This is a genomic window from Xanthomonas translucens pv. cerealis, from assembly GCF_006838285.1.
In the GTDB taxonomy this organism is placed as follows: Bacteria; Pseudomonadota; Gammaproteobacteria; order Xanthomonadales; family Xanthomonadaceae; genus Xanthomonas_A; species Xanthomonas_A cerealis.
This window is the reverse complement of sequence record NZ_CP038228.1, coordinates 569,868-685,210: the sequence shown is the minus strand read 5'-3', so window position 1 is coordinate 685,210 and position 115,343 is coordinate 569,868. Positions and strand designations below refer to the sequence as shown.

Genomic DNA, 115,343 nt, shown 5'->3' with positions numbered 1-115,343 from the left:
AGATGCGCGGCAGGGTCAGCATGCACTGCCCGGTGGTGCCACACAGATGCTGGTCGACCAAGACGCGCATCTCAGGCCTCCTCCGCGTGCAGCCGCACCGGCAGCACGCGGAACGTGCGCAGGAAAGCGGACGGCTCCCGGGTCGGCTCTTCGGCCAACGCCAGCGTGGGAAAGCGCGCATGGACCCGCGGCAGGCCCTCCGCCAACTGCACCCTGGCCAGTTGCGCGCCGAGGCAAAAATGGATGCCGTGGCCGAAGCTCAACATGATGTTTCCCTCCGTCGACATGCCCGGACTGGTGTGGTGAAAGCGTGCGGGATCGAAGCGGTCGGGATCGGCGAACGCATTCGGATCGCGGTTGCCGGCCGCGATCAGCACGCGCACGTCCGCGTTCTTCGGGATCACGCCGCCTTCCAGTGCGATCTCGCGCTGGGCGATGCGCGGAATGGAGCTGAACATCGCCGGCGCCTCGCAGCGAAGCACCTCCTCGACGAACGCCTTCACCGCGGCAGCGTTGCCGCGCAGCCAGTGCCGCTGCTCGGGATAGGCCAGCATGGCCAGCACCGCGTGGTCGATGGTCGCGGCAGTCGTCGCGAAACCGCCCAACAGCATGCCCCAGAGCATGCTGATCAATTCGGCGTCCGACAGCGCGTCGGCATCGCCGTCGTGCGCGCCGACCAGCAGCGACACGATGTCCTGGCGGGACTCGGTCCGCTTGCGCTCTATCAAGGCACCGAAGTAGGCCTGGACTTCGGCGCTGGTGGCATCCGCCGCGGCCAGCTGCGCGTCGCTGGCATGCGGGCTCAGACCTTCCAGAATGGTGCCGATGCCGGCGGCCAGGCCGGACATGTCCTGCTGCGGCATGCCGAACAATTCGGCGAAGACCAGCATCGGCAAGGCGAGCGCGAACTCCCGATGCAGGTCCACCGTCTCCCCGCGCGCCAGCGCGGGCGCCATGCCGTCCAGGCGCGCTTCAACGATCCGCACGATGCTGGGCCGCAGACCGTCGATCTGGCGCATGGTGAAGTCGCGGGAAACGAGCCGACGCAGGCGCGTGTGCGTCGGCGGTTCTTTCATTGCCAGCGTGGATGCCAGCAAGTTGAGCGAAAGGCTGGTCGCCGCACGCGGAAAGTAGTGCGCCAGCTCGCCCGGCGCCGGTCCCCGGAATGCGTCGCCGGTGGCCTTGAGCGCCCAGTAGATGTCGGCATGACGGCTCAAGAGGAAGATGCCCGAGGCCGCGCGATGCACCGGATCGTGCTCGCGCAGCCAGTGCATGAATGGATACGGGTCGCGGATGCACGCTGGCGATGCCAGTTCGGCGAATGCGTCCCGGCAGGCTGCCGTGGTCTCTTGCACGTCCATCGTGGTTCCCTGCTTGGCTGAGTGATCTGCCCGGCGCGCGGCAAGCGCGCCGGCAACTGGCGAAAGATCGCCGTGTCCGCTGGTATTCGTCCTCACCAGCGCACCGGGAACTCCTCGAATCCACCGGTGATGATCTCTTTGCGCAGTCTGAGTTCGTCGGGCGCCACCGCCAGGCGCAATCCGGGAAAGCGCTGGAAGATCGAGCCGAACACGACCTTGAGCTCCAGCCTGGCCAGCGCGACGCCGATGCAATAGTGCGGACCGTAGGAGAACGCCAGATGCGGCTTTTCGTCGCGTCCGATATCGAAGACTTCCGGGTCGTTGAAATGGCGCGGATCGAACGCGGTCGCCGGCAGGCCGACCAGCACCTTGCTCTCCGCGGGAATGTGCACCCCTGCGATGGTCACGTCGGTCCTCGGGTAGCGCATGATGCCGTCCCAGCCGGCGCCCGGCGGGTACATGCGCAGGATTTCCTCCACCGCCTTCTCGACCAGGGACGGATCGCCGACCAAGCGCTCGCGCTGTTGCGGATGGCGGAACAACGCCAGCAGCCCGAATTCGATCTGCGCGACCGTGCTCTCATGCCCTGCAACCAGCATGCCCGCTGCCAAGCCGATCGCTTCCTCCTCGGTCGCTTCGCCGCGATCGACCGCCTGCATCAGATCCGTCAACAGGTTATCGCCCGGATCCTGGCACTTGTCCCGCATCTTGCCGCGGATGTAGGCGCGCAGTTGTTCCCATGCCAGGCGCGACGCATTGCGCGGACCGCTTTCGTGCTGGTGCGTCATCACTTCGTCGGACAATCCGGCAAAGAAGGCATGATCCTCATAAGGCACGCCCATCAGCGCGCTGATGACCATGGCCGGAAGCGGGAAGGAGAGCGCGCGCCGCAGATCGGCGGGCTGCGGCTGGGCCTCCAGCGCATCGAACAACTGCGTGGCGATCGCCTCGACCTGTTGCGCGAGCAGCTTCACCCGCCGGTTGCTGAAGGCCGGCGCGACGATCGTGCGCAGTCTGGCGTGTTCAATGCCCTCATGCGAGACCAGCCACCCCGGCGAACCCAAGATCACCGAATCCGGCGTGAATTCGGCTGGCGGCATTCCCGCCGGGCGGAACCTTGCATCGGACAGGACCGCTTTGGCCTCGTCGTAGCCCGTCACCCACCAGCCTTCGTGTCCGGAGGGAAAGCGTACGCGGTGGATCGGCCCGTCCGCGCGCAACATCAGCATTGCAGGCGAAGGCTCGATATGCTCCACGCGCCACATGGGTAGCGCTACCAATTCGCTTTGCGACATGACAGGACTCACTCTCTGGCGATGGAAGGGCGGAAGGTGACCGGTAGCCGTTGTGGGCAACGGATGACGTAAGAAGGCTGATAGGCGATGTCTTCCAGGGCGACGGCCAACGCCAGCTCGTGCAGCCGCGCGAACAGCGCCGGGAACGCGTATAGCAATTCCAGGCGTGCCAGCGCGGCGCCCAGGCAGAAATGCGGCCCCTGCCCGAACGACAGGTGGGGGTTGGGCTGCCGGGTGACATCGAAGGCCTCGGCGCCCGGCCCGAACGCGCGCTCGTCCCGGTTGGCCGCGTGGAACGCCATCACGATGGCCTCGCCACGCCGGATCGTGCAGCCGTCGATTTCCACATCCTGTGTGGCATAGCGGAACGGCAGGTTGGTCACACTGCTGCCCCAACGCAGAATCTCCTCGATCGCCTGCGCCCACGGAACCTGGCCGCTCAGCACCAGGCGCAGCTGCTGCGGATGCGTCAGCAATGCCAGCACGCCATTGCCGATGACGCCGGTGGTGGTCACAAAACCCGCCGAAAGCACAATGAACAGCATGTCGATAAGTTCGGTGTCGGAAACGAGTTCGCCGCTATCGCGCGCGGCGATCAGCGCCGACGCCAGGTCGTCGCCGGGCCGGCGCCGCTTGAGCGCGATCAGCCAGCGAAAGAAATCCGGAATGCGTTGCCGCGTCTGCTGCACCTCGGCGGCCGACGCGGAGGTGCTGGCCAGGCTGTTGGTGAGCAGGATGATCTCGGCACGGTTTTCCTCCGGCAAGCCAAACAGTTCGGCAATCACGCTGGCGGGCAGCGGGACGGCGAACTCCTGCATCAGATCGGCGCTGCCGCGCGCGGCGATCCCGGCGAGGAGCTGGTCGACGCGGCGTTCGATATCGGGAGCCAGCAAGGCGATGCGGCTGGGCGCGAAGCTTCTGGCCAACAGTCCGCGCAGGCGCTGGTGATCGGCACCGTGCGCAGTGACCATGTTATCCAGCCTGCACATTCCGATCAGCGGGTGATCCTCGGGGATTTCGCCATCCTGCAGCGCTCGCCAATGCCGCCAGTCTCTGCTGAAGCGCTGGTCGGCAAGGATGCATTTGAGCGTCTGGTGGCGGCCTGCAACCCAGGTCACAACATTGCCGGGCAGCACCACCTCGATCATTCCATCTCTTTGCAGAATCGAGGACGATGCATTATTCAATTGCGACTGAGCGATCGACATATCGACCACATCACAATGATCGCTTTCCAAGCGCATACCAATAGATCCTTACAAAATAATTATATTTATTGCAAATCTCTCGAAATATCGCAACGCAACAGGATTACATGCGCGAAATTCAATTCCGTCAGCCACGCCAGTACACGCTTTCTTTTGCGAAAGCGCACAAAAAAATAAGCAAAAAATTCTCTGCAACTGCATAGCTTGCGCAGCAGTAAAGAGCTTAGCCAAGTAGCTTCAATTCAATGAAACGTTCGTTGACGGACCCATCATATCCAGCTGCTTCTTAGAAAAATTATCATTCGTTCAAAAAAACCAAGATACACAGTCGATACAAATTGGACAAAATATTGCGATCCATCACACTTCAGCGACGCATGGCCATCGTTTAGCCAATAAAGGTTCGCCAGAATCTCGTAAAAATGCGATCTGGACTTAATCCGATCTAGTCCTTCGCCATCTCACGATGCAGCTAATGCCCAGTCACACTTGCACAGGAACGGATCGGCTGGGCAGGCGCGTCTGTGCTCAAAACGCCTCGCTGCCCCGCGCGTTTCCGATCGGCGCGCGCACGCCCGTGGCGCGGCGGCGATGGCGCGCGCCATGTTCCGTAGCAGATGGTCTTTGCCTGGGTGCTCTGATGCTGTTGCTCGCAGGCGCGCGCAGTTGCCGCCTCCTGCCTTCGCCAGGCGCCTCAGATCCCCGATCGACGCCGGCCCCACCGCGATGCGGGCGCATCAGCGGCGATACTTACCTGGGTTTTACCCGCCGTACCAGACCAGCAGCAATGCCAGCAACGCCGGCATCCCCTGCACGAACAAGATGCGCCGGCTGACGCTCATCGCGCCGTAGATGCCGGCCACTACCACGCAGACCAGGAAGAAGGTCGCCACGTCGCGACGCTGTGCCAGCAATGCCCAGAACAGTCCCGCCGCCAGGAAACCGTTGTACAGGCCCTGGTTGGCCGCCAGCACCTTGGTCAGCTGCGCCTTGTCCGGCGTGTTGCGGAACACCTTCATGCCCAGCGGGCGGGTCCACAGGAACATCTCCAGCACCAGGATGTAGAGGTGCAGCAACGCCACCAGGCATACCAGGATCGAGGCCAGCAGGGTCATGCGCGCGTCCGTTGGCAAAACAGGATGCACAGCATAGCCGTTGCCGCAGCGGCCGGCACCGCGGCCGCGCGGCCTGCGCGCAGGCTCAACGCGTCGGCGCCGCCTCCGCCGCTGCAGGCGCGGTGCTTTCAACCGCCCGCGCCAGGCGCCAGCCGATGACGCCGGAGAGCGTCGCCGCCAGCGCGGCCAGCGCCACAAATCCAGGCACGCCCATGCCCAGCGCGCGCAGGCCGTTCATCGTCGACGCCACAGCCACGTCGCCGGCACGCCATACCGTCGTATCCACCGCATTCTTGCCCTGATAGCGCAGTTGCCGCGGCACCCGCGTGTACAGCGATTCACGCGCCGGGCCGACCATGCCGTAGGTCAGCGAACGGGTGATCACCAGCGGCAGCACCACCCAGGGCACGATCCACACCGCCAGCGCGTACGGATCGGGCGACAACGCAGTCGCCACCAGCGTGCCCACACTGATCAGCGCCCACAGCGCGATCACCGCGCCGGCGCCCTTCTTCATCAGCAGCCAACGGGTCACACTGATCTGCACGACGACCTGCAGCACGTTGGTTGCCATGTCGATATTGGCGGCGAACTGGGTGCGCTCGACCGCGTTGTGGAAAGTGGCGCCGGAGTAATCGGTCATCAGCGCATAGCCGACCGTACCGATGCAATCGCCGAGCAGCATCAGCAACGCCATGCCGCGCATGAACGGATTGGCCAGAATCTGCTTGAGTCCGTCGAACATGCCGCCGCCGACCGCCGCCTCGTGGCCGACGTCGTGGCGGTGCGCGCCATGCACCCGCGCCCAGCGCCCGAGCAGAATCACGCAGGCCAGCGCCACGCCCAGCAGCGCCGCCGACACCACCAGCAGCGGTGCCACGCCAATCACCCCGACCAGCCCGCGGGTCAGCAGCGGCCCGGCCACCGCGCCGGCGGTGCCGCCCAGGCCGATCAACGGGAACAGCCGCCGCGCCTGTTGGTTGCTCCAGATATCGGCCATGAAGCTCCAGAACACCGACACCACGAACAGGTTGAACACGCTGACCCAGACGAAGAACACGATGCCCAACACACGCGGACTGAGCCCGCCGTAGCCACTGAACAGCGGAACGAAGCCGAGCAGGCACAGCGCGAAGAACGCGTACACCGCCGGCACCACGATCCGCCGCGGCCAGCGCGCCGCCATCCACGCGAACAGCGGGGTCAGCAACAAGGTGGCGACGAAGGTGGCCATGAAGAACCAGGGCAGCTGGGTCGAGCCGACCGCCGCCGACAACTGCTCGCGTACCGGCCGGATCACGTAGTACGCCGCCAGCACGCAGAAGAAATAGACGAAGGACAGCAGCACCGCGCGCAGCTCGCCGGTCTGGACGCGCTTGTTTTCCGCTTGCATCGGCCTGCCATTCGCCGGGTGGTTGCGCGCACGGTAGCCGATGCACTGCAACATCGCCAGCGCCGCCGCCGCGCCCAGACCCACGCGCATCGCGGCGTCTGCATCCCGCGGCGCGGCCGAGCATATGCTCTATCCCCGGCGGCTAGCGTCGGCGCCACGAAACGGGGGAACCGCGGGTGTACGACTACATCATCATCGGCGCAGGCTCGGCAGGCTGCGTGTTGGCCAACCGGCTCAGCGAGGATCGCGATTGCAAGGTGCTGCTGATCGAGGCAGGGCCGCGCGACCGCAATCCCTTCATCCACATGCCCGCAGGCCTGGCGCGGCTGACCAGCAACCGCCGCATCAACTGGAACTACCTCACCGCGCCGGAGCCGGCCTTGAACGAGCGGCGCCTGTGGTGGCCGCGCGGCAAGGTACTGGGCGGCTCCAGTTCGATCAACGCGATGTGCTACGTGCGCGGCGTGGCCGCCGACTACGACGACTGGGCCGCCCAAGGCGCAGAGGGCTGGGACTGGCAGGGCGTGCTGCCGTATTTCCGGCGCAGCGAACGCAATAGCCGCGGCGGCGATGCGCTGCACGGCGGCGACGGGCCGCTGCACGTGTCCGATCTGCGCCACCACAACCCGCTGTCGGACCTGTTCATCGCTGCCGGCGAGCAGGCCGGTTTCGCCCACAACCGCGATTTCAACGGCCCGCAACAACAGGGCGTGGGCCTGTACCAGGTCACCCAGAAGGACGGCGCGCGCTGCTCGGCGGCGGTCGCCTATCTGGCGCCAGCGCAGGCACGCCCCAACCTGCAGGTGATCACCGGTGCGCTGGTGCTGCGCCTGCTGCTCGAGGGCGAACGCGTGGTCGGCGTGGCCTATGCGCAGCGCGGCGCCGAAGTGCAGGCGCGGGCCGCGCGCGAGGTGCTGCTCAGCGCCGGCGCGGTGAACTCGCCGCAACTGCTGATGCTCTCGGGCATCGGCCCAGCCGACGAACTGCAGCGCCATGGCATCGACGTGCGCCTGGACCAGCCGCAGATCGGCGCCAACCTGCAAGACCATCTGGACGTGTGCACGCTGTACCGCACCCGCCCGGGCATCAGCTACGACCGCCGCAACCAGCTGAAGATCGCCTTCGACTATTTCCTGCGCGGCCACCGCGGCGCCGGCAGCAGCAACATCGCCGAGGCCGGCGGCTTCATCCGCTCGCCGCTGGCGCCGGACGCACGCGCCGACATCCAGCTGCATTTCGTGCCGGCGATGCTCGACGACCACGGCCGCAACCGGTTGCCCGGCGACGGCTTCACCCTGCACGCGTGCCACCTGCAGCCGCGCAGCCGCGGTCGTCTGTCGCTCAACGACGCCGACCCGCGCACGCCGGCGCGGATCCAGGCGAACTACCTCAGCGATCCGGACGGCTTCGACCTGCGCATGCTGGTGGAATGCGCGCGCCTGGCGCGGCGCATCCTGCGGCAGCCGGCGTTCGATGCCTGGCGCGGCGCGCCGTTGCTGCCGGCACGCGAGGACCTGGACGAAGCCGGCCTGATCGCCTACATCCGCGCCAAGGCCGAGACCATCTACCACCCGATCGGCACCTGCCGCATGGGCAACGACGCGCAGGCCGTGGTCGATCCGCAGCTGCGCTTGCGCGGGCTGCAGCGACTGCGCGTGGTCGATGCCTCGGTGATGCCGCGCCTGGTCAGCGGCAACACAAACGGCCCGACGATGATGATCGCCGAGCGCGCCGCCGACCTGATCCGCGGCCACAGCGTGCTGCGCGACGGCTGAGGCGCGGCCGGCGCAGCGGGCGGGACATTTCCCCGCGCCTCACCGCGCGCGCCCTGCCAGCCACACGCCCAGCGCCGCCAGCGCGAAGCCGCACAGCTTCGGCGCGGTCAGGTGCGCGCCGCGCAGGACGTGTCCGAACACCGCGGTCACCTGCGGCATCAGGAAGGACAGGCTCGCCACCTGGGTCGCGGCGCCGTGCCGCGACAGCAGGAACAGCAACGCAACGCCGCCGATCGAATTGACCAGCACCAGCCACGCCATCGCCGCGACGAAACCGCCGCTGACGCGGCGGCGTCACGGCAGCAGCCGAGGCGACGCCGCGCGCAGCGGCTTCGGCACACCGGTTGCATGGGGGTTGCTCAACCGCCGCGCCCTTGCGGCACCGCCATGAGGACAGCGCGTTGCCGGCCTTGTCGGCCCGGCAAAATCACCAGCAGGATCAAGACGATGCCCATTCATCTTCTAACGGTTTGTGCAATGGCGAACAGCGGCGCTAGAATCAGTTTCGGCAGCACCTCACAGGCCACACGCGCAATGAAACAGAACAGCAGGCACCGGCTCCTTCGACCGGTGGCAACCGGGTTGCTCGGGGCATTGCTGCCCTTTGCGATGTCCTCCACCGCGCAGACGCCGGCGCCCTCGCAACCGCTGCCGCCGCCGATCTACACCGAGGCCACGCGCTATACCTCGCCGACCCAGCCGCTGCCGTACCGCGCCTCGTTGCCGGACAGCAAGGTGCTGCCGCTGGCCAAGGGCTTCGATGTCGCCAGCCTGGAAGCGATGGCAGAGCAGCTCACCTACGGCGAGCGCGTGCCCGGCCTGGCGGTGGCGATCGTGCACAACGGCCAGGTGATCAGCGCGCGCGGCTATGGCGTCACCGACGTCAACCACCCCCAGCCAGTCAATGCACACACCGTGTTCCGCCTTGCCTCGCTGTCCAAGGCCTTCGCCGGTACCATGGCCGGCCTGCTGGTCAACGACGGCACCCTGCGCTGGGACAGCAAGGTCACCGACTACGTGCCCGGTTTCCAGCTCAGCGACCCGGTCGCCTCGCGCCAATTGAAGGTGGCCGACCTGCTCAGCCATCGCGTCGGCCTGACCTACAATGCCTACGACCGCGATGTCGAGTCCAACACCGACTACTACACGCTCAGTCACAAGCTCGCCTACGCCCCGCTCAAGTGCGCGCCCGGCGAGTGCTACGCCTACCAGAACGTGGCCTTCAGCCTGATTGGCGACGTGGTGTTCGCTGCCTCCGGCAGCTTCTACGAGCAGTCGGTGGAGCGCCGCATCTTCAAGCCGCTGGGCATGAACGACGCCAGCATGGGCCTGGCCGGGATCCAGGCCAGCCCGAGCTGGGCGCGCCCGCACGTGCGCAGCCGCAACGGCTGGGTGTCGCTGATGCCCAAGCCCACTTACTACCGGCTGGCCCCGGCGGCCGGCGTCAACGCCAGCATCAGCGACATGGCGCAGTGGCTGATCGCGCATACCGGGCACCGTCCGGACGTGCTGCCGGCGCCGCTGCTGGCGACCCTGCATGCGCCGCTGATCCTCACCCCCGGCGAGATGCGCTCGGGCTGGCGCCGCGAGCGGGTCAATTCGGCCAGCTACGCGCTTGGCTGGCGCATCTTCGATTACTCGGGCCACCAGGTGGTGTTCCATGCCGGTGCGGTGCAGGGCTATCGCGGCCTGGTCGCGCTGGTGCCGGAACGCGACCTGGGCGTGGCGATCCTGTGGAACGGCGAGAGCGGCCTGCCCTCCGGCCTGCTGCCGACCATCCTGGACCGCGCGATCGGCCTGCCCGCACAGCGCTGGCTGGACGTGGACACCGACTTCGGCAGCGACAACATGATGGCCGAGCGTCCGGATCCGAAGGACAAGAAGGGCGCCTCCGCGTCCAAGTCGACGGCATCGCCGCGCTGACGCGGGCGGTCTCCCGATGGATGCAGCGGAGGGCGGCGCAAGCCGCCTTTTTGCTGTCTGCGTGCTGGCTTCGCGAGACCTGTGTTTCAGCGCGACAGGATCTGGTGGGCTACGCAAGCCAGCAACTGCGCCTGATCCAACGTTGATGGAATCCAGGCGATATGGTCGCGGCTGAAGCCGCTCTTACAGGGGTGCGGCGTGCGGCTCGGCCTATGCCGAAACGCTGCTTGAAGCCCGTGACCGAAGCATTGGCCGTCGTCGTCACCACAAACCGGCTGCCGGATCAGCGGCGAATAATCGCGCAGACCTCCATCAAGCGAATAAAGCCCCTCTCCCATCGGGAGAGGGGTTGGGGTGAGGGTACGGGCGAAGCCTAGTGACAATGAGAGGATCCGGGCAAAGTCTCGCGGCAATGAGGACGCATGGCGACGCACGTCATCTCGGCGCATAACGCGTCGCTACGCACCCACCCTCAACCAACGCTGCGCGCCACCTCCCCACGAAAAGGCTGCCATGGTCGCGGCGGGAGAAGGAGGATCAGGAGCGCAGCCGAAGCCGGGCGGCGTCGGCGAACGCGTCGTCTGCGACAGCGAGGCAGCCGCTTGGCGAACTCGCGCGCCATCGTCGCCTGCAGCGCAGTCGCAATTTCTTACAGATCGGGCACGCGCCAGGCTGCGACAGAGCGCAATGGCGGCAACATCGCTGGCTCGGGGACTAGCCGCCGTGCAGGCGTGGCAGATGGGCGCCAAGTCAGCGACAGGTCGACGCTGGCACGCAGCTCGCCGCGGCGACGGCAAGCGCGCGACCATAAAAAAGCTCCCTCCCCGCTGGGCACCGGGGAGAGAGCTTAGGTACGGCTATCGGGATGGATCAGATCAGCGGCGCGGGCGTTGCCGGCAGCGCGACCGGAGCGGTCTTCTTCTTGCGGGCAACCGGCTTCTTCTTGGCGACGGCCTTCTTGGCGACAGCCTTCTTCGCGGCCGGCTTCTTGGCAGCCGACTTCTTCACCGCCTTCTTGGCGACGGCCTTCTTCGCGGTCTTCTTTACGGCCTTCTTGGCGACAGCCTTCTTCGCGGTCTTCTTCACCGCCTTCTTGGCGACAGCCTTCTTCGCGGTCTTCTTTACCGCCTTCTTCGCGGTGGTCTTCTTGACGGCCTTCTTGACCGCCTTCTTCACCTTGGCGACCTTCTTGGCAACTTTCTTGGCGACCTTCTTGACCGCCTTCTTGACCGAGATCTTCTTCGCTGCCGGCTTCTTGGCGGCAGTCTTCTTGACCGCTTTCTTAGCGGCCGGCTTCTTTTTCGCAGCTTTTTTCGTGGCCATGGGATGGCTCCTCGTCAGTGAACTATGGATTGAAAACGCCCAGTTAAAGCAAACCCGCGGCGATGGCCCGCCTGCAGGATCCGCCGGCGCGTAGTGCGGGCCGGGTCGGATACAGAAACACCCGTAGCGAAGTTCGATACGGGTGCCGTGCCAGGGGAGACGTTGCGTTTCTCGGAGGGAAGCGACACCTGCTCCACCATCATCAGGTTCCTGGCGGATGTCCAAGTTGTGCTTCGCGTTTCGATGTCGATCCGATTCACTCGCTTGCGCAGCAACGTCTGCTGGGCGAAACCTAATCACGCTTTTTTTTACTGTCAACAGTTCTACGCAATTTTTTTTCAGGCATCGCGTGCCGCGACCGCAGCGATGGCCGCGATCGGCGGCCCCTGGAGCTCGACGACAGCCGTTGCGAAATCCGCGGCGAAACTTCGACGCAGACAAAAACAGCGGTAATTCCCGCGCTTTTTTGCAACACACCGACGCGAGCGGCAGTTTCGCGCGCTGCCGCGCGCGGCGCTGACGGCTTGCAGACGCGCGCGCGCGAGCCTGTCCGCTAGCTGAAAAAAAACTTTTCGCGGCATGCGCCGTTCCGGCATCGCGCAAGAGCAAATGCGCAAAACTGCGCAAACTTTTTCGCGCTGTTCGGCGCTTGCGAGCGTGCGCGTGCGCCGCCGCGCACTGCATCGCGACGGCGGCGACGATGCAGCTGTAGCGTGCGCATGGCTGCGCGCGCTCCTCACCGGCACATCACGCACATGCGAGCGGACGCGTTGCGTTTGCTCTCGCCGCCGCGTCCGCTACCGAGTGCATGTTCGCCTCGAGCGACCCCGCAGCACTGCGCATGCGCGCCACGGCGAACACCCCGACCGAACCCGCGCGATGCCGCTGGCCGACGCTGGCCGCAGCGCAGCGAACGCTGCTGCGATCGGCAGACGCTTCGCCCGCGGCGCCCACTGCGATGCACATCACCGTCACTGCCAGAAAACCGGCGCGACCTTCGCCGCGTCCCAGCGCCGCTGCAGCGGCGCCGCCTTCCAGCACATGGCGACCACGTCGTGCGCATCGATGCGTCGGGCACGGCCGGCATCCGCCGCCTGTCGTGTCGCATCCATGCCTGCGTCGTGCCGGCTCGCCGCTACGCCGGCCACTCAGCCGCGCCGAGCGACCGATCGCCTCATTGGCAACCCAGCGGACTATCGAACGCGCGCCGCTGCCTGTTGCCGCGTTCGTTCGTGCCGCGCAAACGCAAACCGGCCACACAAGGCGGCCGGTTCGACTGTCGCGATGAAGCGGTTCGGCTCAGTGGCCGTCTTCCTCGAGCAGCTCGGCGTAGTCGTCCGGGGTCAGCAGTTCGTTCAACTGCTCCGGGTCGGCGATCTCCAGCACGAAGATCCAGCCTTCGCCGTACGCGTCCTCGTTGATCGTCTCCGGCTTGTCGCTGAGCGCGGCATTGACCTCGACCACCTTGCCGGTGAGCGGGCTGTACACGTCCGAGGCGGCCTTCACCGACTCGACCACAGCCACGCCGTTGCCGGCCACGACCTCGTCGCCGACGCTGGGCAGCTCGACGTAGACCAGATCGCCGAGCAGGCCCTGGGCGTGCTCGGAGATGCCGACAGTGACGCGCCCGTTGCCTTCGACGCGCGCCCATTCATGGGACTTGAGAAATTTGAGGTCGCCAGGGATCTCGCTCATGGGGCTGCTCCGGAAAAAGACGGTGTCGGGGATGGAGGGCTAGTGTAGCGAACCGGATGCTCTGCAACGACGTCGCGGGTGCATTGCGGCGGCGGCCGTTTCACTCGAGGACGCCGGGCTGGACCTGGCCTTCGCGCACGAACGGGAACTTGACCACGCGCACCGGCGCTTCCTTACCGCGGATGTCCACCCGCACCTGCCCCGGTTCGCCGGCCGGCACGCGCGCGAACGCGATCGCCTTGCCCAGCGTCGGCGAGAACGTGCCGGACAGGATCTCGCCTTCGCCCTGCGCAGTGAGCACCTTCTGCCCGTGGCGCAGCACGCCCTTGTCGTCCATCACCAGGCCGATCATCTGCCGCGGCGGGCCCTTGGCCTTCTGCGCCTCGAGCACGTCGCGGCCGATGAACACGCGGCCTTCGTCCAGCGCCACGGTCCAGGCCAACGCGGCTTCGTACGGCGACACGCTGTCGTCCATGTCCTGCCCGTACAGGTTCATGCCGGCCTCCAGGCGCAGCGTGTCGCGCGCGCCCAGCCCGGCCGGCTTGACCCCCGCTTCCAGCAGCGCGTTCCAGAACGCCACCGCCTGCGCCTGCGGCAGCACGATCTCGAAGCCGTCCTCGCCGGTGTAGCCGGTGCGCGCGACGAACAGCGCCACGCCGTCGGTCGAGGTGGCTTCGAACGCGGCGAAGCGGCCCAGCTTCTGCACTGCGGCGCGATCGTCCGCGCGCAGCAGGCCGATCGCCTTGGCGCGCGCATTCGGCCCCTGCACCGCGATCATCGCGAAGTCCTCGCGCTCGCGCACGTCCACGCCGAACGCCTGCGCCTGCGCGCCGATCCAGGCCAGGTCCTTGCTGCGCGTCGCGGCGTTGACCACCAGGCGGAAGAAGGTATCGGACATGTAATAGACGATCAGGTCGTCGATCACCCCGCCCTGCGGGTTGAGCATGCAGGTGTACAGCGCCTTGCCCGGCAGCTTCAGCTTGTCCACCGAGTTGGCCAGCAGATGGCGCAGGAACGCGCGCACCTGCGCGCCGTGCAGATCGACCACGGTCATGTGGCTGACATCGAACATGCCGGCGTCGCGGCGCACCTGGTGGTGCTCGTCGATCTGCGAACCGTAGTGGATCGGCATGTCCCAGCCGCCGAAGTCGACCATCTTGGCACCGAGGGCGCGATGGCTGTCGTTGAGGATGGTCTTCTGGGTCATGGCGCGGGTCCGTGGCGAAAGTCGCCCATTATCGCCGGCTGCGCTGTGGAGAAGGAATGGGACTCGGGCCTCACTCCGCCTGCACCAACAACGTCATCCCATCCACCCCGACGATGCGCACCGTGCTACCGGCAGGCAGATCGGGGCCGCCGACCACCCAGAACGCGTCGTCGACCTTGGCGCGGCCGCGGCCGGCCTGGATCGGCTGGTCCAGCATCACCACCCGGCCGATCAACTGCTCGGCGCGGCGGTTGAGCAGCGGCCGGTCGCTGACCCGGTCGCGGCCGCGGAACCAGGTGCGGTACACCTGGATCGAGACGAAGCTGAGCACCACGAACGCGCCGATCTGCAGCAGCAGCGCGATGTCCGGCAGCACCAGTACGGCCACGAACACCGCCGCGGCGGCGAAGCCCATCCACAGCATGAACGCGCCCGGCGCCAGCGCTTCGGCCGCGAACAGCAGCAAGGTCAGCGCGCCCCATGCCACCACCTCGGGGCGCATGCGTCAGACTCCGCTGCGCGGCGGCATGCCGCGCGGCACCGCCGGCGGCGCGGACTGCTGCTTGCTCAGCGCCTCGCGCGCCAGTTCGCCGATGCCGGCGATCGAGCCGATGATGCCGCTGGACTCCATCGGCATCAGCACGAACTTCTGGTTCGGCGCGGTGGCCAGTTCCTTGAACGCCTCCACATACTTCTGCGCGATGAAGTAGTTGATCGCCTGCACGTCGCCCTCGGCGATCGCCTTGGACACCATGGTGGTGGCGCGCGCTTCGGCCTCGGCCAGGCGCTCGCGCGCTTCGGCGTCGCGGAACGCGGCTTCCTTGCGGCCTTCGGCCTCCAGCACCGCGGCCTGCTTCTCGCCCTCGGCGCGCAGGATCTCCGACTGCCGCGAGCCCTCTGCCTCGAGGATCTGCGCGCGCTTCTCGCGCTCGGCCTTCATCTGCCGCGCCATCGAATCGATCAGGTCGCGCGGCGGCTGGATGTCGCGGATCTCGATGCGGGTGACCTTGATGCCCCACGGATTGGTCGCATGGTCGACCACGTTGAGCAGCTGTGCGTTGATCGTCTCGCGCTGGCTCAGCGATTCGTCCAGGTCCATCGAGCCGATCACGGTACGGATGTTGGTCTGCACCAACGCGATGGTGGCGATCTCCAGGTTCGACACTTCATAGGCGGCCTTGGCCGCATCCAGTACCTGGAAGAACACCACACCGTCCACCCGCACCACCGCGTTGTCCTTGGTGATCACGTCCTGGCTGGGCACGTCCAGCACCTGCTCCATCATGTTGACCTTGCGGCCAAGGCCGTAGACCACCGGAATCAGGAAGTGCAGGCCGGGCGACAGGGTATGGGTGTAGCGGCCGAAGCGCTCCACCGTCCACTGGAACCCCTGCGGCACCACGCGCACGGTCTTGAACAGCACGATCACGCCCGCGACCAGGATCACCAGGGCGAGGAAATAAGTGGATGGCATCAGGTTGCTCCATTAACCAGGGGATGAATACGCCGCGAGTATAGCGAGCGCCGGCAGGGCGCCCGCGCTACCAGCGGATGCACCCGAACAGCATTTCCTTGAACATGAACCAGTCACCGGCGAACGAAGACAGCGAATGGCGGTGCTCGCTCAGGTAGCACGGATAGAACGCACGGAAACTGACGAAGCGACGCATGCGATGGCCCTCCCAGGCAGCGCAGGCGTACAGCATACGCCGCTGCGCGGACGCCTACATCAAAGGGGACGCATGCGGCAACGCGGAGCCGGCGCGTGGGACATACCTGCAAGCAACGAGCGCCTCCGCGCAGCGCCAGATCGCGCCGCTCAGGCCTGCCGTGGCGCAAACATGATCACCGCCATCCCGAGCAGGCACAGGCCGGCGCCGAGCAGGTCCCAGCGCGTGGGCCGGATCGACTGCAGCGCCCACAGCCACAGCAGCGCCACCGCGATGTACACACCGCCGTACGCGGCGTAGACACGGCCGCTGGCCTCCGGGTGCAGGCTCAACAGCCACACGAACGCGGCCAGGCTGGCCGCCGCCGGCAGCAACAGCCACGCGCTGCCGTGCTCGCGCAGCCACAGGTACGGCAGGTAGCAGCCGACGATCTCGGCCAGCGCGGTCAGCACGAACAGCAGCAGCGTCTTCACTCCTGCGCCGCGTCGCGTTCCTGGCGCTTGGCGCGCTGCCAGTACGCTTCCTGCTGCTGCAGCGACAAGCCGTCCAGCGCGCCGCCATCGTGCTGCGCCAGCTGCTCCATCGCGCGGAAACGGCGTTCGAATTTCTGGTTGGCATGGCGCAGCGCAGCGCCGACATCGACCTGGGCGTGGCGCGCGAGATTGGCGCAGACGAACAGCAGGTCGCCGATCTCGTCCTGCAGCCGCGCCTGGTTGTCCTGCACTGCGCCGCGCGCGAATTCCGCACGCACTTCCTCCAGCTCTTCCTGCAACTTTTCCAGCACCGGCTGCGGCCCCGGCCAGTCGAAACCGACCCGCGCCGCGCGCGCCTGCAGCTTCACCGCGCGCTGCCATTCCGGCAGGCCGCGCGCGATCCCGGCCAGCGCCGAACGGTCGGTCTTGCCGGCCGCGGCGCGCTCGTTGCGCTTGATCCGTTCCCAGTTCAGCGTCTGCTGCTCGGCGTCGGCGACCTGGCTGTCGCCGAACACGTGCGGGTGCCGGCGCACCATCTTGTCGCAGATCGCGGTCACCACGTCGTCGAAGCCGAAGGCGCCCTGCTCGCGTGCCATCTGCGCATGGAACACCACTTGCAGCAGCAGGTCGCCGAGTTCGTCCTTCAGCTCGCCCAGGTCGTTGCGGTCGATCGCGTCGGCCACCTCGTACGCCTCTTCGATCGTGTACGCGGCGATGCTGGCGAAATCCTGTTCCAGGTCCCAGGGACAGCCGTGCTCGCGATCGCGCAGGCGCGCCATGATCTCGAGCAGGGCGGGAAGGTCGTAGCGGGCTGCGGTCACGTGCGGGTTCCGATGCGACGGCAACGGTGCCGCCTGTCGATGAGTTTGGCAGAGCGGCGCACGAGATGAGCGCTCGGCGGTGTGGCGAGCGGCGATGCGGCGCATGCAAACCGCCTGCGGCGCATGGCCGCAATGCCGTCATCGCGCGTGTCAACCGAGGGCGCGCATTGCGCTCAGCCCAGCCAGGTCCGCCAAGGCAGCGCCGGATCGCCCAGCGCAATGAAATCGCCGTTGAGCAGCGATGCGCGACGGTTGTAGCGGAACGGCTTGCCGGTCGCGGCGGCAAGCAGCGTGCCGCCGGCGGCCTGCAGCACGCATTGGCCGGCGGCGGTGTCCCATTCGGAGGTCGGGCCGAAGCGCGGGTACACGTCCAGCTCGCCATCGGCGATGCGGCAGAACTTCAGCGACGAGCCCTGCGCGACCACCTCGGTCTCGCCCATGCGCAGCAGCAGCGCGTCGGTGCGCGGATCGCGGTGCGAGCGGCTGGCCGCCACCCGCAGCGGCGCACTGGCCGGGCGCCGCGTGTTCAGCGCGGTGTCGCGGAAACCGTCGCGGCGGTACCCCTGCTCGCCGCGCACCGCGTGCCAGAGGCGGCCATCGACCGGCGCCTGGACCACGCCGAACACCGGCGCGCCCAGGTGGATCAGCGCGATGTTGACGCTGAACTCGCCATTACGCTTGACGAACTCGCGGGTGCCGTCGAGCGGGTCCACCAGCCAGTAGCTGGTCCAGTGCTCGCGTACGTCCCAGGGGATCTGCGCCGACTCCTCGGACAGCACCGGCAGGTCGGGGGTCAGCCGTTCCAGACCTTCGACGATGATCCGGTGCGCGGCCAGGTCGGCCTGCGTCAACGGACTGGCGTCGGCCTTGTGCTCGACGTCGAAGCTGGTGGCGTAGACCGCCATGATCGCCGCGGCGGCGTCGATGGCGATGGCGATGACGGTTTCACGCAGGTCGGCGGTGATGCGGATCATCCGGCACGACCCAGCCACTCGCGGGCGATGAACAGCGCCGCCAGCGAACGCCCTTCGGAAAAATCCTCACGCAACATCAGTTGATCCAGTTCAGCCAGTTTCCAGGGCACCACTTCAAGTTCCTCCGGCTCGTCGCCGGCCAGTTTTTCGGGATAGAGGTCTTGCGCCAGCACCAGCCAGGACTGATGGCTCATATACGTGGGCGCCAAGGTCATCGCGCGCAGCACCTGCAGCTGCCGCGCGCCGTAGCCGGCCTCTTCCTTGAGCTCGCGGTCGGCCGCCTGCAGCGGCGTCTCGCCCGCGTCGATGCGGCCCTTGACCAGGCCCAGCTCGTAGCGGTGCACGCCGGCGGCGTACTCGCGCACCAGCAGCACGGTCTGCGCGTCCAGCATCGGCACCACCACCACCGCGCCGTGGCCGGGGGATGTCAGCCGGTGGAACACGCGCCGTTCACCGTTGCTGAACTCCAGGTCCAGCTCCTCGACCTTGCGCTCCATCGCGGACTCGCCGCGCTCGCGCAAGGCATGGATGATCGGCAACGGACGGCTCACGCCGGCAGCCCGCGGCGCGTTGCAGCGTCGGCCGATAGAATGCACGGAGCGAAGAACCTGTTCATGAGCGCGAAATGCTAACAGACCTGACTGCATCACAGACTGCCGCTGCATGGCGGCAACGCGACCTGGCCGTGTTGTGGCACCCCTGCACGCAGATGCGCGAGCATCCGCACACCCTGCCGCTACTGCCGATCGCCCGCGGCGAAGGCGCCTGGCTGATCGATCACGAAGGCAACCGCTACCTGGATGCGGTGAGCAGTTGGTGGACCAATCTGTTCGGCCACAGCGAGCCGCGCATCGCCGCGGCCATCGCTGCGCAGGCCACCCAGCTGGAACAGGTGATGCTGGCCGGCTTCAGCCACGCCCCGGCGGTGGAACTGGCCGAGCAATTGCTGGCGCTGGCGCCGCGCCAGGACGGGCGTGCGCCGCTGGCCAAGGTGTTCTACGCCGACAACGGTTCGGCCGGGGTCGAAGTGGCGCTGAAGATGGCGTTCCACTATTTCCACAACCGCGGCGAGACCCGCCGCACCCGCTTCGTCGCGCTGGAGAACGGCTATCACGGCGAGACCATCGGCGCGCTGGCGGTCGGCGACATCCCGCTGTACCGGCGGGTGTACGCGCCGCTGCTGTGCGAAGCGCTATTCGCGCCCTCGCCCGACGCCTACCTGGCCGCGCCGGGACAGAGCGCACGGCAGCGCGCCGATGCCGCCGCCGATGCGCTGGCCGACCTGTTCGACCGCCATCCGGGCGAGATCTGCGCGGTGATCCTGGAGCCGCGCCTGCAGTGCGCCGGCGGCATGCGCATGCACGACCCGGCCTACCTGCGCCGCGCGCGCGAACTGTGCGACGCCAACGGCGCATTCCTGATCGCCGACGAAATCGCCACAGGCTTCGGCCGCACCGGCACCCTGTTCGCCTGCGAGCAGGCCGGAGTGATGCCGGACCTGCTGTGCCTGTCCAAGGGCCTGACGGGCGGCTTCCTGCCGCTGTCGGCGGTGCTGGCCACGCAACACCTGTACGACGCCTTCCTCGACGATAGCCGCGAGCGCGCCTTCCTGCACTCGCACAGCTACACCGGCAATCCGCTGGCCTGCGCCGCCGCGCTGGCCTGCCTGCGCATCTTCCAGCAGGACGACGTGATCGCGCGCAACCGCAGCACCGCCGAAACCCTGCGCGCGCTGTCGGCGCCGTTCAACGACCACCCGCACGTGGCCGACGTGCGCCAGGCCGGGATGGTGGTGGCGTTCGAACTGACCCGCAATGGCGACAAGCGCACCCCATTCGCGGCCGGCGCACGGGTCGGCCTGTGCGCGTACCGCGCCGCGCTGCAGCGCGGCGTGGTGCTGCGCCCGCTGGGCGACGTGCTGTACTGGATGCCGCCGTACTGCGTGGACGATGCGCAACTGGCACTGCTCGCCGAGACCACCCTGGCCGCGATCGACGAGGCCGTGGCATGCGCCTGACCCGCTGCCATGTCGCGCTGCCGCTGCGCGAAGGCGAGGACATGGTGTTGCCCGAGGACGTGGCCGGACACCTGCTGCGCGTACTGCGGCTGCACGCAGGCGACCGCTGCGTGCTGTTCAACGGCGACGGCTGCGACTACGACGCCGAACTGCTGCAGGTCGGCAAGCGCGGCGCCAGCGCGCGGATCGGCGCGGCGCAGCCCGTACACAACGAATCGCCACTGGCGATCACCCTGCTGCAGGGCGTGGCGCGCGGCGAGAAGATGGACCTGATCCTGCAGAAGGCGACCGAACTGGGCGTGGCCGCGATCGTACCGGTCTGGGCCGAGCGCACCGAGGTGAAGCTGGATGCGGCACGCACGGACAAGCGCGTGGCGCACTGGCGCAGCGTCGTGATCTCGGCCTGCGAACAGTCCGGCCGCGCGCGCGTGCCCAGCCTGGCCGCGCCGCTGGCGCTGGCCGACGCCGCCGCTGGCGTGGCCGGCACGCAGCCGAAGCTCACTCTCGATCCGCAAGGCGAACACCGGCTGCGCACGCTGGACATCGCCGGCAACGCGGCGACGATCGCGATCGGCCCGGAGGGCGGCTGGTCGCCGCGCGACCGCGCCGCGCTGCACGCCGCCGGCTTCGCCGGCCTGCGCCTGGGACCGCGCATCCTGCGCACCGAGACCGCCGGTCTGACCGCGATCGCCGCATTGCAGGCGCGCTGCGGCGACCTGTGAGCCGGCGCACGCAATCGCGTAGACATCGTTGACCGCAGGCACGCCAAAGCCGCCCCACGGCCAAGCCGCCGACGCCGCGCGAATCGCGGATTTCCCCTGCAAAACAGCGCTTTTTTAGCGATTCTTTAACTGTGATGCGCGTTGACAACGAAGGACAAGCGCGACACAGTCGGCGCTCCTGAGCCATCGCGCGGGGTGCTTCCGGTTTGAACCGGCGCAACGAACGACACGGCCCGCCACCGCATGGCCGCCCGTCCGCACAACCCACGCACGCGCAGCCGCGTGCGCCATCCGCCGCTGCCGCGCCCATGTGCGGCGCGGGCACACCGGCACGCCATGGCCGCGATGCCGACACGCCGCATGCGCCGTTCGCGGGCATGCACGCCCCGCTCCTGTGTTCGATTCGTCCATCGCGCCGCATCCGGGCCGATGGCGTCACTTGCCCGCCGCCACGCCGGTGGGCCTTGCGCGTCCTGCGCCCCTTTCGGAGACCGCCCGCTTGAACCGCATCCGCCTCGCTCCCCTGGCCTTCGCCGTCGCCGCCGCGCTGGCCGCACCGGCCAGCGCCTTCGCCCAGCAAGTTCCCACGCCGCAGCGCAACGACGCGGCCGACGCCAGCGCATCCGCCAGCGGCCAGGCAACGCCCGCGGCGGTGCAGGAACTGGATGCGGTCAAGGTCACCGGCTACCGCGCCAGCCTGCAGAAATCGCTCAACATCAAGCGCAATGCCGATGCCATCGTCGATGCGATCTCGGCCGAGGACGTCGGCAAGTTTCCCGCGGCCAACGTCGCCGAATCGCTGTCGCACCTGCCCGGGGTCAGCGTCGATCGCCAGTTCGGCGAAGGCGAGAAGGTCTCGATCCTGGGCACCGATCCGGCGCTGAACCGGGTCCTGCTCAACGGCCAGAGCATCGCCTCCACCAGTTGGGGCGGCGATCCGAACAATCCGGACAGCCGCTCGTTCAACTATTCGCTGCTGGCGCCGGAGGTGATCGGCAGCGCCGAGGTCTACAAGAGCCCGCAGGCCAGCATCGACGAAGGCAGCCTGGGCGGCACCGTGATCCTGCACACGCGCAAGCCGCTGGAACTGGACAAGAACCTGCTGACCGGCAGCATCAGCTACGGTGACAACGACCGTTCCGAAGACGGCAAGCCCAATGCCGCACTGCTGTACAACTGGAAGAACGACGCAGGCACGCTCGGCGTGCTCGGCTCGGTGATGCACTCGGAGCGCGCGCTGCGCCGCGACGGCGTGGAGATCTTCGGCTACAGCGACATCCAGGGCGCCGGCTTCCCCGACGCGGTCGCCGCCGGCAAGCAAGGGGTCTATCCCACCGCGATCAACAGCGCGCTGTTCACCCAGACCCGCAAGCGCGACGGCGTCACCGGCGCGCTGCAGTGGAAACCGAACGACGCCTTCGAGCTGACCTACACCGGCCTGTACGTCGAGGAGACGTTCGACAACGTCAACCAGAGCCGCTACGCCAACTTCATCCCGGCCAACGCCACCGCGCTGGAGGTGAGCGACGGCGTCGCCACCTCAGGCGCCTATGGCGACAACGCCGAAACCATCCTCGATTCGTACGTGCGCAAGACCAAGGTCAAGACCAGCAGCAACACCTTGCGCGGCGACTGGCACGGCGACGGCTGGAACGCCGCCGGCCAGGTCGGCGCGACCCGTTCGGCCGGCGGCGCCGATCGCATCTACGGCCTCACCTTCCGCGGCAACGGCGGCTACGACTACGCCATCGACCACCGCAACGTCGGCGTGGACTACGCGGTGCCGCCATCGACGCTGGATACGATGTCGGTGCTCGGCGCCACCGTGAATCGCTATCCGAACCTGGACAAGGAGCGCTACGCGCAACTGGACTTCGACCACGACGTGGACTGGGGGCCGATCACCAAGCTGCGCGCCGGGGTCAAGGCCACGCGCCACAGCACCGCGCAGGACATGTACTACGACAGCTTCCCCGCCGATCCGAACACCACGCTGGGCGCGGTCTATGGCGGCAACACGCCCGGCGGCTACCTGGACGGCCTGTCGGTCAGCGACGACATGCGCCACTGGCCGCGGCAAAGCCCCGGCGCGCTGGTCGACTACGTCGGCGGCCTGCCCGGCAGCGACACGCTCGCGCCCAGCTACGGCAGCAGTTTCGACGTGGTCGAGCGTAACCGCGCCGCCTACCTGCAGGCGGATTTCTCCGGCGACACTTACCGCGGCAACATCGGCGTGCGCTACGTCAACACCCGCGATGCGATCGGCGGCTACCAGTACGACGGCAGCGCCTATGCGCCGGTGCGCTACAACACGTCCTACGGCGAATGGCTGCCGTCGCTGAACTTCGCCTACGACCTGTCCGACGCACTGATCCTGCGCGTGGCCGCGGCCAAGGTGATCGCGCGGCCGCGCTATGCCGACCTCACGCCCTACGTCAACGCCGACGACAACAAGCTCACCGCCAGCAGCGGCAATCCGGCGCTGGACCCGTACCGCTCCACCAACTACGGCGCCTCGCTGGAATGGTATTTCGCGCCCAACAGCGTGCTCTCCGGCGAGCTGTTCTACCGCGACATCTCCAACTACATCCTGCAGACCCTGGTGCAGCAACCGCTGCACAACAACACGTATAACCGCGAGGACATCTACGAGGTGACGCTGCCGCAGAATTCCGGCGCGGCCAAGGTCAAGGGCGTGTCGCTGAGCTACCAGCAGCAACTGGGCGGCGGCTTCGGCGTGGCGGCGAACTACACCTACTCCAAGGCCGATACCCAGGGCGATTACAACCTGCCCTACAACTCCAAGAACAGCTACAACCTCAGCCCCTACTTCGAGAAAGGACCGTGGGAGGCGCGGCTGACCCTGGGCTGGCGCTCGGCCTACTTCACCCAGATCGGGCGCCTGGGTGCGAACCAGATGACCGATGCCTTCACCCAGCTCGATGCGTCGGTGTCCTATGCCATCACCGACAAGGTCAAGCTGCAGCTGGAAGGCAGCAACCTGCTCGACCAGACCTACTACAGCTACGTCGGCCAGGAGAGCCAGCCCTACTATCTGTACAAGAACGGGCGCGGCTACATGCTCAGCGTGCACTTCACGCTATAGCCGCGGCGGCGCGGCGGCCGCGCAGGCGGTCGCCGCACTGCGGCGATCGTCCGCCAGGCGGCAACCTGCGCAGCGGCGGCCGCAAGCGACGGCTGCATAAAAACGCCGCGGGAGCGACGCTGAGTGGCGTCAAGCCACCCAACACCGCTCCCGCAGTCGCTCGACGGCCGCAAGAAAACCGCGCTAGCGCTGCTGCAGGAACCAGTTGGCCGCGCCGATCACCCCGAGCTGGCCGTGCTCGACCAGCTTCACCGGGATCTGCTCCAATGCCGGCCGCATCGCGCCCTTGTTCAAGTAGCGCTCGACGAAGCTGCTGGCGGCCAGGAACGCGCCGATCTGCGGCAGGAAGCCGCCGGCCAAGTAGATGCCGCTCTGGATGCCATACAGCAGCGCCATGTCGCCGACCACGCTGCCGAGCAGGCCGCAGAACGCCGACAGCGCGTCATGCGCCAGCGGATCGTTGCCGCCCAACGCCGCCGCGGTGACCTCGCTGGGCGCGGCATGCGCCGGCGCGGCATCGTGCAGCTCGCACAACACCTTATAGAGGTTGAGCAGGCCAGGACCGGACAGCAGGTGTTCCACCGGCACGTAGCTGCGCGTGCGCAACAGCCGCTGCGCGATCGCCATCTCCAACTCGCTGCCGACCGGCAGGGCCGCATGGCCGGCCTCGGTGGCCAGCACCACCGCGCCGCCGTTGGTGGGGATCCACACAGCCGCGCCGAGTCCGGTGCCAGGGCCGATCACCAGCGCCGGTCCGCGCTGCGCCTTGCGCGGGCCGGTCAGGTGCAGCACTTCGCTGGCGTCCATCGACGAGGCCGCATAGGCCACCGCCTCGAAATCGTTGACCAAGTGCAAGGCCTGCATGCCCAGGCGCTCGCGGATCTCCGGCGGCGACAGGCTCCACGGCAGATTGGTGGTGATCACCGTGCCGTCTTCCAGGGCATAGCCGGCGCTGGCGATCACCCCGCGGGTCGGCGCCGGGCCGGGCACGCCGGACAGGAACTCGCCGATGATCTCGGTCAGGCCCGGATAGTCGGCGCAGCGGTACTTGCGGTAGTCCAGCAACTTGACCGCCTGCACGTCGCTACCGGCATCGCCGCGCGCGACCAGGCCGATACGGACATGGGTGCCGCCGACATCGGCGGCGATGAAAGACTCGGCGCGCGGCCCAGCCGCTACAACCGGTGTAATGCTTGCAGACACGTACTTCTCCCGTTGCGCCCCAAAGGGCGCACGCCGATTGGCCTGTTGATCGATCGAGTTTCAGACCACTATGACAACGTTGTCAAGGTGAATTTCACCGGGATGTCGCGCTACCGCCACCGCTTGCACCCATACGCCATGATGGAGCAATAGGTGGCGCCGTCACATGAAGACACCGACGCCGCCGACAGACCGCAAGAAAAGCGGGGCGGAACGCCCGCAAAAATTCGCCGCAATGCACAAAATATCGACACAGATTGCGCCCAGCAGCATGCGATGGCCCGCCGCCCGCGTCGCCGCAAAGGTGCAGACCAGGCTCAGCTTCAGCTGAAATTTTCTTATATAACAACGATATAGACATCCGACTCAGGACCTTTGCAATAGATCTTCACAACGCCTAGCGATCTCCTTGCCCAGAATTGTCAAGATATCGTAAATCAAGTATTGACAACGCTGTCAACGCTATTCCAGACTCAAACCATCGCCAGTTTTACAACTTAAAGACACTCACAATTCAGTTTAACGCCATGCACGGAAAACGGAGTCCCGCCCGCGCACCGGCATGAAACATGCCTCTCTTTGTTGGACGTTGGTTGCCCCATCAGGAAAAAAGGAAAGACCGGCGTCCTCGGTGCCGCCGGCGGCCACTTCCGCGTCAACGACCGGACGAGGCGCACCGAAACGCGATACGCGCAGCCACCGCAAGGTACCGCGCAGTCAACAGGCCGGGCAGCGGCCAGCACGCCGGAACATCGGTTGGCACCTCATGCCCATGTACTAACCCAGAGGTTTAGCCAATGAATAGCCGCACCACCACGTTAGCCATCAGCATCATGGCCGCGCTGTACCTGTCCGGTAATGCAATGGCGCAGGAAGCACCCGCTTCCAGCGCGCAATCGAAGAACGTCCAGCAACTGGACACGATCACCGTCAGCGGCTACCGCGCCTCGCTGGAGAAGAGCCAGTCGGTCAAGCGCTCGGCCAACTCCATCGTCGATGCGATCAGCGCCGAGGACATCGGCAAGTTCCCGGACACCAATGCCGCCGAGTCGCTGGCGCACCTGCCGGGCATCAGCGTGGACCGCCAGTTCGGCGAAGGCGAGAAGGTCAGCATCAACGGCACCGACCCGGCGCTGAACCGCGTGCTGCTCAACGGCCAGACCATCGCCTCCGGCGACTGGGGCGGCAACCCGTCCGACACCAGCGGCCGCACCTTCAACTACACCCTGCTGTCGCCGGAAATCATCGGCCTGATGGAGGTCTACAAGACCCCGGAAGCGCGCATCGACGAAGGCTCGATCGGCGGCACCGTGATCGTGAACACCCGCAAGCCGCTGGACCTGCCGAAGAACACCATCCGCGGCTCGGTCGGCTACAACTACAACGACCGTTCCAAGGACGGCAACCCGCGCGGCTCGGCGCTGTGGAGCTGGAAGAACGACGACGAGACCTTCGGCGCGTTGATCTCCGCCACCCACGACAAGCAGGACATCGCGCGCGCCGGCATCGAATACTTCGGCTACACCACCGGCGCCGGTAACACCCCCGGCGGCGGCATTCCGCCCACCGCCACCATCACCGGCGACGGCAGCAATGTCGCAACCGCCCGCGTGCCGGCCGGCATCAGCAGCGCGTTCTTCCAGCAGACCCGCGAGCGCAACGGCCTGCAGGCTGCGTTGCAGTGGAAGCCGGACGCGCAGAACGAAGTCAACCTGACCGGCATCTACATCAAGGGCAAGTACAACAACTACAGCCAGGCGCGCTACGTCTGCCCGACCTGCAATAACGACCTGCAGAAGGTCACCAGCGCCAACGTGGAAAACGGCGTGGTCACCTCGGCCACGGTATCGGACAACACCCGCGGCGGTGTCAACGACCAGCCGTATGCACAGCTGGACACCAACTACCGCGAAAGCACGGTCACCACCAAGAGCCTGAACCTGCGCCACGACTGGTCGGGCGAAAAGTGGGTGTTCACCACCCAGATCGGCGATACCCAGGCCACCGGCGGCAAGAGCCCCGAGTACCTGATGAAGTACCTGATGCAGGACGGCGGCTACAACTACGCCTTCGACGGCTCGCACACCGCGGTGAACTATGACAACGGCGGTGCCGCCAACTGGGGGCTGCCGGGCAATGCCGCCGGGCTGCCGGCAGGCTCGACGGCGGACGGCGTGATGCAGGCAGGCGGCATCTATTACCAGAAGAGCAAGGACGAAGAAAAATACTTCCAGTGGGATGCCGCGCGCGACCTGCAATGGGGCCCGTTCACCAAACTGCAGTTCGGCTACAAGTACATCAACCACAACAACGGCGTGGATGCACGCGGCAACCGCATCAACACCACCGACCCGATCTCGCTGACCCAGTTCAATCCCGGCACCACGCAGAGCGGCCTTTACGACGGCCTGGGCGCCAGCGGCGATCTGACCACCTGGCCGACCGCCGACCTGAGTGCCGTCCGCCGCTATCTGCTGGCGCAGCCGCAGGGCCCCTACAGCACCGATTTCGGCGCCTCGTTCGACGTGAAAGAAATCACCCAGAACGCCTACACCCAGCTGAACTTCGAGTCGGGCAAATGGCGCGGCAATGTCGGCGTGCGCCTGCTCGACACCACCGACAAGTCGGAATATTGGCAGAGCGCGGACAATGGCGTGAACTACTCGCGTGTTGCCGAAACCCACGAGTACCGCAAGGCGCTGCCGAGCTTCAACGTGGCCTACGACCTGGCCGATGACGCCGTGCTGCGCTTCTCGGCCGCCAAGGTCATGGCACGCCCGCGCTACGCCGACCTGGCCGGTTCGTTCACGGTCAGCAGCGGCAACGGCAACCTGACCGGCAGCGGCGGCAACCCGGACCTCAAGCCGTACGAGTCCACCAACTACGACCTGGCGGCCGAGTGGTATTTCGCCCCGTCCAGCATGCTGTCGGGCGAGGTGTTCTACCGCGACATCAGCTCCTACATCGTGAGCACCACGGTGGCCGAGCAGCGGCCGGCGACCCCGTTGAACCCGCCGGGCATTTATCAGGTCACCACACCGACCAACGCCTCCAACGCCAAGGTCAAGGGCGCATCGATCAACTACCAGCAGACCTTGGGCCTGGGCTTCGGATTGCAGGCGAACTACACGTTCGCCAAATCCGATGCGAGCTCCGGCCTGAACCTGCCCTACCTGTCGCGCGACACCTACAACGTGATTCCCTATTGGGAACACGACGACTGGACGGTGCGCTTGAACTACAGCTACCGCTCCAAGTACTTCACCCAGATCGGCCGCCTGGGATCGGAAGACTTCGCAGACAGCTACAAGCAGCTGGACTTGACCGCCTCGTATCAGATCACCGACTACATGGGCATCACCTTCGGCGCGACCAACCTGCTGGATTCCACCTATCGCTTGTACAGCGGCAGCAAGGACACCCCGACCGCGTTCTACAAGAACGGGCGTGGTTACACCGCGCAGCTCAACTTCAAGTTCTGATGTAGCACTGGCGGCGCGCCACCGACTCTCCACGGTGGCGCGCCCTTTTTTTGCCCGGCGGTTGCTTTGCGCCGGCATCGCGTTTTCTGCAGAGGAGTGCAGTTCCATGACGTCCGAGACCCGCCTGCGCGCGGACCGATCCGGCCACGCCGGCGCTGTACGCAAGACTCTGGCCAGCAGCTTCTCCCTCATTTTCGCGTTGGCGGCCGTGCCCGCCTGCGCCGCGGATGCGCCGTCGCCGACCGCGCCCACCGCCACCACCCTCAGCCCCGAACAGATCGACCAGCAGTGGCTGCAGGCCACCGCCAAGTACGCGCCCGAACGCGCGCGGCTGGTGCGCCAAGCCGATGCCGGGGCACGCAAGGGACCGTTCCGTCCGGACTGGAGCTCGCTGAAGCACTACCGTTCGCCCGGCTGGTACGACAACGCCAAGTTCGGCATCTTCATCCACTGGGGCGTGTTCTCGGTGCCGGCCTTCGGCAACGAGTGGTACTCGCGCAACATGTACCAACCCGACGCCAAGGACAGCCAGGACTACGCGCACCACCGCGAAAAGTACGGCCCGCAGTCCACCTTCGGCTACAAGGACCTGATCCCGCTGTTCACCGCGCCCAAGTTCGACCCGCAAGGCTGGGCCACGCTGTTCCGCGAAGCCGGCGCGCGCTATGTGGTGCCGGTGGCCGAACACCACGACGGCTTTGCGATGTACGACTCGCAGCTGTCGGACTGGACCGCGACCAAGATGGGTCCCAAGCGCGATGTGATCGGCGAGCTGTCCAAGGCGATCCGCGCGCAGGGCATGCACTTCGGCCTGTCCTCGCACCGCGCCGAGCACAACTGGTTCTTCGACGGCGGCCGCACGTTCGACTCGGACGTCAACGATCCACGCTACGCCGGCCTGTACGGGCCGGCGCAGATCCGCTTGCCGGGCAAGGACGATGCCGACGTGGTCAACGACTGGACGCCGGTGTCGCAGGCGTGGCTGGACGACTGGCTGGCGCGCACCACCGAGCTGATCGACCGCTACGACCCGGAGCTGATCTACTTCGACTGGTGGATCGCGCACCCGACCTTCCGCAGCACCCTGCCGACCATGCTGGCGTACTACTACAACCATGGCGCTGCGCAAGGCGACGGCGTGGTGGTGAACTACAAGCTCGGCGCGTTCGCCGAAGGCGCCGGCACGCTGGACATCGAGCGCGGCCAGCTCACCGGCATCCACCCGACCCACTGGCAGACCGACACTTCGGTCAGCAACGCGTCGTGGGGCTACGTGGAGAACGACACCTACAAGACCCCGACCTTCATCGTGCACATGCTGGTGGATGTGGTCAGCAAGAACGGCAACCTGATGCTCAACATCGGCCCGCGCGCCGACGGCTCGATCCCCGACACCGAGCGCGACATCCTGCTGTCGATCGGCAAGTGGCTGAAGACCAACGGCGAGGCGATCTACGACAGCCAGCCGTGGCGCAGCTATGGCGAAGGCCCGACCGAAGTGGTCGGCGGCACCTTCCAGGACACCAAGACCAAGCCGTACACCGCCGAGGATTTCCGCTTCACCACCGGCCACGGCGCGCTGTACGCGATCGAGCTTGGCTGGCCGGCCGGCGGCAAGGCGCTGATCCGCTCGCTCACGCCCGCCGACGGCGTGCACGGCGTGACCCTGCTCGCCACCGGCAAGCAGGTGCCGTTCGAACAGCGCGCCGACGGCCTGCACCTGACCCTGCCGGCCAAACCTGCCGGCGAACACGCCTACGTGTTCCGCATCGACCTGCCCTCCCCCACCTCCACCCGCTGACGGATACCCCCCGATGATGAAGCGATTCGCAGGGCTGCTGCTTGCCCTGTCCATGGTCTGTACCCCGGCCATGGCCAAGAACCCGACCGCGCTGTTCTATCTGATGAGCACGCAGAAATCGACCAACGCGTTCCTGGCCAACGTCGACAAGATCGACGTGGTGGTGCCGACCTGGTACGGCGTGGACCAGAACGGCCTGGTCAGCGGCACCCCCAACGCGTACATCTACGACATCGCCAAGCGCAAGCAGCTGCGGGTGATGCCGATCCTGTCGATGACCACCGGCCGCGACGGCTTCCACAAGCTGATGCACGACGAAGATGCGAAGAAGCGCATGATCGCCTCGCTGCTGATCCACGGCAAAAAGAACGGCTACTACGGCTTCCAGTTCGATTTCGAGAACATCGCCTGGACCGACCGCGACGCCTACACGCTGATGGTCAAGCAGACCGCCGAGGCGCTGCACAAGGCCGGCCTGAAGATGTCGGTGGCGGTGGTGCCGAACGCGCCGGGCTACGCCGAAGGCGGGCAGTTCTCCAAGTGGATGTGGGAATACTGGCGCGGCGCCTACGACCTGAAGGCGCTGGGCCAGGCGGTGGACCTGGTCAGCCTGATGACCTACGACCAGCACACCCGCTGGACCACGCCCGGCCCGGTCGACGGCATGGTGTGGATGAAGAAGCACCTGGACTACGCGCTGACCCAGGTGCCGAAGGACAAGCTGTCGCTGGGCATCGCCACCTACGGCTACCGCTGGTACACCGGCAACCCGGTGAAGGAAGACGGCACCGAAGCGTCGAACATCGCCGCGACTTACATCGACGCCGACGAATCCTTCCCGCTGGCGATCGAGCAGAACGCCACCGTGCAATGGGATGCGCAGGAGCAGGAGTCGTGGTTCTACTTCTACCGCGACGACTTGCGCGAGTGGGTGTTCCGCCCGGACGCGCGCAGCTTCCGCGCACGCTACGACCTGGTCAAGCAATACGGCCTGGAAGGCTTCAGCTGCTGGGTGCTGGGCGCCGAAGATCCGAAGGTGTGGGACGAGCTGCCGACCGCATCGCGCTGATCCGTTACGCGCCGATCCACTACGATAGGCGTCCGCACAGCACGAGGTAGACCGAATGATTGCAGCAGGTGCACGCCAGCGCACGCCACACCGCCCGACGACCGCCCCGCCGGGCGTCGCGGCGGCGTCCCGCAGCACGCGGCTGGGGCTTGCCCTGTTCGCCCTCGTTGCCGTACTGAGCGGCTGCAACCGCGACGCACCCGCCGCCGCGGACACCGCCAAGCCCGCTCCCGCCGCCGCGCCGGCCCCGGCTGCAACGAAGCCGGAGAACACCGCGCCGTTGCCGCTGATCCCGGCGCCGGCGCAGGTCAAGCGCGGCAGCGCCACGCTGACCATCGGCACCGGCGGCACGCTGTCGGTGCCGACCGACGACGAGGCGGCCATGCGCGTGGCGCGGCAACTGGCCACGCTGCTGGAAAAAACCCGCGGCCTGGCGCTGGAGGTGCGCGCCGAGACCATTCCGGCCAATGGCGCCATCCGCCTGCAGATGAACCCCAACGCCCCGGTGGAAGCGCCGGAAGGCTACGGGCTGGACGTGGACGGCAGCACCATGCTGATCCAGGCGCGCGACGAGCGCGGCCTGTTCTACGGCGCGATGAGCGCCTGGCAGCTGCTCACCCCCGACGCCGGCAAGGGCGAAGTGGACGTGCCCGAGGTCAAGATCCGCGACTGGCCGCGCTTCGGCTGGCGCGGCCTGCTGCTCGACGTGGCCCGCCACTTCCACGGCCCGGACACGGTCAAGCACGTCATCGACGCGATGGCCGAGCACAAGCTCAACGTGCTGCACCTGCACCTGACCGACGACCAGGGCTGGCGCATCGAGATCAAGCGCTATCCCAAGCTCACCGAGATCGGCGCCTGGCGCACCCCGCCCGGTGCCGGCACGCAGGGCGTGCCCGACCGCTACGGCGGTTTCTACACACAGGACCAGATCCGCGACCTGGTCGCCTACGCCGCCGCGCGGCACATCACCATCGTGCCGGAGCTGGACATGCCCGGGCACTCGCAGGCAGCGGTGGCGGCCTATCCGGAACTGGTCGGCGTGACCCGACAGCGGCCGAAGGTGTCGGTGGACTGGGGCGTCAATCCCTACCTGTTCAATACCGACGCAAAGAGCATGACCTTCATCCAGGGCGTGCTCGACGAAGTGCTGCAGCTGTTCCCCTCGCAGTACATCCACATCGGCGGCGACGAAGCGGTCAAGGACCAGTGGGAGCGTTCGCCGGCGGTACGCGTGCAGATGCGCAAGCTCGGGGTCAAGGACGCGCATGCGATGCAGGGCTGGTTCAACCAGCAACTGTCCGACTACCTGAGCAAGCACCAGCGGCGCCTGATCGGCTGGGACGAGATCCTGGAAGGCGGCCTGCCGGCCAGCGCGTCGGTGATGTCCTGGCGCGGCATCGATGGCGCAGTGACCGCGGCCAAGCAGGGCCACGACGTGGTGCTGGCGCCAGCAGGCTGGCTGTACCTGGACAACCTGCAGAGCGCGCGCAGCGACGAGCCCAACGGGCGCCTGTCGGTGCTGCCGCTGCAGAAGGTCTACGAGTTCGACCCGGTCCCCGCCGCGCTCAGCGCCGAGGAAGCCAAGCACGTGCTCGGCACCCAGGCCGCGCTGTGGGCCGAATACATCCCCTCGGCCTGGCATATCGACCATGCGCTGTTCCCGCGCCTGAGCGCGCTGGCCGAGGCGGCGTGGTCGCCGATGGCGGCGCGCGGCTGGGACGGCTTCCTGCAGCGCCTGCCGGCGCAACTCAACCGCTACCGCGCGCTCGGCATCGACTACGGCGACGGCGCGTTCGCGCCGGACATCGCCATCCAGGGCGGCGACAACGCCGCGCTGGACAGCGGCAAGGCCAGCATCGCACTCGGCAACCAGGCCAGGTTCGGCAGCTTCCGCTACACCACCGACGGCAGCGAACCCAAGGCCGACTCGCCGCACTATGCCAAGCCGTTCGACGTGACCCTGCCGGTCACCGTGCGCGCGGCCACCTTCGCCGACGACGGCAGCGTGCTGGCTGCGCCGCGCACCCGCATCCTCGACCGCCCCGGTCTGCTCAGCCGCGACACCCAGGGCCTGGGGTCCTGCGCCGACGGCAGCCTGGGCCTGCGCGTGCCGCTGCTGCCGGACCTGCCCGGCAAGGACACCCCGGTGTTCAACATCGACCTGTTCAGCGGCTGCTGGCGCTACGCCGACGCGCGCCTGGACGGCATCGCCCGCATCCGCATCGATGCGGCACGGCTGGCGCGCAACTACGGGCTGGCGCACGAGCAGTCCAAGGTCAAGCAATACCCGGCCAGGACCGCACGCGGCGAACTGGAAGTGCGCCTGGGCGACTGCAAGGGCAAGCTGCTGGCGCGGCTGCCGCTGCCGGGCGGCAAGGCGCTGGGCGAGCAATTCTCGCTGGAAGCGCCGCTGCCCAAGCAGACCGGCACGCACGACCTGTGCCTGCGCTCCACCGCCCGCAGCAACGGCCCGTACTACGCCATCGGCGCCGTCCACCTGATCGAAACCACCGCGCAGGCGCCCCCCGCCGCCGCGCGTTGACCCCTGGAGACCCACGCATGACCCAGCCGCACCGCCGTCCCCGTTCCGCGCCGCGCGCGCGCCTCCCCGCCCGGCTCGGGCTGCTCATGGCATTGGGCGTGCCGCTGCTGGGCCAGGCGGCGGTGCCGGCGACGCTGTCGCTGCAGCAGGGCTGGCAGGTGCGGCTGGCGCCGGGCGAGGCGCATGCCAAGGAATTCCCCAAGGCGGCGCAGTGGTTGCCGGCGCAGGTACCGGGCATGGTGCAGACCGATCTGATCGCGGCCGGGGTGGTGCCCGATCCGTTCTATCGCGACAACGAGGCCAAGATCCAATGGGCCGGGTTGAGCGACTGGCAGTACCAGACGCACTTCAAGGCCGACCCCGCGCTGCTCGCGCGCGAGCACGTGGAACTGGTGTTCGACGGCCTGGACACCTTTGCCGAGGTCTACCTCAACGGCAAAAAACTGCTTGCCGCCGACAACATGTTCCGGCAGTGGCGGGTGGACGCCAAGCCGCTGCTCAAGCGTGGCGACAACGTGCTGGAAGTGCGGCTGTACTCGCCGATCAAGAAGATCCAGCCGTGGCTGGCCAAGCAGCCATACGCGCTGCCCGGCGCCTACGACTCCGCATTCGGCGACGAGCCGGTGGCGCGGCACAGCTCCACCTACGTGCGCAAGGCGCCGTACACCTTCGGCTGGGACTGGGGTCCGCGCATCGTCACCGCCGGCATCTGGCAGGACGTGCGCGTGGAAGCCTGGGACGCGTTGCGCGTGCAAAGCCTGCACATCGCCCAGCAACGCGTCGATGCGGACGCGGCGCAACTGCTCGCGCAACTGGAGGTGCAGGCCGGCCGCAGCGGCGAAGTGCAGCTGGAACTGGACGTGCTCGGCCCCGACGGCCAGCGCGTGGCGCAGCTGAGCCAGAAAGCGGTGCTCGATTCCGGCAGCAACACGCTGACCGTGCCGGTGCGCATCGCCAAGCCGCAGCGCTGGTTCCCGGTCGGCTACGGCAAGCAGGATCTGTACACGTTCAAGGCGCGCCTGCGCGACGCCGCCGGCGACAGCGACGCCACCCAGCGCGTCACCGGCCTGCGCAGCGTCGAATTGCATCGCGACAAGGACCAGTGGGGCAAGGGCTTCGCGATCGTGGTCAACGGCATCCCGGTCTTCGCCAAGGGCGCCAACCTGATCCCGTTCGACAGCTTCCCCAGCCGGGTCGATGCCGCGCGCATGCACGGCATCCTGCAATCGGCGCGCGACGCCAACATGAACATGCTGCGCATGTGGGGCGGCGGCCACTACCAGCCGGACAGCTTCTACGAGGACGCCGACCGCCTGGGCATCATGATCTGGCAGGACTTCATGTTCGGCGGTGCGATTCCGCCCTACGACGTGGCATTCCGCGAGAACACCCGCGCCGAGGCCGAGGCGCAGGTCAAGCGCCTGGGCGATCACCCCAGCATCGTCATCTGGTGCGGCAACAACGAAGTGCAGACCGGCTGGGAAAACTGGGGCGACCGGGTCAAGTTCAAGCAGTCGATCGACCCGGAAGAACGCAGCCGCATCGAACGCGGCATGACCACGCTGTTCGGCACCGTGCTGCGCGAAGCGGTCAGCAAGTACGACAGCGACACCCCGTACTGGGCCACTTCGCCCGGCACCGATTTCGACGGCGCCGCGGACCAGCCCGACGACGGCGACATGCACTACTGGAAGGTCTGGGGCGGCCCGGCGCTGCCGGTCACCGACTACCTCAACGTCACCCCACGCTTCATGTCCGAATACGGCCTGCAGTCGTTCCCGGAGATGCGCACCATCCGCGCCTTCGCCGAACCCGGTGACCTGCAGCCGGAATCGCCGGTGATGCGCGCGCACCAGAAGTTCGACAAGGGCAACGGCAACCAGCGCCTGCTGCTGTACATCCGCCGCGCATTCGGCAAGCCCAAGGACTTCGAAAGCTTCGTCTACCTGAGCCAGCTGATGCAGGCCGAAGGCATCGCCCTGGCCGCCGAGCACCTGCGCGCGGCGCGGCCGCAGTCGATGGGTTCGCTGTACTGGCAGCTCAACGACGTGTGGCCCGGCGCGTCCTGGTCGAGCCTGGACTACTTCGGCCGCTGGAAGGCGCTGCATTACCACGCCAGGCGCTTCTACGCGCCGGAACTGATCGCCGCGCTGCGCAACGACCAGGGCCAGACCGAGGTGACGCTGGTGTCCGACCGCACCGTGCCGCTGGCCGCGCGCTGGCGCATGCGGGTGATGGACGTGTCCGGCAAGGTGCTGAGCAAGAGCGAGAAGCCGGTGACCCTGGCGCCGCTGTCCAGCGTGCGCGTGGGCAGTTTCAGCGATGCGCAGCTGCTGCGCCGCGCCGACCCCAAGCGCAGCGTCGCGGTGTTCGAACTGCTCGACGGCGCGCGCGTGCTGTCGCGCAACCTGGTGTTCTTCGATGCGGCCAAGCACCTGCACCTGCCCAGCCCCGACATCCGCAGCGAACTGCGTGCCGATGGCGACGGCTACACGCTGACCCTGACCAGCACCACCCTGGCGCGCGAAGTGTGGCTGGCGTTCGGCGATCTGGACGCCACGCTCTCGGACAACGCCTTCGACCTGCTGCCAGGCGAGCCGCTGACCGTGCACGTGCGCACCGCCGCCACGCTGGAGCAGCTGCGCGGTGCCTTGCAGGTGCGCGACCTGGCCGCCACCCTGGCCGGTGCGCCGTCCGAGCCGGCGGAGGCGAAGTGATGCGGAACGGAAAGACCAGCCAGCCTGCGCCACTGTGGGAGGGACTCCGCGCGGCCTCGGGCCATCAGTCCCGACAGGGCGGTACCGTCAAAGCGTCGGGACTGAAGTCCCTCCCACAGGCGCTATGCCTATTGGGACTGCTCTCCTCCCCGCTCGCCCATGCCGACGACGCCGACGACCGCGCCGCCGCACTGGTGGCGAAGATGACCCGCGAGGAAAAAGTGGCGCAGGCGATGAACGCTGCGCCAGCGATCCCGCGCCTGGGCGTGCCGGCCTACGAATGGTGGAACGAGGGCCTGCACGGCATCGCCCGCAACGGCTACGCCACCGTGTTCCCGCAGGCCATCGGCCTGGCTGCGACCTGGAACACCGCCCTGCTCGAGCAGGTCGGCACGGTGACCTCGACCGAAGCGCGCGCCAAGTTCAATCTCGCCGGCGGCCCCGGCAAGGACCACCCGCGCTACGCCGGACTGACCATCTGGTCGCCGAACATCAACATCTTCCGCGACCCGCGCTGGGGCCGCGGCATGGAGACCTACGGCGAAGACCCGTATCTCACCGGACAACTGGCGGTGGGCTTCATCCACGGCCTGCAGGGCAACGACCTCACCCACCCGCGCACCATCGCCACTCCCAAGCACCTGGCCGTGCACAGCGGCCCGGAACCCGGCCGCCACGGCTTCGACGTGGACGTGTCGCCGCATGACCTGGAAGCGACCTATACCCCCGCGTTCCGCGCCGCCATCGTCGACGGCCGCGCCGGTTCGGTGATGTGCGCCTACAACGCCCTGCACGGCACCCCGGCCTGCGCCGCCGACTGGCTGCTCAATGGCCGCCTGCGCGGCGACTGGGGCTTCACCGGCTTCGTCGTCTCCGACTGCGATGCCGTGGACGACATGACCCAGTTCCATTATTTCCGCGCCGACAATGCCGGCTCCTCCGCCGCCGCGCTCAAGGCCGGCCACGACCTCAACTGCGGCTACGCCTACCGCGAACTTGGCAAGGCGATCGAACGCGGCGACGCCGACGAAGCCCTGCTCGACCAGTCGCTGGTGCGGCTGTTCGCCGCGCGCTACCGGCTCGGCGAACTGCAACCGCAAGGCAAAGACCCGTACGCGCGGCTGGGCGCCAAGGACGTGGACAGCGCCGCACACCGCGCACTGGCGCTGCGGGCCGCGCAGCAATCGCTGGTGCTGCTGCAGAACCGCAACGCCACCCTGCCGCTGAAGCCAGGCGTGCGGCTGGCGGTGATCGGCCCCAATGCTGACGCGCTGGCCGCGCTGGAAGCCAACTACCAGGGCACCTCGGCCGCGCCGGTGACGCCGCTGCTGGGCCTGCGCGAGCGCTTCGGCGCCGCGAACGTGCGCTACGCGCAAGGCGCGCCGCTGGCCGCCGGCGTGTCCGGCATGATCCCCGAGACCGCCCTGCGCAGCGACGGCACGCCCGGCCTGCGTGGCGAGTATTTCGACAACGTCGATCTGGCCGGCCGCCCGCGCACGCAGCGCCAGGACCGCGTGGTCAGCTTCAACTGGGATCACGTGGCGCCGGCCAAGGGCCTGGACAAGGACCGCTACGCGGTGCGCTGGAGCGGCGAACTGCTGCCGCCGGGACCGGGCGACTACACCCTGGCGGTGCGCGTGGCGCGCTGCTTCGATTGCGCCGGCCACGATCCGGTGCGGCTGTACATCGACGACCAGCTGGTCGTCGCCGGCAACGCCGAGGACAAGCACGTGCCGGCCGGCATGCACAACGCCGACGGCCGCAACGTCCAGACCGTGCTGCACTTCGACGACACGCGCCCGCGCCGCATCCGCCTGGAACTGGAGCACCGCGGCCAGGACCAGGGCCTGCGCCTGGAATGGCTGGCGCCGGCCGCGCCGCAACTGGCCGAAGCCGAACGCGCGGTCGCGCAGGCCGATGCGGTGGTCGCCTTCGTCGGCCTGTCGCCGGACGTGGAAGGCGAGGAACTGCGCATCGACGTGCCCGGCTTCGACGGCGGCGACCGCAACGACCTGGCCCTGCCCGCGGCGCAGCAGGCGCTGCTGGAACGCGCCAAGGCCAGCGGCAAGCCGCTCGTGGTGGTGCTGATGAGCGGCAGCGCGGTGGCGCTGAACTGGGCCAAGCAGCATGCCGACGCGATCGTCGCGGCATGGTATCCGGGGCAGTCCGGCGGCACCGCGATCGCGCAGGCGCTGGCCGGCGACGTCAATCCGGGCGGCCGCCTGCCGGTGACCTTCTACCGCTCCACCAAGGATCTGCCGGCCTATGTCAGCTACGACATGAAGGGCCGCACCTACCGCTACTTCAAGGGCGAGCCGCTGTTCGCGTTCGGCAGCGGGCTGAGCTACACCCGCTTTACCTACGCCGCGCCGCAACTGTCGGCGACCACGCTGCAGGCGGGTGCGCACCTGCGGGTGCGCACGCAGGTACGCAACAGCGGCACGCGCGCGGGCGACGAAGTGGTGCAGGTGTACCTGCAATTCCCGCAAGGCGCGCAATCGCCGCTGCGCACCCTGGTCGGCTTCCAGCGGGTGACGCTGCAGCCGGGCGAAGCGCGCGACGTGAGTTTCGAACTGGCGCCGCGGCAGCTCAGCGACGTCGATCGCGCCGGCCAGCGCGCGGTGCAGCCCGGCGACTACCGTGTGTTCGTCGGCGGCGGCCAGCCCGGCACCGACGCCTCCGGCGAAGAGGCCGCGTTTTCGATCCAGGGCAGCGCGCCCATCCCGCGGTAATCGGCACATGCACCCTGCGTAGAAGCGGCCTCAGCCGCGACCGCGTCTTACCGGTAACGCCCGGTCGCGGCTAGCGAACCCAAGGCCGTCTCGCCGCGCTACAGCAAACCGTTCGACGTGACCCTGCCGGTCACCGTGCGCGCGGCCACCTCCGCTGCCGGGCGGCAAGGCGCTTGGCGAGCAATTCTCGCTGGAAGCGCCGCTGCCCAAGAGACCGGCACGCACGACCTGTGCCTGCGCTCGACAGCGCGCAGCAACGGCCCGTACTATGCTCATCGGCGCGGTTCACCTGATCGAAACCACCACGCAAGCGCCCCCGCCGCCGTGCGTTGACCCTGGAGAAACGCATGACTCCGCCACACCGCAACCGCCGTTGCCCCCCAAGCGCGCGTGTCCCTGCCCGACTCGGACTGGCATTGGTCCTGGGGCTGCCGGCACTGGGCCAGGCAGCGGCGCCGAGCGCGCTGCCGCTGCAGCAGGGCTGGCAGGTGCGGCTGGCGCCAGGCGAGGCGCATGCCAAGGACGTCCCCAAGGCGGCGCAGTGGTTGCCGGCGCAGGTACCGGGCACGGTGCAGACCGACCTGATCGCGGCCGGGGTGGTACCCGATCCGTTCTATCGCGACAACGAGGCCAAGATCCAATGGGCCGGGTTGAGCGACTGGCAGTACCAGACGCACTTCAAGGCCGACCCCGCGCTGCTCGCGCGCGAGCACGTGGAACTGGTGTTCGACGGCCTGGACACCTTTGCCGAGGTCTACCTCAACGGCAAAAAACTGCTTGCCGCCGACAACATGTTCCGGCAGTGGCGGGTGGACGCCAAACCGCTGCTCAAGCGCGGCGACAACGTATTGGAAGTCAAGTTCTTCTCGCCGATCAAGAAGATCCAGCCGTGGCTGGACAAGCAGCCCTATGCCCTGCCCGGCGGCCACAAATCGGCGTTTGGCGACGAGCCGCATTGGCGCCACAGCTCCACCTACGTGCGCAAGGCGCCCTACAGCTTCGGCTGGGACTGGGGTCCGCGCATCGTCAATGCCGGCATCTGGCTGCAGGCGCGGCTGGAGACCTGGGACGCGTTGCGCGTGGAGGGACTGCACATCGCCCAGCGACGGGTGGACGCCGACGCCGCGCAGCTGCAAGCGCAACTCGAGCTGCAGTCCAGCCGCAGCGGCCCGGTGCAAGTGACACTGGATGTGCTCGACCCGAATGGACAGAAAGTCGGCCAGTTCACCCAGGACGCGGTGGTTGATCGCGGCCAACACCGCATCGATCTGGCCGTGCGTATCGCCAAGCCAAAGCGCTGGTTCCCGGCCGGTTACGGGGCGCAGGACCGCTACACCTTCGTGGCCACCGTGCGCGATGCCGACGGCGACAGCCAGCAGGTCGAGCGCGTCACCGGCCTACGCTCGGTGACGCTGCGCCGCGAAAAGGACCGGTGGGGCAAGAGCATGGAATTCGTAGTCAACGGCATTCCGATCTTCGCCAAGGGCGCCAACCTGATCCCACTGGATTCCTTCCCGACCCGCGTGGACAGGGCACGTATGCGCAGCACCCTGCAGGCCGCGCGCGACGCCAATATGAACATGCTGCGCATGTGGGGCGGCGGTCATTACCAGGACGATGACTTCTACGAGATGGCCGACGCGTTGGGCATCATGATCTGGCAGGATTTCATGTTCGCCGGATCAGTGCCGCCCAACGAAGTGGCATTCCGCGACAACACCCGCCAGGAGGCGATCGATCAGGTCAAGCGGCTGCGGGACCACCCCAGCATCGTCCTGTGGTGCGGCAACAACGAGGTGCAGACCGGTTGGGAGAACTGGTGGGGCGATTTCCAGAAGTCGGTCGGTCCGCAAGAACGCAGCCGCATCGAACGTGGCATGACCACGCTGTTCGGTAGCGTATTGCGCGAAGTCGTCAGTACCTATGACGGCGACGTGCCGTACTGGGCCACCTCGCCAGGCACCGATTTCGATACCGACGCCAACCAGAAAGACAACGGCGACATGCATTACTGGAAGGTCTGGGGCGACCCGGCGCTGCCGGTCACCGAGTACCTCAACGTCACCCCACGCTTCATGTCCGAATACGGCCTGCAGTCGTTCCCGGAGATGCGCACCATCCGCGCCTTCGCCGAACCCGGTGACCTGCAGCCGGAATCGCCAGTGATGCGCGCGCACCAGAAGTACGACAACGGCAACCAGCGCCTGCTGCTATACATCCGCCGTGCGTTTGGCGAGCCCAAGGACTTCGAGAGCTTCGTCTACCTGAGCCAGCTGATGCAGGCCGAAAGCATCGCCCTGGCCGCCGAGCACCTGCGCGCGTCGCGGCCGCAGTCGATGGGTTCGCTGTACTGGCAGCTCAACGACGTGTGGCCGGGCACGTCGTGGTCGAGCCTGGACTACTTCGGCCGTTGGAAGGCATTGCACTACCATGCCAAGCGTTTCTATGCGCCGGAACTGATCGCCGCGCTGCGCAACGACCAGGGCCAGACCGAGGTGACGCTGGTGTCCGACCGCACCGTGCCGCTGGCCGCGCGCTGGCGCATGCGGGTGATGGACGTGTCCGGCAAGGTGCTGAGCAAGAGCGAGAAGCCGGTGACCCTGGCGCCGCTGTCCAGCGTGCGCGTGGGCAGTTTCAGCGATGCGCAGCTGCTGCGCCGCGCCGACCCCAAGCGCAGCGTCGCGGTGTTCGAACTGCTCGACGGCGCGCGCGTGCTGTCGCGCAACCTGGTGTTCTTCGATGCGGCCAAGCACCTGCACCTGCCCAGCCCCGACATCCGCAGCGAACTGCGTGCCGACGGCGACGGCTATACGCTGACCCTGACCAGCACCACCCTGGCGCGCGAAGTGTGGCTGGCGTTCGGCGATCTGGACGCCACGCTCTCGGACAACGCCTTCGACCTGCTGCCAGGCGAGCCGCTGACCGTGCACGTGCGCACCGCCGCCACGCTGGAGCAGCTGCGCGGTGCCTTGCAGGTGCGCGACCTGGCCGCCACCCTGGCCGGTGCGCCGTCCGAGCCGGCGGAGGCGAAGTGATGCGGACCAGAAAGATCAGCCAGGCTGCGCCACTGTGGGGGCCGCGGCAGCTGAGCGATGTCGATCGCGCCGGCCAGCGCGCGGTGCAGCCCGGCGACTACCGTGTGTTCGTCGGCGGCGGCCAGCCCGGAACCGATGCGCCCGGCGGCGAGGCGGCGTTTTCGATCCAGGGCAGCGCGCCCATCCCGCGGTGATCGGCACATGCGCCCTGTGTAGGAGCGGCTTCAGCCGCAACCGGGTCTTACCGCTAACGCCCGGTCGCGGCTGAAGCCGCTCCTACAAAAAAGCAATGCGCTCGCACGTATCAACCAGACCAGGAGTCACCCATGCCTTCCCGCCGCGCTATTCTCCAGTTGCTCGGCAGCGCCGCCGGTGCCGGCCTGCTCGCCAGCGCCGCGCCCGGCTTCGCCGCGTCCGGCGCAGCGGCGGCGGACCTGCCCAGCAAGCGCCCGCCGCCGGCGCAACGGCGATTCGTCAGCGCCGCGGTGGAAAAACACCTGCGCACGGTCAAGGCCGGCATCGGCGATCCGCGCCTGGCCTGGCTGTTCGAGAACTGCTATCCGAACACGCTCGACACCACTGTGGAAATCGGCACCCGCAACGGCAAGCCGGACACCTTCGTCATCACCGGCGACATCGAGGCGATGTGGCTACGCGACTCCTCTGCACAGGTGCATCCGTACATCCCGCTGGCCAAACGCGATCCGGCGTTGCGGCGCATGTTCCATGGCCTGATCCAGCGCCAGGCCGCCTGCATCCAGCTCGACCCCTACGCCAACGCGTTCCTGCCCGACGGCAAACGCCAGCGCCTGAAATGGTCGGTGGCCGACATCACCGAGATGAAGCCCGGCGTCGGCGAGCGCAAATGGGAAGTGGATTCGCTGTGCTACCCGATCCGGCTGGCGCACGCCTACTGGCGCGCCAGCGGCGACACCGCGCCGTTCGACGACGACTGGCGCGCGGCGATGCATGTGGTGGTCAAGACCTTCCGCGAACAACAGCGCCTGCATGACCGCGGCCCCTACACTTTTCAGCGCCCCTCGCCGCTGGCCACCGAGACCCTGATGCTGGACGGCTACGGCCAGCCGACCCGGCCCAACGGCATGATCCACTCGATGTTCCGCCCGTCCGACGATGCCTGCGTGTATCCGCTGTTCGTGCCGGCCAACCTGTTCGCGGTGACGGCGCTGCGCCAGCTGGCGACGATGAGCGAAGCGCTGCACCGCGACGCCGCCTTCGCCGGCGACTGCCGCGCGCTGGCCGACGACGTCGAAACCGCCACACACAAGTTCGGGCAGATGCGCGACGCCGACGGCCAGCCGTTCTGGGCCTACGAAGTGGACGGCTACGGCAACCAGCTGTTCATCGACGACGCCAACGCGCCGGGCCTGCTGAGCCTGGCCTACCTGGGCTGCTGCGATCGCCGCGACCCGCTGTTCCTGCGCACCCGTCAGCTGGCGTGGAGCGAGCGCAACCCCTACTTCTTCAAGGGACGCGCCGCCGAAGGCGTCGGCGGCCCGCATGCCGGGCTGCGCATGATCTGGCCGATGTCGATCATGCAATACGCACTGGCCAGCGACGACGACGCGCAGATCCGCCAATGCCTGGCCTGGCTGAAAAACACCGACGCCGGCAGCGGCTTCATGCACGAAGCCTTCGACCAGGACGACCCAAGCAAATTCACCCGCGACTGGTTCGCCTGGGCCAACACCTTGTTCGGCGAACTGATCATCGACCTGCACCAGCGCAAACCGCACCTGCTGCAAGCCTGACCACCCCACTCCCCCCTGTAAGAGCGGCTTCAGCCGCGACCGGGTCTTACCGGTAAACCCCAAGGTCGCGGCTGAAGCCGCTCCTACACAAACACCATCCCCTCTGCGCTGCACACCCAAGGACAGCACCATGGCCACACGACGCGGTTTCCTGCAGGGCGCCATCGCCCTGGCCCTGTTCGGCAGCAGCGGCATCGCCCGCCTGGCGCAAGCGCGCGCCGGCAGCGACGCGCTGCCCGCCGACGCGCGCGCCAAGGCCGAATTCACCCGCCACGTCGACGTGTTCATCGGCACCGGCGGCCATGGCCACACCTTCCCCGGCGCCACCCTGCCGTTCGGCATGGTGCAGCTGAGCCCGGACACCTACAACGCCGTGTGGGATGCGTGCTCCGGCTACCACGAATCCGACGGCTCGATCATGGGCTTCTCGCACACCCACCTGTCCGGCACCGGCATCGGCGACATGCTGGATTTCCTGGTCGTCCCCGCCACTGGCGAGGTGAAGCTGGCGCCCGGCACGCTGGAAAATCCGGACGCCGGCTACCGCTCGCGCTACGACCACGCCGACGAAGCCGCCTCGCCCGGCTACTACCGCGTGCGCCTGAAGGACAGCGGTGTGCACGCCGAACTGACCGCCACCGCGCGCGCCGGCCTGCACCGCTATCACTTCCCCAAGGGCAAGCCGGCGCATCTGCTGCTGGACCTGTGCCACGGCATACAGGACAAACCGGGAGTCGCAACCCGGGTCAGCGACGCGCAACTACGCATCGTCGATGCGCGCACCCTCACCGGCGGGCGCCGCGTGTATCAGTGGGCGAAGGGCCGCTACCTCTACTTCGCCATGCGTCTGTCGCGGCCGTTCGCCACGGCCCAGCTGTATTCCGAAGACCAGCCGCTGGCGGCCGGCGCGCGCCAGGCCGACGGCACCCACCTGAAGGTGGCGCTGCACTATCCCGATGCGGCCGACGCGCCACTGCTGGTCAAGGTCGGCATCTCCGCGGTCAGCGCCGAAAACGCCCTGGCCAACCTCGACGCCGAACTGCCCGACTTCGATTTCGCGCGCGTGCACGCCGCCGCGGTGGCCGCGTGGGAGAAAGAACTGGCGCGCGTGCGCATCGACAGCGACGACGACGCGCAACGCCGCATCTTCTACACCGGCCTGTACCACAGCCTGCTCGCGCCCACCCTGTTCAGCGACACCGACGGCCGCTACCGCGGCATGGACCTGCAGGTGCACCAGGCGCCCGCCGGCTACCACAACTACAGCACCTACTCGCTGTGGGACACCTACCGCGCGCTGCATCCCTTGCTGACCCTGGTACAGCCCGAGCGCGTGCCCGACCTGGCGCAATGCCTGGTGCGCGGCGCCAACGAATGCCCGGACGGCGTCGGCATCTGGCCGCTGCAAGGCGTGGAAACCGGCTGCATGATCGGCTACCACTCCGCCGTGGTACTGGCCGAAGCGCACGCCAAGGGCTTCACCGGCATCGACTACGCCGCCGCTTGGCCGGCCTACCGCAAGCGCGCCATGGACGACACCACCCACGGCCTGGACGAGTACCGCAAGCGCGGCTACATCCCCAGCGACACGGTAGACGAAGCAGTCAGCCGCACCCTCGAATACGCCTACGACGACTGGGCCGTGGCGCACCTGGCGCAAGCCGCCGGCGCCACCCAAGAGGCGCGCGCCTTGCGCGAACGCTCGCGCAACTACCGCAACGTGTTCAACCGCGCCAGCGGCTTCATGCAACCGCGGCTGAGCAACGGCGACTGGGTCGCCCCGTTCAACCCACGCGCGATGGGCCATATGGCGAAATGGCACGACTTCACCGAATCCAACGCCTGGCAGGCCACCTTCCTCAACCAGCACGACCTGTACGGCTACATGGACCTGTTCGGCGGCCGCGACGGCTTCCTCGCCAAACTCGACGAACTGTTCGCCACCAGCTCCGACCTGCCGGCCGGCACCCCGCCGGACATCGACGGCATGGTCGGCCAGTATGCGCACGGCAACGAACCCAGCCACCACGTCGCCTACCTGTTCGCCTACGCCGGCCAGCCCTACAAGACCCAGGCCATGGTGCGGCGGCTGCTGCGCGAGCAATACCACGACGCGCGCAACGGCCTGTCCGGCAACGAGGACTGCGGGCAGATGAGCGCCTGGTTCGTGCTCAGCGCCCTGGGCTTCTACGCCGTGGACCCGGTCAGCGCCACCTACGTGCTCGGCAGCCCGCTGTTCAAGCGCGCCGACGTCGATGTCGGCCACGGCCGCACTCTGAGCATCGTCGCCCACGGCAACAGCGCCGCCAACGTCTACATCCAGCGCGCCCGCTGGAACGGCAAGCCCTACACCCGCAGCTGGCTGCGCCACGCCGACCTCGCCGCCGGCGGCACCCTGGAACTGGAGATGGGCCCGAAGCCGAATCCCGCCTTCGGCGCAGCCAAGGAAGACCTGCCGCCCTCGTTCGTTTGATCCGCCCCACGCCCTGCAAAAAATCCGACCTCACACCCGCCAGAGACCACCACATGCTGCGTAGCTCCCTGTCCGCCCTTGCCCTCTCGCTCCTGCTCTCCCTCCCGGCATCCGCACAGCCGACGCACGCAGCCACCTCCTGGCCCGCCGTCGCCATCCAGGGCGACCACTTCACCCGCGACGGCAAGCCCTACCAGATCATCTCCGGCGCCATCCACTTCCAGCGCATCCCGCGCGCCTACTGGAAAGACCGCCTGCAGAAAGCGCGCGCCATGGGCCTGAACACCGTGGAGACCTACGTGTTCTGGAACCTGGTCGAACCGCGCCAGGGCCAGTTCGACTTCAGCGGCAACAACGACCTGGCCGCCTTCATCGACGCCGCCGCCGCCCAGGGCCTCAACGTCATCCTGCGCCCCGGCCCCTACGTCTGCGCCGAATGGGAAGCCGGCGGCTACCCCGCCTGGCTGTTCGCCGAACCGGGCCTGCGCGTGCGCAGCCAGGACCCGCGCTTCCTCGCCGCCAGCCAGGCCTACCTCGACGCCGTCGCCGCGCAGGTGAAGCCCAAGCTCAACCGCAACGGCGGCCCCGTCATCGCCGTGCAGGTCGAGAACGAATACGGCTCCTACGACAACGACCACGTCTACATGCAGGCCAACCGCGCCATGTTCGTCAAGGCCGGCTTCGACAAGGCCCTGCTGTTCACCGCCGACGGCGCCGACGTGCTGGCCAACGGCACCCTGCCCGACACCCTGGCCGTGGTGAACTTCGGCCCCGGCGACGCCGAAAAAGCATTCCAGAGCCTGGCCAAGTTCCGCCCCGGCCAACCGCAGATGGTGGGCGAATACTGGGCCGGCTGGTTCGACCAGTGGGGCGACAAACACGCCAACACCGACGCCAAAAAACAAGCCAGCGAATTCGAATGGATCCTGCGCCAGGGCCATTCGGCGAACATCTACATGTTCGTCGGCGGCACCAGCTTCGGCTTCATGAACGGCGCCAACTTCCAGAAGAACGCCAGCGACCACTACGCCCCGCAGACCACCAGCTACGACTACGACGCCGTGCTCGACGAAGCCGGCCGCCCCACCCCCAAATTCGCCCTGTTCCGCGACGCCATCACCCGCGTCACCGGCGTACAACCGCCCGCCCTGCCCAAGCCCATCCGCTTCGCCGAACTACCGGCCACCCCGCTGCGCGAATCGGCCTCGCTCTGGGACAACCTGCCCGCGCCGTCCGCCACCACCGACACCCCGCAACCGATGGAGCGCTACGGCCAGGCCTACGGCTACATCCTCTACCGCACCACCGTCACCGGCCCGCGCAAGGGCAGCCTGTACCTGGGCGACGTGCGCGACTACGCCCGCGTCTACGTCGATCGCAGCCTGGCCGGCAGCGCCGAGCGCCGCCTGCAGCAAGTGGCCGTGGACGTGGACATCCCCGCCGGCCCCCACACCGTGGACGTGCTGGTGGAAAACGGCGGCCGCATCAACTACGGCACCCACCTGCCCGACGGCCGCGCCGGCCTGGTCGATCCCGTGCTGCTCGACGGCAAGCCGCTGACCGGCTGGCAGACCTTCTCCCTGCCGATGGACGACCCGAGCAAGCTCACCGGCTGGACCACCGCCAAGATCGACGGCCCCGCCTTCCACCGCGGCACCATCAAGATCGGCACGCCCACCGACACCTTCCTGGACATGCAGGCCTTCGGCAAAGGCGTCGCCTGGGCCAACGGCCACAACCTGGGGCGGCATTGGAACATCGGGCCGCAGCGGGCGCTGTATTTCCCGGCGCCGATGCAGCGCAAAGGCGAGAACAGCGTGATCGTGTTCGATCTGGATAGCGCGGCGGAGGCGAGTGTGCGTGGGGTGAAGGGGCAGGTTTGGAGTGCGCCGGGCGGCTGAGCCACCGAGCGTGCCGCACTATCCGCTGCATTCGGATGGCACAGCAGTACGTCAACGCCCCGGGCCGCCGATGATCGTCGAGCGGCTTTGACTTGTGGCAGTTTCCACCGACGCTAGCGTCTAGCCTATCCGGGCGCAGCTGCGGAACGGCAGCTTCAAGAACAATACGTGATTTGAAGGCAAGAATTTTCATTTTTCAGTACAGCCACTGGCGCGCCCTATTCACTCCGACATCAATCCTGGTCACCATGGATAATTGGCACAGCTATATTTCCTACTCATTTCGCATAAGCGACGAAAATTTCGCCATTTATTGTTGGCGCCATCCACGCAAAAGGTAGGTTGTTGACAATAGAAAATCAGATGAGGTGGTGTCATTAAGACTGAAATACATGGAAATTATTCTCAAAAAAATAGTGGGGTTGCCAGCGACACTACGCAAGTAGAGCGCAGCAAAGAAATGGCAGGCGAGCATGCACCGCAGCCGCAGATTCAATCATCCTCACTACTCGACTGCTTGAAGCCTTTATCGCGCAAGAAGGCAAATGCAGGCGCGAAGACGAGCAGTGATCCTCTTCACACAACCACAGCGAATTTCGGAAAAACCGATATTCGACTGCCTGCCATTTCTAGTTCGCAGCGAATCGAGACGGCCGTACTTAAAGCTTCGCTCGCTCATGCATCTTGTGGCACTGTGAGGCCAGAACTAATGGTTTCCGAAGGAAATATTCTAGAAAGTGTCGACATCTGTGGAGATGCAATCTTCGCCAAACAGGCAGAGATGGTAAGGGCGGCCAAGAAGGAGGTAGTCATTCGGACGTTTGCTTGGGATCCAAGCTCTCCCGGCGCCAAGATGATCCTGGATGCGCTACTAGATGCAGCGCACTCTGCTAAAGAGCGAGAAAGTTCTTCTACCGGACCACATGAACCAATACGCGTTCGGCTGCTGATCAATGAAGGAACAGGTTTAGCGCAGAAGTTCATGCGTTTGACATCGGCAAATAAGAACAGAAGCGCACCTAAGCGCTGGCCATCTCACGCAGAAGCTTTGGTAGGAAATTACAAGAAAAGCCAAGATCATAAATACGCCCCCTTGACCAAGGATGTCGATTTTCAGGTCAGGGTGCATCAACACTACTCCTCCAATTCAATTCATGCCAAAAGTGTTATTGTCGATGGCTGCAAGGCAGCAATGACTGGTGCAAATGTTCAGTCGCGCAATCATGGCGAGACTCCCGCCTATGACTTTGGCATTAGTATGTCGGGAAGGGTTGCGCTGGGATTGCGTGACGACTTCGTTTCAGCTTGGAATAACGCAGAAAATCCGGATCAAGAAACAACGCCATTGTCGAAAGAACTTGGCTTCTCAGCTGAATCCACCACTGGCGCAGCTGGCAAAGGGCTAAAAATAGCCTTACTCACACGGCGCCCAGACTGGAATATTCTCAATCAAAATAATAGAAATCCGCAAGACAAGGCGTTTCTCGCCGCTATCGGGACTGCGCAAGAGTCGATTCAAGTAATGACACCGAATTTTAACGCACCTTCGGCAATTGAAGCATTGGCACAAGCAGCTAACCGGGGTGTCAAGGTACAGATCCTCGTATCGAAAGGCTTCAATGATGAACGCGTAGACAACGTGATAGCGGGAGGAACTAACGATAAAGCCATCTCAAAGCTAGCAGCTCTCGTGAAAAATAAAGAATTCCTAGATGTCCGCTACTTCAAGAATCCAATGAACCCAGAAAAACCAGTACCACATGGAAATACGAATGGGAATGGAGCCAGTCACGCGAAATTCATGTCAATTGATAACGCACTAGTTATCTTAGGCTCTGCCAATATGGATAAAACCAGCTGGCATTTTTCTGGCGAAATGAATGCCGCCTTATTCGATGCAGGCGCAACACGCCGCATTAAGAGCTCTGTATTTGATCCGGCATGGGAGGTTTCGCAAGCGTTCTCGTAGCGTGGCCAATTTAAAAAAAGGGGTACACAACGGGGCCAGAGGAAATATCTACACAAAGGGGCCAGAGGAAATATCTAATTTAAACGCATATTTCCTCCGGCCCCGTTTTCGGGCCCCGTTTTCGAGACCGCCCCCTATAGAAGCAGGGCCGCGAGACGACATCGCCGCTGAGCTGATTGCCCTTTACTACGCAGAGATTCGGCCATCAGGCAAATAGCTGCCGTCCTGCAATTTTGGCTCTTGCAGTAGCTTTTTCTTGTAGTACAACAACTCGTCTTCCGGCACATCAAAGCGCTGCATCCAGGCTGCGGTGGACGCTAAGCCAAGATAAGGTTCGCCCGTCCTCGGTTCCCCATGAAAATCCCGCACTTTCTTGGATCGGAACTGCTTTAGAAGCATGTTCACGAGGACGTACCGCGCTGGGCGCGGATCATCACTAACAGAACACGCCTCGGGTTGTGGCCCTGCCTGTATCACTACACCGTTTCCGTAATCGTAGTAGGCGTACCAAGGGGAAGGCAGTTCGCCCTGCAAGGCATATAGGCCGTCTTTCCCGTCAAGCTGCGCTAGCATCGACTTGTTGACGGCAGTGAGCCAGGAGACGGTCTTTAGCCCGCCGGCAGCGTACCGAGAAGAAACGCGGACGCTGCCGACATCCATTCCTAGCAGTTGCTCCGCAACAACTGCCTCGGTCGGCTGATTTTCAAATTCTTCCTCCTTCGAGAGGACCAGTCCATACCCGCCATGCCCGCTTTCGGCTTGAAGCAGCTTCGCGAAGCTGACGAAAAGGCTGATGAATGCGGTCGGGTTGGTCTCAACAAGCAGAAGCGGCAGAGCGAAACGGAGGCCGTTCAATCCACGCCCCATGTCCACATGCCATCCCTGACGACTAAAAAGATGAAACTCGTAAGGTCCAGCGTCCCTATGGTCTTTACCAGACGTATACGAAAAAATCGGCGCTTCTTCTTTCGCAGACTTGAGTATCTCGGCTAGATTCTTCGCTGCCGCATACTCAACGGGAGGAGCGCCGTCGTAGATAAACCACTGCAAGTGAGCATCTGCGATCTTCTTATAAGCAGCAAAGCATTCAAGAACTGCAGCCCGGCCGGCAGGCGTATGCGCCCCTTTAAAGTAGAGCGTCCCGCTGACTGCCAAAGCTGCCCCGATGTAATCCTTTGGCCCGTAACTCTTGTAAATAGCTCCTGGAATTAAAAGAAGACCTTCGTTATCTGAAAGAAACTTTTCCCATTCAATATCTTTCATAATCTCTACCAGGCAGGAGCTGTTGTTGGGGGGCGCCCGCGCCCTCTGGACGCAAGCCAAGCGATCCATGCTATGAGTGTTGCAGCGGGGCCAAGATCGTTTACTAAATCCTCGACGGTTTTCCCTTCCGGGCTTGGTCGGTCACACGCACAATCATCTGGCGTAAGGAAGCACGGCTCCTTACCAGCAATCAATGCGTAGTCCTCCATTTGCCCCTCTCGAACCCTATCGCCAGGAAACTTTATTTCAATGACATCCTGGATGTTTGACTGGACAGGCGGACCAAACATATCTTTAGTCACCACAATATCAGGCCGGCGAATGTAGCCCTTTTTCGGCTCGAATGGCTGGGGACGATTCCTTTCCGGATCACCCCAATGTTTTGCGATCCAACCGCTCAGCCAATCATGGGCTTTCGTAGCAACATTCTTGTCCATGATTGGCTCAGGAGGCTCTTGCGTCATGTCGTAGTTCACCTCGGGATGATACTCCAACATCAAATCGGCGTTCCTTGCCGCCCTAATTTTTAGGGTGACACACTGCTGTTTGAGCGATCGACCGTCTGTTCCGATTCCGGGTGTCCTGTTGCAGGAGCAAACTATCGGACAAAGGAAGGCCATATCTTTTGGCGAGGGCCGCCGCAAGTATGCGCTTACCGTGTTTCCGCTTCCGCTGGTCGCCCCGGACGCTGTAGGCGGAGTAATGCGGTCGCTCACGCAGTATCTTCCTTGTTAAGCCGCATCGACATGCCTTCCTCTTCTTCACTTTCAATCCATGGGGTATAGCCATCATCATCAGTTACGCACTCGATACGCCTGCCGCTGGCTGTCTCCAAAACGATGCTGCGCTCCACAACTGGCTGCCCCGTGGATTCGTCCAATAAGCGAAAGCGGCCACTGAACGGGCCGCTATCTTTTACACACTCGGCAGCCAGGTCCGCGCCGATAGAACCCGCGTTCTTAAGCTTCTCTTTCGCCCTGGAGCTGCTGCCCAGGCTTTGCAGGGAAGTAGGGGTTACGTCAAAAGCGAGCGAAACAGTAGAGATAGCTGAGCAGCCACAAGCTAACTTGTGTCCCTCCAACACGACGCCAAACCCTTCAAAGGTAGTGCTGTCGTCTGCCTCAACAAATGGGAACACGCCGTTATGCAGCGGGCACGCCGCCATGTCGCCGCGAACAATGATCGGCTTGCCATCGATCGTCGCGAAGGCTCCCAACTTGCTTGAGACAACTGAACCACAACTCGTGGTTGGGTCGTTTAGCCGAATTGGTCCTGGCATGGAAGCATGCTCCTAGTGAGATGCACCAAGTATATGAGTTCAGGCACCACGGCTGTTCGGAATATCCCCATGTGACGGGTATGGAAAGTCTGATACGCGGTGCATCTTGTAGACAACACCAAGAAATCGACGAAATCCACATCTGGACTAAAGACCCAACACTCGCAGGAAGATGATTGGCGCGCCATGCGCCACGTCGATGGCGCCTCAATTTGCTCCGGCAATAATGGGGTCAGCTTCGCTTAAAGCTCACCTTCGCTTTACCGCCAAAACCAGTTGACATCCCCAAAAACCAGTAGCAACATCCCTTCCAAGGAGCCTAGAAACTCCTCAGAGAGCGGTACCCACCTCCGTCAAACCGGTGGGTTTTTTGTGCCTGCATTTCGCAGGGACAAGCCGATGCGATGCCTGCGTCGGGAGGGCGGCTAATACAACACCCGCAAGGGGAATACGCCCGCCGGCTCTCTGCGGTTTCTAGCCTCCCGACATCCCGTCGCCGTTCGGCGCGGGTTCCTGTCTCACAAGGAGGCTGTGCCATGCGTCAACCGTCATCCCGTCCCGCCCCTGCCCGCCCCACGGCTGCCCGCAAACGTGCAACGCGCCAGCCGCAACCCAGTCCCCCGCCCGAGCCCACGCGGGCCTGGTCCCTGCGGTACATCGAGCCACCGCTCACGCCGATGATGCCGGTGGAAGCGGCGGCCGCCGCCATCGCCGCCGAGCTGGCCCGCCCGCCACGCGCGCCGCGCCGCCCGCGCGTGCCCACGCAGTGCACGGTGGGCTATGGCTACTACCCCGCCAGCCACCAGCATGTGCCGATGCTGCGTTTCCGCGGCCGTTGGCTGGAACAGCTGGGCTTCGCCATCGGCCAGACGCTGCGCGTGCAGGTGCGCGACGGCGAACTGGTGGTGAGCGTGGCCCGCGACGACTGACGCGGCCATCGCCCACCCCATCCCGGAGGATCGCTGAGATGGCGTGCAACCGCTGTGTCTTCGGCATCACGCTCGACCAAGCCGATGCGCTCGACGGCCTGATCCGTACCATCGCCGCGCATGGCGACATCCTCGCCGCCGGCACGGCGCCCTATCTGGATCCCCGCACGCTCCCCGCGCTGGGAGAGGCCATCTACACCGCCGCCCGCGCGGCGCGCGGCATCCTGGACCAGGTGGGCGCGCAAACGCTCAAGGACATGACCGCCCGGTAGGCGGGGAAACCTCATGGCCGGAAACCTTCAAACAGCGGGGCCAGAGGAAAACTCGGGTGCAAGCGCATATTTCCTCCAACCTCGTTGTCGCTGCGCTACCCTTTTTCAATTTACAAGCATCTGCCTGGCACCGCTTTTTCTCGAGCCTGCTGCTGACGCACGTGGCCCACCATATTTTGCTCGGTCTGCACCAGATTCTGCTCCGCAGGCTACTGAGCCGCATTCAACCCCATGTCAGTAACGTTGATTTGAATCCATACGTGACATAGCGCAACTTTCGCACATACGCCCGAGTATCCACAGGCATGAAAGCACGTGTGACATACGACTCAAAGGCATGCATGACGCGTCACAATACACACCACGCTCTCCAGAGACGCCTCGAACTTGCACGACCGTCTCTTGCGCAGCATCACACCATTAGCGCACTGTGGCCCTGCCGCGCCGTTGCGCTACGAACATGCTGGCGACGTGGCGCGTTTTCGTTTCACCTCATCGTGTTGGTTTACCCCCATAAGAGAAAATTTGATGAACAGACGTTTTCTAGCAGTGACGATGTTTCTGGGCATGAGCTGCACCACCACATCCATGGCATTGGCCGCTGAGCAATGGATATCGTTTTCGAACCAGCAGAAAACCAGGATCACGTCAACGCAACGGCTTACGCCAATCACGATCGACGAGTCGCAAGCCTACGCGGATGCAGCGGCAGGTGGGCTTTGGTTGCCGCTGCCTGACGGACGACGCGTCTACGCTAAAACGGTCTCGCAAAGCACCCAGGACAACCAAAATTGGACCTTTGTCGGCACAATCGCCACCGATAAGCAACGCGTCGTGATCACCTTCGGCCGCAACGCAGTCTTCGGGTCCATTCCGGTCGGCAATAACACGTCGGTTCGTATCGTCACCCAGGCCGGCAAGCTGTATGTCGCCGAGCGCTTGCCAAGCAACATCGTCCGTGACCGCCTGAACAGCAACGGCAGGACCATCGAATCTGATTACCTGATTCCCCCCAAGCAACCGGTCAGCGAGCACGATGTACAACATAGTCTGGCGCTAGCAAAGCAGGCTGCCCGCGCGACGACTCCCCCGGTAGTCGATTTGCTCGTCGGTTATACCCCTGGCCTGGTCAGCCAACTAGGATCGGTGGATGCCGTAAACACCCGCATCAATTATTTGGTCGCCTTCACCAACCAGGCGTATTCGGATAGCCAAGTGTATGGAAGACTGCGCCTTGTAGGTACGCAGCAGGTCAATTACACGGATTTCAACACCGATGACGCTGCGCTTAAGGAGATCACCGACGCTTCCGGTGCGTCCCCTTTGGCAGCACTGCACAGCACGCGTGAAACCCTGGGTGCCGATCTTGTCGCCTTGCTACGCCCGTACCGGAAAGAGCAAGCCGGTTGCGGCATGGCATGGCTGAACGGCTACGGCCTTCAATCGTATAGCGTCAACATGTCCGGCTTGGGCTACGCGACAAGCGGCGACGGTTCCGACGAAGAAGACACCGGTCACTGCGAGGACAATACTCTCGCCCATGAGATTGGCCACAACCTGGGACTGGCCCACGACAAAGCCGACACCCCCGGCCCTGGTGCGTTTACGTATGCTTACGGGTGGCGGCAGACGTTGGACGAGGGCAGTTTCAATACGATCATGGCGTATACCGCCGACGATCAAGTGAGTGTCCCCTACTTTGCCAATCCGCGCATCACGCTGTGCAATGACAACCCGTGTGGCGATGTAAACGAAGCCGACCAGACCAGGGCATTAAATATCACCATGCCCATCGCCGCCGGCTTCAGGCAGACCACGCAATGAGCCAGTCGGGGATAACAGCGGACAAGAGGATCAGGTTCTGAGGTTTCCCCACATTTCCGCAAGCCAGATCAATAGTTTGCATCGATCTGGGTGAAAACAAGTGCGCGCATGGCGTATGCCTTCGAGGCGACGAAGCCAAAGAAGGACTGACGACCATGCGCGCCAGCCAAGTATGACAGAAGTGCCTGCGGCACTCACTTTCTCGGATGCACGCGCTGCGCGAGCGCGCCTTTACGGTCAGTCAAAGCACTGCTGGAGGGGCGGAGACTGACGCTGATGGATATTGAAACAACCGGGCCAGAGCAAGTATCCCCTTGAATTAACTATCTCCGCTACCCACTTTATTGGCCACGAACATGCTGCGCACCGTCCGCTCCATGGCCGCTGGAGGGTAGCGTCGGCCACTTCCTCAGATGGCGCCATCGCCTCGAACACGGGCGCCTCGTCGGCACTCGGGGCGGTTCAACTGTTTCGCCAAAGGAACGGAATTTTCGTGCAACGGCGAACGAGCGTGAGGTTCGGCCGAAATACTGGCATACCGACCACTGTTTACGAGGTGTTCCATGCATCCTGCCGCATTGTCACCCGTATCGCCCAGAGCGAGAACGGGAGAGATGGATTTGGAAATGGGTCCAGCGCAAACCGCGCGCAATGACGTCCCTTCGCCGCAACACGCCGCCGCCCAAGTCGATGCGCGGTTGCAAGGCCTGCCACAGCGGCCGGTACAACCCGCGCCTCTCAGGGAGCCGACCATGTCAACCGGCCAGCGGATAGCATGCGTCGCTGGCGCCACCGCGGCTGTCGTTGGAGTTTCTTCGGTGCCCCCCCTCGTCATGGGGGCCTTCGGCTTTATGAATGAGTACGACCACCTGGCTAAATACAGCGGAATCGCAACATTGGCCGGGATCGCCACGACCGGGGCAATGAAGGCAATCGAACGCACGGCGTCCTATTATGGGCGTGGCCCTACGACGGTAGAAGGTAGGGCGGAAGCGTTGGGAACAAGCGAAGAGTGCGTGCATAGAGCTACGCAACTGGTCACGGTGCCTGATGAAGAAAACAATCCCCATCCGATGAGCGACGCAGAGAGACTTGCGATTGCTATGGATCTGAGGAATATGGCAATGCTAGACAAGTCCACATTGGATCCGAATCTTTTGAGTTGCGTACGCAATGCTGGCACCGATGCAGACAAGCTGGTTGAAGCATTGCTTCAACTTAAAAGGAACCCGCCGCCTGACTCCCATGCCGCTGCATCGTCCTCTGCGTAACGGGCACCTGCAGGGCGGGCACGCGCGGCCCGATGGCCGCATGCGTGGAGCCCCTGCGACAAGCGCCGCCGTGCACACGCCATGAAGAAGCTCACCCGCCTGGCCGCCGCTGCGACGGTGCCAGGCGTATGCCCGTGTACACCCGCGCGGCGAAGCAGCGGGCAGGCGCGGCATAGGCGTGCGAAAGGATCAGGCCGCAGGCGGCGTTGACGGCGCACGTTCAGCCGCACCCGCCGCATCCACGATGGCCTGACTCTGCTGCCAGCCTACCGAATGCGTGATCGAGACATGCCGGCCCGTCCTGCCGCACCGGGTTGCCCAGGCGATCGGCGCGCCCAGCAGCTGATTGCCACTTTGGATGCGCAGACTGAATGCGTGTAGAGCGCCGAATCAATCTCCAGCTGAATCGAGCATTTTTCGTCTAGTTTCTCATCAGAATGCGCGATGCCGGAACTGCATCCAACTTGGCGACAGCATTGGATTGCCAGGTAGACAAATGCCTTTCCGAGCATTGACATGCAACCGACGACGCACGACTATTTATTCGAAAGATAAGGTAGACCAATAAAATTGTCTGCCAAAAATATGGCGCCTTTTGAACCAAAATGCCGCCGCAGCCATGCGTATTCACTCGTTACGATTCATTCGTTGATTCGGCCCTGTAACAGAGTCTTTCTTTGAATTCATCACAAGGGGAAATGATAATGCGCATACACATGCGTCGATATATTGCCTGCGCTGCGCTGCTTGGTGGGTGCGTCTCGCTGGCCCAGGCTGCGCCGACCTGCACCAACCCGGTGGGCGCGTGGGAGAACCAACTGGGTTCGACACTCACGATCACGGCGGTGCAGCCCTCCGGTCAGCTCTCGGGCACTTACGTCTCGCCGTCCGGCACCACCGGCTCGGTCTATCCGCTGATCGGCTGGTTTGCCAGCCCGGTCGCCGGCTCCACGGCGCCAAGCAAACTGCCGGCAATCACCTTTTCGGTGCAGTGGGGCAGCTACGGCAGCTTGACTGCCTGGACCGGCACCTGCGATGCGTCCGGCGGCGTGCCGACCATCACCACGGTCTGGCACCTGGCGCGCACCGCTTCCCAGTATTCATGGGACCACATGTTGACCAACAGCGATGTGTTCGTTCCCAAGTAACAGGCTAACGGTGCTGGCCTGGCGGGGATAGGGCGTTCAAGCAGCATGCGTTCGGCCCCGGAAAGAATGTCGCAACCTCAAGGCGAGCGGCACTGTCTGCTTGCAGCGGATATCTGCCGTGATCGCCTCTATTGGCGCTACCCGGCACGGCCTTGCCGAGCGCATGCTGAAGTGCGGCGCATCGTACCGTAGCGTCCGCCGCACACAGGGCCGCGCCTGCGCACTACCGCGGGCGCAGGCGGCCATGCCACTTGGCCGCCGCAACCGATGCTGTCTCCCATATCTGCACCAGCTCATCGACGCTCTTCAAGGCCAGGTCGCTGGTCGGGCGCCAGAATCGCTGCAGATTGTGCAGGGTCGTGTCCACTTCCACCGGGCGCCAGCACAGGTGGGCATGGCGATCGATGACGTTCCCGTTTTCGCCCTCGGTTGCTCCGGCTTCATTGGCGACCCAGCGCACGTCGCCGTGTTCGAACAGCGCGGTATCGGCAAACACCATTGCGTTGGCCTGATAGATCCGCAACTCTTCCATGTACCTGTCGAAGTTGTAGAGGTGGTCGTCGCCGCCGCGCCGTCAAGCCAGCACTCGGTCAGCGGGCCATCATGCGATGGCCAGTTCCACCAACTGCGCGGCGTAATACGTGTCGTAAGCCTTGGCATCGGCATACCTGGGTTCGTGGCGATCCCACGGCGACAGCGAGAAGCCCAGCCCATAGCCTTTCTTGCGCACCGCTTCGCTGGTCATCTTCACCAGGTCGCCCTTGCCGCCCAGCCATGGGCTGGTGTTCACCGAATGCGCGCGCTCGGCGCTCGGGTACAGCGCGAAAGCGCCATAGCACTTGGCGAACAGGATCAGAGACTTGGCGCAGGCGGCCCTGGAGGCCAGCGCCCACCGCGCGGGGTCCACCCGGTCGGAATCGAACAGCTTCGGGCTGGCGGTGCCCTCGCCCCACCCGCGGTCCAGCTAGGTATGGGTGCCGAAGTGCACGATCACGCCGAATTCCACTTCCTGCCAGGCGGTCTGCTGCGGTGACGGTTGCATGCTGTAGAGGCTTTCCGCCAGCGCGTGCGGTGCGGCCAGCGCAGTCGGGCCGAGAGCGGCCAGCCAGCGGATCGGAGCGCGCGGGCGTTTCGGCATCGCCGGGCCTTGCAGTCGTCGAGGACAGCCGTTTGCTCTGGCACAGCCGGCATGTGGTATTTAATTGATGATAGATAGGTATCTTCCGAACCGGCACAGGACCGGACCACCATGATGCGCCCCTCACTGCTCCCCCTGCTGTCGCTGTTCGCCGTGCGCGCGATCGCCGCCCCTGCATCTGCGCCAGCCATGCCGGCAGCAGGCTTGCCGTCGCCGATCGTCTACAGCGAATTCGTCAACGCCGACGCGCCGACCGCGCAATGCCACGCCTCGACCCTGCTGGAAACCCGTGGCGGCCTGCTGGCCGCCTGGTTCGGCGGGCGCCACGAGGGTGCCGACGATGTCGGCATCTGGGTTGCGCGGCGCAGCGCGCAGGGCTGGCAACCGGCGCAACGTGTCGCCGACGGCAAGCAGCCGCAGGGCGCGCGGTTGCCGGCCTGGAATCCGGTGCTGTTCCAGCCAGCAAAGGGGCCACTGCGGCTGTTCTACAAGGTCGGCCCGGACCCAAAGCGCTGGTGGGGCATGCAAACCACCTCCCGCGATGGCGGCGTGCACTGGTCCGCGCCCGAGCGCTTGCCCCACGGCATCCTCGGCCCGATCAAGAACAAGCCGGTACAACTGGCCGACGGCCGCATCCTCAGCCCCGGCAGCAGCGAGGACGCCGGTTGGGTCGCACATATGGAACAGTCCGACGACAACGGCGCGCACTGGACCCGTGGCCCGGCACTGAACGACCCGGCGCGGATCGGCGCGATCCAGCCCAGCGTGCTGGTGCACACAGACGGCAGCGTGCAGGCGATCGGCCGCAGCCAGCAGAACCACGTGTTCAGCACCTGGTCGCACGACCACGGCCGCAGCTGGGGGCCGATGACCCTGCTCGACCTGGCCAACCCCAATTCCGGCACCGACGCGGTAGTGCTGGCCGACGGCCGCTCGCTGCTGGTCTACAACCCCACCGAAGCCGGCAAGGACTGGTGGGATGGCCGCGGCACCCTGGCGGTGGCGCTGTCCGCCGACGGCAACCACTGGGTCCGCGTGCTGACCCTGGAAGACAGCGCCAAGGACGAATTCTCCTATCCGGCGGTGATCCAGACCGGCGATGGCCTGGTACACATCAGCTACACCTGGAAGCGCATCCGCATCAAGCACGTGGTGCTGAACCCGGCGCGGCTTGGCCGCGGCGCGACCACGCCCTCGGCGCACTGAATGCCACGACCGGCTGGCGCTGCAGGCCACGCGCGACGAGCAAACGGTTCGCCTCGACCATGAAGGCCCCGCAGCAGCATCGCCCGCAGCCACTTCTCCGGTGCAACGCTGCGGCGGCCGCCCTTGGCGCTGGAGGCGCAAATGCCGGCGAACAGTCCGTCCAACAGGAACAACGCTTCATTGACCATCAGCCGAATCATCGGACGCAGTGGATGATCGGCCTGCACGACATCCTCGAGCCGCTTCACCGTGAACAACTGCTGCATGAACACATCGCGTCCGCGCGGCGAATGGACGCATCCTCGCCTCCAAAGTCTAGCGAGGATGCGGTTCTTCAGCAGCCTGCCAGGCGCCAATTGAAGGAATGTATTTACTGTGCCGAATAGTGCGCGAATGTCGCTTGGCATTGCTTGATTTCCGCGATCAGTTCATCTATCGAGAAGCCATCGAAACGGTTCGGGTCTTCCATCAACGCAGGGCGTAGATCGTTCTCGAGCAATAGCTTGTTCACGACAAGCATACCTCTCGTGCGCGCATTTCCGTCGTCGAAAAGATGCGCCCCCTTCAAGCCCTGGCAGCAGCGCGCAATGGCGCTCAATTTGGCATCTTCCGATGGGGCAGTACGAATCAGCCGCGCATTGCGATCGATGATTTTCTGCGCACGTGCCATGAGTTGGCGAGGGGTGTCAGCAGGTGCGAAAACCGCGGGTCCTGGACTGAACTGGCTGGCGCCTGATCCGCGTTCTGGCGTGGATACGCCTGCTACAGGTTGAGTCGTGCGCCGCGGCCGCGCTGGTGCTGGAGGCAAACCCTCCTGAAACCGCGCGTCGCTATGAGGCGCTGAAAGGCCGGCAGGCGAATGCTCTTGAGCAATCTCTTGAGCATGTTGAATGGGGCCGGTTTGAGAGCGCCCAAGGGAGGTCTTCATCTTCGTCACATTCGCAATCATGTTGGAACCGGGGACCGGTTCTAGCTGGGTCTCGGTCACGCAGGCCGGCAAGTCGGTTGAGACCACATCATTACGCGATCGTGCAATTGGCGGATCAAATGCGTAACCGGCGAACTGCGCCTACCAGGCCGCACATGGCTGAAGCATCCACAGTGTTGGCACGGCTATGCATGTAGCTTGATCGGGTGTCGCGCTTGGGATCAGGCTCTTTGGGCTGGATACGGCATGGCGCAAGCACGCACGCCCTGCGCTGCATATCGCCACAGCATGACGCTGCCCGCACTGTCGGCGAACAGACATTTCGCCCACAGCACGAACAATTCGCCCTGAGGCGTGAACACGCCGCGCCGATGCCGGATGATGTTCGATCATCACGCAATGCCGCACGGTGAGAACCGCCCATGCAGCGCATCAATCGCAACAGCGCGCACACGGACAGAGAAGGCAGCAGTGCCGATACCCGCGGATCGTCTACGCCGACCCGCACGCCGGCACCTCCTGCCGAAGCGACGTCCGATCCTGGGGCAGCGGCAGCGATGCAACACGCGGGCCTATCCCCGCATGCGCCGAACCGTCAGCAGAGCCAGCCGCACTCCGGCGCTTCGTCCTCGGCCGCGTCGGGCACCGGTAGAGCGCTGACCAGGATGACGGCCCACATCGACAGGAACCTAACGGTGCGCCTCCCACCCGCGATGGCAGACTCTCAGTCCGCTGCCGCCCCCTCCCAGCCGAGCCTGAGAGACATCGAACGCGGGCGATTCCATGTCAACGCTGGCGATTCTTCGCATCCGGTGGCAAACCGCTTACTCAATGTACAGCTGGAGCAATGGGTACATACGTGCCTGGAAAGTTCCACCTCATGGAGGCAAGATTGGGAAGATGCCACCAGGAATATCAATGGTGTTCCAAAGGATCCACCCGAGTCTCTGCAGGCTACGGCAACCGCACTCAAAACAGCGGCCAGGCCACGCAGTAATTCATTGAAAATCCACTTTAGTGCGCTTCCGCATTTTCCGAGCGATATATCTCATTTCACCCACCTGAAGAAGATCGACATTAGATCCGCTGGACTCCAATCGCTGCCGGAATCCATTGGAGCAATGCGCAACCTTCGAGAACTGAAACTCATCAATAGCCCAGTGACGAAGCTGCCTGAGTCGCTTCGCGATCTTAGCCGACTGCAATCGCTGGAAATCGTCGGATGCAAGCGGCTCGAACGGCTCCCCACCTCACTGATAAGCATCGATTCCAGTGGATTGCACGGATTGACCAGACTCAGAAATCTGAGCTTGCACGGGAGCGGCTTGAGGCACGTTCCCGACTGTGTGACGCAGATGTACAAACTTGAGCGATTGGATCTCGGAGGATCGCCTTTGATGGCGCTTCCTCGTGACATAAACAACCTGAAAAAATTGCAGGAACTGAATCTGGAAAGGGCCAATATCCGGGAGCTGCAACCGACAGTTTGCGAGTTGCGGCGCCTCAAAAAGCTTGCGTTGGCGAACTGCACGCAATTGCGTGCGCTTCCGCAAAACCTGGGACAGCTTCAGGAACTTGAGGAACTCAACCTGCGCGGCTGCGACAATCTGACCGCGCTTCCTGAATCAATAAGACAACTGCCTGGCAATTGTAACATCAGAGTCCCACGGCATCTTGAGGATCAGCTCAACAGGCTGCGACCGGGAGCGGGAAGTCGAGCCAGGGAGATAGCGCAATATGCCGCGTCTTCTTCGAATAGCGCCGCTGGTCCAAGCCGCACACAGTCCCCACAGGAGATGGAAAAGGCCATCGCAAGAAAAAAAATCAACGAGCGTGCATACGCTGCACTTGATCTGATCGACGATGGCAAGAACCCGTTCATGAAGGGAAACCCACCCTTCGATCGGGAATTGGAAAACACCGGCCGCCGAATGACATTAGGTGAAATCCCGGGAATGCAGACGTTGGTTGAGGAAAGCAACAATCCCGAAACAAGATCCATACTATTAGGGAGACGCGGATTGGTCATGACAACAGACAAGGGAGCATATGACCAAAAAGCTGATGCCGTAAATTTTGACAATCTCAATAGAGCGTTGAACATGTGGCGAGAACGAGAGCACATCATCATCGCCGAACCATCTTTTCGCACACATTTCCCGGAGTTGGAACTTCATATCACCGAGCAAACACAAACGGGCGAGCACACCGATCCATAGCAGCAGGTACTGTAGTTAAATGTCCCCCGGCAAAGCCTGGGGCTTTAGATGTGCGGGCCGCTCAAAGCGGCTGGCGGGGGCGCTGCGCGCCCCCCTTGATTGGGCCGCCTGAAGGCGGCCCCGGTCACCTAAACAAACGCCGCCACGATGCGGCACACGTGCGCAACGTCGGTCCGCTGATAATCGCCGCCCATATCGCGAATGTACGCATGCGGGGCATGCACCTGCGCAACCACCGGACTGCGCGCCGAGACATGGAACTTACGCGCCCCGGTACCAACCCGCAAGGCACGCACATTCTGCTCGGACACATCGGCCCCCGGCATCACGCCAATGCTCCCGTCGGCCTGGCGCAGCAGCGCGGCGATGGTGCCGATGCCGTCCAGCGCCGTCGCCGGGGCGCCCGCGATCAGCACCCGCATCGTGTCCATATCGACCTCGCCGGCAGGATTCAGCACGCCCAGCACTGCCCCGTCGCAACCCAGCCGCACGCACTGCTCCAAGTCGCGGCGCATCGCCGCCACTTCCGCTGCGTCGAACACGAAATGGCCGCTGGCTGCTGGTCTACAACCCCACCGAAGCCGGCAAGGACTGGTGCGGCGGCCGCGGACCCTGGCGGTGGCGCTGTCCGCCGACGGCAACCACTGGGCCGCGTGCTGACCCTGGAAGACAGCGCCAAGGACGAATTCTCCTATCCGGTGGTGATCCAGACCGGCGATGGCCTGGTACACATCAGCTACACCTGAAAGCGCATCCGCATCAAGCACGTGGTGCTGAACCCGGCGCGGCTTGGCCGCGGCGCGACCACGCCCTCGGCGCACTGAATGCCACGACCGGCTGGCGCTGCACGCCACGCGCGACGAGCGGAAATTTCGTTTCAGGCATGGACGCTTCGTCCCTCGGCTTTGGCAAGGACCCGCAGAAGCCGGATGATCTTCGCTGATCTCGCAATCCACCAGCACAGGGATTCCAGCCGATATGTTTCGCCGTATGCTTCGCAGCAGAGCCGCCTCCGACGAGCAACGTAACAACGCCGACCCTCGCAGCCAAGGAACGCCGGCGCGGGTACCTGCGACTCCTGCGCCGGATGCGTCCACTCCGGCCAGCGCGGCAATGGAACTCGCCGGCCTTTCCCTGCATGCGCCGAGCCGGCAGCAGTCCCCGTCGCACTCCGGCGCTTCGTCCTCGAGCGGGCCGCGCCCCGCTAGAACACTGCGCAGGACAACGCAAATCGACAGAGACACAGTGCCGCGCTTTGCATCCGCGACAGAGACCTCCGAGCCTGCTGCCAACCTCTCGCCACCGCGCCTGAACACCGTCGAACGCGAGCGGCTCCAACTCCACGCTAGCGATTCTCCGCAACTGATGCGGGGACGAAACCGGCAACTCGAGCGACATCTGGATGAATGGGAAAACAAGTGCCTACAAAATACGAACTCATGGGCGCAAGAATGGCAAGAATCAATCCGGCGTATAGGAGAAGTTGAGACAAATCCAGCCGCCGCTGTGCAGTCTACGAAACATATACTCAAAGCGGCCGCAAGACCAGGCAGCAATTCATTGCGGGTCGAATATAGTGCGCTCCCGCATTTACCCAGCGATTTATCCCATTTCACCCACCTGAACAAGATCGACATTCGGTGCACCGGACTACAATCACTACCGGACTCCATTGGACAAATACACAACCTTCGTGAACTGACCCTCATCAACAACCCAGTGAAGGATCTGCCTCATTCGCTTCGCAATCTTAGCCAACTGCAGTCGCTGGAAATCATAGACTGCAAGCAGTTCGAAACGCTTCCATCCTTACTGGTGAACGTCGGCCGCGGTGGAGCGCAAGGATTGACCGGACTCAAAAACCTGAGCGTGCGCGGGAGCCGCTTGACGCGCGTTCCCGACTGCGTAACGTATATGCCCCATCTTGAGCAACTGGACCTCAAAGGCACCCGCTTGCGGATGCTGCCTCCCGGCATAAAGCACCTGGGAAAATTGCAGGAACTGAATCTGGAAAGGACTCGGATCCAAGTCCTGCAGCCGGAAGTGTGCGAGCTGCCGAGCCTGAAGAAGTTGCATTTGAAGAATTGCGCGGAATTGCGTGCGCTTCCGTCAAACTTGGGACAGCTTCGGCATTTGGAGGAACTCGACCTGCGCGGCTGCAACAATCTGGACACGCTTCCTCAATCGATCAGGGAACTGCCTGGCAATTGCACCATCAGGGTTCCGCAACATCTCCAGAATCAGCTCGACCCGTTGCGACCGCAGGCGGGACGTGCAGCAAGGGCGACGACACGGTATGCCGCATCCTCCTCGACGGGCGCCGCTGGTCCAAGCCGGCCACAAGCGCTGGCTCCACAAGCCGCGAGCAACGAAGCTTCAAGGAAAAAAATTACAAATCTTGCATACGCCGCATTGTACCTGATCGACAATAACAAAAACCCATTCATGGCTGATAACCCACCCATCGATCCGCCATCAGAATCCAATGACGACCGAATGCAGCTGGGCGAGATCCCCGCAGTCGCCACGATGATCCAGGAAAGCAACAATCGCGAGCTGAGAAATATAATCAAAGGAAAAAATGGAAAGGTCATGGAAAAAGGCAAAGACTCGTACTACCGAGAAAATGAAAAGGTAACCAATATCAACCTCAGCAGCGCCGTGAACATGTGGCGATCACGCGAGATGATCGCCATCTCCGAATCGTCTTTTCGCAACCGCTTCCCAGAATTGGAACTTCATATCTCCGAGCAAACGCAAACGGATGCCAATGCCGATCCGCAGCCTGCACGGGACTAAACGCGCACCCGCAGACCGTATGAAACCCTTGAATCCCATCGCCACCTCATCAGGTCGGCAAACCAACAGCACCGATCCTCGCAGACACGCTACGCCGACGCGAACGCTGGCAGCTCCTGCCGCAGAGGCGTCCGATCCGACCGGTGCGGCAATGGAACGCGCGGGCCTTCCCCTGCACGCACCGAGCAGGCAACACAACCTGCCGCAGGCAGGCGCTTCCTCCTCCAGCGCGCCTATGCTGCACAGGTCGATGCAAATGGACAGGAGCCAACCCTCGCTCGCCATATCCGCGATGGCGGCCTTGGAGCGTGCTGCCAGCTTGACGCCACCATGCCTGAACGACACCGAACGTGGGCGATTCCACTTCGACGCTGACGATTCTCCGCAGCTGGCGCAGAGACAAAAACCTGCACTGCAGGCACTGCTGAATCAATGGCTAGATGAGTGCAAGCAAACCTGCCCCTCGTGGCAGAAAGATTGGGATATCGAGATCGCGCGCATCAAAGGTGCCGATGAACATAGTTCCATGCCCACGCTTCTGCAGGAAACGGCAAACGCGCTTAGAACGGCGGCCGAGCCGGGCAAAGACGCATTGAAAGTTCATTACACTCCGCTCCCGCACCTTCCCAGCGATGTATCGCAATTCACTCACCTAAGCAAGATCGAGATCAACGCCGCGGCACTACAATCGCTGCCGGACTCCATCGGAAAACTACACAACCTTCGCGAACTGACGCTATCGAACAACCCGCTCAAGGCGCTGCCTGAGTCGCTTGGCGAACTTGCCCAGCTGCAGACACTCGCCGTTACAGACAGCAAGAATCTCAGGGAGCTTCCCCATAACTTGGTTGGCCGTCGCGCTTCCGGTGGAACGTGCGGCCTGACCAGACTCAAAATCCTGAACCTGCACGGTAGCAATGTCAGGTCTCTTCCGTCCTCTGTGACGCTCATGCGCGAACTCCGGCAATTGAATCTCAGCAAATCGCCCGTGCTGTCTCTCCCTGACGGAATAGAGAAAATGCAGAATTTGCGGGAACTCAATCTGGAAAACACCCCGATCGAAGGGTTGCCGCGGACACTTTGCCACTTGCCGGCGCTGAAGAATCTCAATTTGGAGAATTGCGTGGAATTGCGTGCGCTTCCGAAAGAACTGGGGCAGCTGCGGAAACTTGAGAGTCTCAATCTGCGCGGCTGCACCAACCTGAACGCCCTCCCTGTATCGATTAAACAGTTGCCTGACAACTGCGACATCAAGGTGCCGCAACGTCTTGAGGCCCAGCTCGCCAATTTGCGACAGCCTAACGCCGACCGCGCCGCGGCAGCGAGGCGTAGAAATAACACAGCATATTCTGTTGGATTCGGCGCTCCAGCCCGGCCAGCGCTGGCAACCGGCGCAACGGCAACTCTGGCGATGCGGCATCAAGCACGCCCAGCAGCGCCAGGCGCCTCCGCGTCGACTAACGCCGCAGGCCCAAGCAAGCTACCTGACAACGGGCCCCTGGCACAACGCACGAAAAGCATCCAAACCCGCGCGCGCGCTGCACTGGCCCTGATCGATGAAGGCAAGAATCCATTCGTACCTGGCAACCCCTCCTTCGGGCCGACATCAGAAAAAAGGAATCGCCCAATGACGCTGGGTGAGATCGGAACACTCAGGCAGATGCTCCAGGAAAGCAAGGACTATGCGAACGCAGATTTTCTTCACGTGGAAACACCCATACAAACACCTTCCGGAAAAATTTGCGAAAACACCGATGAAATAGACAGGGACAACCTCGTTGCATGCATGAGAATGTGGCAAGCACGCGAATACGCCGTGCTCGCCAAGGCAAATTACCGCGACTGCTTCCCGGAAGTGGAGCTATATGTCCCCAAGCAAGCCGATGCGCATGCCCACCCACAGCCGGCACAGAACTAGGTTCGCGCCCGCAGCTCGGGCGCGCTTCTGCGGACCGGCCATAGCGATCCTGCGCAGCGCGTGATGCCAGTCATGGCGTCCGTGACGTTGGCCGGCGCCTCCGCGCGGCGTGCACCAGTGCCGCTACGGTTCCTGCAACGCCGCCACGATGCGGCGCACGCGCGCAACGTCGGTGCGCTGATAATCGCCGCCCAGATCGCGAATGTACGCATGCCGGGCATGCACCTGCGCGACGACCGGACTGCGCGCCGAGGCATGGAACTCACGCGCCCCGGTACCCACCCGCAAGGCACGCACATTCTGCTCGGACACACCGGCTCCCGGCATCACGCCGATGCGCCCGTCGGCCTGGCGCAGCAGCGCGGCGATGGTGCCCATGCCGTCCAGTGCGGTCGCCCGCGCGCCCGAGGTCAGCACCCGCTCGCACCCAAGCGCGATCGCATCCTCCAGCGCCCGCGATGGATCGGCGCTGACATCGATCGCCCGGTGGAAGGTCACGCCCAAGCGGCCGGCCGCCGCGATCAGCACCCGCATCGTCGCCATATCCACTTCCCCGGCCGGATCCAGCGCGCCCAGCACCACCCCGTCGCAGCCGAGCCGTACGCACTGCTCCACGTCGCGGCGCATCGCCTCCACCTCCGCGGCGTCGAACACGAAATCGCCCACGCGCGGGCGGATCAGCACGTACAGCGGAATGGTCAGGCGATCGCGCAGCACCGCCAGCGTGCCGAACGACGGCGTCAGCCCGCCGCCGTCCAGGCCGCCGCACAGTTCCACCCGCATCGCCCCGCCGGCCTGCGCCGCCAGCGCCGAACCGATCGAATCGGCGGCCACTTCCAGCCCCATCGGCACGACCCGGCTCATGCGGCCGACGTCGCGAAATGGCTCTGCCCCGGCAGCAGCAGATCCTGCCGCTGCGCGTCGCAGACCGCGTAACTGAAACCGGGCTGGATCGCGAACGCACCGACCTCGCCGCGCCTGTTCATTGCCAGAAAGCCGACCTGCAGGTCGCGGGTCAACTGCGGCTTGCGTCGCACGATGCGCATCACCACCTCGCGGCAGGCCTCGGCCGGGCTCTTGCCCTGGCGCATCCTCTCCACCACCGCGAAACTGCCGACATTGCGGATCACTTCCTCGCCAACGCCGGTGGAGGTCGCCCCACCGACCTCGTTGTCCACGTAAAGACCGGCGCCGATGATCGGACTGTCGCCCACCCGCCCGTGCATCTTCCACGCCATGCCGCTAGTGGTGCAGGCGCCGGACAGATTGCCGTGCGCATCCAGCGCCAGCATGCCGATGGTGTCGTGGTTGTCCTTCCCCCCGGGCAGCGTGCCCTGCTGGTAGGCGCGGTTTTCGATGTTCGCCTCCGGCGCGTACTTGGACGTCTTCAGCCACGCCTTCCACGCTTTTTCCGACGACGGCGTCAGCAACTTGGTGCGCTCGAAGCCCTGCGCCAGCGCGAACTGCAGCGCGCCGTCGCCGACCAGCATCACGTGCGGCGTCTTCTCCATCACCCGCCGCGCCACCGAGATCGCATGCACGATGTCCTCCAGCGCCGCGACCGACCCGCAGCCACCGGTGTGATCCATGATGCAGGCATCGAGCGTGACCCGCCCATCGCGATCGGGATAGCCGCCCAGCCCGACGGTGGGATTGTTCGGATCGGCCTCCGGCACCTTCACCCCGGCCTCCACCGCATCCAGCGCCGCGCCACCGCGCGCCAGCACCTGCCACGCCGCCTGGTTGGCCGCGACCCCGAAATCCCAGGTCGAGATCACCCGCGCCGCACCCCGCGGCAGCGGCGCGACCCCGTTGCTGGCCGCGGCCCGGGCGCGCGGCAACGCCGCGGCCAGGCCGGTGGCGAGAGCGCCGAAGGCGGCGGTTTTGAGGAAATGGCGGCGTTCGTGCATGGGTGGGGCTCCGGCGCGGAAGGATGGGTGCGGCGCAAAAAGCATGCGCGGCTGGCCTTGCATCATGCGGCAGAGCGGAAGTGGAGTGAATGGGTGGCGATGACGACGACGCCCGGCCACGGCCAGGATCATCGCGTTGACGCAGTCCGCCAGCCGCTATCGCGATGGGGGCGCACCCACAAGGCTGCGGCATAAAATGCATGGCATAAAATGAGCCAGGAGAAATATCCGGTTCAAAAAGATATTTCCCCTGGTCCATTTTTCCAAAAACTACGTGTTCCTGCTGAAATTCTCGTACGCAATCGTTAGTACAACCATGCCTACTACGCCACACAAAGATAACCAGAACCCCCATCTATCCCCAACAGAACGGAAAGGCTTTCTTTTAGGAGAATTCATATAGGCAATCCAACGCATCCCACCACCAACCATCAAGCAAAAAACGCAAGAAAGCATCAACACGATGTAAACACCGTTCATCACCCACCCCCACATTTGCTGCATTCTTTTTTCTCTATAACAATGGCTTTTCCAACCCCGACAGAATAAAGGGAACCATCAAAACCTCCTTGAGATTGATGCCAACCCGAGCTTTTTGCTCCTGTATCGATCGACTTCCAAGCTCCGCCTATCATAATTTTCTGATAAAGCTGGTAGCCAGGGCCGAAAGATACGGATCCCACCGAAAATTTAGCATATGGGCCATTAAAAATATTTGGATCAGGCATACCATTGGCGTCCGAAAGCTCCACAGATGATCCAGTCATAGATATTGGATAGCCGATACCGCCACTCCCTCCAAAAGCCATGATGTATACATACGCAAGACCCCCATCAGGGCATGGCGAGGTAAGTTGATAAAAATCAATGAAACCGCCATACCGGCCCGCACCTCCACCTACACCGTAGCTATTTCCTTTCCATGTTGCTAAGCCCAAATCATCGCCATGATCCAAAGGCGCCTGCAAAGAGTAACCATAGGTATTTAGGCCACCACCTAACCCAATCGGATCACTCTGCCCATACCGCCCGGTGCCGGCATCGTAATCTCGGAAGTAGTTCTGATTGAGTCCCGTCGCCGCATCGTAGCGCTGCCCGGGGAAGCGCATATCGAATACGAACGCGGTGCCGTCCTTGTCCGGGTCCTGGTCCGGCGGGGTATTGCCGAAGGCTTCGCCCTTCAGATCCCATTTCCAAATCGCCACATCGCGGCTCGGGTCGATCACCGCGCGAGGGGTGCCCAGGTGGTCGGGCTGTACGTAGCGCAGGCTGTTCTTGGCCAGCACGCCGACCGGCAGGTCGTCCAGCCAGATCGCCTGCTGCAGCGCGGTGCCGTTGGCGTCGTAGGTGCCCAGCCAGTGCCCGCTCTCGTCGTACAGGGTGTAGGTGTTGGTCTTGTCCACCCGTAGCACCTGCTCGCCGCGGCCGTTGTAGCCGTACTTCATCACGACCGTGCCCGCGCGCTTGGCCTGGCTCATCCTACCCGTGGCGTCGTACGCGAACTCCTGCGCGGTGCCGCCGATGGAAAGCGTGTTGCCGATCGCGTCGTAGGTACGCGCGGTGCCGGCCACCGCGCTCAGGCGGTGGTTGGTGGTTGGGTAGGTGTAGCTCTGCGTGACGGTGTTGACCTTAGCGCTGAGCCGGTTGCCGGTGGCGTCGTAGCTGTAGCCGTCGATCACCGTGCCGGTCGGGCCGTCCTTGAACGCGGTCAATCGGCCCAGGGCGTCGTAGTCCAGGCTGACCACGGGTGCGGTGTTGCCCGCGGCGGTCAGGGCGCTGAGGTTGCCGGCTGGATCGAACGCGAAGCCGGTGCTCAGGCCGTCGCTGCGGGTGTCGTTGATCGCCAGTGGGCGGTAGTCCTGGTCCAGCACGCGCTGCATCGGGCGGCCGTTGCCGTAGGACCAGCTCGCGACCGGGCCGAACGGGTAGTAGGTCGCGTTGTTCAACAGCACCTGGCGTGTGCCGCCGGCCGGGGTCACGCCCACTTCCGTGGTCTGGCCCTGGGCATTGCGCACGTAATCCACGGCGGCACCATCTGGGTAGGTCAGCCGGCTGAGCTGGCCCGCCTTGGTATACGCGTAGCGCAGCACGAACACCTTGCCGTTGGTGGTCTGCACCTTGCGCACCAGATCGCCGAAGCGGTCGTAGCAGTAGTCGGTGCTGCCGCTGCCGTCCTGCATCCGGGCCAGGCGGCCGATGGCGGAGGTTTCGCCGCTGGCGCACGTGGTCTGGCTGACGTCGTAGGTGTAGCTGACGTTGAGGCTGGTGGTCGGATAGGCCAGCTTGGTCAGCCGGTTGAGGGCGTCGTAGCTGTAGGTGGTCTTGATGTTGCGCGCATCGATCTGCGTGGCGCGGTTGCCGGCGGTGTCGTAGGTGTATGTGGTGACGCCGGTATCCGGGCTGGTGAGCTTGGTCAGGTCGCCCAGGCCGTTGTAGGCGTAGGTGGTATCCAGGCCCTTGGGGTCTGTGACCTTTGTCAGGTTATCGAGCGCGTCGTAGCCGAACTTGGTCTCCGCGGCGATGCCGCCCACGTCCTGCAGCGTGCGCGCCAGGCGGTTGAGCGGGTCGTAGTCGTTTTGCGTCTTGTGCCCGAGCGCATCGGTGACGCCGGCGGTGTTGCCGTTGGTGTCGTAGCCGAAGTCGGTCGGGTCGCCGCTGGCGGTGGCCTGCGTTGCCAGCTGGCCGAGCTGGTTGTAGACACGCGACAGCGTGCGCTTGAGCGTGCCCGACGCGTCCTTGGTGTCTTCCTTGACCCGGTTGCCGGCGTTGTCCAGCGTGTAGTGCAGCGCGTTGCCGGCATTGTCGGCGATATCGGTCAGGCGGTGCGCTGCGTCGTAGGTGAAGGCGGTGAAGGCGCCGTCCGGCTGCGTCACCTGCTTGACCAGGCCGGTCGGCCAGTAGTCGATCAGGGTGATGCGATCATCGCTCTCCGTGGTGCTATCGGCACCGCGCACCTTGCTGGCCGTGAGCCAGCCGCGCGGGTGGTAAGTGTAGTCGGTGATGGTGCCGTTGGCATCCTTCACCGACAGTACGCGGCCGGCGCCGTCGTAGGACAGGTACTCGGTGACCTGGCCCAGGGCGCTGGTAACTTTCCAGAGATCGCCTTTGCGGTGGGGGCAGGTGGTCGGAGCGCTGGCGCAGGTGCTGTCGTCGTAGAAGTAGTAGGTGTAGTGCTGCAGATCCGATACGTCGCTGCGCGGGCCATCGACCGAGGTCACCAAACCCAACAAGGGGCAGTTTCCGGCGTCGATGTCGGACTGCTCACAGTACGTCGTGGTAGAAGTGCGGGTCGTGCCAGCCACCGGATCGGTGCGAGACGCCGTTAGCGCTTGGCCGCGGACGTTGTAGGCCCAAGAAGACTGGGCGACCAAGACATCCGCAGCGTTGTACACCTGCCGCTGCGTTGGAACAGCAAAACTTGCATGCCAAGTTGTTTTGATTTTTTTCTTACGGCCACTGGTGTCGTTTACTGCGATGGTGCGACTCGTCTCAAGCCCCCTCTCATCATTTGTGTAGTAGGTTTGCCCTCCTAGGAAATCCACGGACTTCCCCATCATCCCATATTGATCGTATTCAACACTCGCGAAGCATGAGCTACAGGCAATGTCTGCGACAGACGCAGAGGAAATTTTTCTACCGGCTTTTACTTTAACGTACCCATATCGGGCCGACGACATTAGGGGTGATGTGATGGTAGCGCCAAGACCATCGTCATCGTACTGGATTGAAAAGGCTTCAACCCCTCCTGACAACGATGTGGCAGTTGCCCTGCCAAGCCCATCGTAGTGGAAGTCCGCCAACCTTGTTTCCGACACACTGAGATCTGCCTCAGAAATGCCCGTCATGGCGCTGAACTTCCATTTTGACGTAGACCCACCACTAGAAATGTGGTCATCCTCACCGTAATGATAGAGTCGCTGAAATCCGTCCGAATACTTGGATTTTATCAAATTCCCATGATTATCATAATCATAAGAAACTGACGACCCATCAGAAAATTCAACTCTTGAAATAAAATAATCAGAATTTACGATTTTTCTATAAGTGAATTTTATTTCCCGCCCCTTCTGATCCACTACGCGCTCAAGAAGCCCCTCCATTCGATAGTGCAGTTCTTTACGATTCCCTTCACGATCGAAGACAGCAACTAACCTACCATTTACATCATACTTTTCAGACACACCACTCTTCCTGCCTAACGTCCATCCATCGCTATCCTTGAACAAGGCCAATCCCGCTTCGACATTGGACAGCCAGACACCAGCATTCAGAGTAAATCTGACAATCCGTCCGGTATTGCTGACTAAGTTAACATCCGTCGGAGCTATCGAGCCATCATCGGCTTTCGTCCCATTCGCTACCTCGATGTATCCTTCAAAAGAATGAAGCCAGTGGACTCCAAACGCTCCCGAAGGCGAACCACCATAGCTATTGTAGTACCTGGAAAAATCCAGAAATCCGTCGGCGGACTTGTAGTCCGTTTCGACCTGATAGCTGTTGCCAATCGAAGGATTGATTGGATCACCCACAGATGGAGAAGCCGAGCAGCAGACTGGTCCAAGATCGCTGATATGATCCTCGCCAGGCTTTCGACAAACCATTCCACCAACCGCATTCTCTGCAATCGAGTAGCCATCTGGACAAACAGCATGGCCATATTGATTCCATGTTATATTTCCACTATCGCCAGTCGCATAACATACAACTTCTAGAAGAGCCCGCCCCCTTGACTCTGGAGCGCAGAATTCCTGGCAGTGGCGACTGGGCTTTGTGTTGGACACTCCATACCAGCCCATGCCGAAACGGGAATTTGCGGCGCACTCACTCCAGTCAACGTCAAACCACTGTAACCATGATCCATCTGATACCGGCATGCTTCTGCGGGCGAGGAAAAACAGGCATTCCCCCAATCGACGGGCTGAAGAGTTGACCAACCATAGCCCAAAATCGGGACATCTTCAGCGTGCGCGCGCCCCAAAAAAAGAAGAGATAACGCAACAACTATAAGTAGAAGGATTCTTGCGGTCTCTACATATAGGACTACTGAAATCCTTCGAGCTGCGTTCCCACCCCGCAAAAACAGATGCATCACCGCCTCCTTTGAACTCAGCAGCTTATAATCAGCTGCCATCATGTCCATATATGAAATCAAGCCACACACCACTTTTACGCATCTATTTCAGGCACAAGTCCCACACCAGCTCAATGCGCAAAGCGTTGCACACCCATGCGGGTACGGAGTTGCGCCTCACCCCACAGCCAAAAACCGCTCCCCAATCATCCCCTCGATCGCCTCCATATCCGGCAGCAACGCACTTTGCTCACCCAGCAACACGCGCATATGCACGCCAGCCGGCAACGTTTCTTCGGAGGCGTCGGCAAGCAAGCCGTCGCGCGGGACCGAGATCAACTGCGGAAAGGATTGGGTGATCAGGGCGAAGTACGGCAGGTCGGGGTTGCCGCCCAGCGCCTTCAGCACGACGATCTTGTTGTTGGAGGCGACGGTTTCGCTGCCAAGGCCGGTCAGGCGGGCGAACGAGAGCAGCGGCACGTTCCAGCCGTACCAGGCGATCTGGCCGAGCAGCCAGTGCGGGGCGTCGGGCAGCGGTTCGACCGGCACGCGCGACATCACTTCGGCGACGGTGGCGTTGGGCAACAGCGCGCGCTCGCTGCCGGCCTGGATCAGGACTCCGCGGATTGCGTCGTTGCTGGCGTAGCTGTTCATGGATTACGTCGTCCTGGAACCGGAGAAAACGCGCGGGCGACGGCTCAGCCGCCCCATCGCGCGGACAGGGCCTGCGCCAGCTGCACGGGGTCGCCGCCGGGATGGCCGCGGCCGATCAGCTGTGCGGCGGCGGCCGGGTCGTAGCAGCCGTCGCCGGTCTGGCCGGCGACCCAGGCGCCTTGCGCGGCCAGGGCCAGCACGTCCTCGACCTGGTGCGGATCGCTGCCGCTGAGCAGCAGCACGGCGCTGTGCGCGGCAGGCAAGCCGCCGACCACCGAGGCGCCGGCCTGCTGGACGACGAAACGCAGGCCGGCGGTGTCGCCGCTGCGCACGCCGATGTCGTCGGGCAGGATGTAGACGTTGCCGACGCCGACCGTCTGGCCGGCTTCGGCCAGCAGCACCGGCAGCGCAGACACGCGCGCGATCTGTTTGACCAGGTTGCCGTAGCGGCCGCCGTCCAGGCGCAACTGCACCAGCAGCGGCTGCGGGAAGTCCGCCGGCAAGGCGGCGAGCAGGCGGCGGATGGCATCGGGACCGCCGATGCCGGCCATGACCAGCACCGCGCCCTGCGCGACCTTGGCGGCAGCGGCGGCAGCGAGGTTATCGATGGCGGACTCCTGCTCGGACTCCAGCGCGACCAGCGACAGGCCTTCGGTGGAAATCTGCATCTGGCTCAGCGGCGCGCGTGCCTGCACGAGCAGCGGCGCGTCGTCGTCCACCAGCGACCAGGCGCTGGCCGGCAACGGCGGCGGCGTGCTGGCCGGCGCAGCGCTGGTGGCCGGCGCCTGCGCCGGCATGGCCAGCGGCGGCATGGCCGCGGCCTCGCCAGCGGCGGCGGCGGCTTCGGCGCTTGCGAACTGCAGGTCCTCGAACCCGGGCGCGACATCGGCCGGCGGCTGCCAGGCGTAGAAGCTGTCGCCGGGTACGGTGGTGGAGAAGCTGGCCGCTTCCTCGACATGGAATCCGATCGGCGCGCCTGCGTGCAGTTGCGCCGGGGTCGCCGGCAGGCCGGGTTCGGGCTGCAGGCCGGTGTCGGTTTCGCGCCCCGGCGGCAGCACGTCCTGGTGGCCTTGCAGCTTGGCCGCCAGGTGCCTTGCCCAGCGCTGCGCTTCCCAGCCTTCGCGGCGCGCAGCCAGTTCGGCTTCGTCGAAGATCACGGTGAGGCCGGGCAGGTCGAGCGCGGAATCCAGCCGCTCCACGGCGTCCTCGATCGCCGGCTCCAGCGCGATCAGCACCGCGTCGGGTGCAGCGTCGACCAGGGTCTGCGCATCGATCGCGGTGGGGTCGTCCTCCAGCACGATCGACGCGCCCACCTGGTGCAGCGCCTCGCGCAGGCGCTCGCGCGCCTGGCCGGGGCGCGCCAGCAACGCGACCGCGGTCCCGCTGGCGGTGCCGTCATTCGCGAACACGGGCGATCCCCAGCAGGTCGTACACGTTGCGCATCAGATCCAGCTCTTGGTAAGGCTTGCCCAGGTAGCGCTGCACGCCAATCTCGAAGGCGCGCTGGCGGTGCTTTTCGCCGCTGCGCGAGGTGATCATCACGATCGGCACCGCTCTGTAGCGCGGGTCGGCGCGCATCGCGGTCGCCAGTTCGTAGCCATCCATGCGCGGCATCTCGATATCCAGCAGCATCAGGTCGGGAACGCGTTCGTCCAGGCGCTCCAGCGCCTCGATGCCGTCGCGGGCGACGATCACGTCGAAGTTGTGGCGTTCCAGCACGCGGCCGGTGACCTTGCGCATGGTCAGCGAATCGTCGACCACCATCACCAGCGGCACGCGCCGCTGTTCGGTCGGTGCCGCTTCCACCACCGGCCGCGCCGGCTGCGCCAGATAGCGGCGCACCAGCGGGGCGACGTCCAGGATCACCACCACGCGGCCATCGCCGGTGATGGTGGCGCCGTAGATGCCTGGCAGCGAGGCGATCTGCAGGCCGACCGGCTTGACCACGATTTCGCGGTTGCCGAGTACCTGGTCGATCGCCACCGCGGCGCGCAGGTCGCCGGCGCGCACCAGCAGCAGCGGCACCTGCATCTGCCCTTCGGCCCGTGCCGGCGCCTGGCCGACCAGCGAGCCGAGGTCGTGCAGCGCGAATTGCTCGCCGCTGTAGTGGTAGCCGCCGTCGGCCGCGTCGAAGCGCTCGCGGCTGATGCGGCCGATGCCGCTGACCGAGGCCACCGGCACGGCGAAGGTGGTCTCGCCGATCTGCACGAACACCGCCTGGGTCACCGCCAGCGTCTGCGGCAGGCGCAGGGTGAAGGTGACGCCCTGGCCCCACACCGAGTGGATGTCCACCGAGCCGCCGAGCTGGCGCACTTCGTTGCGCACCACGTCCATGCCCACGCCGCGGCCGGCCAGCTGGCTGACCTGGTCGTAGGTGCTGAAGCCGGGAGCGAAGATCAGCGAATCGAGTTCTTCCTCGGACAGCGCGGCGCCGCTCGCAATCAAGCCGCGCTGTTCGGCACGGTGGCGGATCGCGTCGCGGTTGAGGCCGGCGCCATCGTCGGCCACTTCCAGCACGATTTCCGAGCCTTCGCGGCGCAGGCGGATGGCGATGCTGCCCTCCTCCGGCTTGCCGGCGGCGCGGCGCTGCTCGGGCGTTTCCAGGCCGTGCGCGACCGAGTTGCGCAGCATGTGCTCCAGCGGCGCGATCATCCGGTCGAGCACGTTGCGGTCGAGTTCGCCGTGGGTGCCTTCCAGGGTCAGGTGCACCTGCTTGCCGGTTTCGCTGGCGGCCTGGCGCACCACCCGGCGCAGCCGCGGCACCAGGCCGTCGAACGGCACCATGCGCGCGCGCATGAGGCCTTCCTGCAGTTCCGAGCTGACCCGCGACTGCTGTTGCAGCAGGCCGTCGTACTGCCGCGCCAGCTCGTCGAGCACGCCTTGCAGGCCGCCCAGGTCGGCCGCCGATTCGTTCAGCGCACGGCTGAGCTGCTGCAGCGTGGAGAAGCGGTCCAGTTCCAGCGGATCGAAGCTCTGCTCGCTCTGGTCCTGTTCGCGCTGGTAGCGGGCGACGATCTGCGCTTCGGTTTCCAGGTCCAGGCGGCGCAACTGGTCGCGCAGTCGCGCATTGGTGCGGTCCAGTTCGGACATCGCGCCACGGAACGCGCCAAGCTGCTGTTCCAGGCGCGAGCGATAGATCGCCACTTCGCCGGCGTGGTTGACCAGGCGATCCAGCAAATCGGCGCGCACGCGCACCTGTTCCTGCATCGGCCGCCCGATCATCGGCTGCTCGTCGAGCGTGCCATCCACCGGCAACGGTGCCGACAGCGGCGCCGGCGCGGCCGTGGATATGGACTCCGGATCGACCGCGGCCTGGATCGTCGCCACGACGCCGGCATCGGTCTGGGTGTCGGCGGCCGCGTCGATACCGTCAGCGGCGAGCGGCAGGCTGCGGCCATGGGTACGCGCGTCGAAGCGGCTGATCAGGTCGGCCGGCATCGCCAGCGCACGGTGGTTGCCGGTGAGGGTGAGCAACTGGTGCAGGCGGTCGAAGCCGCGCTCGAGCAACTGCACGTCGCCGCGATCGAGTTCGGTGCGGTTGGCGGCCACCGCCTCCAGCAGCGATTCGATGCCGTGGCCGAGGTCGCCGATCGGATTGACTCCGGCCATGCGCGCGCCGCCTTTGAGCGTATGCAGGTCGCGCTGCAGGCCGGCGAGCGCGTCGCGGTCCTGCGGCGCCGCGCGCAGTTCGGCGACCAGGCGGTCGCAATGGTCGAGCAGGTCCTTGCCTTCCTCGACGAAGATATCGACCAGCTCGCGGTCGAGGTCGGCGAAGTCCAGCGGGCCGAGATCGACGGCGGCCAGCGCGATGGCGTCGGCCGCGGCGGCGGCGTGCGGGGCGGCGGCGTGCTGGGCGGATTCGGCGAAGGACGGCGCGTCGGCAACATCGGCGCGCGCGTGCTGCGCGTCGTCGCTCATGGTGTCGGCAGGCGCGTCGGTTTGCGCGTGTGCGGGCTGCTCGGCATCCGTGTCCGCGGGGTGCACGGAGTCGCCCGCATGTTCGGCGTAGTCCGGCGTGATGTCGGCAACGTCGCTCGCTTGCGTTTCGTCGGCGGGCGTCGCATGGGCAGACGGCGCTTCGACCGTTGCCGGATCGGAACCGGCGTCGTCCTCGTGCCCGGCGTGGTGCGCTGGCGCGTCGGCCGTGTCGGTCGAATGCGTCTGTTCGAGGTCAGCTGTTGCGCCGAGCGCTGCGTCCGCATCGGCATCGGCATCGGCATCGGCAGGTTCGGGTTCGGCATGCGCGCCGTCTTCGGTGTGCGGCGTCGGCACGTGATCGTGCGCGTCGTTCGCTTCGACTGCTGCGGCGTCGGCCGGATGCGTTTCGATGTCGGTCTGCGCGGCGTGGGCAGCGACGTCGTGATCAACGGCATGGTGCTGCGATTGCGCTGCGGACTCCACGTCGTCGTGCGCGTGCGGGGCGGTGTCGGCATGCGCCGCCGTGTCGTCCGCCACGGGCAGCGGTTCGGCATCGTCGTTCGCCGAGACCGGCTCGCTGCCGTGCCACTGCGTGGACGGCGGCACCGGCTCGGCGTTGAATGCATAGCCGTGCGAATCGTGCCGCTGGTCGTGCTCGTGCTGGTCGTGCCCGCTCCCGGCGTGGCCGCTTTCGATGTGCTGGTCCTGGTCGTGCGCGTCCCGCTGCGATGCTTCCTGGTCACCGTCCTGATGCGGTTCGCCGTGCGTGGCGCCAGCGACGGCGGTCGCATCCTGCTGCTGCGCTGCGAGCAGCTCTTCCGCTGGTGGCGGCAGTTCGCTGTCGGCGGGCGCACCTGCATCGGCCAGCGGCGCATCGACGGTCGATTCGTCGCGCTTGCCGTGCTGGGCCAGCAGTGCCCGCGCGTCGGCGTCGATCACGGCGGACGCGCTGTCGCTGTCGGCCGGCGGCGCAACCGGCGTGCTCGCTTGTTGTGCAGCGTGATCGTCCTGCACGAGGTTGGCGCCGGCGCTGGCGTGTTCCGCAGCGAACGCCGCAGCGCTGCCGTCCAGCGCAGGCGTCGCTGCGGCGGCGTCGTCGGCAGGAGCCGGCATGTGGGCGTCGTCGGCAAGCGGCGGCGGCTCCGGCGCATGGGTCGCCTGCGCCGCGGATGGGTCGGCATCGGCGTTCTCGGCAACATGCGCCGCGTCGGCATGCTCGGCATCCGCGCCGGCCGCGTCGAGATGCCTGGCGTCGCCCAGGTACGCCGACAGGTCGTCGGCTGCGGTGAGTTCGACCGCCTGCAGCAACTGCGGGTCCAGCGCCGCATCGGCGTGCGCCTGCGGTGCGTCGTCTTCTTCGTCTTCGTCGTGCGCAAGCGCGGACCACTGCACGTCCGGCAGCGTGGCGACCAGCGCCTGCAGGCGCTGCGCCAGCGCGGTGAACGGCGGGATCACCGGCGACGGCGCCTGCAATTCCTCGATGGTGGCGGCGATGGCCTGCGCGGCATCGTCGAGCGCGCGCACGCCGTCGGCGCCGGGCACCACGGCAGCGGCCAGCAGGCGTTTGACGTAGCTCTCCGCCGGGCCGGTGACTGCGGTGATTTCCGGCACGTCGGTCATCGCGAACGCACCGCTCATCGTATGCACCGCGCGCAGCAGCGCCTCGGTGGCCGGCTGCGGCGCATGCTGCAGCCAGTCGCGGACCGTCTCCAGATGGGTGCCGACCTCGGCTTCGAGGATCTCGCGCAGCACGCTGTCCACCGACGCCGGCGTGCCGGCGCGCGGCGCGGCCCCGGTAATGGCGGGCACGGCGGCGAAATAGTAGGCGTCCTCGCCGGCGGCGACGCGGTCGGCGACCGCCTGGATCGCGTCCAGGTCGGCGTGGATGACGCCATGCCCGCGCAGCGCGGCGTTGAGCTGCGGCAACACCTCGTGGGCCAGTTCGACCATGGTCAGCACCGCCGGGCTGGCCGCGCGGGTGCCGTCGAGCACGCGATTGAGCATGCCCTCGATCTTCCAGCTGAACTCGCCGAGCACACGCGCGCCGACCAGGCGGCCACTGCCCTTCAAGGTGTGAAACACGCGGCGGATCGGGCGCAGGCTTTCCAGCTGGTTCGGCACGGCGCGCCATGCCGGCAACAGATTGCCGAGGTTGACCAGTTCCTCGTCGAATTCCTCGAGAAACACTTCGCGGATGTCGGCGTCGATGTCGCCGCCGTCGTCGACGAAGCCGCCATCGATGGCGACCACGGGCGCAGGCGACTCGACGTCTTCGACTGCATCGGTGGCGCTGGGTGTGTTGGCCGCGGCAGGCGCAGCGTCGACATCGAATCGGCTGGCGGCGGCGTCGAGTTCGGCGAGGAAGGCCGCCGAGGCTGGATCCAGCTCGATCGGCTGGATGCTGGCCTGGTGCACGCCAGGCACCGGCGCTTCCTGCGCCGGGGTCGGCTCGGGCCAGGTCAGATCGACGAACGGACTGTGTTCGGCGCCTGCATCGGCGTCGGCATGCTCTGCCTCGCCGGCATGCGCGTGCGGCGCCTGGCCGCGATCGACCTGGGGCTCGGCCACGAACACGGTATCGCTGGAGGAAAGGTCGATGGTGGGCGCGGCGAAGGCGTCGTCGTCGCTGTCGTCCTCGGCCAGGGTCGCCGGCGTATCGTTCCAGACGATGCTGTGGACCTCGTCGGACGCGCTATCGGCGAAGGCCGGCGCATCCTCCAGCTCCATCACCAGCACCGCGTCGTGGGCGTTGTTGGTGGGTGCGGCGGCCGGGGCATCGACGATGACCAGGGCCGGGTCGTCGTGCCCGGCATTGGCGTCGCGTTCGGCGTATTCGGCGGCCACCGGGTCGAAACCGTAGTTGGCCGGTGCCGCTTCGTCGATCGCGGGCGCGGCAGCGGCGTGCCTGGTGCGGAACGCATCGCCTTCCAACGCCAGGGTGTCGGTCGTGATCTGCAGCGGCTCGGCGGCGACCGGCCATTCGTCCTGTTCGGCGGCGACAGGATCGAAACTGATCGACGACGACACGACGACGGACGCAGCCTCGTTGCCCGCAGCGCTGACCGCCGCGGCGGACGGGTCGGCGTCGGCGTCGATGCGCTCGGCAGCCTCGGCGTTCGCCATGACGTCGGTGTCTTCGTGCAACGTCCACTGCGGCGCCTCGCCCGGCAGCGGCGGCGGCATGCTGGCAGCGATCGGCGCGTCCGCGACCGGCGCCAGATCCCAGGATGGCGCCAGCGGCGGCGCGACAACCGCGCCCGGCGCTGCGGCGACGCTGTCGGCAGGCGCGGCACCTGGCTCGGCGAGCAAGGGCGCGTGGGCCCCGTTCGGTACCACGCCCTGCGGCGCCGGCACAGCGCTGGGTAGCGGCCAGTAGCGCAGCGTTTCCAGGCTGGTGCGGGTGATGTCGAGGATTTCCTCGCGGCCTGGGCGGCGCTCGCGCAGCGCTTCCAGGTAGTACTCCAGGCTGGCCATCGCATCGGCAAGGGTATCCAGCTGGCGCCCACTGGGCACGCGGCGTTTGCCGATCAATTCGGTGGCGACGTAGCGGCGCACGCCTTCCAGGTAATCGGCCGGCTGCGGCAGTTCCAGCATGCGCAGCGCACCAGCGACCTCGCCGAGCAGGCGCGGCACGTCGCTCAGGCGCTCGTGTTCCCAATTGGTCTCGATGAAGGCGACGAAATGCTCGCGCGCGGCGGCGAAATTGGCGATCGCCTCGTGCGCCAGCACTTCCACCGTGCGCCGCGCCTCGGCGGCGCTGGCGTCGTCGTGGATGCCGGCGCTGGCGCCGAGATAGGCGACTTGATCGTCGAGCGAGGCGTCCACGTACAGCAGCGCGCCGGCGATATCCAGCAACAGGCCCTCGTCGGCCTGGCGCTCGCCGTCGACGATGCCGCGCAGCGCATCGCGCTGCTGTACCACCACGCCGCGGGCCACGCCCAGACCCATTACCCCGAGCGTGTCGGCGACGCTGCCCAGTTCGTCCACCAGGGTCTGCAGCGCGGCGACATCGCCGCCGGTGCGCAGGTGCAGGTCGAGCGCGTCCTTGACCCGCAGCAGTTCTTCCTTGATCGCGGTGCCGACGGTGTCGAGCAGTTCGCGGTTGCGGCCGCTGAGGCTGCCGCGGGCATGGTCGAGCTCGGCCTCGGTGGCGGCGCTGGCGTCGGGCGATAGCGCCAACAGCGCGCTTTCGCTCAGGCCAGGCTCACCACGCGCGGCACGGATCTCGTTGAGCAGCGGCAGCAACACGATGGGGATGTCGCGGTGGCCGTCCTGCAGGCGCTCCAGGTAGTCGGGCAACAGCACGGTGCCGCGCATCAGCGTGGCGCAGGCTTCGTCGCGATCGGGTACCTGAGCGTTCTGCACGGCGATGGCCAGCAGTTCCAGTTCCTCGGCGACCATTGCCGGGGCGTACAGCTCGACCATGCGCAAGGTACCCTGCACCTGATGCAGGTAGCCGGCGCAGAACCGCATGCGGCTGGTGTCTGCCGGGTCTTCGACGAAGTATTCGATCTCCCCGCGCACCTGCCGCAGGGTCTCGTCCAGCTCCGGCTTGACCCAGCCCAGCGCGGCATGACTCATCGCATCGCGCAGCGCGCTCATCGCCGCGCTCCCGCGGACGGCCACGCGCCACGCGTCGTCAGCGCGGCGGCGGTGTGCTGGAAATGTTCACGGTACGTCATGTGCGCTGTCCTTCCGCCCTGTTCCGATCCGCTCACGCCGGCAGCTTGAAGTCGGCGACCGAGCGCCGCAGGTCCGCTGCCAGTTGCGCCAGGCGCCCGATCGATTCGGCGGTCTGGCCGGCGCCCTGCGAGGTCTGGCCGGTGATGCGACGGATCACGTCCATCGTCTGGGTGATGTCGGTCGCCGCGGCGGACTGCTGGTGCGCGGCGATGGAGATGTTCTTGATCAGGTTGTTGAGCGCGTTGGAGACGCGCTCGATCTCGGTCAGCGCGGTGCCGGCGTCTTCGGCCAGGCGCGCGCCGGACACCACTTCGGAGGTGGTCTGCTCCATCGAACTGACCGCTTCGTTGGTATCGGCTTGAATGGTCTGCACCAGGCCTTCGATGCGGCGCGTGGCGCCGGAGGTGCGTTCGGCCAGGCGCTGCACTTCGTCGGCGACCAGCGCGAAGCCGCGGCCGGCCTCGCCCGCCGAAGCGGCCTGCACCGCGGCGTTGAGCGCCAGGATGTTGGTCTGCTCGGAAATGTCGTTGATCAGTTCGACGATCGAGCCGATTTCCTGGGTCGATTCGCCCAGGCGCTTGATGCGCTTGGAGGTTTCCTGGATCTGGTCGCGGATCTGGTCCATGCCCTGGATGGTCTCGCGGACCACGCCGGCGCCCTCGGCGGCGATCACCACCGAGCGTTGCGCCACCTCGGCCGACTCGCTGGAGTTGCGCGAGACCTGCTCGATGCTGGCGGCGATTTCGTTGATGCGCTCGGACGCCGAACCGATCTGCTCGGCCTGGTGGCCGGCGGCCTCGGCCAGCTGCAGCGCGGTGGCCTGGGTTTCCTCGGTGGAGATGGCGACCTTGGCCGAGGTGTCGTTGATCGTGGTGACCAGGTGGCGCAGCTCGTCGACCGCGTAGTTGATCGCGTCGGCGATGGCGCCGGTCATGTCCTCGGTGACGGAAGCCTTGACGGTCAGGTCGCCTTCGCCGAGCGAGCTGATTTCGTCGAGCAGGCGCATGATCGCCTGCTGGTTGCGGCTGTTGTATTCGACCTGGGTCTGGTAGCGGATTTCCTGGTCGCGGGTGCGGCTGCGCACCGAGGTCCATACGAAGCCGATGATCGACAGCAGCGCCAGCAGGCCGGACACCACGCCCAGCCAGAAGTTCGGGAACAGGCGGGTGTCGCGGGTGGAACCGAACGCGGAGAAGGCGTCGAACAGCTTCTTGCTGTCGTCGAGCATCTTGTCCGAGCCGGCGGTCAGCGCCGCGGCCGAGGACTGCGCGGCGAACAGGCTGCGCGAGCTGGCCAGCAGCGTGTCCAGGTCCTTCTTCATCGCCGCCCATTGCGCCTGCGACTGCTCCAGCGCGGCAAGTGCGGCAGCGTTGCGCACCGGCGTGATGCCCAGTTCCTGGTTGCCGTTGCGCAGGCCTTCGAGCATCTGCCCGAACACCACCGAGTCGCGCGCCAGCGCATCACCGGCGCTGGCCGCGCCGCTGCCGCCGGCGCGCATCTCGGTGACGCGGCGGGCCATGGTGCCGGCCACCACCACCTGCTGCAGGGTGTTGTAGATCTGCGCGGCGGGGGCGCCGCCGACGGTCATCGCGCGCACTACCTCGTTCAACTGCGCCTGCAGCTGCGGCACGCCGCCGACGAAGCGCTCGGCGTTGCCGGCCAGCGCCAGTACCGCCGGTTCGCTGTCCACCACCTGCTGCGCGTTCTTGCCCAGGGGGGTCCAGGTACGGTTGAGCTCGGCCAGCGGGCCGGCGATGCCGGTCTCGTTGGCATAGCGCGCGTTGAGCCCGGCGACGGTGCTCTCCACCCGCGCCTTGGTCTGCTTGAATTCCTTGTAGGTGGCCGCGTTGCCGGAGACCGCGTCGCGGCCCTGGTTGGCCAACTGCTGCGACAGCACCTGCAGGTCGGCCGCGCCGGTGCTGGCGCCGGCCAGGCGATTGCCCTGCCAGGTGGCCACGCCAGTATTGGCGCCGAACACGATCAGCGACAGCGCCAACAGGCCCAGCCAGAAACTCGTCCCCACGCTGCCAAGCTTGCTGGCCTTGGGGGCGTCCGCTGCAGTACTCATGATTCGACCTCGATCTTCGATGCGAAGGCAGGCCGCGCGCTCAGGCGGCGGCTTGACGGAATTCGGGTGTACGCGACAGCAGCGACAGCGAGAACACACCCCAGTCGTGGGTGTCGCCGCGGAACGCGCGGTCTACGAAATGCGCATAGCGGCCCTGCGCCAACTCGCCGGGTTGCACCGCCTGCGACTCGGCGAAGCTGCGCTGGCCGAACAGTTCGTCGATGGTCAGCGCCACGTCGCCGCCGCTCTGGCGCATGATCAGCACCCGCTGGCCTTCCAGCAGCGAGGTGCGCTGGCCTTCCATGAACTGCTTCAAATCGACCACCGGGAACAGATTGCCGCGCAGGTTGCCCACGCCCAGCAGCCACGGCTGCGCGCCCGGCACCGGGGTGATCGGCGGCATGCGCACGATTTCCACCACCTCGCGGAAGTCGGACACCAGATGGCGGTTGCCGACGCGGAAGCCGACCCCGCGCCAGATGTTCTCGTCGAACTCGCGCTCGGGCATCTGCACCGCGTGCGCCAGGCTGCGCCGCTCATAGGCCTCGAGGATGTCGAAGGGCGAACGCACGTCAGCCCACCAGCTGGTTGATGCGGGCGATCAGCTCGTCTTCGCGCGGCGGCTTGACGATGTAGTCGGTGGCGCCCTGGCGCATGCCCCAGACCTTGTCGGTCTCCATGCTCTTGGTGCTGATGATCAGCACCGGGATGTGCCTGGTGGCCTCGTCACGCGACAGCGCGCGGGTGGCCTGGAAACCGCTCATCCCCGGCAGCACCACGTCCATCAGCACCAGGCTGGGCGCATGCTCGCGCACGAGCTTCAGCCCGTCCTCGGCGTTGTCGGTGGCGAGCACCTCGTGGCCGGCTTTTTCCAGCCACTGGGTGAACACCGTCCGGTCGGTCAGTGAGTCCTCGATCAACAAGATTCGAGCCATGGTGCCTTTGCCCCTGGTCAGGCGTTGACGTATGTGCGGATCGCGCCCAGCAGCTCTTCGCGTGTGAACGGTTTGGTGAGGTATTGCTCGGAGCCGACGATGCGCCCGCGCGCCTTGTCGAACAGGCCGTCCTTGGAGGACAGCATGATCACCGGCGTGGCCTTGAACAACTGGTTGCCCTTGATCAGCGCGCAGGTCTGATAGCCGTCCAGCCGCGGCATCATGATGTCCACGAAGATGATCTGCGGTTGCTGATCGGCGATCTTGGCCAGGGCCTCGAAGCCGTCGGTGGCGGTGACCACCTCGCAGCCTTCGCGCTTCAACAGCGTTTCGGCGGTGCGGCGGATCGTCTTCGAGTCATCGATCACCATGACCCTCAGTCCTGCGAGTTCCCCACCCGCAGTCGTGTTTTCACTCATTCACTTGCCCCCAGGCGCGCGACGCATCATCTGTTCCGGCATCGCTGCGAAACGACATGTATCCCAAGACCCGCTCGGACTGTCAAGGCCGCCGCCACAGCTCTGCAGTGGATCACTTTTCAACACTCACTATGTCACAGTTTGATTGCCGCCGCAGGGCGCCGCACCGCCTCGCGCCACGCTCCTTGCGCAGCCCCGCCACCGACCCGCTACCATCTTCGGTTCAGTCCCTCGGGTAACGCCATGTCGTTCGATGTCATTGTCGTGATGGATCCCATCGCCAGCATCAAGATTGCCAAAGACACTACCTTCGCGATGTTGCTGGAAGCGCAGCGCCGCGGGCACCGATTGCACTACGTGCGCCCCGGCGGGCTGTCGCTGCGCGAAGGCCGCGCGCTGGCCCAGGCGGCGCCGCTGCAGGTGCGCGACGACAAGACCGGCTGGTTCGAGTTGGGCGCGTTCGCCGAGCTGGCGTTCGGCAGCGGGCAGGTGGTGCTGATGCGCAAGGACCCGCCGTTCGACGCGGAATTCCTGTACGACACCCACGTGCTCAGCGTGGCCCAGCGCGCTGGCGCACAGGTGGTCAACGACCCGCAGGGCCTGCGCGACTTCAACGAGAAGCTGGCCGCGCAGTTGTTCCCGCACTGCTGCCCGCCGACCCTGGTCAGCCGCGATGCGGCCGCGCTGAAGGCGTTCGTGCTCGAACACGGCCAGGCGGTATTGAAGCCGCTGGACGGCATGGGCGGGCGCTCGATCTTCCGCAGCGGCAGCGGCGACCCCAACCTCAACGTGATCCTGGAGACGCTGACCGACGGCGGCCGCACGTTGGCCCTGGCGCAGCGCTTCATTCCCGACATCAGCGCTGGCGACAAGCGCATCCTGCTGGTCGATGGCGTGCCGGTGGACTACTGCCTGGCGCGGATCCCGCAGGGCGACGAATTCCGCGGCAACCTGGCGGCCGGCGGCCGCGGCGAAGGCCGCCCGCTGAGCGAGCGCGACCGCTGGATCGCCGCCCAGGTCGGCCCGGAGATGCAACGGCGCGGCATGCGCTTCGTCGGCCTGGACGTGATTGGCGATTTCCTGACCGAGGTCAACGTCACCAGCCCGACCTGCGTGCGCGAACTGGACGCGCAGTTCGGGCTGAACATCGCCGGGCTGCTGTTCGACGCCATCGAGGCCCACCCGGCGCGATGAACGTGGCCGCCGCGACGCCCGCGCCGCGCATCGGCGAGCGCGAACGGCTCAGCGCCACCCTGGTGCTGTCGCTGATCGTGCATGGCCTGCTGATCCTGGGGGTGGGCTTCGCGATCGACGACGACGCGCCGCTGGTGCCGACCCTGGACGTGATCTTCAGCCAGACCAGCACTCCGCTAACGCCGAAGCAGGCCGATTTCCTGGCCCAGGCCAACCAGCAAGGCGGCGGCGACCACGACAAGCCGCAGCGCCCGCGCGACAGCCAGCCCGGCATCGTGCCGCAGCAGCACGACGGCCTGGCGCCGCAGGCGCTGCGCGCGCAGACCGCGGCGGCGGCGCCGGAGCCGACCCCGCGCGTGGTCAGCAGCGCGCGCGGCGAGCAGCCGCAGCCGGCAGCGCAGACCCAACCGCGCACCGACGCACCGACCCAGCCGGTGGATGCGCAGCGCGAGCAGCGCGACGCGCAGATGGCGCGCCTGGCCGCCGAAGTGCACCTGCGGTCGGAACAGTATGCCAAGCGCCCGAACCGCAAGTTCGTCTCGGCCAGCACCCGCGAATACGCCTACGCCAATTACCTGCGCGCCTGGGTGGATCGTGCCGAACGCGTCGGCAACCTCAACTACCCCGACGCGGCGCGCCGGCAGCGGCTGGGCGGCCAGGTGGTGATCAGCGTCGGCGTGCGCCGCGACGGCAGCGTCGAGAGCAGCCGCATCCTGCGCTCCAGCGGCGTGCCGATGCTCGACGCCGCGGCGATGCGGGTGGTGCAACTGGCGCAACCGTTCCCGCCACTGCCACAGACCGAAGACAACATCGACATCCTGCAGGTCACCCGCACCTGGGTGTTCCTGCCCGGCGGCACGCTGCGCGACGACCGCTGAAGCCACGCCGAGCCCCTCTCCACCGGCGACCGAAGGGAGTCCCCGTGGGAGAGAGGGGTTGGGGTGAGGGTACGGCCGACACGGACCGCCTGGCGGCACCGAACGTTTCAAGGCTTCGCCCGTCCCCTCATCCGCCCCGGCGGGGCACCTTCCCCCGAAAAGGGGCCATGGTCCCGCCGGAAGAAGGGAGTTGCCCCGCATGGCATCGCATGCACGCCCACCGCAACGATCGAGATAACCATTCGTGCCAGCAACATAACGACGCGGAATTTCTGAATAGGCATCACATTAAGGTTAATGGTGGCGGGGAACGTTACCGCGCATACCGCATCGCCAAGGACGCGTGACTGGGATGCCGGCGCGGCGCATCCCCGCCCCCACCACCCGAGCCGCCTCGTCAATGAAAAATCCCCGCCTCCTTCGCAGGCCAGCCCTGCTCACGCTGGCGCTGAGCGCCGCCCTCGCTGCGCCGCCCGCCCTGGCCCAGTCCACCACCGGCGCTGTCGCCGGCCAGGCGCCGGCCAATGCGCAACGCGTGCAGGTGCGCAGCGACAGCGGCCTCAGCCGCGACGTCGCGGTCGATGCGCGCGGCCGCTACAGCATCGGCCAGCTGCCGCTGGGTACCTACACCATCGTCGCCAAGGGCGCCGACGACGCCGTGCTTGGCCGCCGCGAGGGCGTGGGCCTGACCGTCGGCGCGGTCACCGACGTTTCCTTCGCCGCGGTCACCAGTCTGACCGGGATCACCGTCAGCGCCGACCGCGCCGCCACCGCGATCGACGTGAGCAGCGTGGACTCGCGCACGATGATCAACGCCGAACAGCTGCAGCGGCTGCCGCTGGGACGCTCGGCCGAGGCGATCGCGCAGCTGGCGCCCGGCGTGGCCGGCAACAGCGGCAGCGGCACCTATATCGGCCCGACCGGCGCGCAGCTGCTCAGCTTCGGCGGTTCCTCGGCCGCGGAGAATGCCTATTACATCAACGGTTTCAACACTACCGACCCGCTGCGCGGACTGGGCGGCCTGACCCTGCCCTACGGCAGCATCGACCAGTTGCAGGTCTATACAGGCGGCTACAGCGCCAAGTACGGGCGTTCCGACGGCGGCGTGATCAATGCGGTCGGCAAGCGCGGCAGCAACGCATGGCATTTCGGCGGCCAGGCGACCTGGGAACCGGACGGCCTGCGCTCCTCGCAGAAGGACGTCTACGCACCTGGCAACGGCGCCCTGTACCGGCCGGACAGCAAGAACACTGCGACGCTCAGCACCCAGAGCCTCTACGCGAGCGGCCCGCTGATCCAGGACAAGCTGTTCTTCTTCGGCTCCTACGAACTGCAGCGCCAGGACGGCGACAGGTTCTACGGCGCACGCGAAACCACCCCGGGCGAGTATTACTACGACTATCGCTACCGCCGGCCGAATTGGTACGCCAAGCTCGACTGGAACATCAGCGACAACCAGCTGCTGGAAATCACCGGCGCCTCGAGCCGCTACATCACCCACGGCAAGTACTACGAGTACAGCGGCGACGACATCGGCGCGCTGCGCGGCAGCGCCGATACCAGCAAGACCGGCGGCCGCCTGTGGACCGCCAAGTACACCGGCTACCTCACCGACCGCCTCACCTTCAGCGCCCAGTACGGCAAGCAGCGCAGCGACGACTACACCGGCAACCCCAACTACAACCGTGCGCTGACCTATCTCAGCGGCACCTCGTTCCAGAACCCGGCCTACACCGGCGGCACTCCGATCGCCAACGCGCAGACCACGTCCTTGCTGGTCGATCCCGACCGCGGCAACCGCACCGACAACCTGCGGCTGGACCTGAACTACGACATCGGCGAGCACAGCATCACCGTCGGTATCGACAACCAGAACGCGCGCGCGCTCAATCGCGGCTCGGTGGCCTCGGGCGACGGCTACTCCTGGATCTACGGCCAGTCCAACCCAGGCATACCGATCAACACCGGCCTCGGCGTGCCGGCCACTGGCGGCTATGCCAACGGCGAGGGCGGCTACTACGTGCGCCGGTACGTCTACAGCGCCCTGGCCTCGGTGCGCGCGGTGCAGCGTGCGCAGTACGTCGAGGACAACTGGCAGGTCAGCGACCGCTTCCTGCTCAGCCTCGGCCTGCGCCTGGACCAGTTCACCAACTACAACCGCGACGGCGACGCCTACATCAAGCAGAGCAGCGGGCAGTGGGCGCCGCGCCTGGGTTTCAGCTGGGACGTCGACGGCGATGCGCGCTTCAAGGTCTACGGCAACGCCGGCCGCTACTACCTGGCGCTGCCACTGAATCCGGCATTCAATGCCGCCGGCGCGACCCTGGCGACCTCGACCTACTACACCTACGGCGGCATCGACGCCAACGGCTACCCCACCGACCTGACCCGGATCTCCAGCGCAGTCTCCTCCAACAACAACTACGGCATCCTGCCCGATGCCAGGACCGTGGCCACGCAAGGTATCAAGCCCTCGTTCCAGGATGAGTTCATCTTCGGCATCAGCAAGGCCTGGGGCGACAGCTGGGTCTACGGCGCCAAGGCCACCTACCGCGTGCTGCGCAGCGGCGTGGACGACTATTGCGACAGCGAGACCGTGTTCGCCGCCGCGGCCGCGCAAGGGCGGACGGTGACCCTGGACAGCAATCCGGTCAGCTGCTGGCTGATCAACCCGGGCAAGACCAACACCTTCACCCTGGTGGACACCTCCGGCAACTACGTCAGCGTGCCGCTGACCAATGCCCAGTTCGGTTTTCCCGAGCTCAAGCGCAACTACTACGGACTCAACCTGTCGCTGGAGCACCCGTTCGACCAGCGCTGGTACGGGCGCCTCGACTACACCTGGTCGCGCAGCTACGGCACCACCGAAGGCCAGCTGCTGTCGGGCATCGGCCAGACCGCGGTGTCCACCACCCAGGCCTGGGACTATGCGCAGCTGATGGAACACACCAACGGCCCGCAGAGCAACGACCATACCCACCAGTTCAAGTTCTACGGCTACTACCAGGTCACCCCCGAATGGCTGGTGTCGGCCAATCTCAAGCTGGTGTCCGGCAGCCCGTTCAGCGCGCTGGGGTCCTACGGCGCCGACCAGAGCGACCCGTCCGGCTACGGCATCGACTACCACTACTACCAGGGCCAAGCGGCGCCTCCGGGCAGCCAGGGCCGCCTGCCGTGGCTGCAGCAGCTCGATCTCGGGGTATCGTGGCGGCCGGCTTACGCCGACCACAAACTCGCCTTCAACCTGGACGTGTTCAACGTCTTCAACGGCCAGGCCACGTTGTGGAAGTACCCATATGCGGAGACCGACCCGGGCAACAGCGATCCGGTGTATGGCGCGGCGTTGTTGCGCCAGGCGCCGCGCGCGCTGCGCTTGAGCGTCAGCTACGACTACTGAGCGCAGTTGCGGTGCGCGCAGCGCCGGCCGGGGAAGGCCAGCCTGCCCGGATTATCGTGCAGCGCGCTGCGCCTGCTGCTCGACCAGGGTCAGGGCGACGTTGTCGCGCAGATAGGCCGGCTCGGCGCGTTCCGGCGCGATCGCTTCGCCGCGCGCATGGGCGGCCAGCGCCAGGGTCAGCACGTCGGCAGCATGCGGCAGGGCCTGCGCATCGACGCTGTGCAACTGCACGTGCAGGCGCCGCTGCAGCGTCGCGTCGATGGCGGCGAAGCCGGTGCCGACGCCGTGCCAGGGCGCATCCGTCTGCGGCAGCAAGAACGCATCCGGGATCAGCACCTGCTCGGGGGTCAGCGCGCGCAGGCCGTCGGCGTCACGCACATAGGCCGCCGCGTAGATCTCGCCCATGCGCGCATCGATCGCAGCCAGCACCTGCGGCGCGTCGGCTGGCGCGCGCAAGGCCAGCGCATGCAGCGTGGACACCGGCAACACAGGCAGGTCCAGCGCCAACGCAATGCCCTGCGCCAGCGCGATCGCCAGGCGCACGCCGGTGAAGGCGCCGGGGCCGCGGCCGAAGGCGATGGCATCGAGCTGGCGGCGGGCGATGCCGGCTTCGGCCAGCAACTGCTCGGCCCACGGCAGCGCCAGCTCGGCGTGCCGGCGCGGCGCGAGCTCGAAGCGCTCCAGGACCTCGCCATCGACATGCACGGCGACAGAGAGGGCTTCTGTGGAGGTTTCGAAGGCGAGGAGGTTCATTGGGGAGCCGGGACCAGGGACCGGGGACCAAGGACCCGGAAGGGCGCAAAGCTTAATTCATTGAGGTCGGGACCGGGGACCAGGGACCCGGAAGAGCACAAGGCCTGCAGTTCATTGCCACAACGCTGACACGCCCTAACGGTCGATCGCCAAGTGCACCATCAAACCCCGGCCAACCGCTCGTCCGGGTCCCCGGTTCCCGGTCCCCGGTCCCGCATCGGCTCCCCGGTCCCTGGTCCTTGGTCCCGGCCCCCAAAAAACGCCCGCACATCCTCCACATCGCGCGTCCGTGCGAACGGCGGCAGGGACTCCAGGAAGGTGCGGCCGTAGGATTTGGACAGCAGCCGCGGATCGCACAGCACCAGCACGCCGCGGTCGGTCTCGCTGCGGATCAGCCGGCCCACGCCCTGCTTCAGCGCGATCACCGCCTGCGGCAGCTGTTCGTCGCGGAACGGGTTGCCGCCGTCGCGGCGGATCGCGTCCAGCCGCGCCTCGAACACCGGATCGTCCGGCGCGGCGAACGGCAGCTTGTCGATCACCACCACGCTCAACGCATCGCCGACCACGTCCACGCCTTCGCGGAAGCTGGCCGAGCCGAGCAGCACGCCGTTGCCCGATTCGCGGAAGCGCTGCAGCAAGCTCGCGCGCGGCGCCTCGCCCTGCACGAACAGCGGCCACGGCCCGTCGCGCAGCGCCTCGGCCGCCTCGCGCAACGCGCGGTGCGAGGCGAACAACAGGAAGGCGCGGCCCTGCGAGGCCTGCAGCACCGGATGCAGCGCGGCGATCAAGGCGGTGCCGAAGCCGCGCGCGTTCGGGTCCGGCAGGGCCGGCAGATAACACAGCGCCTGCCGCGCCCAGTCGAACGGGCTGGGCTGCAGCAGGGTCATCGGATCGCTCAGGCCCAGGCGCGTGGCGATATGCTCGAAATCGCCCTTCACCGCCAGCGTCGCCGAGGTGAACACCCAGGCCGCGTGCGACTTTTCGCGGTGCAGGCGCAGCGGGCCGGACACATCCAGCGGTGTGCGCTGGCAGCGGAAGCCGCGCGCGCTCAGTTCGTACCACAGCACATCGTTGGAGGGCGGTGCCGGCTCGGCGTCGAAATCGGCGATCGGCGCGTCGTCGCCGAGCCAGTGGCCCAGGCGCGCGCGCATCTCCTGCGCGCGCGCGGCGCACGCGTCGAAACCGGGCGAGGCCTCGCGCAGCGCCGCCAGGCTATCCTGCAGCCGCGCCAGTTCCGCCAGCAGCGCATCGAAGCCGTCGCGTACCTGCGGCTTGGCCAGCAGCCGCCATTGCGTGCCGCGGGTGGGCAATCCTTCCATCGCCGCGCGCAGTTCGCGCAAGGCCTGCTCCAACGCCTGCACCGGCGCCTGCAGGCTGGCCAGTGCGCCGGCGACGTGGCGACTCTCGGCCAGGCAGTCGCGCGCCAGCTCCTGCAGCGGACGCATGCCGAAGCTTTCGCCGAAGAAGTTCGCCGCCAGTTCCGGCAGCTGGTGCGCCTCGTCGATGACGAAGACCTGCGCGCCGGGCAGGATCTCGCCGAAGCCTTCCTGCTTCAGCGCCAGGTCGGCCAGCAGCAGATGATGGTTGACCACCACTACGTCGGCGGCCTGCGCGCGTTGCCGCGCCTGCACCACGAAGCACTCGCCCCAGAATGGGCATTCGCTGCCCAGGCAGTTGTCCATGGTCGAGGTGACCAGCGGCAGCAGCGGCGAATCGTCGGGCAGCGCGTCCAGCTCGGCGATGTCGCCGAAGCGGGTGCGCCCGCCCCAGGCGACGATGCGCTGGAACTGCGCGATCTGCTCGCGCGAGGTGAAGCGCGGCTCGCCCTTGGCCTGCTCCAGCCGGTACTTGCACAGGTAGTTGGCCCGCCCCTTCAGCAGCGCGCTGTTGAGGCCCACGCCCAGCGCCGCGCGCACCCGCGGCAGGTCGCGGTGGTAGAGCTGGTCCTGCAGCGCGCGGGTGCCGGTGGAGACGATGGTCTTCAATCCAGACAGCAGCGCCGGCACCAGATACGCATAGGTCTTGCCGGTGCCGGTGCCGGCCTCGGCGAGCAGCACATCGCGCTGCTCGAACGCTTCGGCGATAGCCGCGGTCAGCCGCAGCTGCGCCGCACGCGGCACGAACGCATCGAGCTGGCAGGCGAGCGCACCGCCTTCGCTGAGGGCTTCGGTGCTGGCGTGGGCGAGCGACATTGGGAGGACTACTCGGGACCGGGGACCAGGGAGACCCGGAGCAGCGATTGCCAGGATCTGATGGCGGATTCAGCGATCGGCCGGCGCAGCGCGCCTGCAAGCAATCCGCTGGCTTTGCGCTGTTCCGGGTCCCCGGTCCCTGGTCCCTGGTCCCGGCTTCAGCCTCAGTAGCGCTTGATCCCCGCCACCGTACAACCCTCGATATGCGCATGCGCGGACGCCGCGTTCTCCTTCTGCCCGCGCGCCAGCCGCGATTGCTCGATGGTGGCCCAGTGGCGCCGGCACAGCGGGCCGGTCTGCGAGCCCAGGTCGATGGCGCGCTTGGCGAAGGCTTCGGCGCCCGCGTCGTCCTTCAGCAGCAAGGCCAGTTCGGCGCGGTCCTGCAGCAGCGCCGGGTCTTGCGGCACCAGTTGCAGGGCCTGGTCCAGCGCCGCCGCCGCGCCGGCCAGGTCGCCGGCCGCACGCTTGCGCTTGGCGCTGTCGCGCAGGTCCTCGACCTGCGGGTCGCGCAAGGGCTGCACGCTCAGTTCGGTGTCGTCGGCGCCGCCGCTGGCATCGATCGCCGCCAGCCGTTGCGCCGGCATGGTGGTGTCCACCGGTGGCGATGGTGGCGGCGGCGGCGGCGCGCTGGCGCAGGAGGCCAGCAGCAGGCTGAGCGTGGCGATGGCGACGGTGGGGGCGTATCGGGTCATGGCAGGCATCCGTGGATCAGTGCGCCGGTGAGGTGGGCGCCGCGTCGGCAGGCGGCGTTTCTTTCTTCTTGTCCAGGCCGAACCAGCTGCGCCAGCCGCCGCCATGGCGCTCCTCGCCGTCGGCGGGGGCGGGCGGCGCCTGCCCTTCTTCTGGCAGCGCCTGCGGCGGCGCGCACGGCGCAAACGCCGGGGCGAAGCCGACTACGAACGGGAACTGGCGCGCGCCGGGGCAGCTGGGATCGGTGCTGTTGCTGCCGGCCGGGTCCATCCATTGCCAGTCGATGCCCTTACCCTGCACCTTCAGCGGCGAACTCGGCAACCGCGCGAAGATGCCCGACCACACCCGCATCGCGCCGGTGGCGCCGTACAGGCCGGTCTGCTTGTTCTGATCGTTGCCGATCCAGATCACCGCAAGATGATCGCCGGTATAGCCGGCGTACCAGCTGTCCACGCCGTCGTTGCTGGTGCCGGTCTTGCCGGCCGGGGACAGCTTGCCCAGACCGTCGCCGAGCAGTTGCCGCGCTGTGCCGTTGCTGACCACCTGCTGCAGCGCCAGCCCGACCAAGTTGGCCGCGACCGAATCGCCTTCCTGCGCCGGCGCCGGGGCCTTGTCGTAGCGCTTGAGCAGCTTGCCCTGCGGATCGAGCACGCCGCGCACCGCGTGCAGCGGCTGGATCTCGCCGCCGGAGGCGAGGAACTGGTACAGCTGGGTCATCGCGTACGGACTCTGGTCGGTCGCGCCCAGGATCAGCGACGGATTGTTCTCGGCCTCGAGCCCGGCCAGCACCTTGATCAGCTGCGCTACCCGCTCCGGCCCGACCTGCATGCCGATCCGCACCGTGGCCTGGTTGTACGAATGCGCCAGCGCATCGACCAGGCGCACCATGCCATGGCTGCGGTTGTCGGAATTGCCCGGGGTCCAGCGCTTGCCGCGGCTGAGCTGCACCGTCACCGGCGCATCGTCGACCCAACTGGCAAGCGAGTAATGGTCCGGCTGCGCCAGTGCCAGCAGGTACACGAACGGCTTGAGCAACGAGCCGACCTGGCGCTGCGCCTCGATCGCGCGGTTGAAACCGGGCTGCGCCACGTCGCGGCTGCCGACCACCGCCAGCACGTCGCCGTTGTGGGTATCGGTCAGCACCAGCCCGGCCTGCAGCGGCGGGCGCTTCTTGTTGGTCTCCAGCGCGGTGAGGGTGCGGGTCACCGCGCCTTCGGCATAGGCCTGCGCCGACGGCGACATGCCGGTCATCACGCTCAATCCGGCGCCCTGCAGCGCGCTTTCCGGGTAATCGCGCGCCAGCTGGCGGCGCACCAGATCCACATACGCCGGGAAGCGGTTGGCCGCGACCAGGCCCGGATTGGCCGGCACCCCCAACGGCGCGGCCAGCGCCTTGCGGTAGGTGGGCTCGTCGATCAGCTCGCTCTCGCGCAGCTTGCCAAGCACGAAGTTGCGCCGGTCCAGCGCGCGCTCCGGGAAGCGCCGCGGGTCGTAGTAGGAAGGGCCCTTGACCAGGCCGATCAGCAACGCCACCTGTTCCGGCGGCAGCGAATCCAGCTCGCGCCCGAACCAGAACTCCGCGCCCGAGGCCACGCCGTGGATCGCCTGGCTGCCGCGCTGGCCCAGGTAGACCTGATTCAGATAGGCCTCGAGGATGGTGCGCTTGTCGTAGCGCGCTTCCATGATCAGCGCGTACAGGATTTCGTTGAACTTGCGGGTGAGCGTCTGCTCCTTGCCGATGCCGAGCAGGCCGCTGCGCGCCAGCTGCTGGGTCAGGGTGCTGGCGCCCTGCCGGCTCTTGCCGCCGGAGCGCACCATCACCCACGCCGCGCGCAGCATGCCGCTGAGATCGACGCCGTGGTGATAATTGAAGTCGCGGTCTTCCACCGCCTGCAGGCCGGTGACCAGCAGCTCGGGCACTTCGTCCACCCGCACCAGCCGCCGCTCTTCCTGTTTCTGCCCGTACAAGGTGGCGATACGCGCCGGATCCAGCCGCGCGGCCGTCAGCGACTTGCGCGTCTGCGCATCGCGCAGCGCCGCCACGCGGCCGCTGGACAGGCTCACTTCCACCCGCCTGGGCGCGACCCGGCCATCCACGTCGTTATAGCCGCGGCTGGCGATGACGAAGCGGCTGCCGTCCTGCTGATAGGTGCCGGGACGCTGCGCGCCGGCATCCTCGCGGTAGCTGGCCGCGTCCAGCTCGGTCTTCAGCGTCTGCGCGTCCATCGCCGTGTCCGCCGCCAGCCCCAGCGGGCGGGCGTAGACCCGGGTCGGGATCTGCCAGCGCAGTTCGCCGAAGCGCTGCGTCACCTGCTTGTTCAGATAAACCGTGTACGGGATCAGGAAGCCCAGGCCCAGCGCGGTGGCGGCCAGGCCCCAGGTGAGCAGGCGCCGGCGCCAGGGCGAGGCGCCGCTGTCGAGATCGTCGGTGGCCTGATCGTCGGTGTCGTTGTCGTCGTAGCGTCGTGGCACGGGGATGCGAGAATGTAAATTCCGGCGAGTCTAGCGCAGGCCAGCAGGCAGCGCGGCGCAGGGGTCCCTTTGTTTAAGCTGGAGTTGCAACGGATGTCGATGTCCTGGGCGAACCTGCGCTACGCCCTGAACCGTTTTGCCGGCCTGCTGCGGCGCGGCCTGGCCAGCCTGCGCGCGCGCGGCTGGCGCAGCACCTGGCAGCGGCTGCGGGTACATGCGCAGCCGCTGCCGCCGCCGCGCCGCACGCTGTTCGCGGTCGCGCCGCAGCCGTTCGCCGCCTTCGCGGTGCCGGCCAGCGACGCGCCGCTGGCGAGCATCGTGATCCCGGTCTACAACCACGTTGCGCATACCCTCGCCTGCCTGCGCGCGTTGGCCGCGCACCCACCCGCGGCGGCCTGCGAGATCCTGGTGATCGACGACGGCAGCAGCGACGAGACCCTACAGTGGCTGCCGCAGATCCAGGGCCTGCATTACCACGTGCGCAGCCACAACGGCGGCTTCATCGCCAGCTGCAACGATGGCGCAGCGCGCGCGTGCGCGCGCTATCTGGTGTTCCTCAACAACGACACGGTGCCGCAACCGGGCTGGCTGGATGCGCTGCTGGACACCTTCGCGCAGGTGCCGCAGGCCGGCCTGGTCACCGCGCAACTGCTGTACCCGGACGGGCGCCTGCAGGAAGCCGGCGGCGTGGTCTTCGCCGACGGCAGCGCCTGGAGCTACGGCCGCTTCGAATCGCCGGACGATCCGCGCTACGCCTACCTGCGCGACATCGACTACGGCGCCGGCGCGGCGCTGGCGATCGAGCGCGAACGCTTCCTGGCGCTGGGCGGTTTCGACACGCGCTACATGCCGGCCTACTACGAAGACACCGATCTCGCCTTCGCCGTGCGCCAGGCCGGACTGCGCACCCTGCTGCAACCGGCGAGCCAGGTGGTGCACGACGAGGGCACCAGCAACGGCACCGATACCGACAGCGGGATCAAGGCCTACCAGGTGCGCAACCGCGGCGTGTTCGCGGCCAAATGGGCCGATGTACTGGCGCGGCAATTGCCGCCGGGAACCACACCGACCCCGGCGCAGCTGCACCGGCAGCAGCGCCAGGTGCTGATCCTCGACGAGGCGCTGCCGCAGCCGGACCGCGACTCGGCCTCGCTGCGCCAGTTCAACCTGATCCGCCTGCTGCTGCAGGAAGGCGCGCACGTGGTGTTCGTGCCCAGCGGCCGCGAATACGCCAGCCGCCACAGCGAGACGCTGCAGCGGCTCGGCGTGGAGGTGTGGTATGCGCCGTACCTGAAGAGCGTGAGCGGGTTCCTGCAGCAGCACGGCGCGCGCTTCCACGCGGTGCTGCTGGTGCGCCACCACGTCGCCCACGCCTGCCTGCCGCTGCTGCGCCGCTTCGCGCCGCAGGCGCGGCGGCTGTTCGATACCGTGGACCTGCACTATCTGCGCGAGCGCCGCGGCGCCGAGCTGGCCGGCGACGCACGGCTGCTGCGCGAGGCCGAACGCACCCGCGCGCGCGAGCTGGAGGTGATGGCCGAGGTCGATATCACCGTGCTGGTCAGCGGGGTCGAACGCGAGCAGTTGCAGCGCGAAGCGCCACAGGTGCGCACCGCGCTGATTTCCAATCTGCACGAAGTGGCCGGACCGGGCCTGCCGTGGGCGCAGCGCCGCGATCTGGTATTCGTCGGTGGCTTCCGCCATGCGCCCAACGTGGATGCGGTGCGCTGGTTCCTGCAGGAAGTGTTCCCGCCGCTGCGCGCACTGCTGCCGGAGCTGCGCTTCCACTGCATCGGCGCCGACATGCCCGACGACATCCGCCGTCTCGGCGCCGCCACGCCCGGCGTGGACTTGCTTGGCTACGTGCCGGACATCGTCGCCTACATGGACGAGATCCGCATCGCGGTGGCGCCGTTGCGCTTCGGCGCCGGGGTCAAGGGCAAGGTCAACCTGAGCATGGCGCACGGGCAACCGGTGGTGGCCACGCCGTGCGCGGTGGAAGGCATGCACCTGCACCATGGCGAGGACGTGCTGATCGCCGAGACCGCGCCGCAGTTCGTCGCCGCGCTGGCGCAGCTGTACACCGACGAGGCGCTGTGGAACACGCTGGCCGGCAACGGCCTGCGCAACATCGCCACGCACTTCTCGCTGGACGCGGCGCGCGCCACGGTGCGGCAGGTGTTCCTGGACTAGTACGAAGTGCTGCGACCCGTTGGCGACCGGCAGCTTCGGACAGAAGTGGCGCTGGCTGGCGTCGGGCCATCGACGCGATGCGTTACCGGTAAAGCGTCGCGGCTGAAGCCGCTCCTACACCGCCTGCGGATCGCCTGCTGGGTGCACTGTAGGAGCGGCTTCAGCCGCGACAACCTCCGAAGCCGGAAGGCCCGCCGCTGCGCTCGTCGCGACTGAAGTCGCTCCCACAGGGGCGCCACCGCCGGCGGGGAGCGACGAGGCCTCTTGTGGGAGGGACTTCAGTCCCGACGGCATGCCGCTTCGGAAAATTCACCACTTCGCTCGTCGCGGCTGTTGCTCCTACAGAGGAGCATCATGCTGCCGCTGCGCGCTCTATGCCTGCGAACGCGGCGTGGGCGGCTTGGCGGCGTCGCTGACATCGGCGATCTTCCACAGGTAGAAGCTGGCATAGCTGCGATACGGCCCCCAACGCTCGCCGCGCTCGGCCAGCGACTGCGGCGCGGGGATCCGCTGCAGCTGGTCAACCCGCTGCACGCCCTTGCGCACGCCCAGGTCGTCCACCGGCAGCAAATCGGGGCGGCCGAGGCGGAACAGCAACATCATCTCCACCGTCCAGCGGCCGATGCCGCGGACCGGCAGCAGCGCCTGCACGATCGCCTCGTCGTCCATGAAGGCGAGGTTGCGTAACGAGGGAATCTCGCCGGCCGCCTCGCGTAGCGCCAGATCGCGCAGCGCCAGCGCCTCGTCGGCGGACACGCCGCAGGCACGCAGGTCGGGATCGTCGATCCGCGCCAGGGTGTCGGCATGCAGCCGGGTGCTGCCGATCGCCGCCTCGACGCGGCCGACGATGGTCGCCGCGGCCTTGCCGCTGAGTTGCTGGAACAGGATCGCGCGCGCCAGCGCATCGACCGGATCGAACGGCCTGGCCCAGCCCGGTTGCGGCGCGATCGGGCCGATCCGGCGCATCCACGCGCCGAGCTTGCGGTCGCGCCGGCTCAGGTGGTCGTAGGCGGCCTGGGTGTCGAATCCGCGCGAGTAACGGGGCATCTCAACGCCTCAGCGCGTCCAGCGCGTACAGCAGCCAGCCCAGCATCAGCGTGGTGCCGCCGACCGGGGCCAGCCGTGTCGGCCATTGCGCCAGCGCGTTGCCGGCCAGGCTGCCGGAAAACAGCAGCGTGCCGAGCAGCAGCAGGGCCAGCGCAGCGCGCGCGAGCAGGCGTTCGCTGCGTCGGGCCAGTGCCGCCAGCGCCAGCCCGTGGCCGAAGGCATACAACGCCGCGGTCTGCAGATGCGATTGCGCCAGCGGCTCGCTCACGCCGTGCGAGGCATAGGCGGACAGGCCGATCGCGGTGGCCGCCAACAGGCCGCCCGCGCAGGCCAGCCAGGAGCGTTTGCGCGAACGCCGATCGAGATTCAGCATGACGATGCTCCGTTGCGGCCCCATAAACGAAACGCGCCGCAAGCAGCGGCGCGTTTCGTGTCACTCATCCATGCAGGCGAGGCTTACTTGATCGCCCAGTAGATGTCGTACGTGCCTTCCGGCGTGAACGACTTGTCCACGCCGCCCTTCCAGGCTTCGTACGGACGGTCGGTCACGTCGTAGCCGCTGGTGGCGGCCCAGGCGCGGACTGCATTGCGTGCCGCATCCAGGCCCGCCATATGTCCGGTGTAGCTGGCGAACGCGGAACGGTGCGCCTGGGTACGCAGATAGGTGACCGGCGCGCCCTGCGGGATGGTCAGCTTCAGCGGCTCGCCGCTGGCGGCGACCGGGGTGGCATCGACCGGAGCGGCCGCAGCGTCGTCCTTCTTGTCGCCCTTCTTCTCTTCCGGCTTGGCCGCCGCGTCCGGCTTCGGCGCGCCACCGGCACGTTTGCGTACCGGCTGGGTCACGTCGAAGGCGTACTTGTCGGAACCGAAGTCGGTGGTGACGATGCGCAGCGGACCGGCCGCTTCCAGGCCGTTGGCGTCCATCACCCGCTTGATCCACTCCTGATTGTCCTTGATGGACTTCTTGATGGCCTCGTTGTCGCGGTCGATGTTGCCGGCGTTGACCACCAGCAGATCTTCGGCCGGAACGTCGACGACCTTCAGGTCCTTCAACGGAGTTTCCTCGGCGCGGTAGTCGACGTTCGGCACGGTGGCCAGCACGTTGCTCAGCCGCGACAGGCCCAGCTTGATGTCGTCGCCGACATGGCGGCTCACGTACAGGCCGGCATAGCGACCGAGCAGGTCCCAACCGTACTTGACCGTGTAGTCCTGGGTGATCTTGACGTTGCGGCCGCTCTTGCCGGTCGGCTCGAGCTTGAACGACGTGGTCTTGTCGCGGCCCTTGCTCTCGTCTTCGATGCCGACGACAACCTGCTTGTTCTGCTCGGTCGAGGTAATGGTCCAGCTGCCCTTGCCGATGTAGCCCTCGTTGGAGGCGTAGTCGAGGCGGGCGCCGACGCCGGCTTCGGGACCGGAAAGCTTCAGCTGGATACGCGGGTCGCGCAGCACCAGAGGATTCCAGTCCTTGAACCGACGCAGGCTGTTCACCGTGTCATAGACGATGGTCATGCGCCGATTGGTTTCGACGCTCTCGGACATGTGACGTTCCGAAGGCAGCACCAGGCCAACGATGACAAACAGGCCAGCTACGATCCCCAGCGCGATCAGGAATTCGATAATACGGGTCATTCAGAAGGTCTCCGGGGCCGATCCCACGGCCGGGTTAATGAAGCGAAGCGCCCATCCTAGCAGGCTTCGCGGCTCGTGGTCAGCACATGACGACGCGGAATTCGGCATAGTGGCGAAAACCCTGCGAATGCGCCGTGCACAGCGCCGCCATGCGTGCTGTACGGGCGACCAGACCATTATCAACCGGGCAGTGGCGGACAGGCAGGCAGCGCCGCCGTGCGGCCGCAGGCAAGCCAGACCTGGTCGGGCGTTTGCGGCTGCGCGCGGGGACCGCCGGCGGTACAGGCGGGCAGACCACTGAGTCCGGAGCGAGGCGGGGCTGTGGCATCGGCCCAGCACGACTGAGGGTTCGGCAGGCCTGCCGCCGCGTTCGTCGCGGCTGAAGCCGCTCCCACAACAATTCCACCGGCGCCTTGGAGCGGCGAGACCTCTTGTGAGAGGGGGTTCAGTCCCGACTGCATGCCAGTTCGGAACATTCACCACTCCGCTCGTCGCGGCTGAAGACAGCTGCCCCAGACCAACTGCAGTTCGAACGCCTTCAGTACCGCACGGGTGCGGTCGCGTACCCCGAGCTTGGATAGGGTGAGCGGGCGCCGCTTGCGCGCCACTGGCTCGCGCGCCCGCGAACGCCCGGCGCGCTGCGCAGGGCCGGGCATCCTGTCGCGTCAGACCAACTGCAGCTCGAACGCCTTCAGTACCGCACGGGTGCGGTCGCGTACCCCAAGCTTGGACAGGATGTTGGACACGTGGTTCTTGATCGTGCCCTCGGCCACGCCCAGCGAGTTGGCGATCTCCTTGTTGGAGAAGCCGCTGGCCATCAGCCGCAGGATCTCGGTCTCGCGGTCGGTCAGCGGGTCGGGCCGGTCCAGGCTGACGAAGTCGTTGCGCATATGCTCCAGGCCCGACAGCAGGCGCTGGGTCACCGCCGGCTGCACCAGCGAACCGCCAGCGGCGACCGCACGGATCGCCCCGACCAGCTGTTCCAGCGACACATCCTTGAGCAGATAGCCCTTGGCCCCGGCTTTGAGTCCGGCCAGCACCAGTTGGTCGTCGTCGAAGGTTGTCAGAATGATGGTCGGCGGCAGCGTGCCGTTGCGCGACAGCATCTGCAGCGCCTCCAGCCCGGACATCGCCGGCATGCGCATGTCCATCAGCACCACGTCCGGCTTCACCTGCGGGATCAGCTCCACCGCCTGGCGGCCGTCGTTGGCCTCGGCGATCACCTCGATCCCGCCGTCCAACGCCAGCAGCGAGCGGATCCCCTGCCGCACCAGTGTTTGGTCGTCGACCAGGCAGACACGGATCATCACAGCACTCCTTGTGAAACGGCAGGCGGCAGCAACGCGGCCGCGCTCGGGACCGCGACGCGCAGGCGAAAGCCCGTGCCCTGCGGCGCATCGATCTCCAGGCTGCCACCATACTGACTCAGCCGCTCGCGCATGCCGCGCAGGCCGTTGCCGGTCAGCAGGGTCTCGCAGCCGCGACCATCGTCGCGGGCCTGGATCAGCACCAGCGGACCCTCGCGGCGCACCTGGATCCACAGGTTGTCGGCCTGCGCATGGCGCACCGTATTGGTGATGATTTCCTGGGTGCAGCGCAGCAAGACATGCGCGCGCTCCGGATCCTCGACGGTCAACGGCGCGTCCACCTGCAGGTGGATCCGCAGCGACGGCACCCGCTCGACCAGCGGCCGCAACGCCGCGGCCAGGTCGATCGCGCCGCTGTCGCGCAGATGGCTGACCGCCTCGCGCACGTCGGTCAGCAGCAGCTTGGCCAGTGTATGCGCCTGGTGCACATGCTCCTGCGCGCGACCCTCGGTGATGTGGCCGGCCACTTCCAGATTCAGGCTCAGCGCGGTCAGGTGGTGGCCGAGCAGGTCGTGCAGTTCGCGCGAGATGCGGGTGCGCTCGTTGACCCGGGCGCTTTCGGCCAGCAGCGCGCGGGTGGCGCGCAGCTCGGCATTGAGTTGGCGCTGCTCCTCGCGGGCCTGGGCCTGCTGCCGTGCGACCAGGCTGGTGACGAAGATGAACATGGAGAAGCCGCCGTACAGCAGCGACTGCATCAGCGCGTCGAACATCGGAAAGCCGACCAACAGATAGTAGACCGGCAGCACCGCCAACTGGCTGAGCACCAGCCACAGCACGCCGATCCGCACCGGCAGCAGCCACGGGATCACCCCCGCCGCCACCATCATCAGGATGCTGCCCAGCCCGCTTCCTGTCAGATAGCTGACCGCCAGCGCGCAGACGGTCAACAGCAGCAGGATCAGGCGATCGTACCAATGCGCATGGCCGCCACTACCGAGCCCGCGGGTCAGCCAGTAGTAGCTGCCGCCGAAGGCGATGAAGAAGCCGGACATCATCGCCGCCTCCCAGCCGCCACGCCGGTTCACGCCCTCTTCCGGGATCCAGTAGGTGTAGACCAGCGGCATGGCGATCATCGCCCAGGTGAACAGGCCGGCGAAGCGCAGGACGCGGGTATGGCTGAGGTTTCCCAACATGCATGCATATTAGGATGAACGGCGCGCAATGCACTCCCACGGAAGTCATGCATGCGCGGCTCGCCGCCCCGCGCCCCGCGTGCGATAATCCGGCGGCGGTCCGCATCTGGCCGCGCGCATCAGCAACGGAGTCCCAATGTCGATCGTCATCCGCGACGTGCGCGAGCACGAGCTCGATTCGGTCCTGGCCCTGAACAACAACGCCGGACTGGCGATCCTGCCCCTGGATTCGGCCAAACTGCACCGCTTCTACGAGACCGCAGACTATTTCCGCATCGCTGAGCGCGACGGCAACCTGGCCGGCTTCCTGGTCGGCTTCGGCGGCGACAGCGATCACGACAGCAGCAATTTCGCCTGGTTTCGCGAGCGCTACCCGGCGTTCTTCTATATCGACCGCATCGTGGTGGCCAGCCGCCGCCGCGGCGGCGGCGTCGGCCGCGCGTTCTATGCCGACGTGCAGAGCTATGCCGAACTACGCTATCCGCAGCTGGCGTGCGAGGTTTTCCTGGATCACGGCGCGGACGCGGCGCTGCTGTTCCATGGCAGCTTCGGTTTCCGCGAAGTGGGCCAGAACACGATGAACGAGGTGGAGGTGCGTGCGAGCATGCTGTTGAAGGATTTGTGCAGTTACGCCTGGGTCCGCGAGACCTACGGCGAGCAGTTGCCCGACCTGCCCTGGGTCGGCCATGCCCACCGCCTGCAACGGGCCCCGCGCCCGGCCGGGGACTGAGCGTGTCGTCGGTGAATCTGGATTTCGAGCAGGCAGGCGAACTGAAGATCGGCCAGGTCGGCATCGCCAACCTGCGCATCCGCACCCTGGACGTGGCGCGCCTGGCGCAGGAGATGCGCGAGCGCGTGCAGCGCGCGCCCAAGCTGTTCGGCCACGCCGCGGTCATCATCGATTTCGGCGGCCTGGCGCAGGCGCCGGACATCGCCACCGCGCGCGCGCTGCTGGACGGCCTGCGCGCGGCCGGTGTGCTGCCGGTGGCGCTGGCCTACGGCACCCGCGAGATCGAGCAGCTGGCCGAGGCGCTGGGCCTGCCGCTGCTGGCCAAGTTCCGCGCCCAGTACGAACGCATCGACGGCGGCGCCCGCGCTGCGGCGCCCGCCCCGGTGTCGCCGCCCCCGCCGCCGCCCGCTGCGGCGCGCCCGCAACCGGGCCGCATGCACAAGACCGCGGTGCGCTCGGGCCAGCAGCTGTATGCGGAACACTGCGACCTGACCGTGGTGGCGCCTGTCGGCGCTGGCGCCGAGGTGATCTCCGACGGCAGCATCCATATCTACGGCAGCCTGCGCGGACGCGCCCTGGCCGGCGCGCAGGGCAACACCGAGGCGCGGATCTTCTGCCGCGACTTCCACGCCGAACTGGTCGCCATCGCCGGCCACTACAAGGTGCTGGACGATATTCCCAAGGAACTGCGTGGCAAGGCCGTCCAGGTCTGGCTGGAGCAGGACCAGATCAAGATCGCCGCGCAAGATTGACGCGGCCCTACAACCGAACGTATCAGGAGACATTCCTTTGGCTGAAATTATCGTAGTCACCTCCGGCAAGGGCGGCGTCGGCAAGACCACCACCAGCGCGAGCCTGGCCTGCGGGCTGGCGCGACGCGGCAAGAAGGTCGCCGTGATCGACTTCGACGTGGGCCTGCGCAACCTCGACCTGATCATGGGCTGCGAGCGCCGGGTGGTGTACGACTTCGTCAACGTGGTGCACGGCGAGGCCACGCTCAAGCAGTCGCTGATCAAGGACAAGCGCTTCGACAACCTGTACGTGCTGGCCGCCTCGCAAACCCGCGACAAGGACGCGCTGACCCAGGACGGCGTGGAGAAGGTGCTAAAGGACCTGGTCGCCGAAGGCTTCGAATACATCGTCTGCGATTCGCCGGCCGGCATCGAGAAGGGCGCGTTCCTGGCGATGTATTTCGCCGACCGCGCGGTGGTCGTGGTCAATCCGGAAGTCTCTTCGGTGCGCGACTCGGACCGCATCATCGGCCTGCTCGACTCCAAGACCCGCAAGGCCGAGCAAGGCCAGACCGTGCCGGCGTTCCTGCTGCTGACCCGCTACAGCCCGGGCCGGGTAGAAGGCGGCGAGATGCTCAGCATTACCGACGTGGAGGAAGTGCTGGGGCTGAAGGCGATCGGCGTGATCCCCGAATCCGGCGACGTGCTCAATGCCTCCAACAAGGGCGAGCCGGTGATCCTGGACGGCGAATCCCCGGCCGGCCAGGCCTACGACGACGCGGTGGCCCGGATCATGGGCGAAGAGCGCCCGATGCGCTTCATCTCCGTGGAGAAGAAGGGCTTCTTCACCAAGTTGTTCGGAGGGTGAGCATGGGACTATTCGACTTTCTCAAGGCCAAGAAGAACACCGCCGAGACGGCCAAGAACCGCCTGCAGATCATCATCGCGCAGGAGCGCAACCACCGCGGCGGCCCGGATTACCTGCCGCTGCTGCAACGCGAACTGCTGGAAGTGATCAAGAAGTACGTCAACATCGACGCCGACGCGGTCAAGGTGGACCTGGTCAAGGACGGCGAACACGACGTGCTCGATATCTCGGTGGCATTGCCGGAAGGGCCGACGCCCTGAGTTGCGCAGCGCGCTGCGGTCGCAGATAGCGGCCATGGCGCGCTGCCTGCGCCGCGTTGTTCGGTGGTGTGTTCGATGTAACGTCCTGACCAAGATGCACTAGGGCGTCTGCAATGGGCCATGGTTGCGTGCACAACCCCAGCTGCGCTCACCGAACGCATCAGCTTGAGCGGCACGGTAGTCGAGCTGCCGGCCTGCTCAACCGCCGCCAATACGTTGCCGATTGCGTCTCTCGCCGCTCCTCCTTCCCGACCTCCCAATGCAGACCAACGCCTCCCGCTCCGCACCCGCTGCCGAGGTCCTGACCGTCGGCGCCATCGGCCTAGACGCGCCGCGCGCGCTGCTGGCCCGGCATGGACTGATGCTGCACCGGGTCGCCGATGACGCCAGGATTCCCGGCAGCTACTGGGGCGAACCGGAAGCGGGGGTGATCGCCAGCGACGTGTACGTGCGCGACGACACGCCGGTGCACTCGCTGCTGCACGAAGCCTGCCACCTGATCGTGCTGCCGCCGGAACGGCGTGCGCTGGTGCATACCGACGCCACCGACTCGGACGAGGAAGAGGACGCCACCTGCTACCTGCAGATCGTGCTGGCCGACGCGCTGCCCGGCGTCGGCAGCGCGCGGCTGATGGCCGACATGGACGCGTGGGGCTACACCTACCGTCTGGGTTCCACCCGCGCCTGGTTTGAACAGGACGCCGAAGACGCGCGCGCCTGGCTGCTGCAGCGCGGACTGTTGCCGCAGCAGGCCTGAGGCCCACGCAAGCAAGCTCCTCAGCTCTCTGAACTCCTGAAGGAGCGGCTTCAGCGGCAACCAACGCAGCACGGAGGCCAACTGGCAACAGATCGCACAGGCGGGGGCGGCCTGCTCTGATCTGCCCAAACTGCCTGGGCTCGGTCCGATCCTGCGCGCCACCTTGGCGGCGCGGTTGCCCGAGCTGATCGTCGCCCTGGTCGGGCTGGCGCCATTCAATCGCGACAGTGGCCGCTGGCGCGGCCAACGCCGCATCCAGGGCGCGCACGTCGACGTGCGGCGGTGCTGTACATGGCCACCTGGGCCTCGCCTCGACCCACACCGGCTCCCGGCTGGCACACACCGACGCCCGCCTGACCGCCGCAGGCAAACCTGCCAAGGTCGCCATCGTCGCGTGCATGCAGAAGTACCTGCGCTGGCTCAATGCGATCACGCGCGAACGAGCATCGTACGCACCTCCTGCCATTGCTTCTGCATGACAGTTGACTCCCACAGGGGGTTAGGCGCGGCAATGGCGCAGCGGCCTTTCGATCGTACTCCGCCTCTACAGCGTGTCCAGGTCGCCCAGCGCGCGAATCAGGCGCCGTGCGCGCTTGTCCGGCTTGCCGTCGGGTGCCCGGTAGCCGTTGCGTTCGGCGTTGCGTTGCGCGCGTTGCTGCACGCGCCGCTCGCGCGAGGCGTCGCTCTCCAGGTACAGCGTCTGCGCGACGCTGGCCGGGCCGCGGTCGTCGCTGAGCGCCAGCACCCGGATCTCGAACACTTCCTCGCCGCGCTCCACGCGCAACTGTTCGCCCACGCGCACCGCGCGCGAGGATTTCGGCCGCTGCCCGGCCACGTCGACCTTGCCGGTTTCCACCGCCTGCTTGGCCCCGCTGCGGGTCTTGAAGAAGCGCGCGGCCCACAGCCAGACATCCAGCCGGACCACGCTCGGTTGCGCTAGCGGTTCATTCATCGTGCTTATGGAAATCCACCTGCATGGGTTGGGTGACGGGTCGCTCGCTGGACCACTGCAGCCACGGTTCTGGATGGCAGCGCTGCCGGCGCTGGCTGAGCGCCAGGCCGTCAGCGCGCGGCGGGAGCGCGCTGTCGTCCTCGCCGACCAGGCATTCCGGTCGCTCGCCGGGCCGCACGGTGGCATCGCCCCAGCGCGCGCTGTCGGCGCAGCCGGCCAGAACCAGTGCCAGCGCGCTGCATCCGATCCACTGCAGATTGCGGCGCGATTTCGGCATTGCAAGTTCCTCTGGTTGTTTATGTGTGCCGACAACTGTTCCAGCCGCTGCAAGCCGGCCCGCGCATCGACGCATTCAGCCTAGGACGTTGCCCGCCGCGCCACACCTGCCATGCGTTGCCTCCCGGGCTTTGCGTGCAGGTGTTAGTGTGCGCTGCTTCCCGTTCCCGTCCCGCAGGCACGCGATGCCCAAGTCCGCCGCGCTCACCGAAGGCCCGATCGGCCGGCAGTTGCTGCTGTTCGCGCTGCCGATCCTGGCCGGCAACATCGCGCAGTCGCTGAACGGTTCGGTCAACGCGATCTGGGTGGGCCGCTACCTCGGGGAGGCGGCGCTGACCGCAGCGGCCAACGCCAACAGCATCATGTTCTTCCTGATCGGCTCGGTGTTCGGCATCGGCATGGCCGCCACCATCCTGATCGGCCAGGCAATGGGCCGCGGCGACGTGCTGCAGGCGCGGCGGGTGATGGGCACCAGCGCCACGTTCTTCCTCGGCATCTCGGTGTTGATCGCGGCCGGAGGCTGGTGGCTGGCGCGGCACCTGCTCGCCGCGATGGGCACCCCGGCCGCCTCGCTGCCGCTGGCAGAGGCCTATCTGCGGGTGATCTTCCTGGCGATGCCGCTGCTGTACGCGTTCGCGTTCCTGTCGGCGGCGCTGCGCGGCACCGGCGACTCGCGCACGCCGTTCCGCTTCCTGCTGCTGTCGGTGGCGCTGGACATCGGCTTCAATCCGTTGCTGCTGTTCGGGCTGGGGCCGTTCCCGAAGCTGGGCATCGCCGGCGCCGCCTGGGCCACGCTGATCGCCCAGGCCATCGCCCTGAGCGGCCTGCTGCTGTACCTGCGGCACAAGCGCCATGTGCTGTGGCTGGGCCGGCAGGATGCACAGCTGTTCCGCATCGATACGACGATCCTGCGCGCGCTGGTGGTCAAGGGCGTGCCGATGGGCCTGCAGATGGTGCTGATCTCGCTGGCGATGATCGTGATGATTTCGATGGTCAACGGCTACGGCACCGATACCTCGGCCGCCTATGGCGCGGCGATGCAGTTGTGGACCTACGTGCAGATGCCGGCGATGGCGATCGGCGCGGCGTGCTCGTCGATGGCCGCGCAGAACGTCGGCGCGCAGCACTGGGACCGGGTCGCGGCGTCCGCGCGGCAGGGCGTGCTGTTCAACTTCCTGCTGACCGGCGCGCTGATCGCGCCGCTGATCCTGCTCGACCGCTGGACCCTGTCCCTGTTCCTGCCGCCGCACAGCGCCGCGCTGGACATCGCGCGCCATCTCAACCACATCGCGGTGTGGTCGTTCCTGTTCTTCGGCGTGACCTTCGTGATCTCCGGCGTGGTCCGCGCCACCGGCGCAGTGCTCCCGCCGCTGCTGATCCTGGCGCTGTCGCTGTGGGGCATCCGCGTGCCGTTCGCACACCTGCTGCAGCCGCAGTTCGGCGCCGATGCGGTGTGGTGGAGCTTTCCAACCAGTTCGATCTGCGCGATGTCCTTGTCGCTGGCCTATTACCGCTGGGGCAACTGGCGCAAGGCGCGCATGCTGAGCCAGCCGCGTGCGGAGGAAATGGCGCATCCGGCGGAAGTGCCGGCGGCGCCGCCGGCCGCGGTCGCGGACGTGTCGATCGTGCAGGATCCGGCGCGCTGAGCGCTGGCGCCCGCGTTTCGATCAAGAGGCAGTCGCCTGTGGGAGCGGCTTCAATGGCGACGGACTCTCTCGGGAAGTCCCGTCGCGACTGAAGTCGCTCCCACATACAGCCTGCGGGCGACTCCGGGAAAGCGCTCTCGCTTCGTTTCGGCCGAAGCGGCATCGAGGGAACGCGGTCGGCACTACTGGAGCACCCGACGCTCTAGCGGCGCGGATGGTCCGCGGCTTCGCTCGGTCGCGGTTGAAGCCCTACAGGGACCTGCGGCGAGCTGTCTGGGTGCACTGTAGGAGGGGCTTCAGCCCCGACCGGAACCTCCCGCCCATGTCATGCCCAACGCAAGCCCGGCACATCGAGCGCAGCGGCGCAGCCACCGCGAAATCACCGCATCCGGCCCCACAAACGCAAACGGCCGCCCGAAGGCGGCCGTCGCGGCAGCGACCGGAGTCGCCGGGGGATTACTCGGCCTTGGCGGCGGCCGCAGCGGCCTGGCGCGCGACCTTGGCCTGCGCAGCGGCGGCCAGATCTTCCTTGATGCGGGCGGCCTTGCCTTCCAGACCACGCAGGTAGTACAGCTTGCCGGCGCGGACCTTGCCGCGGCGCTTCACTTCGACCGAGTCGATGATCGCGCTGTGGCTCTGAAACACGCGCTCCACACCGAAGCCGTGGGAAATCTTGCGCACGGTGAACGAGGAGTTCAGGCCGGCGTTCTTGGTGCCGATCACCACGCCTTCGTAGGCCTGCACGCGCTCGCGGTTGCCTTCCTTCACCTTGACGTTGACGACGATGGTGTCGCCCTGGTTGAACTCCGGCAGCTTGCGCTGGATCTGGGCGGCTTCGAAGTCGGCCAGGATGGTCTTGTTGAGCTTGCTCATGGTGGGCACCGCTTGTGTCTGGTGAGGTGGTCCGGCAGTCGCCGCACGGCGATTGCGCGAGGCGATTACGCGATATCGGGGAACGGGCCAAGACGCAGATGGCTTGACCGGAAAGCCGGGCATTTTAACCCAGTCGTGCCGCCATGGCTAGGGCTTGGATGGATTTTCCTGCTGGCGCACCGGATCGGCCCGCAGGCCCTGGCGGAATTCCTGCAGCAGGCGGCGGTCGGCCGCGCTCAGCGCCGCTTCGTCCAACAGCTCCGGGCGCCGCAGCCAGGTCCGGCCCAGCGCCTGCATGCGCCGCCAGCGCGCGATCGCGGCATGGTTGCCGGAGCGCAGAATGGCCGGCGCCTCGCCAAGCGCGTGTTCGCGCGGATGGGTGTAGTGGGGGCAGTCGAGCAGCCCGTCCGGGCCTTCGAAGCTGTCCTGGGCGGCGGACTCGGCATCGTTCAGCGCGCCCTCCTGCAGCCGGGTCACCGCATCGACCAGCACCGCCGCGGCCAGCTCACCGCCGGACAGCACGTAGTCGCCGATCGAGATCTCCTCGTCCACCGCGGCGGCGACAAAACGCTCGTCCACGCCTTCGTAACGCCCGCACAGCAGCACCAGCCGCGGCAGCGCCGCCAGCTGGCGGGCCTTGGCCTGGGTCAGCGGCACGCCCTGCGGGCTCAGGTAGATC

The 115,343-nt window shown here is 66.1% G+C and carries 85 protein-coding genes and 4 pseudogenes (2 of these 89 cut by a window edge); 38 read left to right on the top strand and 51 right to left on the bottom strand.

Translation table 11 applies throughout. The features are described from left to right. The 6 genes from E4A48_RS02970 to E4A48_RS02945 all read right to left on the bottom strand — a co-directional run. A protein-coding gene (locus E4A48_RS02970) for a ferredoxin (protein WP_142741874.1) crosses the window boundary here: on the bottom strand, window positions 1–70 show its beginning. Its footprint begins 206 nt before the window's first position; the window shows 70 of its 276 coding nt (coding positions 1–70); it begins with the start codon at window positions 68–70; its stop codon lies off the left edge, out of view. 1 nt (window position 71) lies between these two features. Next, window positions 72–1,361 carry a cytochrome P450 gene (locus E4A48_RS02965; protein ID WP_142741873.1) on the bottom strand — a complete coding sequence of 430 codons (1,290 nt, stop codon included), beginning with the start codon at window positions 1,359–1,361 and terminating at the stop codon, window positions 72–74. 92 nt (window positions 1,362–1,453) lie between these two features. Continuing rightward, window positions 1,454–2,656: a cytochrome P450 gene (locus E4A48_RS02960; protein WP_039005548.1), complete on the bottom strand. Its 1,203-nt coding sequence runs from the start codon at window positions 2,654–2,656 to the stop codon at window positions 1,454–1,456. Window positions 2,657–2,664: 8 nt separating this feature from the next. After that, window positions 2,665–3,900, bottom strand: coding sequence for a cytochrome P450 family protein (locus tag E4A48_RS02955; RefSeq protein ID WP_260608052.1), 1,236 nt, complete (start codon window positions 3,898–3,900; stop codon window positions 2,665–2,667). Between the two features lie 725 nt (window positions 3,901–4,625). Beyond that, window positions 4,626–4,979: a DUF1304 domain-containing protein gene (locus tag E4A48_RS02950; RefSeq protein WP_003466948.1), complete on the bottom strand. Its 354-nt coding sequence runs from the start codon at window positions 4,977–4,979 to the stop codon at window positions 4,626–4,628. An 85-nt stretch (window positions 4,980–5,064) separates the two neighbouring features. After that, entirely contained in the window at window positions 5,065–6,462 is a 1,398-nt protein-coding gene (locus E4A48_RS02945) for an NTP/NDP exchange transporter (RefSeq protein WP_221887390.1), read from the bottom strand. 86 nt (window positions 6,463–6,548) lie between these two features. On the opposite strand from E4A48_RS02945, the gene E4A48_RS02940 reads away from it, so the two are divergent. Next, window positions 6,549–8,147, top strand: coding sequence for a GMC family oxidoreductase (locus E4A48_RS02940; protein ID WP_039005549.1), 1,599 nt, complete (start codon window positions 6,549–6,551; stop codon window positions 8,145–8,147). 39 nt (window positions 8,148–8,186) lie between these two features. Here E4A48_RS02940 and E4A48_RS02935 read toward each other — a convergent pair whose 3' ends face one another. Then, complete coding sequence (locus E4A48_RS02935) at window positions 8,187–8,408, bottom strand: EamA family transporter (protein WP_458296315.1); 222 nt, start codon at window positions 8,406–8,408, stop codon at window positions 8,187–8,189. 309 nt (window positions 8,409–8,717) lie between these two features. On the opposite strand from E4A48_RS02935, the gene E4A48_RS02930 reads away from it, so the two are divergent. Further along, the gene (locus E4A48_RS02930) at window positions 8,718–10,070 is read left to right on the top strand and encodes a serine hydrolase domain-containing protein (protein ID WP_176717082.1); all 1,353 of its coding nucleotides are present in this window, start codon (window positions 8,718–8,720) and stop codon (window positions 10,068–10,070) included. A gap of 86 nt (window positions 10,071–10,156) precedes the next feature. On the opposite strand, the gene E4A48_RS02925 is transcribed toward E4A48_RS02930, so the two are convergent. Then, window positions 10,157–10,408: a hypothetical protein gene (locus E4A48_RS02925; RefSeq protein WP_142741872.1), complete on the bottom strand. Its 252-nt coding sequence runs from the start codon at window positions 10,406–10,408 to the stop codon at window positions 10,157–10,159. 584 nt (window positions 10,409–10,992) lie between these two features. On the opposite strand from E4A48_RS02925, the pseudogene E4A48_RS21690 reads away from it, so the two are divergent. After that, a pseudogene (locus tag E4A48_RS21690) lies at window positions 10,993–11,394 on the top strand (hypothetical protein); the annotation flags it as partial. 970 nt (window positions 11,395–12,364) lie between these two features. On the opposite strand, the gene E4A48_RS20395 reads toward E4A48_RS21690, so the two are convergent. The 10 genes from E4A48_RS20395 to nudE form a co-directional block, all read right to left on the bottom strand. Then, a complete protein-coding gene (locus E4A48_RS20395; RefSeq protein ID WP_185910708.1) occupies window positions 12,365–12,505 on the bottom strand; it encodes a hypothetical protein in 141 nt (46 codons plus the stop codon). Between the two features lie 187 nt (window positions 12,506–12,692). Further along, window positions 12,693–13,088 carry a glycine cleavage system protein GcvH gene (gene gcvH / locus E4A48_RS02915; protein ID WP_039005552.1) on the bottom strand — a complete coding sequence of 132 codons (396 nt, stop codon included), beginning with the start codon at window positions 13,086–13,088 and terminating at the stop codon, window positions 12,693–12,695. Window positions 13,089–13,188: 100 nt separating this feature from the next. Continuing rightward, window positions 13,189–14,295 (bottom strand): glycine cleavage system aminomethyltransferase GcvT, encoded by a 1,107-nt coding sequence (gene gcvT / locus E4A48_RS02910; RefSeq protein WP_039005553.1) that lies wholly within the window; start codon window positions 14,293–14,295, stop codon window positions 13,189–13,191. A 70-nt stretch (window positions 14,296–14,365) separates the two neighbouring features. Continuing rightward, a complete protein-coding gene (locus E4A48_RS02905) occupies window positions 14,366–14,797 on the bottom strand; it encodes an NfeD family protein (protein ID WP_009600526.1) in 432 nt (143 codons plus the stop codon). A 3-nt stretch (window positions 14,798–14,800) separates the two neighbouring features. Continuing rightward, the gene (locus E4A48_RS02900; RefSeq protein ID WP_003472760.1) at window positions 14,801–15,769 is read right to left on the bottom strand and encodes an SPFH domain-containing protein; all 969 of its coding nucleotides are present in this window, start codon (window positions 15,767–15,769) and stop codon (window positions 14,801–14,803) included. A gap of 67 nt (window positions 15,770–15,836) precedes the next feature. Further along, complete coding sequence (locus tag E4A48_RS20865; protein ID WP_256055837.1) at window positions 15,837–15,965, bottom strand: hypothetical protein; 129 nt, start codon at window positions 15,963–15,965, stop codon at window positions 15,837–15,839. A gap of 149 nt (window positions 15,966–16,114) precedes the next feature. Further along, window positions 16,115–16,438, bottom strand: coding sequence for a YnfA family protein (locus E4A48_RS02895; RefSeq protein ID WP_039005554.1), 324 nt, complete (start codon window positions 16,436–16,438; stop codon window positions 16,115–16,117). Next, window positions 16,435–17,217: a nucleoside triphosphate pyrophosphohydrolase gene (gene mazG / locus E4A48_RS02890; protein WP_237656048.1), complete on the bottom strand. Its 783-nt coding sequence runs from the start codon at window positions 17,215–17,217 to the stop codon at window positions 16,435–16,437. Before mazG ends, E4A48_RS02895 begins: the two co-directional genes overlap by 4 nt. A gap of 215 nt (window positions 17,218–17,432) precedes the next feature. Then, window positions 17,433–18,233, bottom strand: coding sequence for a 3'(2'),5'-bisphosphate nucleotidase CysQ (gene cysQ / locus E4A48_RS02885; protein ID WP_039005557.1), 801 nt, complete (start codon window positions 18,231–18,233; stop codon window positions 17,433–17,435). Continuing rightward, window positions 18,230–18,784: an ADP compounds hydrolase NudE gene (nudE, locus tag E4A48_RS02880; protein ID WP_003472750.1), complete on the bottom strand. Its 555-nt coding sequence runs from the start codon at window positions 18,782–18,784 to the stop codon at window positions 18,230–18,232. Before nudE ends, cysQ begins: the two co-directional genes overlap by 4 nt. A gap of 74 nt (window positions 18,785–18,858) precedes the next feature. Here nudE and bioA point away from each other — a divergent pair, with 74 nt between their 5' ends. The 3 genes from bioA (at window position 18,859) to E4A48_RS02865 (ending at window position 24,078) form a co-directional block, all read left to right on the top strand. Continuing rightward, window positions 18,859–20,250, top strand: a complete 1,392-nt coding sequence (gene bioA, locus E4A48_RS02875; protein WP_039005562.1) for an adenosylmethionine--8-amino-7-oxononanoate transaminase — start codon at window positions 18,859–18,861, stop codon at window positions 20,248–20,250. Continuing rightward, window positions 20,241–20,972, top strand: a complete 732-nt coding sequence (locus E4A48_RS02870; protein ID WP_142741870.1) for a 16S rRNA (uracil(1498)-N(3))-methyltransferase — start codon at window positions 20,241–20,243, stop codon at window positions 20,970–20,972. Before bioA ends, E4A48_RS02870 begins: the two co-directional genes overlap by 10 nt. Window positions 20,973–21,471: 499 nt before the next feature. Beyond that, complete coding sequence (locus E4A48_RS02865; RefSeq protein ID WP_058196813.1) at window positions 21,472–24,078, top strand: TonB-dependent receptor; 2,607 nt, start codon at window positions 21,472–21,474, stop codon at window positions 24,076–24,078. Between the two features lie 183 nt (window positions 24,079–24,261). Here E4A48_RS02865 and E4A48_RS02860 read toward each other — a convergent pair whose 3' ends face one another. Further along, entirely contained in the window at window positions 24,262–25,281 is a 1,020-nt protein-coding gene (locus E4A48_RS02860) for a glucokinase family protein (RefSeq protein ID WP_039005566.1), read from the bottom strand. 797 nt (window positions 25,282–26,078) lie between these two features. Here E4A48_RS02860 and E4A48_RS02855 point away from each other — a divergent pair. The 12 genes from E4A48_RS02855 (at window position 26,079) to E4A48_RS02800 (ending at window position 50,777) form a co-directional block, all read left to right on the top strand. Then, entirely contained in the window at window positions 26,079–28,763 is a 2,685-nt protein-coding gene (locus tag E4A48_RS02855) for a TonB-dependent receptor (protein ID WP_142741869.1), read from the top strand. 106 nt (window positions 28,764–28,869) lie between these two features. Then, entirely contained in the window at window positions 28,870–30,564 is a 1,695-nt protein-coding gene (locus E4A48_RS02850) for an alpha-L-fucosidase (RefSeq protein WP_142741868.1), read from the top strand. 13 nt (window positions 30,565–30,577) lie between these two features. Continuing rightward, on the top strand, window positions 30,578–31,633 hold the full coding sequence (locus E4A48_RS02845) for a glycosyl hydrolase family 18 protein (RefSeq protein ID WP_039005570.1): 1,056 nt from the start codon (window positions 30,578–30,580) through the stop codon (window positions 31,631–31,633). Window positions 31,634–31,688: 55 nt separating this feature from the next. Beyond that, window positions 31,689–34,178, top strand: coding sequence for a family 20 glycosylhydrolase (locus E4A48_RS02840; RefSeq protein WP_142741867.1), 2,490 nt, complete (start codon window positions 31,689–31,691; stop codon window positions 34,176–34,178). Window positions 34,179–34,195: 17 nt separating this feature from the next. After that, a complete protein-coding gene (locus E4A48_RS02835) occupies window positions 34,196–36,895 on the top strand; it encodes a beta-mannosidase (protein WP_142741866.1) in 2,700 nt (899 codons plus the stop codon). 131 nt (window positions 36,896–37,026) lie between these two features. Further along, window positions 37,027–39,627, top strand: coding sequence for a glycoside hydrolase family 3 C-terminal domain-containing protein (locus tag E4A48_RS02830; protein ID WP_409976358.1), 2,601 nt, complete (start codon window positions 37,027–37,029; stop codon window positions 39,625–39,627). A gap of 347 nt (window positions 39,628–39,974) precedes the next feature. Further along, the gene (locus E4A48_RS02825) at window positions 39,975–42,662 is read left to right on the top strand and encodes a beta-mannosidase (protein ID WP_142741865.1); all 2,688 of its coding nucleotides are present in this window, start codon (window positions 39,975–39,977) and stop codon (window positions 42,660–42,662) included. Beyond that, window positions 42,662–42,856, top strand: a complete 195-nt coding sequence (locus E4A48_RS02820) for a hypothetical protein (RefSeq protein WP_039005574.1) — start codon at window positions 42,662–42,664, stop codon at window positions 42,854–42,856. The genes E4A48_RS02825 and E4A48_RS02820 overlap by 1 nt, the downstream gene beginning before the upstream one ends. A gap of 132 nt (window positions 42,857–42,988) precedes the next feature. Then, window positions 42,989–44,434, top strand: a complete 1,446-nt coding sequence (locus tag E4A48_RS02815; protein WP_142741864.1) for a glycoside hydrolase family 125 protein — start codon at window positions 42,989–42,991, stop codon at window positions 44,432–44,434. 130 nt (window positions 44,435–44,564) lie between these two features. Further along, complete coding sequence (locus tag E4A48_RS02810) at window positions 44,565–46,907, top strand: GH92 family glycosyl hydrolase (protein ID WP_142741863.1); 2,343 nt, start codon at window positions 44,565–44,567, stop codon at window positions 46,905–46,907. Window positions 46,908–46,960: 53 nt separating this feature from the next. Beyond that, a complete protein-coding gene (locus tag E4A48_RS02805; RefSeq protein ID WP_142741862.1) occupies window positions 46,961–48,808 on the top strand; it encodes a glycoside hydrolase family 35 protein in 1,848 nt (615 codons plus the stop codon). Window positions 48,809–49,268: 460 nt separating this feature from the next. Beyond that, window positions 49,269–50,777 (top strand): phospholipase D-like domain-containing protein, encoded by a 1,509-nt coding sequence (locus E4A48_RS02800; protein ID WP_142741861.1) that lies wholly within the window; start codon window positions 49,269–49,271, stop codon window positions 50,775–50,777. Between the two features lie 186 nt (window positions 50,778–50,963). On the opposite strand, the gene E4A48_RS02795 is transcribed toward E4A48_RS02800, so the two are convergent. From E4A48_RS02795 to E4A48_RS02785, 3 genes are all read right to left on the bottom strand, one after another. Continuing rightward, on the bottom strand, window positions 50,964–52,040 hold the full coding sequence (locus E4A48_RS02795; RefSeq protein WP_039008862.1) for a type VI immunity family protein: 1,077 nt from the start codon (window positions 52,038–52,040) through the stop codon (window positions 50,964–50,966). 5 nt (window positions 52,041–52,045) lie between these two features. After that, window positions 52,046–52,537: a VRR-NUC domain-containing protein gene (locus E4A48_RS02790; RefSeq protein ID WP_160292279.1), complete on the bottom strand. Its 492-nt coding sequence runs from the start codon at window positions 52,535–52,537 to the stop codon at window positions 52,046–52,048. Window positions 52,538–52,752: 215 nt separating this feature from the next. Then, a complete protein-coding gene (locus E4A48_RS02785; RefSeq protein WP_081044719.1) occupies window positions 52,753–53,319 on the bottom strand; it encodes a PAAR domain-containing protein in 567 nt (188 codons plus the stop codon). A gap of 677 nt (window positions 53,320–53,996) precedes the next feature. On the opposite strand from E4A48_RS02785, the gene E4A48_RS21540 reads away from it, so the two are divergent. From E4A48_RS21540 to E4A48_RS02755, 5 genes are all read left to right on the top strand, one after another. Beyond that, window positions 53,997–54,248, top strand: coding sequence for a SymE family type I addiction module toxin (locus tag E4A48_RS21540; protein ID WP_142741860.1), 252 nt, complete (start codon window positions 53,997–53,999; stop codon window positions 54,246–54,248). 38 nt (window positions 54,249–54,286) lie between these two features. Next, complete coding sequence (locus E4A48_RS02770) at window positions 54,287–54,520, top strand: hypothetical protein (protein WP_142741859.1); 234 nt, start codon at window positions 54,287–54,289, stop codon at window positions 54,518–54,520. A gap of 387 nt (window positions 54,521–54,907) precedes the next feature. Then, window positions 54,908–56,344 (top strand): reprolysin-like metallopeptidase, encoded by a 1,437-nt coding sequence (locus tag E4A48_RS02765; protein WP_260608050.1) that lies wholly within the window; start codon window positions 54,908–54,910, stop codon window positions 56,342–56,344. A gap of 563 nt (window positions 56,345–56,907) precedes the next feature. Continuing rightward, window positions 56,908–57,615 carry a type III secretion system effector XopAV gene (gene xopAV, locus E4A48_RS02760; protein ID WP_142741858.1) on the top strand — a complete coding sequence of 236 codons (708 nt, stop codon included), beginning with the start codon at window positions 56,908–56,910 and terminating at the stop codon, window positions 57,613–57,615. Between the two features lie 704 nt (window positions 57,616–58,319). After that, on the top strand, window positions 58,320–58,763 hold the full coding sequence (locus E4A48_RS02755) for an avidin/streptavidin family protein (protein WP_409975459.1): 444 nt from the start codon (window positions 58,320–58,322) through the stop codon (window positions 58,761–58,763). A gap of 223 nt (window positions 58,764–58,986) precedes the next feature. Here E4A48_RS02755 and E4A48_RS20860 read toward each other — a convergent pair whose 3' ends face one another. The 3 genes from E4A48_RS20860 to E4A48_RS20850 form a co-directional block, all read right to left on the bottom strand. Then, complete coding sequence (locus tag E4A48_RS20860) at window positions 58,987–59,295, bottom strand: hypothetical protein (RefSeq protein ID WP_052234978.1); 309 nt, start codon at window positions 59,293–59,295, stop codon at window positions 58,987–58,989. 69 nt (window positions 59,296–59,364) lie between these two features. Further along, complete coding sequence (locus tag E4A48_RS20855; RefSeq protein WP_260608048.1) at window positions 59,365–59,670, bottom strand: alpha-L-fucosidase; 306 nt, start codon at window positions 59,668–59,670, stop codon at window positions 59,365–59,367. Window positions 59,671–59,727: 57 nt separating this feature from the next. Further along, window positions 59,728–59,901 carry a hypothetical protein gene (locus E4A48_RS20850; protein WP_230812435.1) on the bottom strand — a complete coding sequence of 58 codons (174 nt, stop codon included), beginning with the start codon at window positions 59,899–59,901 and terminating at the stop codon, window positions 59,728–59,730. A gap of 111 nt (window positions 59,902–60,012) precedes the next feature. Here E4A48_RS20850 and E4A48_RS02745 point away from each other — a divergent pair, with 111 nt between their 5' ends. Then, window positions 60,013–61,107, top strand: a complete 1,095-nt coding sequence (locus E4A48_RS02745) for a sialidase family protein (RefSeq protein ID WP_039005587.1) — start codon at window positions 60,013–60,015, stop codon at window positions 61,105–61,107. A 68-nt stretch (window positions 61,108–61,175) separates the two neighbouring features. Here E4A48_RS02745 and E4A48_RS20845 read toward each other — a convergent pair. Both E4A48_RS20845 and E4A48_RS02735 read right to left on the bottom strand, forming a co-directional pair. Continuing rightward, window positions 61,176–61,373: pseudogene (locus tag E4A48_RS20845) on the bottom strand (IS5/IS1182 family transposase); the annotation flags it as partial. A gap of 104 nt (window positions 61,374–61,477) precedes the next feature. Beyond that, the gene (locus E4A48_RS02735) at window positions 61,478–62,095 is read right to left on the bottom strand and encodes a hypothetical protein (RefSeq protein ID WP_230812437.1); all 618 of its coding nucleotides are present in this window, start codon (window positions 62,093–62,095) and stop codon (window positions 61,478–61,480) included. A 362-nt stretch (window positions 62,096–62,457) separates the two neighbouring features. On the opposite strand from E4A48_RS02735, the gene xopL (E4A48_RS02730) reads away from it, so the two are divergent. Then, window positions 62,458–64,254 (top strand): type III secretion system leucine-rich repeat domain-containing effector XopL, encoded by a 1,797-nt coding sequence (gene xopL, locus E4A48_RS02730; RefSeq protein WP_142741856.1) that lies wholly within the window; start codon window positions 62,458–62,460, stop codon window positions 64,252–64,254. Between the two features lie 128 nt (window positions 64,255–64,382). Here the strand turns inward: xopL (E4A48_RS02730) and E4A48_RS02725 are convergent. Beyond that, window positions 64,383–64,805, bottom strand: a pseudogene (locus E4A48_RS02725) (copper homeostasis protein CutC); the annotation flags it as partial. On the opposite strand from E4A48_RS02725, the pseudogene E4A48_RS20840 reads away from it, so the two are divergent. The 3 genes and pseudogenes from E4A48_RS20840 to E4A48_RS02715 form a co-directional block, all read left to right on the top strand. Continuing rightward, window positions 64,799–65,078: pseudogene (locus tag E4A48_RS20840) on the top strand (exo-alpha-sialidase); the annotation flags it as partial. The pseudogenes E4A48_RS02725 and E4A48_RS20840 overlap by 7 nt on opposite strands. Window positions 65,079–65,367: 289 nt before the next feature. Further along, window positions 65,368–67,053: a type III secretion system leucine-rich repeat domain-containing effector XopL gene (xopL, locus tag E4A48_RS02720; RefSeq protein WP_185910705.1), complete on the top strand. Its 1,686-nt coding sequence runs from the start codon at window positions 65,368–65,370 to the stop codon at window positions 67,051–67,053. Between the two features lie 19 nt (window positions 67,054–67,072). Beyond that, window positions 67,073–68,971, top strand: a complete 1,899-nt coding sequence (locus tag E4A48_RS02715; RefSeq protein WP_185910704.1) for a leucine-rich repeat domain-containing protein — start codon at window positions 67,073–67,075, stop codon at window positions 68,969–68,971. Window positions 68,972–69,094: 123 nt separating this feature from the next. On the opposite strand, the gene E4A48_RS02710 is transcribed toward E4A48_RS02715, so the two are convergent. From E4A48_RS02710 to pilG, 10 genes are all read right to left on the bottom strand, one after another. Further along, the gene (locus E4A48_RS02710; protein WP_142743083.1) at window positions 69,095–69,817 is read right to left on the bottom strand and encodes a copper homeostasis protein CutC; all 723 of its coding nucleotides are present in this window, start codon (window positions 69,815–69,817) and stop codon (window positions 69,095–69,097) included. Window positions 69,818–69,831: 14 nt separating this feature from the next. Beyond that, on the bottom strand, window positions 69,832–70,881 hold the full coding sequence (locus E4A48_RS02705) for a N(4)-(beta-N-acetylglucosaminyl)-L-asparaginase (protein WP_142741853.1): 1,050 nt from the start codon (window positions 70,879–70,881) through the stop codon (window positions 69,832–69,834). Window positions 70,882–71,360: 479 nt separating this feature from the next. Beyond that, window positions 71,361–75,410 carry an RHS repeat-associated core domain-containing protein gene (locus E4A48_RS02700; protein WP_221887389.1) on the bottom strand — a complete coding sequence of 1,350 codons (4,050 nt, stop codon included), beginning with the start codon at window positions 75,408–75,410 and terminating at the stop codon, window positions 71,361–71,363. Between the two features lie 719 nt (window positions 75,411–76,129). Continuing rightward, on the bottom strand, window positions 76,130–76,606 hold the full coding sequence (locus E4A48_RS02695; RefSeq protein WP_142741852.1) for a chemotaxis protein CheW: 477 nt from the start codon (window positions 76,604–76,606) through the stop codon (window positions 76,130–76,132). A gap of 44 nt (window positions 76,607–76,650) precedes the next feature. Then, on the bottom strand, window positions 76,651–78,015 hold the full coding sequence (locus E4A48_RS02690) for a chemotaxis protein CheB (protein ID WP_142741851.1): 1,365 nt from the start codon (window positions 78,013–78,015) through the stop codon (window positions 76,651–76,653). Then, window positions 78,002–85,126 carry an Hpt domain-containing protein gene (locus E4A48_RS02685; protein WP_142741850.1) on the bottom strand — a complete coding sequence of 2,375 codons (7,125 nt, stop codon included), beginning with the start codon at window positions 85,124–85,126 and terminating at the stop codon, window positions 78,002–78,004. Before E4A48_RS02685 ends, E4A48_RS02690 begins: the two co-directional genes overlap by 14 nt. Before the next feature lie 112 nt (window positions 85,127–85,238). Continuing rightward, the gene (locus tag E4A48_RS02680; protein ID WP_142741849.1) at window positions 85,239–87,275 is read right to left on the bottom strand and encodes a methyl-accepting chemotaxis protein; all 2,037 of its coding nucleotides are present in this window, start codon (window positions 87,273–87,275) and stop codon (window positions 85,239–85,241) included. Window positions 87,276–87,315: 40 nt separating this feature from the next. Beyond that, window positions 87,316–87,846: a chemotaxis protein CheW gene (locus E4A48_RS02675; RefSeq protein ID WP_039005600.1), complete on the bottom strand. Its 531-nt coding sequence runs from the start codon at window positions 87,844–87,846 to the stop codon at window positions 87,316–87,318. A gap of 1 nt (window position 87,847) precedes the next feature. Then, window positions 87,848–88,210 (bottom strand): response regulator, encoded by a 363-nt coding sequence (locus E4A48_RS02670; protein WP_039005601.1) that lies wholly within the window; start codon window positions 88,208–88,210, stop codon window positions 87,848–87,850. 17 nt (window positions 88,211–88,227) lie between these two features. Beyond that, window positions 88,228–88,629, bottom strand: a complete 402-nt coding sequence (gene pilG / locus E4A48_RS02665) for a twitching motility response regulator PilG (protein ID WP_003472648.1) — start codon at window positions 88,627–88,629, stop codon at window positions 88,228–88,230. A gap of 243 nt (window positions 88,630–88,872) precedes the next feature. Here pilG and gshB point away from each other — a divergent pair, with 243 nt between their 5' ends. From gshB to E4A48_RS02650, 3 genes are all read left to right on the top strand, one after another. Beyond that, on the top strand, window positions 88,873–89,823 hold the full coding sequence (gene gshB / locus E4A48_RS02660) for a glutathione synthase (protein ID WP_039005603.1): 951 nt from the start codon (window positions 88,873–88,875) through the stop codon (window positions 89,821–89,823). After that, window positions 89,820–90,701 (top strand): energy transducer TonB family protein, encoded by an 882-nt coding sequence (locus E4A48_RS02655; protein WP_142741848.1) that lies wholly within the window; start codon window positions 89,820–89,822, stop codon window positions 90,699–90,701. Before gshB ends, E4A48_RS02655 begins: the two co-directional genes overlap by 4 nt. 400 nt (window positions 90,702–91,101) lie before the next feature. Further along, window positions 91,102–94,098, top strand: coding sequence for a TonB-dependent receptor (locus E4A48_RS02650; RefSeq protein WP_039005605.1), 2,997 nt, complete (start codon window positions 91,102–91,104; stop codon window positions 94,096–94,098). A gap of 51 nt (window positions 94,099–94,149) precedes the next feature. Here the strand turns inward: E4A48_RS02650 and tsaB are convergent, their stop codons facing one another. The 4 genes from tsaB to mrcB form a co-directional block, all read right to left on the bottom strand. After that, a complete protein-coding gene (tsaB, locus tag E4A48_RS02645) occupies window positions 94,150–94,851 on the bottom strand; it encodes a tRNA (adenosine(37)-N6)-threonylcarbamoyltransferase complex dimerization subunit type 1 TsaB (RefSeq protein WP_039005607.1) in 702 nt (233 codons plus the stop codon). 161 nt (window positions 94,852–95,012) lie between these two features. Beyond that, on the bottom strand, window positions 95,013–97,043 hold the full coding sequence (locus E4A48_RS02640; protein ID WP_142741847.1) for an ATP-dependent DNA helicase: 2,031 nt from the start codon (window positions 97,041–97,043) through the stop codon (window positions 95,013–95,015). A 164-nt stretch (window positions 97,044–97,207) separates the two neighbouring features. Then, entirely contained in the window at window positions 97,208–97,735 is a 528-nt protein-coding gene (locus tag E4A48_RS02635; protein WP_142741846.1) for a hypothetical protein, read from the bottom strand. Window positions 97,736–97,751: 16 nt separating this feature from the next. Continuing rightward, a complete protein-coding gene (mrcB, locus tag E4A48_RS02630; protein ID WP_142741845.1) occupies window positions 97,752–100,205 on the bottom strand; it encodes a penicillin-binding protein 1B in 2,454 nt (817 codons plus the stop codon). Window positions 100,206–100,298: 93 nt separating this feature from the next. Between mrcB and E4A48_RS02625 the strand changes: the two genes are divergently transcribed. After that, complete coding sequence (locus E4A48_RS02625; RefSeq protein WP_142741844.1) at window positions 100,299–102,395, top strand: glycosyltransferase; 2,097 nt, start codon at window positions 100,299–100,301, stop codon at window positions 102,393–102,395. 372 nt (window positions 102,396–102,767) lie between these two features. Here the strand turns inward: E4A48_RS02625 and E4A48_RS02620 are convergent, their stop codons facing one another. The 5 genes from E4A48_RS02620 to E4A48_RS02595 form a co-directional block, all read right to left on the bottom strand. Continuing rightward, on the bottom strand, window positions 102,768–103,442 hold the full coding sequence (locus E4A48_RS02620) for a DNA-3-methyladenine glycosylase family protein (RefSeq protein ID WP_142741843.1): 675 nt from the start codon (window positions 103,440–103,442) through the stop codon (window positions 102,768–102,770). 1 nt (window position 103,443) lies between these two features. Next, complete coding sequence (locus tag E4A48_RS02615; protein WP_039005614.1) at window positions 103,444–103,815, bottom strand: DUF423 domain-containing protein; 372 nt, start codon at window positions 103,813–103,815, stop codon at window positions 103,444–103,446. 83 nt (window positions 103,816–103,898) lie between these two features. Continuing rightward, window positions 103,899–105,071, bottom strand: coding sequence for a polyketide cyclase (locus E4A48_RS02610; RefSeq protein WP_039005615.1), 1,173 nt, complete (start codon window positions 105,069–105,071; stop codon window positions 103,899–103,901). A 665-nt stretch (window positions 105,072–105,736) separates the two neighbouring features. Next, complete coding sequence (locus tag E4A48_RS02600) at window positions 105,737–106,378, bottom strand: response regulator (RefSeq protein ID WP_003465620.1); 642 nt, start codon at window positions 106,376–106,378, stop codon at window positions 105,737–105,739. Continuing rightward, window positions 106,378–107,571 (bottom strand): sensor histidine kinase, encoded by a 1,194-nt coding sequence (locus E4A48_RS02595; protein ID WP_039005616.1) that lies wholly within the window; start codon window positions 107,569–107,571, stop codon window positions 106,378–106,380. The genes E4A48_RS02600 and E4A48_RS02595 overlap by 1 nt, the downstream gene beginning before the upstream one ends. Before the next feature lie 136 nt (window positions 107,572–107,707). Here E4A48_RS02595 and E4A48_RS02590 point away from each other — a divergent pair, with 136 nt between their 5' ends. The 5 genes from E4A48_RS02590 (at window position 107,708) to E4A48_RS02570 (ending at window position 110,917) form a co-directional block, all read left to right on the top strand. Next, window positions 107,708–108,301 carry a GNAT family N-acetyltransferase gene (locus E4A48_RS02590; RefSeq protein ID WP_142741842.1) on the top strand — a complete coding sequence of 198 codons (594 nt, stop codon included), beginning with the start codon at window positions 107,708–107,710 and terminating at the stop codon, window positions 108,299–108,301. A 2-nt stretch (window positions 108,302–108,303) separates the two neighbouring features. Further along, entirely contained in the window at window positions 108,304–109,053 is a 750-nt protein-coding gene (gene minC / locus E4A48_RS02585) for a septum site-determining protein MinC (RefSeq protein ID WP_142741841.1), read from the top strand. Window positions 109,054–109,090: 37 nt separating this feature from the next. Beyond that, window positions 109,091–109,900 (top strand): septum site-determining protein MinD, encoded by an 810-nt coding sequence (minD, locus tag E4A48_RS02580; protein WP_003465615.1) that lies wholly within the window; start codon window positions 109,091–109,093, stop codon window positions 109,898–109,900. A gap of 2 nt (window positions 109,901–109,902) precedes the next feature. Continuing rightward, entirely contained in the window at window positions 109,903–110,160 is a 258-nt protein-coding gene (minE, locus tag E4A48_RS02575; RefSeq protein WP_009608870.1) for a cell division topological specificity factor MinE, read from the top strand. Window positions 110,161–110,419: 259 nt separating this feature from the next. Further along, window positions 110,420–110,917 carry a hypothetical protein gene (locus tag E4A48_RS02570; RefSeq protein ID WP_142741840.1) on the top strand — a complete coding sequence of 166 codons (498 nt, stop codon included), beginning with the start codon at window positions 110,420–110,422 and terminating at the stop codon, window positions 110,915–110,917. Between the two features lie 544 nt (window positions 110,918–111,461). Here E4A48_RS02570 and E4A48_RS02560 read toward each other — a convergent pair. Together E4A48_RS02560 and E4A48_RS02555 are read right to left on the bottom strand one after the other, a co-directional pair. After that, window positions 111,462–111,869: an RNA-binding S4 domain-containing protein gene (locus tag E4A48_RS02560; protein WP_142741839.1), complete on the bottom strand. Its 408-nt coding sequence runs from the start codon at window positions 111,867–111,869 to the stop codon at window positions 111,462–111,464. Beyond that, window positions 111,862–112,146 carry a hypothetical protein gene (locus tag E4A48_RS02555; RefSeq protein WP_142741838.1) on the bottom strand — a complete coding sequence of 95 codons (285 nt, stop codon included), beginning with the start codon at window positions 112,144–112,146 and terminating at the stop codon, window positions 111,862–111,864. The genes E4A48_RS02560 and E4A48_RS02555 overlap by 8 nt, the downstream gene beginning before the upstream one ends. 184 nt (window positions 112,147–112,330) lie before the next feature. Between E4A48_RS02555 and E4A48_RS02550 the strand changes: the two genes are divergently transcribed. Further along, window positions 112,331–113,791 carry an MATE family efflux transporter gene (locus tag E4A48_RS02550; RefSeq protein ID WP_039005626.1) on the top strand — a complete coding sequence of 487 codons (1,461 nt, stop codon included), beginning with the start codon at window positions 112,331–112,333 and terminating at the stop codon, window positions 113,789–113,791. A gap of 456 nt (window positions 113,792–114,247) precedes the next feature. Here E4A48_RS02550 and rplS read toward each other — a convergent pair whose 3' ends face one another. Together rplS and trmD are read right to left on the bottom strand one after the other, a co-directional pair. Next, window positions 114,248–114,664 (bottom strand): 50S ribosomal protein L19, encoded by a 417-nt coding sequence (rplS, locus tag E4A48_RS02545; RefSeq protein ID WP_003470862.1) that lies wholly within the window; start codon window positions 114,662–114,664, stop codon window positions 114,248–114,250. 147 nt (window positions 114,665–114,811) lie between these two features. Beyond that, window positions 114,812–115,343: the 3' portion of a tRNA (guanosine(37)-N1)-methyltransferase TrmD gene (gene trmD / locus E4A48_RS02540; RefSeq protein WP_142741837.1), read on the bottom strand. It continues 251 nt past the right edge of the window; only the last 532 of its 783 coding nucleotides appear in the window; its start codon lies off the right edge, out of view — the gene reads right to left on this strand; its stop codon occupies window positions 114,812–114,814.

Bases quoted from the DNA above. Each gene is read 5' to 3' on its own strand.
- E4A48_RS02845 (WP_039005570.1), top strand. From the start codon at position 30,578: ATGATGAAGCGATTCGCAGGGCTGCTGCTTGCCCTGTCCATGGTCTGT.
- E4A48_RS20865 (WP_256055837.1), bottom strand. From the start codon at position 15,965: ATGCGTCGCTTCGTCAGTTTCCGTGCGTTCTATCCGTGCTACCTGAGC.
- E4A48_RS02635 (WP_142741846.1), bottom strand. From the start codon at position 97,735: ATGACCCGATACGCCCCCACCGTCGCCATCGCCACGCTCAGCCTGCTG.
- E4A48_RS02680 (WP_142741849.1), bottom strand. From the start codon at position 87,275: ATGAGTACTGCAGCGGACGCCCCCAAGGCCAGCAAGCTTGGCAGCGTG.
- E4A48_RS20850 (WP_230812435.1), bottom strand. From the start codon at position 59,901: ATGCCGAAACGCCCGCGCGCTCCGATCCGCTGGCTGGCCGCTCTCGGC.
- rplS (WP_003470862.1), bottom strand. From the start codon at position 114,664: ATGAGCAAGCTCAACAAGACCATCCTGGCCGACTTCGAAGCCGCCCAG.
- E4A48_RS02810 (WP_142741863.1), top strand. From the start codon at position 44,565: ATGGCCACACGACGCGGTTTCCTGCAGGGCGCCATCGCCCTGGCCCTG.
- tsaB (WP_039005607.1), bottom strand. From the start codon at position 94,851: ATGAACCTCCTCGCCTTCGAAACCTCCACAGAAGCCCTCTCTGTCGCC.
- bioA (WP_039005562.1), top strand. From the start codon at position 18,859: ATGCTAACAGACCTGACTGCATCACAGACTGCCGCTGCATGGCGGCAA.
- E4A48_RS02905 (WP_009600526.1), bottom strand. From the start codon at position 14,797: ATGCGCCCCGAGGTGGTGGCATGGGGCGCGCTGACCTTGCTGCTGTTC.
- xopL (WP_142741856.1), top strand. From the start codon at position 62,458: ATGCAGCGCATCAATCGCAACAGCGCGCACACGGACAGAGAAGGCAGC.
- E4A48_RS02715 (WP_185910704.1), top strand. From the start codon at position 67,073: ATGAAACCCTTGAATCCCATCGCCACCTCATCAGGTCGGCAAACCAAC.
- mazG (WP_237656048.1), bottom strand. From the start codon at position 17,217: ATGGCGCGCCTGCGCGATCGCGAGCACGGCTGTCCCTGGGACCTGGAA.
- E4A48_RS02815 (WP_142741864.1), top strand. From the start codon at position 42,989: ATGCCTTCCCGCCGCGCTATTCTCCAGTTGCTCGGCAGCGCCGCCGGT.
- E4A48_RS02840 (WP_142741867.1), top strand. From the start codon at position 31,689: ATGATTGCAGCAGGTGCACGCCAGCGCACGCCACACCGCCCGACGACC.
- E4A48_RS02560 (WP_142741839.1), bottom strand. From the start codon at position 111,869: ATGAATGAACCGCTAGCGCAACCGAGCGTGGTCCGGCTGGATGTCTGG.
- E4A48_RS02655 (WP_142741848.1), top strand. From the start codon at position 89,820: ATGAACGTGGCCGCCGCGACGCCCGCGCCGCGCATCGGCGAGCGCGAA.
- E4A48_RS02850 (WP_142741868.1), top strand. From the start codon at position 28,870: ATGACGTCCGAGACCCGCCTGCGCGCGGACCGATCCGGCCACGCCGGC.
- E4A48_RS02900 (WP_003472760.1), bottom strand. From the start codon at position 15,769: ATGCCATCCACTTATTTCCTCGCCCTGGTGATCCTGGTCGCGGGCGTG.
- E4A48_RS20860 (WP_052234978.1), bottom strand. From the start codon at position 59,295: ATGGAAGAGTTGCGGATCTATCAGGCCAACGCAATGGTGTTTGCCGAT.
- E4A48_RS02550 (WP_039005626.1), top strand. From the start codon at position 112,331: ATGCCCAAGTCCGCCGCGCTCACCGAAGGCCCGATCGGCCGGCAGTTG.
- E4A48_RS21540 (WP_142741860.1), top strand. From the start codon at position 53,997: ATGATGCCGGTGGAAGCGGCGGCCGCCGCCATCGCCGCCGAGCTGGCC.
- xopL (WP_185910705.1), top strand. From the start codon at position 65,368: ATGGAACTCGCCGGCCTTTCCCTGCATGCGCCGAGCCGGCAGCAGTCC.
- E4A48_RS02790 (WP_160292279.1), bottom strand. From the start codon at position 52,537: ATGTTGGAGTATCATCCCGAGGTGAACTACGACATGACGCAAGAGCCT.
- E4A48_RS02685 (WP_142741850.1), bottom strand. From the start codon at position 85,126: ATGAGCGCGCTGCGCGATGCGATGAGTCATGCCGCGCTGGGCTGGGTC.
- E4A48_RS02785 (WP_081044719.1), bottom strand. From the start codon at position 53,319: ATGCCAGGACCAATTCGGCTAAACGACCCAACCACGAGTTGTGGTTCA.
- E4A48_RS02590 (WP_142741842.1), top strand. From the start codon at position 107,708: ATGTCGATCGTCATCCGCGACGTGCGCGAGCACGAGCTCGATTCGGTC.
- minE (WP_009608870.1), top strand. From the start codon at position 109,903: ATGGGACTATTCGACTTTCTCAAGGCCAAGAAGAACACCGCCGAGACG.
- E4A48_RS02825 (WP_142741865.1), top strand. From the start codon at position 39,975: ATGACTCCGCCACACCGCAACCGCCGTTGCCCCCCAAGCGCGCGTGTC.
- E4A48_RS02925 (WP_142741872.1), bottom strand. From the start codon at position 10,408: ATGGGAGAGGGGCTTTATTCGCTTGATGGAGGTCTGCGCGATTATTCG.
- E4A48_RS02965 (WP_142741873.1), bottom strand. From the start codon at position 1,361: ATGGACGTGCAAGAGACCACGGCAGCCTGCCGGGACGCATTCGCCGAA.
- E4A48_RS02960 (WP_039005548.1), bottom strand. From the start codon at position 2,656: ATGTCGCAAAGCGAATTGGTAGCGCTACCCATGTGGCGCGTGGAGCAT.
- E4A48_RS02705 (WP_142741853.1), bottom strand. From the start codon at position 70,881: ATGCACGAACGCCGCCATTTCCTCAAAACCGCCGCCTTCGGCGCTCTC.
- E4A48_RS02950 (WP_003466948.1), bottom strand. From the start codon at position 4,979: ATGACCCTGCTGGCCTCGATCCTGGTATGCCTGGTGGCGTTGCTGCAC.
- gcvH (WP_039005552.1), bottom strand. From the start codon at position 13,088: ATGAGCGAGATCCCTGGCGACCTCAAATTTCTCAAGTCCCATGAATGG.
- E4A48_RS02600 (WP_003465620.1), bottom strand. From the start codon at position 106,378: ATGATCCGTGTCTGCCTGGTCGACGACCAAACACTGGTGCGGCAGGGG.
- E4A48_RS02755 (WP_409975459.1), top strand. From the start codon at position 58,320: ATGCGCATACACATGCGTCGATATATTGCCTGCGCTGCGCTGCTTGGT.
- E4A48_RS02615 (WP_039005614.1), bottom strand. From the start codon at position 103,815: ATGCTGAATCTCGATCGGCGTTCGCGCAAACGCTCCTGGCTGGCCTGC.
- E4A48_RS02870 (WP_142741870.1), top strand. From the start codon at position 20,241: ATGCGCCTGACCCGCTGCCATGTCGCGCTGCCGCTGCGCGAAGGCGAG.
- E4A48_RS02695 (WP_142741852.1), bottom strand. From the start codon at position 76,606: ATGAACAGCTACGCCAGCAACGACGCAATCCGCGGAGTCCTGATCCAG.
- E4A48_RS02805 (WP_142741862.1), top strand. From the start codon at position 46,961: ATGCTGCGTAGCTCCCTGTCCGCCCTTGCCCTCTCGCTCCTGCTCTCC.
- E4A48_RS02945 (WP_221887390.1), bottom strand. From the start codon at position 6,462: ATGCGCGTGGGTCTGGGCGCGGCGGCGGCGCTGGCGATGTTGCAGTGC.
- gcvT (WP_039005553.1), bottom strand. From the start codon at position 14,295: ATGACCCAGAAGACCATCCTCAACGACAGCCATCGCGCCCTCGGTGCC.
- E4A48_RS02800 (WP_142741861.1), top strand. From the start codon at position 49,269: ATGGCAGGCGAGCATGCACCGCAGCCGCAGATTCAATCATCCTCACTA.
- E4A48_RS02670 (WP_039005601.1), bottom strand. From the start codon at position 88,210: ATGGCTCGAATCTTGTTGATCGAGGACTCACTGACCGACCGGACGGTG.
- E4A48_RS02795 (WP_039008862.1), bottom strand. From the start codon at position 52,040: ATGAAAGATATTGAATGGGAAAAGTTTCTTTCAGATAACGAAGGTCTT.
- E4A48_RS20395 (WP_185910708.1), bottom strand. From the start codon at position 12,505: ATGGATGCGACACGACAGGCGGCGGATGCCGGCCGTGCCCGACGCATC.
- E4A48_RS02820 (WP_039005574.1), top strand. From the start codon at position 42,662: ATGCGGACCAGAAAGATCAGCCAGGCTGCGCCACTGTGGGGGCCGCGG.
- gshB (WP_039005603.1), top strand. From the start codon at position 88,873: ATGTCGTTCGATGTCATTGTCGTGATGGATCCCATCGCCAGCATCAAG.
- cysQ (WP_039005557.1), bottom strand. From the start codon at position 18,233: ATGATCCGCATCACCGCCGACCTGCGTGAAACCGTCATCGCCATCGCC.
- E4A48_RS02570 (WP_142741840.1), top strand. From the start codon at position 110,420: ATGCAGACCAACGCCTCCCGCTCCGCACCCGCTGCCGAGGTCCTGACC.
- E4A48_RS02555 (WP_142741838.1), bottom strand. From the start codon at position 112,146: ATGCCGAAATCGCGCCGCAATCTGCAGTGGATCGGATGCAGCGCGCTG.
- E4A48_RS02640 (WP_142741847.1), bottom strand. From the start codon at position 97,043: ATGTCGCTCGCCCACGCCAGCACCGAAGCCCTCAGCGAAGGCGGTGCG.
- E4A48_RS02745 (WP_039005587.1), top strand. From the start codon at position 60,013: ATGATGCGCCCCTCACTGCTCCCCCTGCTGTCGCTGTTCGCCGTGCGC.
- E4A48_RS02595 (WP_039005616.1), bottom strand. From the start codon at position 107,571: ATGTTGGGAAACCTCAGCCATACCCGCGTCCTGCGCTTCGCCGGCCTG.
- E4A48_RS02770 (WP_142741859.1), top strand. From the start codon at position 54,287: ATGGCGTGCAACCGCTGTGTCTTCGGCATCACGCTCGACCAAGCCGAT.
- E4A48_RS02935 (WP_458296315.1), bottom strand. From the start codon at position 8,408: ATGGCGTGGCTGGTGCTGGTCAATTCGATCGGCGGCGTTGCGTTGCTG.
- E4A48_RS02650 (WP_039005605.1), top strand. From the start codon at position 91,102: ATGAAAAATCCCCGCCTCCTTCGCAGGCCAGCCCTGCTCACGCTGGCG.
- pilG (WP_003472648.1), bottom strand. From the start codon at position 88,629: ATGAGTGAAAACACGACTGCGGGTGGGGAACTCGCAGGACTGAGGGTC.
- E4A48_RS02710 (WP_142743083.1), bottom strand. From the start codon at position 69,817: ATGGGGCTGGAAGTGGCCGCCGATTCGATCGGTTCGGCGCTGGCGGCG.
- xopAV (WP_142741858.1), top strand. From the start codon at position 56,908: ATGCATCCTGCCGCATTGTCACCCGTATCGCCCAGAGCGAGAACGGGA.
- E4A48_RS02610 (WP_039005615.1), bottom strand. From the start codon at position 105,071: ATGACCCGTATTATCGAATTCCTGATCGCGCTGGGGATCGTAGCTGGC.
- E4A48_RS02620 (WP_142741843.1), bottom strand. From the start codon at position 103,442: ATGCCCCGTTACTCGCGCGGATTCGACACCCAGGCCGCCTACGACCAC.
- E4A48_RS02955 (WP_260608052.1), bottom strand. From the start codon at position 3,900: ATGCGCTTGGAAAGCGATCATTGTGATGTGGTCGATATGTCGATCGCT.
- E4A48_RS02625 (WP_142741844.1), top strand. From the start codon at position 100,299: ATGTCGATGTCCTGGGCGAACCTGCGCTACGCCCTGAACCGTTTTGCC.
- E4A48_RS02835 (WP_142741866.1), top strand. From the start codon at position 34,196: ATGACCCAGCCGCACCGCCGTCCCCGTTCCGCGCCGCGCGCGCGCCTC.
- E4A48_RS02855 (WP_142741869.1), top strand. From the start codon at position 26,079: ATGAATAGCCGCACCACCACGTTAGCCATCAGCATCATGGCCGCGCTG.